Below are 107337 nucleotides of genomic sequence, written 5' to 3' on the forward strand. Positions count from 1 at the left end.
TTTTATCTTCTCACCATGAGATGAAAAGTGTTATCCGGTATTAGCTCACGTTTCCGCGAGTTATCCCGATCTTACAGGCAGGTTGCCCACGTGTTACTCACCCGTCCGCCGCTCATTCCATAAACATTACCCCGAAGGGCTCTGTTTATTTCCTGCGCTCGACTTGCATGTATTAGGCACGCCGCCAGCGTTCGTCCTGAGCCAAGATCAAACTCTCCATAAAAGTTTGTAATACTTAGCTTTTGTAGAAGCTGACTTCTACTTGTTTTAAAAAGAAAAACGAGTTTCCTTTTTCTTGACATACTGGTTGTTTTGTTCAGTTTTCAAAGAGCAAATTTGTTTGCCGCCTTCTTTAAAGCGACTTTATTAATCTATCACAGATTAAAATATAATGTCAATAACTTTTTCGAATTATTTTCTTGTTTGCATTGAACTTTTTTAGCGACAAGAAATAATTTACCACACTATTAAACTAAAAGTCAACAACTTTTTTATTATTTTTAGCTCCGTTTTGTGGCAGAAATTTAATATAACATAGATAGACAGCTATTGCAATACTATTTATTATCGAGATTTAATATTCTTTGGTGGGATGCTGGGTCAACTTCTGTCCCTAGTCACCTCTATAGTTAAGATATGAAAGATCTAATGATATCCGATTAAATTGATATCATCTGTTCTTCTAAATGACTACAAGTTTTTTTGCAATAAAATGTAATCAAAACAAGCTGCTATTTTTACCTTTAACCGAAAAGTGAAGAAACACCAAAGTTTAATGGTAATTCTCTACTATTATTAACATGATAGTAATTCTCCTATATATAACATCTACCCGCAAAATAAGAGGATGATGAAATTTGTTTGGATGAGAAACCTGTCCCCTCCCCTTTTACATTCAATTAACTTGATCTCAATTGTTTTTTACAATCATTTGATATATTTAGGCGCTCCTTATCCTTTCTATTGAACTCCTTTCGTAATATCAACCTTGTGTCCTATTTTTTATACAGGAAATTTAAAATGGATTTTATAAACTCTTCATATGAAGAGAAATATTTATCTCGGTGATTATACCATTTTCGTACCGTGTTAACTAACCAGTAAGGTACAGAATGTCCATCAATTAAGTGATAGTATTGTTCATAGCCTTTCTTTAGATGCTCCCATCTGAAATCATTACCTGGCTGAATGTATTCAGAAACATCGAGTATTTTTGCTCTTCCGTTTTGAAGTAATATATTTTTTAAATGGATATCACGTGGGTTAAGACCCTTATTACGAACATATTCCCGGGCATCCTCCACATCATTTATAACTTGCTCTGGAATGTGAATCCCTTGTAAAACGCAGTCAAAGAGAGTCATCCCTTCCTCGTAGCTTAAAACGAGGTATTCATCATACGCAGCAAAACATGTTGAAAAGAAAGAAGAGTCATCTATTATCTGATAAACACCTGCTTCTACTTTAACTTTATCAATTTTGTCCTTTGCATATTTTTTAAACACATAAGCTGGAGCATGAATCGATTGAAAAACTGCCGCATCTGTACCTACACCAATACACTTCAAATCTTTAGCGCCCCCACTTATCGTGACAGGCTCATTATTAGGATTTGATGAAACAGTGATTTTGGAAAGAGAATCCTTCGCTATATCCCAGTCGTTTTCCATTTGACTTCTCCTTTCATTACATAGGTAGAAAATTACTTTATTAAGAAGCAAGAAAGAAATCTTAATCCTAGACATTCTTACCGAGATAAAACAAAATTAACCGTTTTGGAGTAAAAATGCAAAAATAAAACCGCATGAAATCAAGTTTTAATTGATTTCATGCGGTTTTTTCATTTTAATGAAACGATCTCGCAGGTTCTTCTTAGGTTTCGTTTTTCTAAACAGCTTCAGATGAAGCACAATTGAAAGAGTAACCAAAGATTCCATATTCAAAGTCTATGTTGGATTTTACTATTTTCACTTCCTAAAAAAACTATATTTATTTACTGTCACAAAACTAGAATCAGGAGGAGATGGATTTTTTCTTAATACAATAGCTAATCTATTAAGTATTTGCGTTAAATCAGACTGAACATTATCACCGAATATAAATTCAATTCCATACTGATATATCCCATATCTTATTTCCTTCATCCAGACAACTGTACCTTGCAGATTAACTATGTTTCCCAATATCTCTGCTTCAAATTCTAAAATAATGTCTTGATGGACAGTTAGCCTTATATCGGATAAAAACCGCAGACCACCTAATCCAATATCTTCAATTAGTACCTCTGCTTTTCCAAGTTCAACATTTCTTCCAAGAATACGTGTAAGTGTCATCGATCCTTTTAATGGAATATCAAGGTCAATCCTGAAATAATTTCTTCTATTATCAGTTACTTTTTCTTCTTTGGATGGTGCTTCAACTTTGATTTTACTTTTTTGCAGAAGTGCAGCAAACGCTTCTGCTGGAACAGGCTTTGAAAATATATAACCTTGTATTGCGTTACAATTCATTTCTTTTAATAGTTCCACCTGTTCATTTGTTTCCACTCCTTCCGCAATAACATTCATATTAAGATGTTGAGCTAAATCAATAATTGTTTTTGTAATAAAATTGGTTGATTCAGAATCCTTGCGACTTAATCCATTAATAAATGTACGATCTATTTTTAATGTATCGATTCGCCCTTTAAATTTCTGCAAGTAAGAAAGTGATGAGTAGCCTGTCCCAAAGTCATCTAATGAAACCCGAATGCCCATCTTCTTAAAATCATCCAACATAGAGAGAATCATCGTTTCATTATCCAGAAGTGACGATTCAAGTATTTCAACTTCCAAGTACTTAGGGTCAAGTTTCGTCCTTTGTAAAATATTTGAGATATTAACAAGCATTTCTTTTTCCATAAAACGCTGTGCGGATAGATTGATAGAAATAGGGATAGCCGGCAACCCATTATCCTGCCATGCTTTATTTTGGATACATACTGTTTCTTTAATCCATTTGCCTATATCCACAATTAGCCCAGTTTCTTCTGCTAATGGTAAAAATTCATTCGGATTAACTAATCCCCATTCTGGATGATTCCAGCGAATTAAAGCTTCTGCACCGATAATTTGATTCGAATTTGTACATATTTTAGGCTGATAATACATTTCTAGCTGTTTCAACTTCAATGCCTTTCTAAGATCTGACTCAAGTGTAAAGGTTTTATATGTTTCTGCATCCAATGAGGAAGTATAAATTTGATATGTATTATTTCCTTTGCTTTTAGCCTTGTACAAAGCAGAATTAGCATGCTTGACAATTGTTTCATAATCCTTTCCATCATTTGGATAAAAGCTAATCCCAATACTCGTAGAAACAAAAAGTTCATAATTGTCGATATGAAATGGCTGATCGATTGATTCTATCAACTTTTTCGCATATGCTATAACCTGCTCTGAATTTACGATATTGGGTAATAAAATAACAAATTCATCTCCATCTACCCTTGTAAGAACCGCTTCATCCTCAAGCTTCTCTTTTAATCTATCGGAAAATGCTTTAAGTAGCTTATCACCGGTCAAATGACCCAACGTATCATTCACATACTTGAAACGATCTAAGTTTAAAATCATTAGCGCAAATCGTTTTTCTAGTGTATTACTAATAACGATTTCCTGTTCTATTTTCTCATTCAGAAATCTACGGTTTGGAAGCTTTGTTAATGCATCATGATAGACCAAGAAGTTATTCAACTCCTCAGCCTTTTTACGTTCCGTAATATCAATAATTGTCCCAATGATTGTTGAATAATTGTGATATAAAACCTTTTTCACACGGAACTCTACATCTATCCTACTCCCGTCTACTTTAATCATTCTGATGGATTGCTCAATACTTTCTTCCCCATCCATTAGATTATTAATTATAGATAGAAATATAGCTTGATCTGCTCGATGTATATAGTGGTAAATATCGAAATCCGAGCTAACATTTGATGAGTGTATACCAACAATTTCGGATAGCCTCGGATTCCCGTAAACTAATTTTTTATTTTGTATAATAAAAACTCCGAAGCTAGATTCTTCAACGAGACTTCTAAACTTCAATTCCGATTCAGTCAGCTCATACTTCGCTGTATTCAATTCTGTCCGATCTTTAAATATCCCAAAAATACCAATCGTCTTTCCTTCTGATATGGCAGGAATAATATGTATTTCCACTTGAAGTGGAGCACCATTTTTCTGAACGATAACAGTATTATCATGTTCAATTCTTCCAGAAAGGGTACTATTAAATAACGCTCTAAACTTAGGGACTTCACTTTTTAAGAGAATTTCTTCCAACGGGTATAATGCAATTTCCTCTTTTGAATAACCTAGGGCATCCGTAAACCCTTCATTTACTGATGCAATAACCCCCTCTTTATCTGCAAAAAAAACGATATCAGGATTATACGTAAACAAAGAACGAAAAAATAAATCTGTATCTACCACTTCATCATGATTCGATCGATCTTCCTTTAAATTATTGTCCATTTTCTTACCCCTTTATTTTTAGAATGATAATATTTTTCCTTACACTGTTATACTCCTTATTCTATGAAGTACATTTATTTCTGTCTTTCACACGACAGAAATGATGTACGATAATTAATGACAGCTATATCATTAATAATATTAATATATAGAATTATAACATTATTTTATAGATCTTATGCTCTATTTGATCAAAATTAACACTAGGTAAATATACTTACTGATTGTCCATTAGAAGATATGATTATGAGGTCAGCTCTTGATTCATGACCTCAAGTAGCAATACCTACGCCTCAAGCCATTGTAACGGCAGTCGGTTATGCCCCATCCATACTCCCGAGGCTTTTGGTACATCCTATATAATGGATGTATTCTTGCTGTTTTTTCAAATTATACCTTACACATTAAGCACTACACCACCACACAAAACAGCACACTCGCCAAGTGAGTGTGCTTATAAATTATTACCAAATCTTTAATCTGGTCTCTATTGGTAAACGGTCAGTAATTTATTTTCATATGATAATATATTTAACTCTTAACATTAAAAGCCTAATGTCCACTTTATTAAACACAGATGAATTCTACGCATTTATTCGAATATTCCATTACAAGATTGCTAACCACTTCAGATTCCTCAATTCTTCACCGGATGCCGGTAAACATACTCAGGAAAGTCCGTAATGATACCATCAACCTCAAGTTCAAATAAGTTATCTGCTTGCTCCTGAGTTCGTACAGTGTAAGCGTAAATTTCCATCCCAGCGAGATGAACACGGTCAACCAGATCTTCTGTGACAATATTCATATTTGGATTGAAAAAATCAGCATATGTTGCAAATTGTGCTAGCTGTTCATCCGTAACATCCGCCCATGTTAATCCAGCAAGAACCCCATGTGGGATATTTGGCAGAAGTTGCTTTGATAGCTGTACCGATTCATGATTGAATGACTGAATAATAATTTTACCGTTACTAGGCTTGTGCATATTACGCTCGATCAGAGCCTCAGCAACTTTTTCTTCCATGCCTGGATATAATTCAGGAGATTTTAATTCTATTAATATTCCTATCTTTCCGCGATATTCATCTATTATTTCCTCAAAAGTAGGAACCCGTTCACCTGCAAATTCCTCTCCGAACCAGCTGCCTGCATCCAATTGCTGAATTTCTTCTAGAGTATAATCTCCAACAAATCCATTACCATTGGTTGTACGATTTACGGTTGTATCATGAATAGCTACTAACCTTCCATCTCGTGTCATTTGAACATCAATTTCTATAAAATCAGCTTTCATTTCGAATGCCTTTTCAAATGCAGCCATTGTATTTTCTGGTGCATGTCCTGAAGCACCGCGATGTGCAACATTAACCATTTCGCTTTTTCCATTCGATGCGAATACAGGAACTGCAAAAATAAACATAAAGAATATTGCCGACAATGCTAAAACCGTAAATTTTCGTATCATGAGCTGAATCTCTCCCTTTACCCGTATTTGTCTTTAATTATAGAGAAAATCTATTAAATGACTGTAAATTGCATGATAAAGAAATGTATGGAAATGCAAGATATTTGTAATGCTTCTAAAGACCTTCATGAAATCCCTTACAGCAAAAAGAGGCATAAAAAAGAGAGAACGATTTGTCCTCCCTTTTCGTTTCTTATTTAACTTTCCGGAATGGCTTCAGCCGGAGCTAAATAATTCTGTGCCATACGGGCAGCACTCTCCGCTTCAATATATCCCCATACATCATCTAGTGTTGGGTGAGAAGTTGCTTTTAGAATACTCTTAATATCATTTGGACTGAGACTCGGATTAGCCTCTAGCATTAGGGCAATGATACCCGCACAAATCGGAGTTGCCATCGATGTACCAGACAATTGAATATAGTTTTCGTCAATAACCATCTCTGGCAATTCAGATTCAAGTGCCGATCCTGGGGCTAATAAGGAAATAATATTTGTACCCGGTGCATAAATGTCCGGTTTAACGAACGTATCAATTGTAGGGCCTCTACTAGAATAATCTGCTATCACATCATCTGCGCGCTCTAATGTGTTCTGATCATCCGTTGATCCAACTGTAATAATAAATGGGTCGATTGCAGGAGTGCTGATAGTTGCTGCAGAAGGCCCACTGTTTCCAGCAGCAGCACATACAACAATTCCTTCATGCCACGCAGATTGAGCAGCTAATGCTAATGGATCATCCCTGAACGATTCATAAGCAGAAGCTCCAAGTGAGAGTGAGATTATACGGATATTATGCTCCTCTTTATGATCGATGCACCATTCCAAGCCTTCAATAATGGTGGATAATCTCCCACTCCCTTGTTCATCTAAAACTTTTATTCCAATGAGTGAGGCTTCTGGTGCTGTCCCCACGTATTTTCCATTGGACAGGCTTCCATTTCCAGCAGCGTCACCAGCACAATGGGTGCCATGTCCATTATCATCATAGGCTTCACTTTCACCGTTTATTAAGTCTTGAAAAGCTATTATTCGATTTTCTGGATTGGTCAAGTCTTCATGTGGATGGATACCAGTATCAATTACGGCAATCGTAACGCCCTTCCCAGTTAACCCAAGCTGCTCTCTAACTTTCACAGCTCCTGTTTGCTCACAGGCAATATCCATAAAGGAAGTTACAATCCGATCATAAAATATTCGATCTACTGCTTCATGATCTTTAATTTCTTTTATTCTATCAGGTGTTAAATGTCCTTGCATCGCATTTATACTTCGGAGTTCTCTACCTAGTTTGTTTTGGGAGTCAGCATTGCATACTTTCAGGAGGTCGTCTTTTTTGCCTTGATCGCAATTCTTTTTCAAATAAACGATAATGGGGATTTCCTTGTTGTCGTTTTCCTGTTTGGGTACTTTTCGAGAATTTCGTAATTGTTCCACTAAGCCAGGGTCAAGTTTACGTTCGGCATCTTCGAACCACACTTTTTTCCGATCGCTCATCTTACTCCTCCTCGTAAAAATGTTTTTTTACCTCATTAATAGATTATCAGCGAAAAACAACTAAAACAATCAGACAAGTTTACTATTTTTGGAAAATCAAGATAAAAATCTAGTAATTTTGTTGGTAGTTTGAATAATATGAAGGGAGATACAAGCAAATATCAGCAGTTTATTTCCCTGCTTCTTTAAACTAGTACTCTTCTATAATGAACAAATAAAACCAAAACCTCTATCAGCGGAAATCTAAAAAATTTTCCACCAATTGAAGTTTTGGTCAAGGTCACATTATCTTACTTATCTTTGCGAATCATTTTCAATAGCCCAGGAATTTGATGTGGTGCTTTCGTATCTTTAGCAAACTCTTCTTCTATAATATCCCACCAACCATACATTTCTAGATATACTAAGTCGAATAACATAATCCCATGTGTGTTATCTTCTAATGTACGGATTGCTTTTCGGAATTGTTCTGGGTCACCTTCATATTGTTGAAGATAGAGAGAACCATATACTGGTGCAGCATAATCTACTACTTCCATTACGAGCTGTGCAGACCCTTCGACACTATACCAATACGGCAAGTCGGAAGCATCCGATTCTTCAATACTTACATCATAATAGTAATTACCGGTCATGAGGAAGTCGAGATATTCAGCATAACCAGTTTTATGGTAGTCTTCGCTAGCCCAATCATACTCTGGCTTGTAATCTTTGCTTGCCCAGTTTACACCTTCATTATAGTAGAGTGGATACCAAGAACCAACATAGGTGGTAAACAATAAATCATCGTCATAAGAATGAATGAGATCTTCTGCATCTTTGAAGAAAGATTGGATATTATGTGCACGGAATTCAACCCATTCTTTATATAACGGTCCTTCAACGATTATCTGCTCTGTTCCATCTAACTGGATTTCATAGATGTCTTCTGGCCAATTAGTCACTTCCTCGCCAATATATTTTTCAAATTGCTCACGACTTAAATCACTAAAGTCAGCATGTTCATTCGAATATCTTGCTCTATCAAGCACAATACCATCTAAATCATAGTTCGTGATTAGCTCTTCTATAATACTCAATTCATAGTTACGAACATCTTCCTGGATTGGATTTACAAACACTGAAGAAGAAGGATATTCTGAAGCTGGTATAATCCTCGTTTCAGACTCTTCATGTGCAACTGGATCACCAACCTTCAGATTTTCCAATACCCAAGTTCTTGCTTTTCCATGGGCAGATAACACGACACCATTTTCCGGAATTTCTAAAGCCTCTCCATTCGTAGCCACTCTGTCTTCGATTTGAGAGATTACGCCATCAACAACTTGAACTTCAACTCCCCAGCGATTAGAAGGGGAAACATCATATTTATCAGGAGTAAATAAAATAATTTGGTTTTCCCCTCTTTCTGTATTCACCCCATCTAATGGCACTGTCGCTCCATTTTTTGCCTCAACAATTTGTACGGCCGTATAGAATTGGGATTGCCATTCCGGATGATCAAAAGCTGGACCATCTTTATACGTGTTGTTTCCTTCTGAGAAAACATTGATATTCGCTAAAACTTCCAAACCGTACTTATCTGCTTCAACAAGAACTGTTTCCAGTAAATCATAGCCAGCTGGAAAATCGCCATAGTCGGCAATCTCCGCTGTACTCATATGTGGCGCAATATCACTGTCATAGCCGACGAAACCAGTATAATTCTTCACATCTAAAACAATGGTGTCGATATTCGCATTCGCTGTTTTTTCCACAATATTTGCTACCTTTTCAGGTGTATCTAGGTTGTGAATGTTTGCAGATAAATCATACCAAAGCACACGCCCTTTAATGTTTTCATTTTTTACAAGATTAGAAAGGACCTTCTCAAGGCCTCTCCCAGGTGCTGCTTGAATTGGGGTTGCTAACGTCAAAAACAAAACAATAGTCAGTAACATACTAAACCATTTTCTCATTTTCTTTACCTCCAAAAAAATTTATTAGCAACCTATTACGTTGATGGATGTTTTCTATTTATTTATCTCTATACAAACGACAAAACAAGCGAATACATCACCTCCTTTAAAGATGTAACCCGTTTGCAGTTCGAGCTGAGCATCGCGCCAGGCCAAACTCCAAGAAACAAACTAAGAAGTAAAAAGGAAAAACTCTAACGCATTCATTAAATCCGACTTCCAAAAACGCCATTCATGCTTCTCTTCCTGCTCGGAATATACAATCCGTGCACCTTTTTTCACTAACATTTCGTGTAATTCTCGATTTCGAGTCAAAATATATAAGTTTTCATTTGTAAGCAACGAAACATATTCATCTTCGTATTTTCCAACAGTTTGATAAACGAGCCATTGCACATACTTTAATTGTTCTACCATTTCAATATCTTTTTCGGAAACAGCTGCCGATTGCAACAAGAGATGTGTCCATGTCTCTGGACACATTCCTGCAATGTTTAGCGATATATTTGCTGCTAATGAATCCCCTAGAAGACCACGACGGACTATCTTCCTACCGATTTCTACTTCCACTTCTGGTAAAAATTCTTCTGTCATAAAGGTGAGGTATTGTTTAAATTTTTTTCCCTTATGATGGTAGGCGTTCCACCTGTCCATCGAATTCCCTGGGTGCACAAGTATAAAAACTAACTTCCTAGCAATCTCTGGTTGTTTTTCCAATAAATTTTGGAATGCATTCTCTAATTTTCCAAGTTCTAAATAATCTTTTCCGTCCTGAACATATAGAAGATAAGCTTCCTCTGTTTCCTCGTCTGAAGTTAAAACGCAGTATTCATAATCTTGTTTTAATATATTGCTATGAAAGGTTTTTTTCGTTCGATTCAACAACGTATAATATCCTTTCTTTTTTAGAATTCCATCTCATCTGGCCAGTGTAGCTCGATACCTTTTTCGATTAATAACTGTTGATAAGCTTGTAAATGTTTCGAGTTTTGTCTAACTTCCTTTGGTTCAACCTCATTTGCAATGGCGTAAGCGGCTAAATATCCGACTGCCTCCCCAATATTCCATTCAGTGGGATGCAGTCTGTAACATCCATTGGTAATTTGCGTGGTTCCAATATTTTTACATGCTGGCAGTAGATTTGTTACGCGCAATGGAATCAATGCACCAAGCGGGATTTCGTATGGGTGGCTAGGAATATAAAACGTCCGATTTGAGACAGTCGTATGGTGTAAATCAAGGTGATAGCTTCCTACGCCAACACTATCTGGATAGGTGCGAATGCTTTCCCGTAAATCTTTACTAACATCATTCTCTGTTATCGTATATTGCGCCTTTATTCTCCGCGACTCGCGAATATAAGGATATTTAGCAAGTCCGTCGTCCGTTCCCAAAACATCCATACGTAATCGTAAGCCTGGATAACCCTTCCCACCATCCAATCTTGGAGCCTCGGTTTGCAACCAATATAAAAGAGACAGACTTAGCTGCTTTGCGCCTTTTAAATGCTTTTCTCGCTCCTCTTCCGTAACATCAATAATCGAACCTAAAAAATAATCATTTTGCGGCCAATTTATTAGTGACACATCACCGTAATATATTGAATCTATTAAATGCGTAACGTCTAGTACCCTTCGATAAGTAAAAAGAGCTGGAATATCCTGTTCGTTAGGAAACAACGTGAACTTCTTCATCGTACTTGTATCCAAAGAATTCACGGCATACCAACTAAGTAATGGCCATTTCGAATAACTCGGAATATAGCGTTTCCAAAAATCATACTGGTCGGGTTTCTCAATAATACTATTCCTTTCTTTTAGGTAGTCGACTGCAAGTACATGTGTAACAGCCTGTACATCTTTTGAATCTGCCTGTAAAGGAGCATGCGGCTCGCCCGTTTCCTTCTGGGACTCAGCACCAATCACATATTCTACCCCTGCAAGCGGAAGGACGTCGCCACACTCCGTAGCATCTAAAAAGTAGTTTCCAGTAAGTTCTGCCAGCTCTCCTTTTACATTATCTCGAATAACTACAGATTCTATTACTTCGCTACTTGTTTGGACATCAATAGGTTTATGGTTTAACAGGATACGAAGTTTTCCACTGTTTACATAAGGTGCTAACATATCCTCAAGTACCTGTAAAGCAACTTTTGGTTCATGTGAAAGACGACTAACCCATGCATTTCCGGGATTCAATCGTTCTTCCTTCATCGCCTTTTCTGTTAAGGCATAGTTCTGTTTATAATAATCTCGTACACGATTTCTAAAATGACGATAAGTAGTCGTACAACCGAACTCCTCAATCCAAGGATGCTCATCAGGCGGGACCGCTTGGCTTGTCAATTGGCCGCCGATCCAATCGGTTTCCTCCGTTAACATAACGGATAACCCCATTTTTGCTACCGACAATGCCGCAATGCATCCACCAAGACTCCCGCCGACAACGATGACGTCTGCCGCTTCCTTCCTCATCCCGTCAACTCCTTCCTTTTACAATTGATTGACTTGTAATTAAATCGTTTTCGTTTCCAGTTCAATACCGCATTCAAACATCCGATTCCACGGTGCATACGTTTTTAGCATTGCAATTTCGAATCCTTTAAAGCTATTCATCAATAAGTCGTTATAACGTTTCCATAAACGCTTATCTCGTTCTGCATTCACAAGGCTTGCTTTATCTTCTAAATCAAAATACGATAAATGATGTGTGGCAAGAAAATCTGCTAGCATCTCCATACGAATTTCGGCTTGATAAAAATAATCATCTAACAAATGATAAATTAAGTTTTGTTGGATTACAGTTTGGTCGCCATCCATCCCAATGACTCCTTGGGCAATCGTTGTACCAAGCGTATTACAATTTGTATTCCAGCCTTTATAAGAAAGTAATTTATCTAAAATTCCAGCTTCATCTAACAGTGTAATAAGCTGAGAATCACCACCATTTGCATATGCAGAATCTGCTACAACCACTTTTTTGCCTTCCTTTACATAAGAGGCAATCTGATCCACGAAATGCAATAAATCACGAAAGCTAGAATACGTTATGTCCTTCTTACCTTGGTCCCAAGCTTCTTGCATCACGCGACCTGGTGTATTATAGGCGAGAATTATATCCGCTTCTTCAGCTTGATCAACCAGCTGACAACCACTAGCTAAAACATGTGCCTTGAGACTCTCGGCAAAAGGGCGATCCTCATACATTGGAATAATCTGAGGACCTAATATGCTGCTCCAAATCGGATAAATTCTTGGCCTCTTCTGATAATGGGTATTATAAATTCGAGTGAGCAGGGTTGCACCAACCTCATCTGCACCGGGATAAATATGAACGTCGTTATAAAGCCTGAGCTGTTCACGTTTTACTGCGACAATAGCTTGGTCCCTTGCGGTGTAACCATATTCCGCACTATCATCCTGTGGAATTGCAAGAAAACTAATAACTCCCTCTTTAACTAATTCCAACATAGATTGATTGATATGCAGGTTAAAGCTTCGGCGATTTTCATAATCCTCCACATATTGCTTTGGGAGATTTTGCTGTATTGCTATAAGTTCAGCTGTTTCATCATCCGTTAATCCACTAACATTTTGCTTGTCTTCCAAATAAGCATGCAGGAAAATTTCTCTTCCCCACTCCTCATAATAGGTGGGCTCCTCATCACTAGAGCTATACTTAGGAGTGCGCATAATCATGTTAGATGCATAGATAGGTAATGCCGGATACTGTTGATGGAAACTTCGTAACCTTTCTATCCATTTCTCGACGGTTCCATCCGACAAATAATGAATACGAGACGGAAGTAATCCACCATAGACAAGCATATCGATACTAAGAATAATCGCATCCACCTCAGGAGCGGCACGCTGTATCCATTGCCACATCCCATCTGTATCGGCAGGTTGCTTTTTAAACCCAAACAGTACCTTAGGGGGTAACAATAAATCAATATCCTTCGCTGTAGCTGCGATTCGTTCTACAACATGTGTATTACAAGGTCGTTCGTCAATTGGAGTATAGATGATTTTCATTTACACACCTCTTTATTACATAACTTTCGTTTTTTTCAATGTTTGTATTTCCTTTAAAAAAGTATCAAGTAAATAAAATAAGGATACTTCACTAATCGAATGAGTAACTTTTCCTACGTCATTGCCGGAAGGGATAAAAAACGTAATATCTGCTCTTTCTGTTATCGGTGAATCCTGCTGGCTAGTCATTCCAATCGTTGTTGCATTACACTTCCTAGCAGCTTCAAGCATTTTTAGTACATTTGCGTTAAATCCTGAAATACTTAATCCCACTGCTAAGCAGTGCTGATCCAGTAAGTGAACTGAGCGATCCATTTGATAGCGATTGGAAAAAACGTCAACAGGTATGTGAAGTTCCATCATTTTATACTTGAGTTGATTCATAACATATTCCATTTCTTCAGATCCGTATAAAATAATGCGTTTCGCAAGCCTAAGCTGTGATCCAATTTCCCCAAAATCAACTGATTGGTTTAACGTATCGATTTTGTTCAAGATGTTAATATAGTCTTCTTTAATCTCTACTTGACTAGAATTCTCTGTTTTATCGTGAAGCCTTGTTCCAATCGTTGCTTCTTTTGCCATCATACGCAACTGATTGTAGGAACCAATTTCAAGCTTCTTGCAAAATCTCGTAATCATCGATTCAGAAACATTGATTTTGTCGGCCATGTGAGAAATGGTATGATTAGGTACGTCGCTTAAATTCATCGTTACATATTTGGCTATGGCAGCTTCGCCTTTGGTTAATTTATGTTTATTTGATTCAATCATCGTCGTAATCCGATTAAAAGGTTGCAAGGATTCTTGAAGTAGAAAATGCCGTAATGCACCAACCATTCCTGCATCATTTAAATTCCCCGCAATTTCAATTTTCGTTTTATCTAGTAGTGCAGGTATAAGATCCTTCTTTAATTGCTTCATAATAAGCGGATAAAGATATTCCTTTTGATTGGTTATTCCTCCACCAATCACAATCATTTCTGGATTCATCATATAGGCAATCGTTGCCATCCCCTTTGATAAGTAATACACAAGCTGATTGATTTCTCTTATGCAAACCTCGTCTCCACTCAATGCTAATTTAAATATTTCCTTCCCATTAAGCTTATCCTCAGCAAAGCCTTTTTGCTTAGCCACATTTTTTACGAGAGTTCTTGTTGAAGCAAGTTCCTCAAATTGACTTCCTTCAATTGGAATATAACCAATCTCTCCACCACTATAGCTATGACCACTGTGCAGCTTATTGTCGATAACATAACTACCGCCAATTCCTGTACCAATTGTGAGGCAGAACATGCTTTTAACATCTTTTCCTTTTCCAATCCAAGATTCTGCTAATCCCACACAATTTACATCGTTCTCCACTTCCACCTGTAATTGAAAATAAGTTTCCAACTCTTTTTTGATTTGCATTCCGGTATAATTTGGAATGAGGGAAGAGGCATATAGTATTTCCCCTTTTTTAGAATCCACCTGGCCAGCCGTGCTAATGCAGATTCCAGCAATAAGATAGGATTGAAGCAGTTCATACCCAATCTTTTTTACTTTATTGATCACTTCTAATCCTCCTAAATCTGCCTCGGTAGGGACTTCATTTTTATAAATAATACTGCCATTCTCTTTGAGAACACTGTATTTGATTAACGTGCCACCTATGTCAAACGCGATAAAATCTCTCATTGTACCTCTCCTTACAAACTCCGATCACCCATGTAGTGATCTGGCCAAATTTTAATTGTGCACTTATCCCTTAACTGCTCCATCCGTTTGTCCGGAAATAAAGTATTTTTGTAACCAAATAAAGATGAGCAGACTAGGTATCGTCGTTAAGATGGAAGCAGCACTTATTAATTTTAAATTACCCCCATCAAAGTTTTGTGACATTTGTGCTAACGCAATTGATAATGTATACATGCTGCTTTCTGTCGTGTTGATCAGAGGCCATAAGTAATCTCCCCACGTAAAGGTAAACGTATAGATTGCTAGCGATATTAACGTTGGTTTCACAAGCGGCATAGCAACCTTCCACCATACTTGAAAACGATTCGCTCCATCCAGATAAGCAGATTCCTCCAATTCTTTAGGTACAGTCAAGAATGCTTGGCGCATAAAATAAATACCAAATGCAGTCGAAACCTGCAGCACAGCTAAACCTACATAACTGTTTCGCAACCCAAGCTCACCTGCGATTTGAAATAGAGGTGCCATATATAATTGGAAAGGAACGGTCATCGTAGAGATGATAAGCGTAAGAACAATACTTCTTCCTTTAAAATTCATTCGGGCAAGTGCATACCCAGCCATACTGCTGAATAGTAAGTTAAACGGTACTGCAATCCCAGTTACGATGACAGTGTTTAAAAGGTAGCGTAAGAAATCAGTCTTATAAAATGCATCAACAAAATTTGCAAACGTTGGATTAGCAGGTAATAATCCATCATAGATTCCTTGTGTTGCAGGTTTTAGCGCAATAAATAATGTATATAAAAACGGACCAACCGTTACGACACAAATTGCGAGCATGACAATATAGAGGATAATTTTCTTTGTTTGTGTCTTTGTTTTCACTTTCTTTCAGCTCCTTTTTAAGCCTTCAAATCATCTTCCCGACCACTTGTTAGCTTCATTTGAATGAGTGATCCAATAATGGCTAACAGTAATAAGACTAGTCCAGCAGCAGAAGCAATGGACACATCCAAATTCATGAACTTATCGTAAATATACATAACAAGTGTAGTAGTAGCCCCAGCTGGACCTCCATTGGTTGTCAGAGCTATTTCTTCAAAGACTTTCAATCCGTTAATAATAGTTAGAACCGAAACCAATGTCATGGAAGGAACCATCATCGGTACCGTAATCTTAAAGAATTGCTGTATGCCATTCGCACCGTCAATACTTGCTGATTCATACACTTGTTTTGGAATAGATTGCAGGTTTGCTAGATACATAATCATATAGTAACCAAGCCCTTTCCAAACGGTAATAAATGCGACCGCGATAAGTGCTGTTGTTGTATTCGTTAAAAAATTCATTGGAGAATCAATTATGCCTAGTTTTACGAAGAAGTTGGATACCGTACCATCCTGGGAATAAAGCATTTTCCACATTAATGCGGCTACGACAATCGGCGTTACAACTGGTAAATAATAAAGCACCCGAAAAGCCCCAACAGCACGTATTTTTTGATTAACTAGAACAGCTAAAATCATCGGAAGAAATATGTTTAAAGGAAGAACAATGGCAACATATAAGATTGTGTTCACAAATGCCATCCAAAACATTTCGTCCGAGAATATCTCTTTAAAATTAGCAAAACCTACAAATTCACTTGTATCTGCAATAATCTTATAATCTAGAAAACTCCATTGAAACGCTTCTATAATTGGTATTGCTAAAAACGTTACTAATATCACAATAGATGGAAGTAAGAATAACCAAGGTGTAATAGCTTCTGTTAGACTCTTTTTGGAGAAAGGATGTCTACTCATTCATATCCCTCCTGAATTTAGAGACTAGCAAGGGCTGCTAGTCTCTTCAGTTTTGTAATGTATTAGAATGTTGGTGTTAAACCAGCCTTTTCAAAGGATGCATCCCATTTTTCTGTGATTTCCTGCAAGGCTTCTTCAGGAGTTATATCTCCTTGGATATTTTTTACAAATGCCATTTTAACTATTTCATAAAGCTCAGAAGAATTTTCTACCGGTGGAATAAGCACCTTCGAACGTTCAAGAGAAGTTGATGCTTCTAACATCCCCAACGCTTTAGGTGAGTCCCCTGGATTCGTAAAATATTCATCCTCCAATGATTCCGTTGTGGAAGGAAGTACCGTTCCAGCAACTTTTGCAAACTCTAATTGATTTTCTGCATTCGTAACAAATTCCGCTAATGCAACTGCCGCATCTGGGTTATCTGTTTTTGATGGAATAGAAAAATTCATAACAGCTACGTTCATTGGCGCATCTAAGGCATTTAATGGTTGACCAGCTTTTGCTGCATTATATACATCTGGTGCACCAGATTCAATCGGTCCCAAGAAGGTTACCCCACTTTCAAGGAGGGATACATTATTAGCCATAAATAGTTCTTGTGCAGTAGAGAAAGATCCTTCCGCATTTTCCTGTGGCATAATCCCTTCTTCATACATTTTTTGTGTTAGCGTAAAGAACTCAAGAATCTCTTCATTTTCAGTTAATAACGCTTTTCCTTCTTCCACAATCGGCTCACCATTCGCTATGGAAATCATCTTTTCGATTACCGTGTCACCTTGGTTGATGATTTGGTAGTAAGAAGGTTTACCTGTTGCATCTGTAATAGCCTTGGCTGTATCATAAATTTCCTGTGTGGTTTGAGGAGTTTCCGTAATTCCAGCTTGTTCGAAATGGTCATTATTGTACCAGCTTACCGTAGTTGTTAAATACCAAGGTAAGGCATATAAGTCTTCTTCAAAATACCCTGCTTCAAAAGGGCCTTCTAAATAGGAATTTTGGACTTCTTCACTTACTAAGTCATTTAACTCTAAAAGCCCACCTTGTGCAGCAATATTAATCATATAACGCGGTGCTAGGTTCACAACGTCTGGAACATCATCACCAGTTAGTGAAGTAAGTACTTTTTGTTCAATTTCATTTTGTGGAATATCTTCTATGATGACATCAACTTCTGGATGCATTTCTTCAAATGCTGCTTCTAAATCAGCAAAATAACTATCAAATGGTTCACCAGCCAATGAAGCAGTCCACATGGTCACTTCCCCTGAAAGTTCACCTGATGATCCAGCGTCTGAAGTAGCATTTCCTTCATCCTCACTACTACAAGCCATTAAGCCAACTAAAAGTAAAGCAGTAACTAATGCAAATGAAAGTCTCTTTTTCATTCTTTTTTCCTCCCTTTTAATTGTGAAAACGGAAATTACCTCTTTATGAAAGCGTTTCCTTAACCTTCATTTTAATTGTTTGATAATTATATAGCAAGACTTTTCAGAAAAAATTTCTACTTTTTATCCTAATTTGAAAATTATTTCTATTAATTACTGTTTGTTTGCCTTCATTCAGATATATACGATATACAACTCTCTCTTACATACATTCTTAAAAAGCAACAATAAAATCAGATGCATGTAGAACTCATGCACCTGATTAGAATAATATTATGAATAACTCTTAATCCTTCACAACCATACCTGATGGATATCCGATATACAGCTGGAATTAAAACTAATTTAACCATTATTGTAAACAGCAGAAGAGATATAATCGCTGTCTCCATTGGCACCTGTTAATCAATTTCCAGTTGCATGCAAGCTGCGTGTACTGTTCGACCGTTTCTGCATCTTTCGTTTTCAAGCGCTGGACCTGGATAATAAGTTCTACTGGGTTTAACAATGGAAAGCTCACAAGATCTTAAACACTACGAATCCCTTATCGTAACCTGCTTCAGTCGTTCCAACCCTAAATCCTCGTCATTTATTAAAAATCCTTTCTGACAAAACCATGGTAAAGACAAAAAATTCAGCTTCCATCCAATTTTACCAATTAATAATATGAGGCTCGCCAAGTATTTTAATATTTTCATTTTGTTTTGCTTCAGCCAATAGGCTCTCTGAAATATAAATTTCCTTTATATGGAGTGTATTTTTTATTCGAACTAGCCGCACTTTTGATGGATCAAATAAAGCAGATGTTTTTATTCCTGCTTTAACTGCTGATTCTGGAGTATCCATGAACATTGGAAACTTTACCACATCGGTTACAAGACTTGTAAGGGCATTGGCAAATCCTTTATCCCAGGCTGTTTTTTCAAATACTTTTCGAGTGGTTATATCCGCTAGACCTATTCCGTTTGCATTATGATGTGTTTGTTCAGTGAGATCCAAAACTATGATTTTTGAGGTTTTTTGATCTCCTGTTGCGTACGGAGTCGGATATCGCCCGGTGATATGAGGATCCATCCCGCTTCCTGAAATATCTTTTCCGAGCTCGTCCACCACGAGAACATCAATAGGATTAAACATTAATCTCGGCATAAGTGATTTGGCTTCAAGTAACAATTCAGGTTCAACTTCAACTATTTTTTCGGCAGGAACAGCTATAATTTTGGCCGGTCTGTCATACGCATTTTCAATTGTACCAAGCCCAAAGATTATAGGAGCGTTAGCTAAAGTTATTCTAGCCATTGCCGGTACATGTTCGGCCATATATTTGAAACTGTAAGAATGTGCAGCATCCGCCCCTTTTTGTTTGCCAAGACCAATCGTAATCATTTTTGCAAGACCACTCTCATGGGTACCACGAAAGGCAGTATGCGGTTTAATCCTTGCTATAAAGATAATTTTATCCGCCTCGTAAGCATTTTTATCGATATATATTGGTAACCCCTTTGGTAATCTACCTAATTCAACGACATCCATAGTAGATATAATCGGAGCTCCAATGAATTCCTCTATAACTCCCAGTTTCTCTAATACATCCCGTTGACCTTCTGCTGTTGCCCCTCCGTGACTACCCATAGCTGGTACAATAAATGGTAGCCCACCAACTGATTTAACAGCATTAACTACTTCCCTTGTTAAAATAGGAATATCCGCTACACCTCGGCTTCCTACGGCAATTGCAACGCGATCACCTTCTGTAATTCTCGATAGCACCCCTGCTTCCTTAATCGCATCATGTACAGCTTTGTCTACCTCTAAAATCTCGGGAGCGTAAAAATCTTGCTGCACTTTAACCATTCTAGGTAAAGGTATGTCTTTTATTAAGGTTTCAATAACACGCATGCCTGCCACCTCATTATCATTTGATTACTTCTCATAACACCATTCCTATTCGAATGTTTTATTCCTTCTATAGTCCGCGACATCTACAAGCATAGTGAACGACCTCTTCTTATCAACCCTGTTTGTACTTACATGAGAATTCTTTAGACGAATTTTAGTTGACTATTTGAATGCCTTACGTCTAGAACTCTTTTAAGTCATTTCCTGTTTATTCACCCAAAAATGCGGTTTCTCTTTGTTTTTAATTCGGATAATTTCCTTTGCGCAATCTAATGACATTTCGTTCATTGCTTCGTTGGTTAATGCGGCTATATGTGGTGTGACGATAATATTATCAAGTTCCCACAAAGAATGATTCAAGCAAGGTGGTTCTTGTTCAAAAACATCTAATGCTGCTCCAGCGATAGACTTTTCTTTTAAAGCGGTTGCTAATACTTCTTCGTCAACCAGCCCTCCCCTTGCAGCATTAATTAAAAATGCGGAAGGTTTTATCCATCCAATCTTTTCTTTATTAAATAGATGATGGTTGGAGGTATTGTATGGTAAATGCAACGATATAAAATCAGCTTGTTTAATCAATTTTTCCAAATTATTTTCAATAGAGATATAATCAATCATTGGTTGATCTATATATGGGTCGTATGCAATCACCCTCATCCCGAATCCTAGAGCGCATTTTTCAGCTACCAACTTCCCTATATTACCTAAACCTAAGATCCCAAGGATTTTACCTTTTAACTCTGTTCCAGGTAAACTATTTCGTATACTATAATCTCCATCTCTAACTGCGCGATCAGCCTTATTTATTTGACGGGAAATGGAGAGTATCAATCCAACTACATGTTCTGCTACGGAATTAATATTAGCAGTTGGAGTATTGGTTACATAGATTCCACGATTCGTGGCTGCCTCTATATCAATGTTATCTAAACCAACACCGTATCGTGCTATAATTTTCAACTTAGTTGCGTTGGCAATTATTTCACTGTTTATTATGTTTGTTCTAAGCACTACCGCATCGTAATGTTGTATGGAACCCTTAAGTTCATCTGTAGTCATCTCCTGTTGCACATCAACTGTACAACCATTGTTTTCCAGATAATCAATACCTGCCTGCGCTATTTTCCTTGGAACTAATACGCTAAATTTCATTTTTCTCCTCCTAATTGCATTTCGTAAATAGTATGAATACACACAAATTACTTATTGGATAATTTACACTTCGGATGAATAAACGTAGCTTCCTGATTTTAGGGAAACAATAATCTAAGAAATATACATATCTCCTCTTATTTCATAATTTCATACACCTAAACAACTTTTTATACAAAATGAAAACAGGATAATAAACTGTTCCTGTTTACATCCTGTATAGTTCTTCTAAGAAGCAATTATTCAGATTAGGTATTCAATATCTTGTTTCGAACAAAACTCAAATGTTTGTACATTTGTTTAAAAGCTTCATGGGGATCCCGCTTTTTTAAGGATTCATATATTGCAAGGTGATGTTCCATCGTAATCTCGGGTTCGCGATATTCAATTAAACTATCCGTTTTTTCATGTGTAATAAGAAGTGATGTGATCATACCCTCTAAAACTGGATTATTTGCACTAAGCGCGATAATTCTATGAAATTCTTTATCGTATTTACCATAGTTTGTATGCGCGTTTATTTTAATATCATTGATTGAATTATATAAACGATCCAATTGTTCATCCGTAATTTTTTCAGCCGCTATCGTCACAAGTCCTAATTCTAATGACATACGGGCTTCAAACAGAGCAGGTAAATTATTAATGGAGAGTGAGATCATCGCTGTAAATGGATTACTTCCTACCTTGTCATTTACAAACGTTCCTCCACGGGGTTTGCGAGTAATTATTTCCAATGTTTCAAGCGAACTTAATGCTTCCCGCAACACTGGTCTACTAACATCTAATTGCTTCATTAATTGCATTTCAGGTGGTAGCTTATCACCTGATTTTAATTGCCCACTTACCAAAAGAGCGACAATTTTCTCTAACACTTGCTGTGAAAGTGTACTCCTTTGTACTGTATCGACAAAATAATTTTCCAAATTAGTCATTCCTCCTCAAACACTGCTATCTATATATATGTTTTCCAACTAACGAACCCTCTTTATTTTAACATTTTATTATCATTCTCTAACTAAGCAAGGTTTTTTATTATTAAATTCCCATCCAGGAATTAAATATTGCATGGCGATAGCATCGTCACGTCCCCCAAGATTTTGTTCATTATATAATTGATTTGCCTCTTTGATTTTTTCCATATCTACTTCTATACCAAGACCTGGTACTTGTGGCACCTCTATTTTTCCATCGATAATTTGAAAAGGTTGTTTTGTTAATCGTTGTCCATCTTGCCATATCCAATGGGTATCTATCGCTGTAATATGCCCCGGGGCTGAAGCAGCCACATGTGTAAACATCGCGAGTGATATATCAAAATGATTATTTGAATGGGACCCCCAGGTTAATCCCCATTCATTGCACAATTGCGCCACCCTAACTGATCCTTGCATTGTCCAAAAGTGGGGATCAGCAAGTGGTATATCAACCGCATTCAGCTGTATGGCATGTGCCATTTCTCTCCAATCCGTTGCAATCATGTTCGTGGCGGTAGGGATACCTGTCGCACGACGAAATTCTGACATTACCTCACGTGACGAATAGCCACCCTCGGCACCACAAGGATCTTCAGCATATGAAAGAACATCTTGCTGATTTTTACATAGATGAATTGCTTCATTCAATGACCAAGCTCCGTTCGGATCCAATGTGATTCTTGCATTGGGGAAACGTTTGGCCAGTGCCTTTACAGCTAATATTTCTTCTTCTCCCTTTAAGACCCCACCTTTTAATTTAAAATCATTAAAGCCATATCGTTCATGTGCAGCTTCAGCAAGAGAAACGATTGCATCAGGGGTTAAAGCCTCTTCATGGCGTATCCTCATCCATTTATCTTTTGAATTGGGATTACTTACGTAGGGAAGATCTGTTTTCCGTTGATCACCGATGTAAAAAAGATACCCTAGCATCTCCACATGTGTTCTTTGTTGTCCATCACCAAGCAGTTCCGAAACTGGAACTCCAAGAAATTTACCCAATAGATCAAGCAAGGCTGCCTCCAGAGCGGTTACTGCATGTATTGTTGTCCTAAGGTCAAATGTTTGAGAACCTCTTCCACCCTCATCCCTAAAAGAGAACATTGTTCGAACAGTATTTAAAATATTATTATAAGCACCAATTGGTTTACCTATTACATAAGGTATTGATTCTTCAAGCGTTTGACGGATCGATTCTCCACCTGGAACTTCACCTACTCCTTTATTCCCATGATTATCTTCTAAAATTACAATGTTGCGCGTAAAAAAAGGACCGTGTGCTCCACTTAAATTCAATAGCATACTGTCATGACCAGCTACTGGAATAACGATCACTTTCTCAATTCGCAATGTATTAATTCTTTTTGGATATTCTGTACTTACCATACAGCATTCCTCCTATATTGTTAAAATTAGTTTTAATAGAAATTATTAAATTTTAAACGCTAATCGTTTATCGAATTCTAAAATATGTATTGCCTTTTGATCAAATGTAAGTGTAAATAAAAGGATGCCACTATATATGCTTTGAAACTTTAAAAAATGGGGAGTAAGCATAGCGTGCATAACTCCCCTTTCCATTATTATTTTACAAATACCGTTTTTATTGAAGTATAAAATTCTATCGCAGCCCGCCCTTGTTCACGGGAATGGGAACTTGATTGTTTCATGCCTCCAAATGGGGCTTGCAGCTCTACCCCAGCGCTTTCTGCATTGATTCTAACCAGTCCAGCATCCATTTCATTTATGAACTCCAACATATTTCGAACTTTCGTTGTAAAAATAGAGGCACTTAGACCATATTCCGAATCATTTGCCATTTCTAATGCCTCTTCGACTGTATCTACCTTCATAAGGGCCAATACTGGTCCAAAAATCTCCTCTTTGGCAATGATCATGTTCGTTGAAACCTCCTCAAAAACAGTTGGTTCCACAAAATAACCATTTGTTGTATCGGGGGTAGAAACACGCTTACCACCAAATATTAGTTTAGCACCTTCCTTCTTGCCCTTCTCTATATAGGAAAGTACATTCTCAAGTTGACCTTCACTAACAACAGGTCCCATCCAGTTACTTTCTTCCATTCCACTTCCGACAGTTATCTCAGCAACTTTTTTAAGAAGCTTTTCCCTGAATTCATCATAAACCCCGCTTTGAACGATCACTCGACTGGTTGCCGTACATTTTTGTCCAGTCGATTTAAGTCCTCCACTGATAGTTGCATCAACAGCAAGATCCAGATCTGCATCATCCGTAACAATTACAGGATTTTTCCCTCCCATTTCGAGTTGGTATTTAATTCCGCGATTCAAAGCCGCACTACCAATTTTTTTACCAACATTATTTGACCCAGTAAAAGTAATGCCATCAACCTTGTGATGTTCAGCCAACCCTTGCCCAATGACAGACCCCGATCCTGTCACCATGTTAATGACACCTTTTGGAAGCCCAGCATCATGAAAGCATTCAATAACTTTTGCACAAGTTACCGCTGTATCACTGGCTGGTTTAATTACTACTGTATTTCCATAAATAAGTGCCGGGGAGATTTTCCATATAGGAATCGCAACAGGGAAATTCCAGGGAGTTATTACCCCTACTACCCCAAGTGGCGCCCTTGTAGTAAACATAAGTGCTTCACTGTCCGATGACGGTATAACATCGCCTACAGATCGCATTCCCTCCCCCGCATAATAACGTAAAATCGCAACACCTCGTGCTGTTTCACCTTTTGCTTCAGCGAATGTCTTGCCCATTTCCTTCGTCATTGTTTCAGCTATACTTTCCAGGCGTTCTTCCATAACAGCAGCAACTTTAAACAGATAATCGCCTCTTGTACTTCCTGATAGCTTCCTCCAACCTTTTTGGGATTGACTAGCTGCAACAACTGCTTCGTCTAAATCATTAGCAGATGATAGTTGATAAGAACCTAAAACTTCGGCATTTCGGGAAGGATTTAAACTTTCAGCTGTTTTACCTGAATCAGATGCAATCCATTCACCATTAATATAGTTTAAATATGTCTTGGTTTTCGTTTCAGTAGTCATAAGAACCTCCTATTTTAATGTTGTTGCTGCTTTTGCAGGGTATTTTTGTGAAGCTTTATTAATAATTTCTTTTAGCTGCTCATAATGTTGATCCTCCACCTTGGCGACTGGTGCTCTTACATGTAAACTTACCGGAAGACCAATGGCTTTCATCCCAGCCTTAATAAGTGAAACCGCATATCCTTTCTTTTGACTTCTAATTCGATGAATCGGTAAAATAATTTCTTCATACAAATTGTGAGCCATCTCTTTATCCCCACTTAAAAGTGCTTCATAATACATCGCTGAAATATGAGGGATATAGTTGGATATTGCCGATGAATAGGATCTGAATCCAAGGTTTATATAGGCCTCCATCGTAACTTCTGCTAAGGGCATTCCGTTTATCCATGCAAGACGATCACCAAACAAATGTGTAAACTCTGCGATTTGTTCCATATTACCAACACCGTCTTTAAAGCCTATCAACTGCGGAAACTCACATAATCTCCTTAATGTATCCGCATTCAAAATACAGTTATCGCGGTTATATACAATAGCATTGAGATCAGTGTTTCCTATAATCTCACTCAAATAATTGTATAAACCGTCCTGTGACGGATTGATTAAGTATGGTGGCATGATCAAGTAACCATCTACCCCGAGTTCTTCGGAAATCTTTGTCTGTTCTAGAGCAGATGTGATATTGCCGCCTACACCTGTATAAAGTGGAACGCTCCCCTTTACTCTTTCAACAGCTACTTCTACTATTAACCGGTATTCTTCATTACTGAGAGCATGAAATTCCCCAGCCCCACATGCTACAAATATGGAAGATAGTCCTTCCTTTAGCAAAAAGTCAATATTGGCTTCTAATCCGTTTAAGTCTAATTTCCCTTGTTCGTTCATTGGTGCAACCGGAAAACCTAAGATCCCCGATGGGGCTTGTCTTTTCTTCGTAACCATATAAATTCCGACCCTTCTTCATTATAATTATGAATATTATGTTAATTATATTGTAAGACAAATAATAATAGATGTCAATCGCATTGACCGATTATTTATATTTATCATGTAACAGGAGATGGATTAAATAGTGCAAGATCATTGTGAATCCCCCATTTATCCGCCCATGTCTTTTTCGTTCCACTGGCAACCTCAAGAATATCCTTAAAAATCTCCCATCCTATTTCTTCTATCGTTGCTTCCCCATTGGCTATTTTCCCTGCATTTATATCGATGAGATCATGCCATTGTTCTTGCAAAGTATTTCTTGTTGAAACCTTCAGCACTGGGGCAATCGGCAGATTATAAGGTGTTCCCCGCCCTGTAGTAAATACTTGTAAATGAATACCTGATGCGAGTTGAAGTGTTCCGCAAACAAAATCACTTGCAGGAGTAGCAGCGAAAGTTAATCCTTTCTTCTTTACCTTTTCTCCAGGCGCAAGTACATCCGTTATTGGCAAGGTTCCCGATTTAACAATTGAACCTAATGATTTTTCAACGACATTTGATAAGCCACCCCGCTTATTTCCTGGAGATGGATTTGCACTTCGATCCGCCTGCCCTTTGTTCAAGTAATTGTCATACCACTTCATTTCGCGGATTAAGCTATCCCCCACCTCTTTTGTAGCAGCACGAGGAGTTAACAAATGAACCGCGTCTCTTACTTCTGTTACTTCCGAGAATAAAACGGTTGCTCCTGCTCTGACGAGAAGATCTGTCGCAAACCCTAACGCCGGGTTTGCAGTGACCCCGGAAAATGCATCACTACCACCGCACTGTACCCCGATTACCAAATCTGAAACGGAACAGACTTCCCTCTTACGTTTGTCTAATTTATCCAATCTTTCCTCTGCCATATTAATAATGGACTGAACCATATTTACAAATCCACTTTCGTTCTGTAAGGTCAAAATATTATCATTATCTTCTCCATCATTTAGACGCTGTGGTATTAGTTTTTCACAGCCCAATCCAATAATCATTACTTCTCCACCAAAGTTTGGATGTTTGGCTAAATTTTGTATGGTACGAATTGGTATTGTGGCATCAGGAGCATTGATGGCAACACCGCAACCATAGTTATGATTTAAAGCAACTACATCATCTACATTAGGAAAACGAGGTAACAAATCTTCTTTAATTCTTTTTACTGCGTATTCCAAAACACCCACTACACATTGAACACTAGTTGTTATACCTAAAATATTTTTTGTTCCTACACTTCCATCGGAATTGCGATAGCCAAGGAAAGTGAATCCTTCTTCCAATGGAGAAACATCTACTAGATTAGTAGAAAAAGGAAGATTGTCTAATCCTGGGGGAGAAGGCATATCGACTAAAGATTCCCTTATCCAGCTCCCTTTTTTTATATGATCTTTTGCATATCCTATCACTTCACCGTAACGGATAATTTCTTCTTCTGCCGCTATATTACATAATGCTACTTTATGCCCCTCGGGGATTCTTTCGTTAAGTGCCAAACCACATGAAAATTTGGCGCCTTTCGTTAGTCCCCCCGAATTTACGATAATTGCTGTATTATCTTTGGTACTCACTTTAATATATATAGGAGTATCAGTATCTAATTTATTGCCCATTTACTTCATTCCCTCCTCCTAAAATATAAATTACATTATCAAAACTACTTTATTTCCCCTCGAATTCAGTCAACGCTGCTAATAGTGCTTTTATATAGCCTATAGAATAGGAAAATCCTAAACTCGAAGCTTTCCAGCCAATATTGGAGTGTCCCCATCTATCATCCAGATCGGGTGTGTCCCCTGCCATTGTTGGTACGTGATCTGGATTTATGCAGCCGTTGTAACCAACCTTCCTCAGTTCTAGCAACAATTTAAACATGTTCATATCCCCATCATCTAGTAGCGCCTCCTCAAAAGCTCCAGCAGTAGGTAAACTCCCCCTTACATTTCGGAAATGAACCAAGAATATTCTACCTTTGCGTCCAAAATGGTTGATTTCATCAAGAACGAGAGAGGATCCCCCTGCTTCTGCACGTGTTCCAATACAATATACTAACCCAACATTCTTATTAGGAAAATCATCGATAATACGGTGCAGTCCCAATCCTCCAAATGGTGAATCTGGATGTGGCGTATCAGAAGGATGCATTGCAATGTTGACATTACTATTTTGGGCTGCCGGGACAAGCTTTCCATATGCACCTTGAAAAGCAGCCCACCATTTCTCTAATTCTTCGAATGTAGGTGTTTCCGCCTTTTCTTTCATGATCCCAAGACTTTCCCCACGTGAAATGGCCCCACCTCGCTGTATTGCTTGATAGCTTTTAGATAAACCGTAAAACACATCGCCTTCAAACCGCTGTCTAACAATATCAATATTGGCTTCCCCAAAAGTCTTAACTGCATTAATGGAGTTTTCGAGTTCGCGTTCACTACCTGGACGATTTCGCATAAAGTTATCACTTAAGTTTGGTAGTGTAACCCTATTAATATCCATGCCATATGACCGTATTTTCCTTTGTAGTTCTAGTAATTTATCCAAGTCAGGATAGCCTTGCTCTTTTACTCCTGCAAATGAGTTACCTGCACCAAAATCGATGCAGTCTACACCCAGCTGGGACATTTGCTTTAAGTCCAACTCAGATAAATCTGTGGTATTCACAGTTACTGAAACCTTCAACATTTTGCGTCACCCCTATTTATTAGTTAGATAGATTCACTCGGTTTTATATTGATTCCTCGTTAGAGTAAAAATAATATTTTGACAGATCATAATATTCTTGAATATATTGGAATAAATTCCTAATTTATCAGCATCTTGATATTTCCCCACTCTATTTTTGGATATTAGTTATCTTCCTCTGATTTCTTATAAGCTTCTTGATAACTTGCATTGATTTCTTCTAGCTTTTTATTCGTCTCTTCGGAGTTTAAAAAGGTTGGACTAAGCCAAGAATTTTCAATCTCCTCTTGGTAATCTTCATTCGCAACTACCCGGTCCATTGCATTCGAAAATTTAGTTACTATTTCTTCTGGAGTATCTTTATGGAAACCCCAATAAAATGCTTTATCGATAACAATATCTACTCCCTGCTCTTTAAACGTCGGAACGTCTGGAGCTCCTTCAAGTCTTTCCTCACCCATTATTCCAAGAGGAATCATATCACCAGACTCAATATAGCCGCTAATTAATCCGAGTGATGTTGGAACAATATCCACACGTCCTCCAAGAAGTGCAGAGATCTTATCGGATGCTCCCCCAATATCAACGATGTTAAATTCTACACCGGTAAGTTCCTGAAATTGTAGTGTTTGAATATAAGTCATGGAACCTATTTCAGTTGCCATCGTTACCTCTCCAGGGTTTTCCTTTGCATATTCTATCAATGAAGGTAGATCATTAAACTTCGAATCTGCTGAAGTAACAAACGTATTAGATTGGTCTAATACCCCAACACCCGCCATTTTAAAATCGGTATAGGTGTAGTCTGTAAGCCCAAAGATATTATTCAGAAGCATAGAGTTATGAAAGGCTAGTACTGTATGTCCATCTGCTTTAGCATCCAAAACATTTTGCGTACCCGTTGCTCCTCCCGCACCAGTTACGTTTGATATAACAATGTTAGTGTCAAGTTCCTTTTCTAAATATTTGGCCATAATTCTTGTATTCAAGTCTGTATCTCCACCTGCCCCTGCTGGTACAACAACCGTAATTGGACCTGAAGGATAGTCACTTGCCGGATCATCTTTAGCATCTGAAGATCCATTAGCTGCGTTTTCAGCACAAGCTCCTAGAAGCACTAGTAATGCAATAAAAACAGAACCCAAAAGCGTTTTTCTTAAAAAGTTTCTCATAAATTTTCTCCCCTTATTTTTTATTTCAATGGGATTTACCCATAAAAAGTGGATTTAAGTACCGGTTTTTTCTAAGTTATCGGTGGACTCTTGCTTTTTATTTTTCTTGTTTTTATATATCGCAAAAATCAATGAAACTATCGTGATTGATAGAAAGGTTGCTGCAATTGGCGAAGTTAGAAATGGCATAAAGTCACCTTGCGATAGCATCAATCCCCTTCGTAAATTTGTTTCTAAAAGCGGACCAAGAATGAACCCTAAAACTAAAGGAGTCAATGGAAACCCAAATTTAATCATCAAATAACCTATTACACCAAAGAAAATCAACGCTCCTACATCAAACAATCGATTATTAACTCCGTAAGCACCAACTACACAAAGAACGAGGATAATCGGCAATAGTATATAGCCTGGAATACTTAATAGCCGTACAAATCCCTTCATACCTAAGAACAAGAATAGAGCCATAAAAACATTCGCAATCAGTAAAGCAGCAAATATACCATAGACTATATCCCCACTATTTTGTATTAACAAAGGACCTGGCTGTAAACCATGTAATACGAGTCCGCCCAAAAGCATTGCAGTTACAGTATCACCTGGTATTCCAAGAGAAACGAGTGGCACAAGCGCTCCCCCTACAGCAGCATTATTCGAAGATTCGGAAGCAACGACCCCGTCAGGAATCCCAGTGCCAAATTTCTCAGGCTTTTTGGATGAATTTTTTGCGGCAACATATGAAATGATATTAGAAGTTCCACCGCCAATCCCCGGGAGGATTCCAATCGCAATGCCAATGACACTTGACCTTAGAAAGTTCCATCCTTGTCCCAAGTATTCTTTTATACTTACCTTGTAATTTACCTTTTTTAAATTCGCCTTAACTGAACCCTTCATTTTCTTTTCCGCTGAAATAAAGATCTCAGATAAAGCGAACAGCCCAATTAGTACTGGTAATATATTAAAACCGGCATCCAAACTATGGAAGCCAAATGTAAATCTAGGAAATGCATCAATAGGTGCTGAACCTACCATCGCAAAAGCGATACCGAGTAAACCCGCCATTATCCCTTTTGATAATGAATTGCCAGAAAGACTTGCAATCAACGTTAAAGAAAAAATGACAATGGCAAAAAATTCATACGGACCAAATTGAAGAGCTATTTTGCCTAGTGGTGGGGCTATCATGATTAGAACAACAATACTCAATAATCCCCCTAGAAACGAGGAAACAATAGCAAAACTAAAAGCTTTCCCTGCCTCTCCCTTCTGAGCCATTGGATATCCATCGAAAGTTGTCGCAATGGACGATGGTGTACCCGGCAACTTTAAGAGGATTGCGGGTATCAATCCACCCGATACGCCCCCAATGTATAGCCCCATTAATAAGGACATTCCTGCAACTGGTTCCATTCCATAAGTGATTGGCAAACAAATAGCAACTGCCATTGTTGCTGTTAACCCAGGTATAGATCCAAATATTAGCCCTAAAAATACCCCTACTATAATAAGTAAAATAATGTAAATCGTTAATACGGATTCAAACCCTGCTAAAAGCATATCTAACACATGATAACCTCCTTAGCCAATAATTCCTGTAGGAAGCATGACATAAAATACGGAACGAAAAACGTAATAAATCAAGGTGGATGTTGCGATTGATAGAATAGCAAAAAGCCAGATTTTTCGATTTGACTTATGTGACAAAAGAAGCATTTGAAGAAATAAGTAAAGCGCTGTCATTATCAAGAAACCTAAGATTGGTATTAATACAAAGTAACCAATCATTAAACCCAATGTAATCATTACTGGAAGAAGGTTCTTTTTCTCGTCTTGGGACGCCGATTTCTTACCCTCTTCTTCGTCTGTCTGGTATGCACCTGTACTTTCTTTTTCGATTTTTCCCCTTTTTAAACCATTTACGATGATGATAATACTCAAAATCATCATCATAGATGCAATAATCTTCGGCATAAAGTCTGGACCTACTTGGCTTTCAGTAAGCGCTTCAAAACTGAACGTCGCCAAAAACATGGTAACGCTTACAATCAGGAGAAAAAAACCAGAAAAAACATCTTGATATTTCACTGCCATCATCTCACACACCTTCCGTTTAATAATATGTAATTTTCACCCAATTTTTATAATTCATATTGTAAGACAAATTATATGGATTGTCAATAATAAAATCTAACTTTTATGCAAGTTTACTAAGATTAAAAATATATTGCTTACTTTCAAAAAACAATTATGAAATCGATTCACTTGTATAAACTATAGCAGTAATAGGTTCATGGAATATCGAGACTCCATGCAATTTTCTATTAATGAAGATAGCTATACATAACTTCAATCTCCCTGGAAATAATATTCATACAAGGAGGCCTCCATTTATGAAGAAAAAACCAACTAAAACAGAAGAAGCAAATATTGAGCTGAATAAAGCATTTTATGGAGAAGAGCAAAAAGAGCCAGATTTGGATCCATTAATAAACAATAATAATATTGCTTTAGTTCTCAATGATAGTAAAAATAATGATAAAGATAATGAAGACATGTAGTCTTTATTATTGATATTGCAATGAATCCGGGCAGGTTTATATTTTAAATGATGTTACTTGATACTTAAAAAACCGCTCTCAGTAAGGACTCGGCTCCTACAATATAATGTTCTCGTCATCGGGGTGATTCATACAGTGAGGGGTTTCCTGCTCACTCTGAGCTGTGCCTGTTAGCAATTTAATAATCCACATTACTTTCCTGACAACAAAAAAGGCCAGGTATCACTACCTAGCCTTCATGCTTTATTTTGTTGGCAAGTCTTCAATACTGTCAATATCCATATATTCAGGAACCACAAACCCTTGCTGGGCACCTTCTAAGCTCGGTCCTAAATCAACAATTTCATCTTTATATTGCTCCGCATAAGATGCTGCACCTACTGGAAGCCAAGCGATTAACATCCCATCTACTTCCCCTACTGAAAGACTTTCAAATGCGATTCCCATGTCAAGCGGGGTTAATTCCACCGTATAGCCCAATTCTTCAAGCACAAGTGCAACCACATTTGTTGATGAAAGTTCCGTATCCCAGTTAACATAGGCCAACTCGATTGTCTCATTTTCAACTGTGTCAATGCCTTCTGTCCAAGCATCAACTTTGTCACGGTTATCTGCAATCCATTCCTCGGCTGCTTCTCGTGGTTCAACGTCCTCATTTTGCCCAAACTTTGCCATCACTTCATTCATATCGGGCACTTCCCAATAAAAGTTGTCCAAAAGCTTGTATGCTGATGGATGCTCTTCCTCAAGACCTTGTCTTACCATCGTATGAATATTTTCTGATTCACCCAGTGTTCCTTGTGGATCCTTCAAGAATTTCAAATCATATTCGCTGAACATCCAATGTGGCTGCCATAGTGTGACAACAATCGGTTCTTCATTTTCAAGCGCAGTTTGCAATTCGGTAATCATCGCAGGTTCAGTACTTGGTAACAAATCCAGATCCAAGTCGTATGCTTCAACTGTTTCCTCTGCGATGGTCATTGTGCCGGATCCTGGTTCAATCCCGACAATTTCTGAAATGTCAGCTGCTGCATTATCTTCTTCTGAGTTATTATCGCCAGCCTCTCCCTGACATGCTGCTAATATCATTAATATACTTATGCTTATGAAAGCAATGCCTTTCTTTACTATCTGTTTCATTATTATAGCAGAACCCCTTCTCTATTCAGTAAATTTAAATAAGACAAACTTTTTCGACCAACATTAAGTAATAATAAAATAGAACAAATTTTATAGCAAAGCTCTTAAATCGTGATTATCAGCCATTTTCAGGACTCAGGTTCACCCACAGGGATTATGGTCGGGAATGGTTAAAATTATTAGTGTGTTTGAATATTACAAAAAATATTCACTACTAAAAATAGGAACTTGAGACCAACATATTAATAATATGTACTTTCTAATCGGAAATAACTAATAATACTGGTACTGCTAAGTGATCAATTAATTGAAGATTTCTCAATACTTCCAGCATGATTACCAATACTATCTTCTAACAACTGGAATAGTTAGCCACGATTGGCAGTTGTGTTAAATAGTGCATAAAAGGGCCAAACGAATTCAATGTATTATTTTAGCTATTTTACAAAGGGTAATAGTGTAAAACCATATGAGAGGAGGAGTTTCCCTGAAATTTTCTATGCGAGGGGATGCACATAAACTCTATCTTCGACTAAAAGAGATGCCAATTGAAGACATAAAAGAGAGCCGATATTTGAAGGAACCGGCATCCATAAAAGAATTTTATCAGTTGCTCGACAGTGAAACCCTAAAATTAATTTATTACCAAATCGTAAAGGAAAAGAGTGGGATTGGAATCATTCCAATTTTTGCTACAGCTATACCATGGCTACTCTTTCTCTTTGCGAATCCATTGGAAAACTTTCTCTTTCACGATGGAAGTTCAAATTGGATGATCTTCTCCATTATTTACTTAATATTACTCACGATTAGCCTGATTCTGCATTTTAAAGAAAAGGCATGGGCGGGGGTGCACACGGAGATTATCCAAGATATTCTAGCCAAACGAGACTAATCGCAGACTTCGAAAGAACAATCCGATTCTTTGCAGACGCTCGAAAAGGTAGGGGCTTCGCCAGCGAGTACTTTGAATCGGATTGCTCAGTTATATAGAAATTTAATTGCCGTTTAAAACATGACTAACACGTTCATTCCGCATTATCCACAAAATGTTTTGTTCTATCATCCAGTTCCCTTAGAGTTCTCCAAATAGTGAACACAGCGTATCCAACCATAAATAAGCCAGGTATGACCATAAATAATATATATCCGTTGGGGGATTGGACAAAATTAATGACATAGCCGGCATACGGAATCGTTAATCCAGAATACAGCCCAACAACATTCTCAGCTAATACCGGTGCCGAATCTGTCGCATTATTATTATCCCCTTTTGTAGTATAAACCGTACTGCTGTCTGTTAATGCAATATCAGAAATACGGTGGGTAATTAAATTATTTTCTTCTCCAATAAATGTAATTACATCACCTTCCTGTATATGAGGTATCTTTTCTCCCTTGACTGACTTTATTGCGATGAGGGATCCCGTTTGAATACTAGGCTCCATAGATCCCGACAAAACAGATTTCAATTGATAGCCGAATATTTCCGGCTGCTCTCCAGTTATTTTAGCAGGAATAACCAATATGGTTACACCTATTAATAAAATAAATAAAACACCTGTCACTATCCTGTTGGTCCATTTTAATAGCATCAGCATTTTTCACCTTCTTGCAATAATTTTCTCTCTTCTGTATTTCCATTTACCGGTAGTTCCTCAGAAGATTCCTCCGAACAGTTCGTCTTCACAATGCCGCTCATTTTTTCTTTTACACTATGTTCATTAGTTTTTCTACTATCCCAAGCACCTATGGTTACCTCTCCATCTACGCTATGGTAGTAATGAAAGAATGAATTGGTATTGCTAGTTAGATAGCTTGTAGACAAGAAAAAGACATACAAGCTTATAAAAGCCTTTAAAACAATTAGCGAAGCTTTGTTCCTTGATTTGCCACGATATTTAAAAAGCCATCCCATATTAATCCCCTCTTCCTCATGTCGCCTTACATGGCAACAAAATATACTTGACGGGGAAAAGCTGGATTAAAAAATAATTCCCTTATTCCATCAATGCTTTATTCAGCATCTGTATTACCACTTAGCTGGACTGCCTCAAATTCCCAATTGAATTTTAATTGGTCTGTCTGAAAATGATTTTGATTTTCTCCATTATCCACAAAGGTAATTCGGATTGTGAATTCTTTTGCCGTGCTTCCAGCCGAAAATTCCTTTGTGATTTGCTGGGGGCTAAGGATTAATTCCGCGAGTGTTTTTTCAAAGATTTGTGTCTCTTCTCTGCCCTGATTGGATAACAGCTCAACAATGAGGTGGTTTCCGAGGTCATCACTATTATTTGGTTCACCATTATCCATGATTTCATAAGAAGTATGTAACGTAATATCTCCCATGTCCACACTTCCTTCATTGGTAAGTTTAAATTGAGTTTCCTGTATATCTCCTGGAACTAGATTCTCAATATGAAAAATCTCTTGTTTATTTAACCCAAGAACCAATGAACCATTTGTAATCGTATTATTAGTGGATACAATAGAAGTAAAATAAGCACTCGTGCCTCCGGCTATTAAACTTATACCAAGTATAGCTAAGAAGCTGCTCATGATAAGCTTGCCTTTTATACTCACTTCAGCCCCTCCTTAAAATGGTAGTCCGTGAGACTCCCACCTCTTTTCAAGTTTATAGGTGGGAGTCTAGCTTACGGACGCGTTAGAAAGCAGCTTTCCCTAATGCAATTGACCATTTATGTTCTTACTCGTTAATCTGAATTTTAATTTCAGATTCCATCTGATTGGATTGAACTTTTAATGTAACCTCACCTTGTTGTAATGCACGAAGATTACCTGTTGTATAATCAAATACGGAAGTATATTCTCCAGATCGAATCGCTTCTTTAGATTCTTCACTGTTACCTACAAAAACATTGTCACTTCCTGACCAGTTTACACTTGCTGGGTATCGAAGCGGGAAGTTAATTCCTCCAGGTTGATGTCCGGTAGCTTTTACTTCAATCGTTTCACCTACGGCTAATTCTTCAGGTGCATCAACCGTTATTTCTTCAAGTAATGGATTTACTTCTGTTCTAATCCAATCTGTCTCTTCAGGACTTTGAATACCCCTTAATAATGAGGATTCATTTTCGACACCAAACATAGTCCAACCAAGGATTCCTCCATTATCAGGAGTACCATAAGGGTCTTTCCCCGCTGTTCCAGTCACAAAATATGGTACGCCATTGACCCGATTCACATTAAAAGTTGAGGCATGTGAAGAAATAAAAATTGCTCCTTTTCCTCCAGATGTCATTCTGAATTCAGATAGCCATTTTTCTACAAGCGCAACTTCTTTTCTGTCACTTAATTGACTAGCATCTGTTGGCATCGGATCATTAGTTGGATGGTGGGAAAAAACTACTGTGTTACGAACTTCTGGATTACGTGCAGCCTTATTTAACGTGGCCTGTAATTCAACTAATTGTTGAAAGTCAGAAGCTCTATAGCTCCCTGCCGAGGAATTCAACATCACAAATTGCACTCCATTATGAACGAATGATTGACGCGTTTCTCCAAATACTTCTTCAAAATTGGTTAAATTCCCCGTACCCATCATTTCATGGTTTCCTGGAACGTAATAGATCGGAAAACGATCACCAACTTCTTCTTCTAAAACTTGTTTCGCCAATTGAAAATCCTCAGGGTATCCTGTATCTACAAAATCACCGTTGATTACTAAAAATTCAGGGTCCGCTGCTACTATTTGCTGTAACGTTTCACGAGTTCTTTGCAATACATCACTGTTTGGATTTGCTGCAACGAATTGCGTGTCCGAAATAACAGCAAACTTCCAGCGATCTTCACCAAATTCATCATTTTGAATCACAAGTGGGTCTGTTGTTATTTTTTCTTGTTCGAGTATGTCTACTTCTGGTGGTACCTGTACAGTCAACTCATCAAAGATCAAACTACCTGCATATTGCTGACTTTGAACCGTTTCGACAGGGTATATTCTCCACAATTTGACTGGATGTTGCACGCCCTCTGGTAACGAAGCTTCAACATATTTCCATCCTGTCCAATCTACTTCATCAGCTAGGTTTATTACATATTGAGTATTGCTGGTATCTCTGAGAACCGCACGAAGCCAAGCCCCGTTTCCATCTCCGTGAATCCATAAACCAATTTTTTGCGTGTTCGCCGGAAGCTCCAGATCAGGAGTTGCTTGCAAGTATGCTGCGCGGGTTGCAGTAGTCGTACTAAAATCATAGTTTAATTGAATTGCATTACCTTCTCTACCCTCCACTTCCTCTATAGAAGCCCCAACACTGGATGGGTGTTTTTGAACACTCCAATCAGAAGAATCTTCGAAACCCGACACAACTTCCTCTTGAAATCCAATGGTAACAGGCAGATAGAATTTTTTATCTAAAACTGCTATGGTAATCGTTGTCGAAGCGCCATCTTGTTTTGGATTTACTGTGAAGCTCGCATCTTCATTGTTTGTAACCTCAATCACAGATTCATCATAATCTAATTGAATATCCTCTGGTTCAATAGGTGCAGCATAACCATTTTCATCGAAACCAATCACCGAAAAAGTATCTGGTTCTTCTAGAACAGTACTTATTCTAGATTCAGTTGCTTCAATTCTCTCTAAATCACCTAAAACCTGAATTCTGCTTTCTGATTCAATATTACCTTCTTTCGCTTTAGCTACAGCAAGACCAGTCTTACTTGCGGTAAATACTCCCTCTTCGTTAAATGTGCCAAACTCACTTGGATAAGTTTCCCATTGAATATTCTCAGCAGACACAGCGTCATAAGCATCATCAAATCCCTTCACTGTGAAGCTCCTTGTTAATTCAGGGAAAACACGATAAGCATTTTCATGCTGCATAACTGTATCAACATTTAAACCTGTTAATTGTCCATTTTCTTTAGCAGTAAAAATACCAATACCATTTGGCACCGAACGTTCCACACCATCAGATGGATTGTTTTTCACTTCTGCTTCATTCTCTCCGGGCATCCTTGAAGTAAGTGTTGAGGAACCACCACCATCAAGATTTAATGCTTGATACGATCCGATTTCTTTCATGAATTCAGCCATCTCATATAAAGTCATCCCTCTGCTTGAACTTTGACGCCCATCAACCAATACGAGATACATCGTCCCACCATCTTCGGAAAATCCTACAGCCGTTCTAGGCGCAAGTGTTTCGTCATCAACATCTTGCACAGCACCCTCTTTTACAAGTGTTGGATTACCGCCAATGGCAAATGCATACTCCCCATCCCCATTTGTTTTCGGTGCATATTCAACTGTTACGGAATCTCCAACCCGCATTTCTTTTAAAGTATCTGTCCCATTTCCCCTACCAATTAATATATTTCTATTTTTTGCGATTTCATCATCTGAGATTTCACTGCCAGTTTTCACAACTTCCCCTTCTTCAATAATCACTTCATAAACATTTCGATCCCCATGAACTGCTCCTTCCCTTGATGCTTGTCCCCATAAAGCATTATATAAACCGATGCCATTCTCTGGTATTGTATTCTGGTTGTAGGAAGCTAGTTCGTGTTCTTGCTCATTAAATGTAAAAGTACCTTCGAGAAAAATAGCAGCTATCTCTCCAATCCCTTCTGTTGTAACCCCTGCAGCCATTTCTCTTCCATTATTAGGACCTTTGATTATTTCATTATCCTTAATTTCAATGCCTAACGGAGCTTGAGTAGAATTAATATCAAAAAAGTCACCATTTACACTCGCAATAGCTCCTTCGCGTTTGGTTACTTCAGAAATTGGTTCTGATGCTGCCACTACTCCGTCTGCTGTTAAAAGATCAAGAGAAACAGCTTCATTTTTGAGATCAATCTCTAACATTTCACCATTAATCCACCCTCGAGCATCAAGCATTTCAAATGTAGTAAATGTAACTCCTTTACCAATCTGCTCCGATTCAGATTTTGTTTCAATTCGTTCACTTTGTTCAATTTCTGTCAGTATCTGGGCTTCATTTTCTTTTGATGATTGCGGCGTTTCCTTGCTTTCTATCATTATGTTTCCTGAACTATTTGACTCCGTATTTGCAGCATATCCTACTATTCCTATAGTTTGAAAGGTTAGTAGAAATACAAACGACAAAGCCAATATTTTTTTTACAGAACGCATGATTTTCACCCTTCATATTGAAATTATGATTCCCCACTTGTTCGATTCTTCGGTAGCTGCATTTCAAAATTATTAACCTTTGTTTCTCATCCTTTTACCGAGCTTTTTGAAAACATATTGATAGCTTATCTATCTTCACCAGCTGTTTGAAAAGATTCAAATGTCCATGTCAAGTCGAGTGAATCCCCTTGAAAAACATTCTGGTCCTCACCATTGTCAACAAAATTAAATTTGACACCGAAGTCATGTACGGAACCAACAGGCATTCCTTTTTCGCCATACCAAGGATACATAATATGCTGGTCAATAGCCTCTGGAGTCATTTCAACTAACTCAGAAACAGTCGTCTTGTAAATAATCTCATCCGAGTTGTTGTTATTGTATAAAAATTCGACTTCTATATGTTCGCCAAAATCTTCTTCTCCGTTGTCATTTGCTGCATCCGTTACAGAATAAGACGTTTCAAGTAAAACCTTTTCTATGTCTAAACTCCCATCATTTGTGAGTTCAAAATTACGATAAAACGAATCACCTGGCTTAATATTTTCAACATTAATTATGGTTGTTGGATTAACGCTTAAATCCAGGGTACCTGTAGCAAAAGTATTGCTAGTTTCATCTGTATCGCTAAAATAAGCGAAAGTACCACCAGTGATTAATCCGACACCTAAAGCAAATGCAGAAATTCCTGTTATCAATTGTTTTTTTACTCCCATCTTCTTTTCCTCCTAATAGTGTAATAGATTAGGGCTTTCCAAAGACTACTCACTTCCATTGACTAAGCTAATGAAATTTCAACCTGTAATTCCTATAAGCATCACATCCTTCGAGAATAAACTAACTTTCAATTTAAATTGAAGTAATCGCTTTCGTTTTGTACAAGACTTTTTGCACAGAACTATTTTCGTATTCCTCTGTAATTTTAGACAGTTTCTATTAAATAAACGTTAATCAAAAGATAAAGAATTGTAAGATAAAGCACGATTTTAGTAGTGATTCTATATGCCCAACAATAAAGAGAAACAAATAAATAGTAAGTTTCAGATATCAATCATTTTTCATTTGATAAAAACTAGAAGTAATCCTGTACGCCAATTTCACTTCTTCGTATTTGGTTCATTTCATTAATTAAATGATAAAAAAAGAGCAAGGAACAGCATGTTATTTACTAGGTTTTATACAGTTGTTTGTAGCAATGAAACTACTAAACCCATATTTTTGACTACGACCTATCTCATGTTTTTTGTTACAACAACTTTATACTTCAGTAAAGCTAACTTTATAACTGTGTTATATAATACAGTTGAACCAACCAAAAGGAGGAGAATCAATTGCAACGTAATCAAAAGAGAATATTGATAGCTGCTGTCTTATTGCTTGCATCTGTACTACTCTTTATCAAACCGGTAACAAATACTTTCGTGAATGCAAACACAGGTGACGGATCAGTCTCGTCCCCATATACAGTCACACAGGCTATGGCCAATCAAGATAACTCGACTAAAACGGTTGAGGGATACATTGTTGGTCAACCAGTCTCCACAACTTCAGTCATCAAGTTTAATTTCCCTAATAATTATGCTTTTGCATTAGCTGATAGTCCTTCTGCAACGAACATAGAGGAAATGATTTATGTTCAAATACCATCTTCATTCCGAACTTCATTTGGACTGCAATCCAATCCTTCCTTATTAGGAGAGAAAATCAAAGTAACTGGTACACTAACAAACTACTTTTCTCATGCTGGAATAAAGAACGGAACTGCTTTTGAACAGCACGAGGACGGTACACAGCCACCAGAAACAAACCCAGATCCAGAGCCTGAAACTCCAAGCCCGGGCGACTATTATGATGCTGCGAATGGTAAATCAGGAGAACAATTAAAATCTGCTCTGCACGACATCATTGATGATCATACAGAAATCTCCTATTCCAATGTTTGGGAAGCACTGCGTGAAACAGATGAAGATCCAAGTAACTCGAATAATGTAATCCTTCTTTATACTGGACGTTCACAAGGGAAAAATGAAAATGGCGGAAATGCGGATGACTGGAATCGCGAACATGTTTGGGCAAAATCTCATGGAGATTTCGGTACATCGATGGGTCCTGGCACTGACCTTCATCATTTAAGACCAACAGATGCTTCCGTAAACAGCTCCAGAAGCAACCTTGACTTTGATGAAGGCGGCAGTGAGCATACAGAGGCAGCTGGAAACTATTATGACTCCGATTCCTGGGAACCAAGGGATAGTGTAAAAGGTGATGTAGCACGAATGATTTTTTATATGGATGTACGTTATGAAGGTGATAGCGGTGAACCAGATTTAGAATTAAATAATCAGGTCAATAATGGTTCTGCACCATACCACGGCAAGCTATCCGTATTGCTGGAGTGGCATGAGGAAGACCCGGTTGATGATTTGGAAAGAAGAAGAAACGAGATTATCTACAACGATTATCAGCATAATCGTAACCCGTTTATTGATCACCCGGAATGGGTAGCGGAAATTTGGGAATAGAAATAATTGGAAGATAAACCGCTGCATTGCGTTGACTTTTCAGCTAAGTTAGGTGTCCTTATACTAGGTAGATGGAAAGATACATCTAAAATAGAGCTAAAAGAATGTCGTGTTTTAAATAAATCAATATCATAACTTTATGTCCATATTGATATTTAATAAAAAAAGCGTGGTATCTTCACCAAAAACTAATGAATGATACTACGCTTACTATTATAATTTATTCTGGGGTTTCTCCTAGAGCCTTTAAGTTTTGTCCTTAAAAATGTATCGTCTCCTCTGTTTCCAACTACTTACCCAACTTCCTTCTTACCTTTTGAATTGCTCTCTTTCACTTTCTTTTCCCAGAAATCAGCACCTTTAATACCAAGTTTAATTGGATCAAAGACTGGGTCAATTCCTGCCTTCTTCTGTATTTCATAATCTTTAAATACTTTTAAAGCCGTCTTAGTTAGAAATAAAATAGCCACTAAGTTAAGCCAGGCCATGCTACCGAAGCCTAAGTCGCCAAGTGCCCATAACAGGGATGCATTTTTAACACTTCCAAAGTAAATCATTCCTAAGAAAATAATCATTAGGCCTAACTTTAACCCTTTTAGATTTCTCTTTCTACCAAGGTAAATGAGAGTTGTTTCAGAAATATAGTAGTAAGCCATCAGTGTTGTAAAGGCAAAGAAGAAGATAGCAATCGCAATAAACAAACCGCCAAATCCAGGGATAACACTTTCAACAGCCGCCTGTGTCCACATTGGTCCGGCCTCAACACCTGAGATATTCTCTACAATTGGCTGCTGCCCTTCTGGTGTAACGCTGTACATACCAGTGATTAGAATCATAAGTGCAGTAGCTGTACAAACTATGATGGTATCAATATAGACGGAAAATCCTTGAACAAGGCCTTGTTTAGCTGGATGGGATACATTCGCTGCGGCTGAACTATAGGTTCCTTCCCCTACACCAGCAACGTTAGAGAATACTGCTCTTTTAACGCCCCATGCAATAGCTGCACCGATAATTCCGCCAAACATTTCATTCGCTCCAAATGCACTTGAAATAATCAACCAAAGCATCGCTGGAATTTCTGTCGCATTTGCAAATAAAAGAATGAAAGTGATAATTACATACCCTAAAGCCATGAAAGGAACAACTTTTTCCGAAACAGTAGCAATTCGCTTAACACCGCCAAAAATAATGATGGCAAGTAATGCAACAAGAACAATGCCAGTAATGCTTTTATTAAGACCAATTGTGTTTTCGAATCCAACAGCAATTGTGTTGGCCTGAATACCAGGAACTAAAATTCCGTAACACAGGGTAACAACAATGGCAACAAGCACCCCGAACCACTTCATATTTAATCCTTTTTCAATAAAATAAGGGGTTCCTCCTCGGTATTGATTACCATCTTTTACTTTATAAACCTGAGCAAGAGTGGATTCGATAACAGCACTTGCGCCTCCTAATAAAGCCATGACCCACATCCAAAAAACTGCTCCCGGACCACCAAATGCAATCGCAGTGGCGACCCCGGCAATATTTCCAATACCGACCCGGCCGGCTAACGCCATAGAAAACGCCTGAAAAGAGGTCACACCCGATTCGGAGTTACCTTTTTCAAAAAGAAGCTTAATCATTTCCTTGAAATATCTAACTTGTACAAAACGCGTCAAAATGGAAAAAAACAATCCTGCACCAAGTGCAAACGCCACCAAACCAAGACTCCAAACCATACCCGATGCTTTACTCACCAACTCCTCCATCTTATCCCTCCTCACAATTAAATAGTTTCTCTCTTTATATCTTGCAAAATATTAATCATTTTCATATAAAAAGAGAGGAGGTGGTATGAAACTATGAAACAGCCCCACTCCACCGCCTCCATACGAACTGTATCCGGTTATTATTCTAGAATTCTAGTTATTCTGCTTGATGTTAACAAATACACTTTTAACTTCCGTATAGTTTTGTAACCCATACTCTCCACCCATTTCTCTGCCAATTCCTGATTGTTTGTAGCCGCCAAAAGGCATTGTTTCCCATTCAAGACCAAAATCATTAATCCAAACAGTACCTGATTGAAGCTTCCCAGAAATATAATGAGCCTTTTTAATGTTTTCTGTCCAAACACTTGCTGCTAAGCCGTAGTCACTATCATTAGCTCGCTTAATAACTTCTTCAATCGAATCAAATACGAAAATGGACATGACCGGGCCAAAGATCTCTTCACGGGCAATTACCATATCATCTTCTACATCAGCGAAAATAGTTGGCTGTACAAAGTATCCTTTTTCAAATGCCTTCTCACCGCCTGCGACAAGAAGTGCCCCTTCATTCTTACCTTCTTCAATATAGTTAAGAACCGTTTGATGCTGTTTAGCTGAAACAAGTGGACCCATTTCCGTTCCAGGGTTCATTCCATCACCTAGCTTCAGTGCTTTTGCCCGCTCTGCAAATGCTTCCACAACACGGTCATAAATATTTCGCTGTACAAATACACGCGTACAAGCACTGCAGTTTTGCCCATGATTGTACATCGTTCCGTTAAATGCCCCTTCAATTGCTTCCTCAAGATTGGCATCATCTAAAATAATCGCTGGCGATTTTCCGCCAAGTTCGAGCGTAATACCTTTAATTTGGTCTGCAGCTTTTTTCATGACTTCTTTTCCGACAGCTGTTGAACCAGTGAATGCTACCTTGTCCACGTCTTTATGCGTAATGATTGCTCCCCCCGCTATACTTCCTGTTCCAGGAACAATATTCACAACTCCATCTGGAAATCCAGCTTTTTTAAACAGCTGTGCTACATAGAGAAGAGATAACGGTGTTTCAGTTGCTGGCTTAATAACAACCGTACAGCCAACAGCAAGTGCAGACCCGAGCTTCCAACCTGCCATGGCAAGCGGGAAATTCCAAGGAATAATTTGACCTACCACTCCAACGGGTTCGTGTACCGTATAGGTTACATAATCCTTGGAAATTTGAGTGGTTTTGCCAAATATCTTCGTTGCCCATCCAGCATAATATCTAAAATGCTGAATCGTTCCATCAATATCATCTTCCAAAGCAATCATGTAGGGCTTTCCGTTATCCAATGATTCCAGCTGTGCAAGTTCTTCTCTATTTTCTTCTAAAAGATCCGCAAACTTATAGATTAGATGGGAGCGTTCAGCTGCCTCCATTTTTGCCCATTCGCCTTCATCAAATGCTTTTCTTGCTGCAGCTACGGCCACGTTAATATCTTCCTCCTGCGCTTCACTTACTTCTGTGATGACCTCTTCATTAGCAGGATTAACAACAGAAAACGTTTTACCACTAATCGCTGGTACATACTCCCCATTGATATATAATCCTTTGATTCCTTTCAAAAATTCTTGTACTTTCGGTTTCAAATTATAGGTCGCTTGCATGTTCTCGCTCCTTCACTAATTTTTAGTTATTTACGGTTTCTAAATTTGCCAGTAATTCCTTTAGCTTCTCATCTTCCTCTGGAGATAGACCTAAACGAGGGAATCTTGCAGGACCGCCAGCATTACCGGTTAATTCCATCGCTCTCTTCACGATTTGCACATACTTTCCTGATCCTTCAAGGAACGTACAAAGCGGTAAAATTCGATCATTGATTGCCCATGCTTCTTCCAACTCACCTTTTTGGAAATGGTTATACATGTCTGTAACAAGCTTTGGCACGATATTACCTGCAACAGAAATCCATCCAGTTGCTCCAACGAAGTAAGACTCCATCACAAGTTCTTCAGCGCCGCAGAATACTTCAAAATCCCCCTTGCCTTTTCGTGCAAGATCTCTTACCTTGTCAATTTCACCGCTTGATTCCTTAATAAGACGGACATTTTCACACTCCTTACCAATCTGTAGCATTAAATCTGTACTCATATTCACACCAGAAGTAAATGGGTTGTTATAAAGCATAATTGGTAGATTTGTAACACGAGATACTTCTTTAAAATGATGGTACATTTCATTTTCCTTTGGTTTCATATAGTAAGGTGGAATGATTAGCGCACCAGCAGCTTCATGAGCTTCAGCCTGCTTTGTATGTTCAATTGTTTCTTTTGTTGTTTCAGCAGCAGTACCAACAATAACAGGAATACGGCCACCTACTTCCTCCATAACAGTTGCTACCATTTGGAATTTCTCTTCTTTTGATAGACTGACAAATTCACCCGTACTTCCGTTGATGACGATACCTGCTACACCTTGGTCCACGAAGTAATGAACATTATTCTTTACACCATCCCAATCGATTTTCTGTTCCTGTGTCATTGGCGTAATTAATACTGGATAAGCCCCTCTGATTGTAGTCATTCTATTTTCCTCCTGTTTAATTAATTTCTTATTTTAATAAAAACCCTTCAGATAATGGATCTGTCGGATCTAAAACATATGTCTGTATACCCGTAATAAATCCGCGGGCTGAAAAACTAAAACTGTAAACGCCTTCAACTTCTGTTGAAAGTTCACCGATCAATTTAGCATTAAAAATACTTTCATTTTCAATTTGCCTATCTGCACATATATCGCCATTTTCTAATAAATAAGTACTGCAAGCAGCTAGTGTGCCAAACCCTGGAGAACGAACAATATAAGCATCTGGACGGAATGTTACCGTATTGATTTTGCCTTTATTTTTCTCCGAATGATCCAGCAAGATGATTCGGCTGAAAGCATGGTTGCCTCCCAGGGCTTCAATCGCCTTTTTCCCCCATTGATTAATGTCGGAAAGGTTCTCGATCGTAATATCAAAAGGCAGCCCTGCTTTATCATAAATCGCATAAAAATGATCGCCTTGAACGAAAGCAACTTCTGCTTGTAAATCTAAATAGGAGACTGGCACATTGGTTTTTACAACCTGGTATGGCTCGCTTTTTAACGCAACAGCTTTTACTTCATCGTCTTGTAGAGTAGCCGTAACAGTAACAATACCGCTGACGGTTTCAATGTTATATTTAGCTGAAGGTTTTGCCTTTAACTGCCCAGACTCCAGTAATGCGGTTAGGACCGCAACAATTCCACCATATTGCATTGGAACAGTTCCATCATGATCAAAAAAGACAACAGCTACATCGGCACCACTTCTAAAAGGCGGAACGACCAAACAGCCATTCAGTCCAGCAAATCCACGTGGCTCATTTAAAAGAAGTTTTATTTCTAGCTCGTAGATAATTGGAAACTGCTCATTCAGCTCATGTAAACTTTGATAATAACTAAATGGTACGTCCTTAATAATTCGGTAAGCTTCCCCTGCTACGTGTACATCGGTTGCTGTGTAAGTTGTTTTAATCTTCATGTTATATCCTCCATTTCATGTTCCATTGGGGGAATAAGTAAAAAGCCTTCTTTAAGCGGATCTTCCTCATTATAGAAAAACCGGTGCATACCCATTAACCAGGCTGAACCAGTAACTTCTGGAATAACAGCTCCTACATTCTTTACAATAGTTGTATTTAAAATTCTTGCTTTAAATAAAGAACCAACAATACTCTCATGCACAAACAATTCGTTTTCTGCTATTTCACCTTTGTGATACATAACTGATAACTTTGCAGACGTACCTGTACCACATGGCGAACGATCGATTCCACCAGGAGGAACGACAACAGTATTCTTCACATCTGCTTCTGGATGAACAGGATCTGTGTAAAATTCAATATGCGTTAACCCATGGATAAATGGAAATTCTGGATGTACTATCTTCTCCGTAGCATTAATTGTATTGCGAATGGTAATTGCTTTTTCAATAATCGAGGAAGCATTTTCTTTTGTTAATTCAATTCCTAGTTTTCTAGCATCAATAATGCCATAGAAATTTCCCCCATAAGCAATATCACATTCCACTTCTCCAATTCCTTCTACATCTATTTTGATGGTCTTTAATAGAAAGGAAGGAACATTGGAAAAGGTTACTTCTTCTGCTTTGCCATTAGTCACTTTAATGGTGACTTTAATTAAGCCAGCTGGAGTATCTAATTTAAGATAGGTATATGGCTCAGAAACCTCGACCAGACCTGCTTCAATTAACGCAGTACAGCAGCCAATAGTATCATGACCACACATTGGAAGATATCCGCCCGTTTCGATGTAAATGACCCCGAAATCCGCCTCAGGGTGGCACGGTTCTACAAGTAGAGCACCTGACATCACCTCATGTCCTCTAGGCTCATTCATTAAAAATTTTCGAATCCAATCGTAATGTTCATCCATATAAAGCATTTTTTCTGACATCGTATTTCCCTTAATCGGTGGAAGTCCACTAATAACGGTCCGTGTTGGATTTCCACCAGTATGTGTATCAATTGTTGAAAATAGACGCTGAAACTTCATCTATTGAACCACCCTTTCTTTAAATCGATCATGGCGAAGCGGTTGAACTGGTATGCAGTTTTGTTTCTCTGATAACATTTCTTCGATAAGTTTTCCTGTCACAGCCGCCAAGCTAATTCCATCTCCTTCATGCCCTGCTGCAATATAAAAACCAGGAACTTCTTCTACATGAGAAACGATAGGCAGGTGATCCTCTGTCCACGGTCGTAAACCAGCGTAGGTCCGAATAACTGTCATATCCGCTATCTTCGGATAAAAGCGAACAGCCCTTCTCGCAATATACTTCGTTACTTCATGATTCACAGTCGTATCGAACCCATTGAATTCCCTACTACTCCCAATCAGAAAATTTTGGCTTTCCGTTGGTTCAAACACTAGGGCAACCCCATATTTTTCTGTCAATTCATCCACTTGTCTTTCGCCACCAAACTTTGAAATAAGATAACCGAATTCCATTACCTTTCGCAATCCTACAGGTTGCTGTCTCGATGCTACAATAAGCTGTCCTTTTCTTGGTTTAATGGGAATAGTCACTTCTAACATTTCTCCAATAAAAGGTGCCCATACCCCACATGCATTCACCACTTTGTTCGCTGTAAATTTGCCATTCGTTGTTTCAATAGCAAATTGGCCAGATTGATTTTTGGCTACATTTGTTACCTCTGTCTTCGTATGTACCTTTGCTCCAAACTTTTCAGCACGATGAAACATAGAAAAAGTTAGCATGTATGGATTTACTGTCGAATCGGTCTTACATTCCAGTCCACCGAATAGATCATCTGCAAAATACTTCGATTCATTTTTTAAATCAGACCGATCAAGCATTCGAAAATCCAATCCAGCACCCTTTTGTTGCTGCACCCACTTATGTGCTGCTTCCATTTCTTCATCATTCTCACAAACCAAAATACTCCCTGGGTTACGATACTCAAATGGTTGCTCTAGATCCTTACTCAATTCATGTACCAGTTGCTGACTTTTTAAAGACATTTGACTATCAAAGCCTGGATCTTTGTCTATAGCCAAAATGTTTCCATCACACCTTGAAGATGTTCCACTAGCTAGTTCATTCTTTTCTAACACCGTTATCTCCAATCCTGCTTTTGCTCCATAATAGGCTATAGCTGCCCCGATAATTCCCCCACCAATAACTACAATGTCACGATGCTTTGCATTTCCCATTTTTAATACCTCCTTTCAAGACGCTGTTACGAGTTAATATGCAAAATGCATGCCAACAATATTCACTCTATTTTCATAACATACATTGTTTTCTGAATATGTTGATGTAAAATTATTTATAAACCTGTAAAACTTTTTATACACAAGGAGGTTAACCAAATGAATTTTGAAAAAGAATTTAAATTAGCTATGAAACAAGATTTTTTTACCATTACAGATAGAAAAGATGATGAGAAAGAGCTTAGAAGTTTACTTCAAACCAATAAACCAAAAAAGCTCCTTTTTAAAAACCAAGAAAATGTCTACTTAATTGAATTGATTCCCGATACAGACCACTTAAACTATTATCCATGCAAAGAGGTTTCAGCAGATATACATGTAAACGAAGCAATGATATTGTTAGAAAAACATCGATTCATTGTCTTAAAAGAGAAGAAAAACTACATAGGATATCTCAGTACATTCGATTTATTTAAGTTGCTTAGAAAAGAGTACAAACAATTAAATGCTTATTATCAAGCTATTTTAGAAACAATAGATGGGTCATGTACTGTTATTGATGCTAATCAGAATGTACTCGTGTGGACAAAAGGGGCAGAGAAGCTGTTTTCTGTAAAACAAAAAGATATCATTGGAAAGCCAATTACAGACTTCTTCAGTCCTGAACGGCTCGAGCTGCTAAACACCTTAAAAAACGGCGATTCCCTTCAGCACAAACAGCATAAAGCAAGAGAAGACCTTGTCGTGTTAATCAACTCCACTCCTGTTTATTTAGAAGACCAAATAATTGGCGCGGTCGTCTCTGAGATAGATATAACAAGCCAAATACGATTAAATAATGAATTAAACAATGCATCAGAAAAACTATTTGAACTTGAAAGAGAAACAAATCGATTCATACCCTCAGATCCATTTAAACTTATTCGCGGTAACAGTAAAACCCTTAAGAAAACAACTTCCATGGCTGAGAAGGCAGCAAGTACGTCTACAAACATATTAATTCATGGAGAAAGCGGAGTAGGAAAGGAACTTTTTGCCAAAGCAATTCATACAATTCGCGAAGGCAATAAAGCTCCTTTTATTGCCATCAACTGTGGCGCCATTCCTTCCTCTCTATTTGAAAGTGAAATGTTTGGCTATGAAAAAGGGGCTTTCTCTGGAGCGGACAATAAAGGAAAAAAAGGAAAGGTCGAACTAGCACAAGGGGGAACCTTATTTCTAGATGAAATTGGAGAAATGCCTTTAGAAATGCAAGTAAAACTCTTACGGCTACTCCAAGAAAAGAAATTCTATGCGGTTGGTGGAACGAAAGAGAAAACAGTTGATTTTAGAGTGATTGCTGCAACGAATCGTATCTTAAAGGATTTAGTTGAGGAAGGTAAATTTCGCGAAGACCTTTATTATCGATTAAATGTGGTAAGTCTTGAAATTCCACCGTTACGCAAGCGACCAGAAGACATCATTGAATTAACACATTACTTTTTATATGAGATATCCATTAAATATAACCGGCCAATTTATGGAATTTCCCAGGAAGTAATGCAGGCCCTGTTAAACCATGAATGGCAAGGTAATATCAGGGAGCTAAAAAATGTTATCGAGCGCTTAATTGTTTTCTCGGAAGATGGTCAGGTTAAATTAGAGCATTTACCTTTTGAAATTGATGGATTAGCAATTAAAACCAATTCGATGACCTCTATTTACAAAAATGATTCTCGTCCATTAGCTGACCGACTTCAAGAGGTTGAACGGAAAATACTTTTACATGAACTCGATAATGAAAGTGGTAACAAGAATGCCGTTGCTAGAAAGTTACAAATCACTAGAGCTACCCTATATAACCGTTTAAATAAACTTGGAATAAAAAATTGAAAGCCCGTCTCTTTTAAAAGTTGGCACGATTATTGCATGAATAACGTTGAGAAAAAGATGAGGTGATTCAATTGAGAGAAAGTGAAATGATAATTTGCAGATGTGAAGAAGTAACATATCAAGAATTATTAGATACAGCAATAACCTATAGCTGCTCGGCAAGAGAATTAAAGCTCAGAACACGCGCAGGAATGGGCTACTGTGGCGGGAGAACCTGCCGAAGCATCGTAGATCAAGTTGCAAAGCAAGTCGGAAGTGAGCAAAGCAAGAAAAATATATCATTAAAATATCAAGCACCAATTAGACCTGTTAATTTCGTGGATTTAGGAGGAGAAGGAAAATGACATTGCGCGTCACCGACCACCCAATACTCGGAAAGCTAGAAAAGAAAAAAGCAGTTACCTTTACCTTTAATGATAAACAATATACAGGCTATGAAGACGAATCTTTAGCTGCTGCACTGTTAGCAAATGAAATTCGCACCCTTCGCCATCACGAAGAAAGTGGTTCATCACGAGGAATCTATTGTAACATCGGTCATTGTTTTGAATGCAGAGTAAGTATAAACGGCAAGCAAGGAGTTCGTGCATGCCTTACCCCATTAAAAGGGAATATGATCGTGGAAAGCCATGGCAAACTGCCAACACCAGTAAGGGATTGGAGGTCTTCTGATGAATAATGTCATTATTATTGGGTCCGGTCCTGCTGGATTAACAGCAGCTATTACATGTGCTCAAAAGGGATTAGAAGTAAGTGTTATCGATGAGTACATGAAACCAGGCGGTCGTTTGCTAGGTCAACTTTATGAACAGCCAGATGGTTCTTGGTGGAATGGAATTAATGAATCTAAAAAGTTGTTCCAACAAGCAGTAAATCTTGGTGTTCAATTCTATTTAGAAACACCTGTCTTTAATATTGAAAAGAAAGATAGTCTATGGGTGGTTTACACAGATAAAGAAACCTTTCAAACAACTAATCTATTACTAGCAACCGGAGCTGCTGAGGCTCCAGTACCAATCCCCGGCTGGACATTGCCTGGTGTTATGTCTATTGGAGCAGCCCAGATAATGACGAATGTACATCGTGTAAAACCCGGGAACCGTGGACTTATTATAGGTATTAATGTTCTATCGTCCGCTATCGCCATGGAATTAAAACTCGCTGGGGTAGATATTGCTTGTCTTGCCTTACCGAAAAACAATCAAATTACGCATGAATCTGCACATCCCAAGAAGGTATTAGATTCATTACTTCACGTTGCTCATATGGCCCCTTCTACTTTTGTAAAATTAGGAAGCAAATTAATGAAAAATAATTTCATGAAAGAATTAGGTGTTACATTTTATCCTAGAAATGGTGTGAAAATGTGGGACATTCCCATTCAACTAAAAAAAGCTGTTATTGAAATTTACGGAGAGCAGGAAGTAGAAGGAGTAACCATCGCTTCGATTAGCAGTAAAGGCGAGGTTATCGAAGGTAGTGAAGAAAACATCGCTGTTGACTTTGTCTGTATTGCTGGCGGTCTTTATCCTTTAGCAGAACTAGCAGCACTAACTGGATGTCCTTTTCATTATATTGAGGAACTCGGTGGATATGTACCATTACATAATGAACAAATGATGACACCAGTAGAAGGTTTATTTGTCGCAGGAAATATTACAGGTATAGAAGGAGCAAAAGTTGCCGCTGCCCAAGGAAAAATTGCTGGGTTATCAATCGCTAAACGCAGTGGGAAACATCAGTTAGACGAAGATTTAAAAGATGCTGTCCAACAAGGAGCAGATACGAGAAAGAATGCTTATATTCAATTTCATCCAGAGGTGGATAGTGGGAGAAGGAGGATTCAGGAGGAGTGGGAGGAATACTTGGTAAATAATACTGTACAGTTTTTTTAATTTTTATACACTTGCAGAATAATAACCATCAGCAGGCATTATGTAAAAATTCTTTAAAACGCCTACACACTTTTGTAAAAATATTTATAAAAAGAATGCTACTAATGGAATCCCTTTATATAAAAACCTATAGACTTTACAACAAATTTTATAGTTGGCACAGTTGTTGCATGTACAATTTATGAAAGCGTTTAATTTATATTTAAATAATAATATCAGGGGAGGCATAATTAAATGACCAGATATCGATTAGCCGCAGATATCGGCGGAACCTTCACAGACGTAGTGTTATTTGATAATAATACTGGAGTCTATAGAACAGAAAAGGTACCAACAACACAACAGAATTTATCAGAAGGTGTATTAAACGGAATTACAAGAATGGTAGGTGATTTTAAAGAAGTTGACTTTTTCGTCCATGGGACGACTGCTGGCTTAAATGCATTTTTAGAGAGAAAAGGTGCAAAAATGGCTTTACTTGTAACAAAAGGATTTAGGGATTTATACGAAATAGGACGTGCCAATCGATCCGAAATTTACAATATTCAATATCGCCAACCTACTCCTTTAATCAAGCGTCGTCATATTTTTGAAGTGGATGAACGGGTTTTAGTGGACGGAGATGTAGAGAACCCTTTAAACATTGACGATTTAAATGAGGTTATAAATGAAATTTCAAATAATGGCTATGATTCCGTATCTGTTTGTCTTTTACACTCTTATAAGAATCCAGACCATGAAAAGCAAGTGAAAAAAGTTATTCAGGAAAAATTGCCAAGTATCTCCGTATCACTATCCCATGAAATGGTTCGTGAATGGCGAGAATATGAGCGAACTAGCACAACAATAATTAATGGTTATATTGCCCCTATCGTTGAAAAGTACTTAGCAGAATTTGAAGAAGAAATTGACCATAGAGGGTTAAATAAAGATCTTTACATTATGCAGTCTAATGGTGGGGTTATGACATCGGAAATCGCCAAGGTAAAACCTATTCAAACCTTATTATCAGGTCCTGTTGGTGGTACCATGGGAAGTCTAAAATTAGGACAAAGCATCAAAAAAGAAAATCTAATTTGTATAGATATGGGAGGAACCAGCTTTGATGTAAGTATGGTTATCAACGGCGAACCCGACATAACCTCCGAATCAAATATCGAAAAATTCCCTATTTTATCCGCAATGGTTAATATGCATACGATTGGCGCTGGCGGGGGATCCATTGCTTGGATTGAAGGAGGCGGATTACGTGTAGGACCACACAGTGCTGGTGCCACTCCCGGTCCTGCTTGTTATGGAAATGGTGGAACGGATGCAACTGTAACAGACGCCAATTTAATTTTAGGCCGAATCGATGCTGAAGGTTTTTTAGGTGGAAAGATGAAACTAGATTGGCAAGCAGCATACAAAGCTATTGAAAAACTAGCACACCAACTAGGTTTAAGAGTTATCGAAACTGCAGAAGGTATCTGTGAAATTGCTAATTCTAAAATGGCTGATGCAATACGAACTTTAACTATCTCTAAGGGAATCGACCCACGTGATTTTTCCCTTGTAGCTTTTGGTGGAGCAGGCCCGATGCACTCCATGCTAATTGCTGAAAATCTGGGTATTAAGCGAATTATTATTCCAACTCTCGCTGGTACCTTTTCAGCCTGGGGAATGTTACAAACTGATATTCGGCATGATGATGTGCGAACCTTTGTTTCTCTATTAGAAAATACGGACCAAACAAAAATGCATGAAATCTATCAAAATATGGAACAAGAGGCAGAGGAAATTTTAAAACAGCAGAAAATAAAAAAAGAAGATATTGAGTTTAATAAATTAGCTGACTTACGTTATGTTGGCCAAGAATATACTGTCACTGTTCCTTTACAATCAAGTTTAAATACTCATTCTTTAATAGATCTAAAAGACCAATTTCATAATACACACTTAAGAATGTATGGTCACAATAACCCAGAGGGCGATGTGGAAGTTGTAAACCTAAGAATTGTCAGCTTTGGAATTTTAAAGACTCAAGAGAAAGTATTTTCTGAAACCAAATCAGTAGAAAATCCAGAACCAATCAGAAGGAAAAATATCGTTTGGAATAATATTGAGATTGAAACACCAGTTTTCTCCACAAAAGATTTAGCCTATGGCCAAACTATTAATGGTCCAACCATTATTGAATCAAATACATCTACCATTGTTGTTCCAGAAAATTATCATGTTCATGTAGAAACTATGGGAAATCTTGAAGTTATCAGGAGGAATAAAAATGATTAATACAAAGTCAGCTACTTTTTTAGAAAATCCTATTACGACCGAAATCATACGGAATGCATTAATTTCAGCGGCTGAGGAAATGAATGAAAGTCTTGCACGTAGCTCCTTCTCCCCTATCATTTATGAAATGAAGGATTGTAGTGTCGGAATCTATAATGAAAATGCTGAACTGCTTGGCCAATCATCAGGACTTCCAATGTTTCTAGGCAATCTAGATGTCTGTATTATAGAAACAACGAGATTCATCGGCGGGAACAAACACTACAAACCTGGTGACATATATATTATGAATGATTCATATTTGGCTGGCTCACATCTAAATGATATTACAGTTATCTCTCCAATCTTTTTTGAAAAAGAACTAGTTGGTTTCTCTGCAACACGAGCACACTGGTTGGATATAGGTGCCAAAGATCCTGGTTATCCAATGGATGCAACCGAAATTTATCAAGAAGGTGTAAGAATCCCCCCGACTAAAATATACGATGGTGGAGAACCTAGAAAAGATATTATCAATCTAATCACTATTAATAGCCGAATGACAAAAGATGCATTGGGCGACTTAAATGCACAAATAGCTGCTTGCAGAACTGGAGAAAAACGTTTAAATGATATTATCAATAAACATGGTCTTAAAACTTTCCGCAGATCTATCAAAGACATTTTTATGCAATCAGAGCTTTTAGATAAAGAACAAATTTCAAGTATTCCTGACGGTATTTATGAGGAAGTAGGGTATCTTGATAATGATGGGGTTACTGATGAGCCAGTACTTGTTAAAGTAACAGTAACAATTAAAGGGGAGCACTTAAAAATTGATTTAACTGGATCTAGCGAACAACGCCAAGGAATGACCAACTGTGGCCAGGCCCAGACTGTGTCTGCATGCAGAGTAGCTTTCAAACATTTAATTGGACCTAATTCACCAGTTACTGGTGGGAACTTTAAAACAATGGACATTGTTGTTCCAAAAAGAACGATTTTTAGTGCCGAAGAACCTGCTGCTTGTGGTTGGTATTTCACATCTCTCGGTTTACTAATCGACCTAATAATTAAGGCATTATCTCCAGTTTTAAAAGAACAAAGTGCAGCAGCACACTATGGGGACTCTATGGTTATTACCGTTGCAGGTCAAGACGACAAAACTAAATCTTCTTTCTTATACGTTGAGCCAACTGCTGGCGGTTGGGGAGCATTTTCCGAAAATGATGGCCAGTCAGGTTTAATCAACAATTCTAATGGAGATTTTAAAAATCTACCTGTTGAAGTGTTAGAAGGAAAATATCCACTTAAAGTTAATTCTTATGGACTCCGAAAAAACTCCGGTGGTGCTGGTAAAACTCGTGGAGGTCTTGGTGTTATTAGAGAATACGAAATTAGATCAGAATCTGCCAATCTATCTTTGTGGTTTGAACGTTCTCTAGATCCCGCTTGGGGTATATTCGAAGGAAATACAGGATATCCACCAAAAGTAACTATTGAAAGTAGTCAAGGACAAGAACAGATTTTGAAAGTTAACTCAAAACTAGTTCAAAGAGGAGATTTTGTGAGGGTTGAAACTGGTGGTGGTGGTGGATTTGGTCATCCGTTTACACGATTACCAGAATTAGTATTAGAAGACTACTTAGATGGATATATTGATATCGATACAGCTTTGGTTGAGTATGGTGTCGTAATAGATATCAATTTACAAGAAGTAAATCAACAAAAAACTAAAGAATATAGAAATAAATAACTAAATGAATACAATACTGGTTCAAGAGGGGGTTTCTATCGCCTTCTTGGACCATAATAGCATATTAATTATCAGATACTTCTAATTATTGAAAAACAAGGAGGTAGCTTATGGAAAGCAAAAAGAAAGACAATGCTCTTTCTGCTGTACCTTTATCGAAAAGGCAGCATTGGATCGTTCCAGCCACTATATTTGGTGGACTTGAGTTTGCCGTGCCAGTAATTATGGTGGGATCTACATTAGCAGGCAGTTTTAGCCTTTTGGAAATTATCGGGATATTATTAATTGGTTTAGTAATTATACAGTGGATAGGAAATGGATTACAAGGTTATCTTGGTGCAAAGACAGGGCGTCCCGCATCTGTGATTGCAAGAACTAGTTTCGGTTCATTACAGGCTCGATTTTTAGTAGGGCTTGCTTTAGTTATATTAAACGTTGGATGGTTTGGCCTGAATACAGCTGTAGCTGGAAATGCCCTATCAGTTACATTAGGTATTGATTACACTGAAAGCTGGATGCTATGGGCGCTAATCACTTTAATATCTGGTTTAGTTTTTTCTCTTCCAGCAGTTCTAGGATATGACTCAATGAAATGGACAGATTATATCGCTGTTCCTGCCGGTATATTATTAATTTCTGGTGGAGTTTACTTAGCGTTAAGAGGGACAGGGTGGGATTCGATATTTTCTTGGAATCCAGAACAGTCGATCACTTTTTATGGAGCGATAAGTTTAGTACTTGGCGCAAATGTTGCTCAATGGTTGATTGCTTCTGACTATACAAGATACTCTAAACCAAAAATAAAAGATCAAGCTTTAATTCCTCTAGGCATTGTAATTATCGGCTTGCTCTTCTTCTTAACTGGCGCCATCATGTCGGTAGGCGTTGGTAACCCAGATATAGTTGTTGTCATGCAGGATCTAGGTTTTCCTATTTGGGGTTTTCTTATTTTATATGTTGCTCTTTGGACAAGTCAAATCGTAGCAAGTTACTCTATCGGTTTAGCTGCAGCAAATATGTTTAATATTAACTCAAATAAAGGTAGAGCAATATTAACCATAATTGGCTCTTTATTAGGTGTCTTATTAGCATTAGGTGGTATATTAACATATTTCCAGGAATTTTTAATACTTTTAGGTGTAACTTATCCTTCTATAGCTGCTATTATGTTTGCTGATTTCTTCTTTATTCGCAAACAACAATGGATTGATAATAAAGGTTGGAACTGGATGGCTACTATCGCTATGTTATTGGGTTCATTTATTGGCTACTTAACAGAATATATTATTCCAATCGGCATCCCTGCTCTTCAGTCATTAATATTTTCTGGAGTTGTATATATTACTCTAATGAGAGTAAAATCGAAGGTGCAACCAGACCAATTCACAAACACAAACATTGATTCTGACGATAAATATGCAGAAGGAAATATTTCAATATAATTGATGGCAATAGAGAAGGTTTATCCGTTTGGTGAGACTTTCTCTTATATTTCAACCACGCACACGTGATGTAATCACTTAGTACATGAAATATTCATGCCAAGTTACTAATGTTATCATTTTATTTCCTATTGTTTAAATCTTAATCTAAAATAAAAACATACTACAAGGAGGTATTTGTATGAAAAAGGAATACATAAAGCGTCTTGAATCCATTCAAGTATATTTACAAAACGAAAAGATTGATATCGCTATGATCACTGATCCTGCCAATGTTTTTTATTACACTGGGTTTCTCTCCAATCCACATGAACGTTTCATGGCACTAGTCATCGACAACAAAAATGAAAAAACCACGTTGTTTGTGCCTGCATTAGATGTAGAAATCGCTCGAAATGATTCTGCCGTCCAAACCATTGTACCCATCTCAGATGAAGAAAACCCATTTACCAAGCTCCAAACGAATGTAAGTGCGAACATTTTAACTTTCGGTTTGGAAAAGAAAGCTGTCAATATCTTTCGGTATCAACACTTACAAGAAAATTTCCCAACGGCTTCCTATATCGACATTCAACCTTACATCAGTTCTGAGCGAATGAAGAAGTCTCCAATTGAAATAGAACAAATGAGAAAACCAATCCAAATTATAGAAAGGGTTTTAGCAGAAGGTATCAAAAAAGTTCAAACCGGAATGAGTGAAATGGATTTAACTGCTGAATTAGAATACTTAATGAGAAAATTTGGTGCCGATGGTCCTTCTTTTTCCACTATTGTTCTATCAGGGGAAAAATCAGCTCTACCGCATGGAACACCAGGCAGTCGTACCATTGAAAATGGTGACTTTCTATTGATAGATTTTGGTGTTATTAAAGATGGTTATTGCTCAGATATAACACGAACATTTTTAATAGGAGAAGCTTCTAAAAAACAGAAAGAAATCTATAACATTGTCTTACAATCTACCAATGCAGGGTTAGATGCTGTAAAAGCAGGGGTACCACTTAGAACATTTGATATTGCTGCGAGAAATGTTATTAAAGAAAAAGGATATGGAGAATATTTTAATAATCGTATAGGTCACGGTCTTGGTATCGAAGTGCACGAGGAGCCTTCAATTCACGAAAGTAATGCAGACATAGCAGAACCAGGTCTTTTATTTACGATCGAGCCAGGAATCTATATTCCAAATTATGGAGGAGTACGAATTGAAGATAATGTTTATATCAATGAAGAAGGTAAAGCAGATGTATTGACTTCATTTCCTAAGGAATTGCAGATTTTATAATTTAGGGAAATAGAGATAGGTTGGTAAAGAACAGATAATTCCAATGCGAGAAGAGAGTATAAACTTATCCTCTTTCACCACAACTAGGACTATTCCAATCAAGAATGGTCCTCCTAAAATACCTTCAACTAATTTTCAGTAGACTTGCCCATTATGTTTAAAATTCCAATAATCTTAAGAGTATGACCATACGATTCCTTTTTAATTAGGATGGATGAATCTAAGTTTGACCAATACGCTGAGTTAGTATTAGATTCTACAACTAACATTTCTAAAAAAATGGAGTTTGTGTGATGGATTTAATGTGACTAGAACAAAATTCAAATAACTAAACATAACGTGGTATTTTTCATCAATGTTCAAGTTCAATGAAAAATACCACACTATACCTCAATAGCACCATTTAAAAACGAGTAAGCACTTGAAAAAAGCCTAGAAGGTGAACGCCTCCATATACTAAGTAGTAAAAATTCCTCTTACCCAGCATTAACCTTTTTCGAATCACTTGTTTTAATCCGTTCAATCCCAAACCCTGTATATCCCGATATAATCGCGACAATAAAGCCTAAGTAACAAACTATTGCCCAAGGCGCATAACTAATCGTTGAGACACCAAGCACCCCTGCCATATATACACCCGCAGAGGACCATGGCACAAGTGGAACAATTACAGTTCCTGAATCCTCTAATGTTCTTGATAAGTTTTTTGCGTGTAGGTTTTTCTTTTGATATGTTTCTTTAAATAATTCTCCTGGAACAATAATTGATAAATATGAATTTCCAGTAACAAGTGCCATTGTTATGCAGGAGGCAACAGTCGATAGGATAAGATCACCAGTCTTTTTCACAATCTTTAACAATGCATCCATAATTACTTCCAATGCTCCTGCTTTGGTAATAATTCCTGCAAATGCAAATGCACTAAAGGCAATCAGAATTACACTTGTCATGGACTGCATTCCACCCTGATTAACTAACCTGGTCACTTCAAATATTACCGTTTCTGCATTAAAATCAGGCTTGTTTATCATGGAAACATCAAACCCTGTAACAGTAGCAGCAAATATATCAGTTATTGCAAAATCTTGATAGAATTTTGCGATAATAGCAGCTACAAAAGATGAAAAAATAATTGTAGGCAATGTTGGCTTTTTGGTTATCGATCCATAAAGCACAATGACTGGGGGCAGTAATAGTATAATATTCCAATGAAACATATCGGCTAATGTCTGCAGCATGATATTCATTACCTCTGGTGTTGCAACAGCATTAGCCGATAAATTGAACCCTGCAATTGTGTAAACGATCATTGCAACAATAGCTGCAGGAACGGTCGTATAAAGCATATGCTTTATATGTTCATAAAGCTCACTCCCTGCTGCAATGGGTGCGAGGTTTGTTGTATCGGATAATGGAGATAATTTATCCCCGAAATACGCACCTGAAACAATCGCACCAGCTGTCGCAGGCAATGAAGCGCCAAGCCCAGTAGCAATCCCCATCAAAGCGACGCCAACTGTACCTGCAGATCCCCAGGAAGTTCCTGTTACAATTGAAATGATTGCAGAGACAATAAACGCGATAAGTACAATAAACTGTGGATTAATTAATTCCAAACCATAATAAATCATCATCGGTATCGTTCCTGAAATCATCCAACTTCCAATTAAAATTCCTATTGATATCAAAACTAATATGGCCGGCATTGCCATATCGAGCTTTTCGCGAATACCAAGCATCATTTCATTCCAATTCACACCTACCCTAAGTGCAATAACCCCAGCGAAGATAGATGCAAGTATTAATAATGGCTCCGGACTTAATCCGTAAACACCGTAACCAATTGCTAATAGCAATAGCATAACTATAATCGGTAAAAATGCTTCTAATAACGTTGGCCTTCTTTGCATCGTATTTCCCCCTAATATCTTTATTCAAATGTTCCTTTGACAAGAATCTCCCTATCCCTAAGCATGTGTTGCCCTTTTGCAAAAACATGTTTAATTTCTAGTGAATTTTGATCCAGCATAAGGATATCAGCATCAAACCCTTCCTTCAGAGCACCCTTTTCATCTAAACGAAGTGCTCTTGCAGGATTACTAGTGACAAGAGGTAATACTTCAGTTAAAGGCAAACCATAATCTTTAACAGTGGATATAACTTGCTCAAACAAGGTTTGCTGCGTTGCAACACCAAATCCGATTAATTCCCCTCTCGTATTAAATTTAGGTAGACTGCCGTTTCCATCAGAGGAAATGCTCAGCTGATGCATGTCACCTTGACTTTGTTTATAATACTGAATCCATTTACCTGTGTCTTCATCTGCAGTTATATCTACAAATGCCCCCTTTTTCGCCAACTGGATCGCATCATCAACAAGTTCCTTGCTTCGTGTAATGTGTGTTGCATAAATATTTGCAGGTGGGATTTCGTAATCTTCTAAAAGCTCATGTAAAAATGCCAAACGGTCTTTTCCAATACCAACATGAAAATGAGTTACTCCTGCTTTCTTACTTAGCAAACCACCTATTCTGGCTTCTGCAACTAATTTTGCAACCTCATGTAAAGAGGCTTGAGCTGATCTGGAATCGGATATTGCAATTTCTCCCGCTCCGATCACTTTATCAATTAACATAATATCGTCTTTTACCGATGAAGTTATCGTTGGAGTAGGGATATGATAGTTACCTGAATAAATATAAGCCGTAATTCCCTCTTCTTCCAATCCCCTAGCCTTTGCTAACAAAGATGTCATATGTCGTGTTGTTCCATCTGTCCCTAGACAGCCAACAACAGTAGTAACACCTGAAGCAATAATAGTACTCAGTTGGATTTCCGGAGTCCTTGTAGCAAAGCCTCCTTCTCCCCCTCCACCAATTAAATGTACGTGTGGATCGATCATACCTGGAGTAGCAATTAAACCAGAAGCATCTATCACATTAACGTCAAAAAGCGCTCGCAATTTTTCTTCATTTATACTTCCTATTTTCACTATTTTTTCATCAATCATTAGAATAGATTGCTTCCCCATATAATTTGGTGCATAAATTTCACCATTTTTAATCAGTGTAAACATCTTTTCGCTCCTTAATTAAATTTCCTGTTTAAATTATTAGAATAATAGGATTATAAATCATTATCCAAATTAATACAACCCATTACAACCCATTTATAAAAAAAGGATTCTATGATTATATCGATTTACCATGTAAAATAGGGTATATGATAGGAACTATGGAGCGTGACACTAATGAAAAAAAGATTAATTATTATCGGAATCCAAGAAGATAACTTACTATTTTTAAAAAATCAATTGGAGTATATATTCGGAACTTCCATCCAGATCGAAGGGCTAACTTTAAAAGAGTTAAACTCCGACACTCTCTTATCGAGTGATCTTGTTTTATTATCTGCGATGGAAATACAAGAATTAGTAAAGCCATTTCTGCCCGAGGCTGCCATTTCCATTGTGGCACAAAGAACAGAGAATATTGGAAATCTAAAAGAACTCATTTTTTCGAAACAAAGAAAAAATATATTGGTTGTAAACGATAATTACAATAACACGATACAAACGTTGGAATCCCTGAAACTTTTTTTGCCAAACCATACCTTTTATCCTTATATTTCAGAAAAGCCAATGCCTGATAAAATAGACTTTGTTATCACTCCTGGAGAAACGAACCTTATCCCAAAAGGATTTCCACGGATGATTGATATTGGACCACGCATTATTTCCTTAGAAACACTAATACAAATAAAACAATACTGTCAGTTGGATATGAAGGTTTCATTATTAACTCAGCTTTATATCAAGGGAATGATTTATGCAACCGATAAAAAAACAGAAAGCTTACCCATCTCCATTCATGATCAAAATCAGCATCGTACATTAGATAGTTTGAAGACAAGTTCCCCTTCCTTGCAGTCTACAATCAGGATAGCAAGCAAGCTAGCGAAAACACCTGATGCAATCCATATTGAGGGTGGGACTGGAACAGGAAAACAAATGCTTGCAGAAATGATTCATAATGATTCTACTGGGGCAGCATTGCCTTTCTACGTCTATAATTGTTTAGACAAAGAGCCACAACTTATAGAAAAGGAATTATTTGGCTCAAAAGACGAAAAAATAGAAGGTATTATCAATGCCATAAGTGGTGGGACGTTATATATCAAGCATATCGACCAACTGCCATATGCCCTACAAGGTAAGTTATTTAACTTGATTGAATCGAATGATTTAAATCCGATGAAGAATCGAATACGGATAATCACCTCCTCTTTAGAAAGCTTGGCAACGTTATTTCAAAAAGGGATCATTCGTACGTATCTTTATTCCTATATGTCTTCTTATGTACTTCAGATGCCATCACTCAAAGAACGAAAGAATGATTTGTCACAATTAATTGAAGCCTTTAAGGGTCACTTCAACAGAATAGATTTGGTATTCTCTACAGATGCAATGGAGGCCTTTTATCATTACGATTGGCCTGGGAATGTGAGGGAATTATATAACGTTATTTCATACTGTGTATGTTTAAATACGACATCGATTGGACGTGAATCATTACCGCTATTTTTCAAAGGGAACCAAAAATTCGATGCAACCGAAAACACTGAACAGGATTTAGGTATCAACGAAATAATAAGAACGATTGAAAAACATGGATTTCTTTCGGAAAGCATAAGCCTTCTGCAAATCTATCAGAAAGGAAAAAAGCAAAATGAATCTTATGGTAGAAGGAGAATAAAGCAGTTGCTTTCAGATGAGCAATACAGTCTTACTGATCAGCAGTTAAGATTACGAATAGAAGTGCTGAATAAAACAGGACTATTGAACGTTCGAAAAGGGAGAGCTGGAACAACTATTTCAGCAAAAGGAGAGCAGTTTTTAGATGTGTATCAGAACGAATTGCGAGTACAGTGAATACCTGGAAGATCTTCATAGTATTCCGTTTTCAATAGATTGTTATAGTCTAAAAACGTTGGATCTAGACCACGTATTTGAAATTATAATAAAGAAAAACGACCAGATAGTTGTATACGCTTATAGGGCTGATTTGCTTTATTATATATACCAAACTTCCATACTAAATAAAAATAGTGGGGTAATTCAACTTATTGAATTACCTCTGCCCTTCCTTTCGGGCTTGCATTTGATTGTACCTAGATTGCTTGCATGTTAAATTTTCGCATTTGTTTGAGCTTCGATACCATCTCACCAACAGCAACAATATTTTTGAACAATAATTAGCTTTCAACCATTCCTGTAGATTCCAACTCCACAAAAAAAGAAAGGGCATTACACCCTCTCTTTTAACAAAAACCTCAGCCATATGTTACACTCTCGCATTCATATACTCCAATATATGTGGACTTAACACGAATATCCTTATTTCCCATCGGTTGCAGTTTGGTCTTAGATCGTTATCCAGCACAGAATAGTCTTCTTTTATTAATTACACCTTTAGTCGATTTTAACCGTACTACTTATAATGCTTTGATAATAATCTACCTGGATCAAGATGATTGATATTGCTTTTTGTTTTCCCTTCAATCAATAGTTCAGAAGAAATCCTGCCGATGATGGGTGCTAGTTTGAAACCATGACCAGAGAAACCACTTGCAATGATAGTATTATTCTTTCCTGGTAATTCTCCCAACAACGCATGATTATCCGGTGTATAGGCATCCATATAAGCACTCGCACGAACTGGGTCTGGATATAGCATTGGGAGCAAGGCTTTTACGGATTCTCGCAGTTTTTCAATTTCTTCCGGATATACGTCTCGGTATAATGAAGATGGATCTTCTATTGGCAAAGGATCTTTTGTATAGGAAGCTTTCACCATCGACCCATCTAGTGAAGGTGCTCCTGTAAGCCTGAAATCTCCGCGCATTCTAGCAAATATAGGTAGCTTATTTGCTTTTGTTTCAGCAAGATTTTTCGGTGTAAACCAGGTCAGCAATAATCTTTTGGGTATCAATTGCTTTTTTAAAGCTGGTAATAGTTTCCCTGTCCATGCACCAGTGGTAATCAATACTTTTCCTACCTTGTACGTTTTCCCTTCTGCAATAATGCGTACACCATCAGTTTCAGGAATAATTTCATCTACTGCGGTATATTTCATTAATTTCGCACCATGCTTCATAGCCAGTAAAGAAGCTGATACAACTGAAAGTTCCGGTCGAATAAAGCCTGCTTCCTTATCTAATATGACTAGGTCATCATCGTATATTTTAAATTGTGGATAGCATATTGCTGCCTGGTCTCCCTCTAAAATTTCATGCTCCAGTTTAAAATCCTCGATGCTTTTTAAAACTGTTTTAATTTCCAGAGAGTTAGATTCTCCAATCATTAACCCCCCATTTAGCGTTAACAGTGAATTTCCGCTTTCTGTTTCCAGTTCCCTCCATAATTTTTTTGCTTCCTGTAGCATGGGAACATATTCAGGTCCTTCCATGTATGCTGTACGAAAAAGCCGGGATTCTCCTCCCGCAGCAGTTCGGTCATTTCCAATTCCAAACTGCTCAAAACCTATAACAGATAGACCCTTTTTTGCAAGTTGCCATGCAGCCATGCTTCCCATTGTTCCAACTCCAATGATGCCTATATCAGCGTCCATTTTTTTCTCCTCCTTCATATACTTACTATTGCTTAGGATTTCAATTACTAATTCGTTCATCATATAATTAATTATATTCCCGCAAATTTATAAATTAAGAAAATTCAAGTTGTACTTATAGACCAGAAACTTTCTTATCAAGCCCTCTTTTTTCTTTATAAATCATACTGAATAAAAGGAAACCTACTAAGGAACCAACAACCCCATATACAGCATATGGAATGGCTGTATTTAATAATTGAGCAATTGCCGCTCCAATAACACCAGTGAATATACCACCCATGGCTCCTTTTGCTGAAAGTAACTTCGTTCGTCGCAGGGCAATACCAAAAAATATGGGAACTAGCAAACCTGCAGCTGAATAAGCGTATGTCGCTTGCAGCCACCCCAAAGCTTGCGGATAATACAATGATAAAACAATTGCAAGTACAATAATTATTACGGATAGCATTCGCGAAGCTTTGACCAATGTTTGATCCTTTACTTCGGGATTGATATAGGATTTATAAATATCATTTGTTATATTAACTACTACAGACTGCATAGCACTGCTGACTGTTGACATGATAGTTGCGATGATAAAAGCTGAATAAATCGCCAGAAACCAGGTAGGAATTTGAGTTAGAAACCATCCTGCAGCCAACTCGGGATTATCCATACCAGGATTTTGCGACAGAATAGCAATCCCCATAAAGGAAGCCCAAGTTCCACTAATAATTCCGGCAATTGCAGCTATGATAAAACCCTGTTTTGCCGTTTTGGCATCCTTAGCTGAATAGATTCTTTGATAAGACATTTGATTTGTAAGGGCACCAGGAAAAATGGCAAAAATCCAAAATACGATTGTTGTCAATCCAATCGCTCCCATCCCTTGAGGAAACGACACAAGGTTTTCAGGAACATTCGAAGCAATTCCCGACCAACCACCAGCATAATTTAACATGTATATTCCACTAACTATAGACAGTAGCAGCATAAAACAACCAAAAACAAAATCAGTCCATGCTACCGAAGCCATTCCTCCAGGTAAAACGAACAACAAACTGATAGCTGCAAATATAATAATCAATAAAGTAAAAGATAACCCCGTTATTTCAGTGAATAAGTTTCCGAATGCCACCAACTGTGTACATAACCAGCCGAATGGTACCACAATAGCAAGTAATGTAACAGAACTCATCATAATTTTGTGCTCTCCATATAACTTCTTGAAAATGTCAGGTAAGGTGGAAAAATTATGTTTCTTTAGCCACCCCGCTAGTAATACAAGAAGAACAATACCTATAGAATATAGCAAGTTATACGTTATTGCTGACCAGCCAGCACTGTAACCTATACCGACATGTGCAACAAGAACTCCTCCCCCCATGCCAGTAGCAAACTGTGTGCCCGCAACAACATAAATTGGAAGGGATCTCCCTCCCACATTCCAATCTTCTATTCCCTTATTCTTCTTTCCTACCCAAAACGAAATAGCCACACCTACCCCTAAAACTACAATAGAGCTAATTACTATCGCTACAGCAGCATTCATTATTTTCCTCCCTTAATATATTTGGCTTTTTTTGATATTGTTTTAACATTCCATTTTAGACTCCTTCAAATCTTGCAAGGCTGTATCTAGTAAGGTCAATAGAAGTTTCACCATCTGTCAGCAATTCTGTCATTAATGTACCGACTAATGGTGATAATGTTATTCCACTGTGCATAACAGCCACATAGGCACCGTCCATATTGGGGATCTCACCGATAATTGGAAATCCGTCCTTGGGCATTACTCTGATCCCAGAAAAAGTCCGAACAACATTTGCCTTGGCCAGTGCTGGAACGAAATCAGTCGCCATTTTTGCTGTTTGCTGAATAACATCCAATGTCGATCTTCTATCATAGCCCACCTCCTCTTTCGAATAGCCAATTAATACTTCACCATTGTCTGCCTGACGAATACCGCCAATAGTATATTTAAGAAACGGCTGAAGCGGTTCTGTAACAAGAATTTGCCCTCGTACCTGCTTCACCGGCATCTCCACACCTAACATGCTTCCTAAATCCTTTGACCAAGGACCGCCTGCCAAAATAACTTTCTTCGCTCGAAAGACTCCTTTGTATGTTTCCAACCGAAAGATGTCACCAGATTTCTCTATATCGATTACTTGATTATAAAAAGAACACTGAACCCCATTCCTCTTTGCAGCTTTCACATATAATTCAACGAGGCGAAATGGATTCACATTCCCATCTAGTTTACTGAAGGTAGCACCAGCTACATGAGAAGAGAGAGAAGGCTCTTTTTCCAGTACTTCGTCTCTTGTTAGAACTTCAATATCTATTCCGACCTCCGCCTGTTGTTCAACAAGTCTCCAAGCTTTTTCCCGTTCAGCTTTATTGAAAAAAGGGGCTATTCCACCAGTTCTTTTATACTCCACATCACCGATTTTCTTTTCTAGAAAAGGGTACAGTTCTGCGCTGAACATGCTTAATTCCCCATACCAAGAAGGTACTTTGCTATGTACCCAAACCCAGGCTTGCGTAGAACCGGAAGTGCCAGATAAAGGGAAATCCTTATCGATAAGCAGAATTTCATGATTTTTACTTTCTGAAAGATGGTAGGCAATACTGCTCCCGATAACCCCACTGCCAATCACAATAACATCAAATACATTATTCATCATTCGTTTCACCATCTTCCACTGATTCTCCAAAAACAGATGCTACATTACCGCCTTCACTACCATTTGTAAGCGCACTCATTCTTACGAGTTTTAATGGCATTCTCATCCTTGATATCCGAATATCTGCCAAAGGCTTGCCAGTATATTCAGCAATAATTTCTCTTACAGGATTAAGGCAAGTTTTTGACTGGCAAGGACCCATCCCACATCTAGTCAGCCGCTTTATATCATCAAATGTTTCAGCACCATTCTTCATAGCTGTCTCAATCTCATCAACATTAATTTCTTCACAACGGCAGACGATGGTTGATTTATCCATACATCTTCCCTCCTTTTATCTTCATGAAATAATCCGGAAGATCCAATTCATGTTTCTGATGATAATCGGCAAGCATTTCAGTCCTCGCTTGAAGTACTTTTTCACTTTCCAAATTAGCCAATTCTCTCCAACATCTGCTTTTTTGTTCAGTCCCCTCTGCTGAGCTGATGAATCCCATCGCCTCTAAAGCACTCAAAGCAGCGATTTCTCCTGTTAATAGAATTGATCCAAAATCCGTAATCCCTGCCGCATTTCCAGCAATATAGCAGGAAGGATTGGTTGTCTGTAAATGAATATTGTATGCAGCTAGCCATCCTCCAAGTTCTTTTTGATAAACAAAATGACAATTCATAATTTCAAAAGGTTCCAGTATCGGACTGAATCCATTAGCAATACAAACAAGATCCACATTAACTTCTTTTAACCCATCTGGTGTTTGAATTACGACGTGTTCCACCTCTCCGGCACCCGTAACTATTTCAATTGTGCTGTTTGTATAGACAGGAACGTTTTCCAAAGTCTTCACTAACTCTCCATCAGAGCAGATGATTTGATTCTTTTCCTCCACAATCGCTTCTACTGTTATTCCACAAGAATTGAGTTGTCTTGCAACTTCCAATGAAAAATCATTAGAACCAACCATAACTGCACGCTTACCAGGCAATACTTTTTCCCTGTTTATTAGTATTTGAGCTGCTCCAGCAGTCATGACTCCAGGAAGTGTCCATCCTGGAAAAACCTTTGCTTCCTCTTGGGCTCCAGGAGCTATTATATTTTTTCGGGATTGGATTTCAAAAGTCTTATCTCCATCAGAAACACCAATGTTGCCATTAAGATAGGAACCAATCATGGTATGTTTCTTTAACACCTGTACATTAGATGCTCCTACTTGATTAATAAGTTGTTCATTCACCCATGTACCGCGCTTCTTTCCATATCCATACTGTCCCGGAAGGTTAGATAACCATTGAGTCTGTTGTCTCAATTGTCCACCGAGAGAAAATGATTCATCGGCTACTACTACCCTTGCCCCCGCTCTATCAGCAGTAAGAGCTGCATGCAGTCCTGCCGGTCCACCCCCTATAATCAGTAAATCAGTTTCCATATTTCTCACCTCTTATTTCTGGATCATTATTATTGGAAAAAACCTGCATATTGTTTTCCACAAGAGTAGTACAGCTTATTACATGATCGAGACCATTTATCGTTACAAAGCAGCTGGTACACCTTCCATTAGAACAATAAAGACCTCGAGGCTGAGAGAGTTTCCGACTCACTCCCAATTTCCGAATACCATTTGCCATAAGAGCAGCTGCCACCGTTTGTCCTTTTTTTGCTTCTAAACGATGATTATTAAAATAGAAAAAAACTTTTTCATTGGATTTCTCTTTCAAAACTGGATGTTCACTAATATGCATGAGAAAGCCTCCTTCAGGTTATATTTTTTATTTTTCGGTAAATTTTGACTAAAAAATTAAATTTTAATATACAAATCTAGTTAGGTTATACAATAATCTATTCATAACAGGTATTTTGTATATGATAAAATTATAATGTTATAACATTATAATTTTGCAAGTTATATTAATGAGCAAGCATTAATTATAAATTAATCTCAAGAAAATATTTTGCATCTTTAAATACCGCCTTAAAACGGGAATATTCTACAATATAGTCATCTTCTGTTTTCGTATACCTATCCAATACTAATAATTGTTCACCAATGGGGATATTGAGTAACGCTGCTTCAGATTTATCTGCTGTTTTTGTAGAGATAAACACTTTTGCAGTATCCAGCTTAAGCCCATACTTTTTTGAAAATAAGTTATATAGTAGTTTATTTTCAATTTCCTCCTCTGTTAAACCTGGTGTTAAAGCTGCAGGTATCCAGGAATTTTCAATTATAACGGGTTTCTCTTCTTCTAGTTTAATCCTAGAAATATAATAGATTTCTTCATTCTTGTCTATCTGCAGATTCTTTATCAATTCAGTATTTCCTACTATTTTTTTAAAGCTTAATGTTTTATGGGGATAGGGCTTCTCATCTTCAAACTTATTATGTATGGAAACAAGTCTAGACAAGTCAGTTTTATCGTGTTTATTTACAAATGTACCTTTTCCGCTTTTCCTGTATAACTTCCCATTGTTAACTAGGTCAAGTACAGCGCGTTTTACTGTAATATTACTCACCTTAAAAAGGGATGAAAGCTGTTTTTCTGTTGGAATTTTATACCCCGGCTCCCACTCTCCAGAAATTATTTTGTTTTCTAGGTATTGTCTTATTTGCCTGTGTAATGGTATTGCTGAATTCTCTTCTAATGACATGTATTTCAACTCACTTTTGTTATAATATTATAATTTTTAAGAATTTATTTCTGTATATTATAGCTACATTATCATTCATAGTCAACATCATCTTTAGAATTTTCTAATTATATTTTGTGCTTCTTTTTTAATTTGCACATAGTTCTTATAAAAAAACTTTGTGCTTCAAAGTAAATATTACCTGCCAACCAGTCACTACTTGCGGGTACTATTCGATTTGTATTAATTGTTGTGTCTATAATTACATCCCTTATACCTATTTAGCATAATACTTTAAAAAGACATTCTGCTTTATTCTTTATGACTGGCATCACAGTTGAAATTACTGTGGTATCGACAAAATTATATGCTTTGTAAACTTTTAAAATATAACATATAAACCCGGATAAACTTAAAATTTTCGGAAATTATATTCATGAGGAGGTGTTTTGCGTGGGAAATAAAAACCTCAGGCAGTTCAAAGATCGTGTCATGAAAGCCAATGGATATATCGTGGATAATAATAACCCGGATTATGTAAAATATGAAGTTGCTAAAGAACAAGGCATCGCTTTGAAAAAAGGAAATAATGAAGACCTTACCTCCAGACAAGCAGGAAAAGTTGGAGGGTCAATTGGTGGCAGTATGGTTAAAGAAATGATTAACATAGCCAAAGAACAGATGAAAAAATAACTATAATTCTCCCCTGCTGCTTCTAACGCACGAACCAGCAGGGAACGTCGTTTTATTATCATTTTTGATTCTTTTTCCGAACCTGTTCTGTATTCGTGTCGCTATAAATTGCCGTTCCGTGGCCACCAGTAGTCCTAGCGATGTATTCCTTTGCTTCGTTATAAGACATGCCGGATTGTTCATTTGACTGTTTAACAGCTGCAATATTTGTGCCAGCTGCTGTATACTTTTTACTTCTTTCCATAAAATCACCTCTCTCTTGGTGAACTTAGTTTCCCCAGAAATGCTTTATTCAAATAGACAATTCTTTCCTTCCACTCACCCTAAAATGTAAAAATACTGTTTTATTACACATGAGTAAGCAATCTATTTGATTTATGTATTCGATCTCTTATTTTTACATGAGGGATTGAATGGATAAGAACGGAGGGATAACTCGTTGAGTTGTAGCAGAGGGCAATGCCTCTTATAAAAATGAATATCCTTACAGGCAACAGACCCTCAAAGGTAACGCTGCCTGTTAAAGATACTTTCATAGCCCCATCCCCACCCATTGCCAATACGAAAAATAGAATAACATCATAAGAAGTATATAGAGAGGCATTAATATAGCACTCATCTTTAATAGATTACTAGCATCATAGGATATGTCGCCTTCCTCATAAAAAAACAGCAATGCTTTGGAACTAACCGGAAATGTAACACAATAGTTCATCCCAATTAAACTTAAGAAAACAACTGCAACAGGATTAACCCCTATTGTCTCGCTAAACATCAATAAACTTGGAATAAAGATAATCGCTCGTGTCGTATGAGAAGTAATATACAAATGGCTCGTTACGGTTACAACCAAGATAATGAAAACAATGAGCCAATCTGGAGCTCCTACAAACAGATTCAGTACATGCAGCATTTCGTTTTCAATCCAGTGGACTACACCTGTATCGACTAACACTTTTCCTAGCGCAGTTGCAGCAGCAACAAATAAAATCAAACTCCAGGATACCGCCGCTAGTCCTTCTTTCCAACGAATGATTCCGTATTTCGGTATCATGACCAGGATGGCACCTATCATCGTAATAAATGCTATATCAAAGCCATGGATCGTTTCTGTCATCCAGCCTGCAATTAAAAATGAAATCAAAATCAGTGTCTTCTTTTCACCCCCACACAACTGATTTCTTTGCATTGTTTTTTCTTCTGGTTTTACATCCATCTCCGTCGTTTCACCTTTTGGCCACAAGCACCATTTAATAATAAAAAATGAAACAAGCGTAACAACGAGGGCAAATGGCACTCCCCATAGAAACCATTTTAAATAGGAAATGGTTTGACCAGATGTACTTTCCAGTAAAGAGACTCCGATTAAATGAGAGCCTGCACCTATTAATGTTGCTGACGTGCTCATTAATATAAGTACAGGTGTGATAATAGCCAATACGCGTTGTTCTTTCGTTGAAAGCTTTTCACCTAGCTGATTCACAATCGGTCTGGATAATGCAGCCCGACCTGAGGTAGATGGAATGAAAAATGCAGATGCAAAGAAAACCGAACCTATCCCAAAAAGCACACTGCTTTTTTTCGTTGACCTTCTGCATACAGAACGGGTTAATCGTTCTGCTAATCCAGATTGTTTCACTGCTTCACCGATAATAAAAGAACCAATCATTAACCATACTACCTGCTCAGATAGTGAATGGTATAACAATTCCGTACCAGCCGCATTCATCATGATGATAAACATAATAAGCGTAATCGCTACGAATCCTGCGGGTATTTTAGTTGTGATCCATAGCGTCATTGCTGATAAAAACGCGAATAAAGCTATCTTTCCACTGTAGTCTAAACGATCGATGGATACAGTCAGTACTAATAGAAGGACATGTATGCTGATAATTACGAACGACTTCGTTGATAATTGGTTTATCCATGGTTTGATCAAATTCTGTTTTTCTAATCGTTTCTCCATTCGCGTCATCACTTTTGATTCATGCCTTCTCTGAGCAATTTTCTTTCACCAATTCCTAAACCAATAGCAACTTGTCGCAGTATGGATTCTGTACTTTCCTCAATCCACTTTGGTGCCTTTTTCATCGCCTTTTCTAAAGTTGTTGGTTTTTGAATAATACTACTATAAGCATCTATACCCGCAAGATAGTTTAAATCTGCTCCTTTACCGATTGTTCCAGTAATCGCAATCACTGGGATGTTATTTTTTTTCGCAATTCGTGCAACCTCTGCTGGAATTTTTCCATTTGGAGTTTGAAAATCTAAACTCCCTTCTGCAGTGAATACGATATCAGCATTGGAAATTTTTTCCTCAATACTAATATAGTCCATAATAATATTAAAACGCGGATGTAATGTTGCACCGGTAAATGCAATTAATCCCGCACCTAACCCCCCTGAAGCACCGCTCCCTGGCAATGAACCTATCTCTATCCCAACTGATTCCTGAATTAACGCCGCATAATGCTCTAAAGCAGATGATAACTTTTCTACTTGTAATGGGGTGGCCCCTTTTTGTGGACCGAAAACTCTGGCCACTCCTTTCTCGCCACATAAAATGTTTTGCCAATTACATGCAACATCGATAGCAACAGATTGTAAGCGCTTATCTAATTTCGCTAGATTAAGAGAATCCACCTCCAATAAATCCTTCCCACCGTTTATAGGAATTGATCGATGTTGCTTATCCAAAAACTGAACTCCTAAAGCTTGCGCCATTCCAGCACCACCATCAGACGTTCCAGAATCACCACAGCCGATTAAGATTCGATCAACACCTAAATCAAGAGCAGCTAATATTAACTCACCTACACCATAAGTAGTTGTTCTTAATGGATTTCGTTGATCACGAGGAACGAGCTTCAGCCCAGCAACTGCTGCCATTTCAATCACGGCAGTTCGTTTTCCATTCTCAACATAAACGCCAAAATGACTTAATATCTTCTGCCCAATAGGACCTATAGCTTCTTCATATATTAATTCTCCATTTTTTAAATGAGTAATCGTCTTTGCAAATCCTTCTCCACCATCAATCATCGGAATAACTTCCAAATCAATAAACGGATCAAAGCGTCTTACCCCGCGTTCCATTGCTGAAGCCACTTCCTCAGAGCCCAAACACTCTTTAAACCCAGACGGTACAATAACGATTTTCATGATAACATTCCTCCATATGTTTTTATTACTAATCAATATACCGCTGAAAGATGAGAACATAATGAGAGAATGATGGGAAAATTATTATAAATTCGTTGTAATTGTATGATTAAGAATACGAAGATCCCCATTTTCTTAATTTTTTGGATTAAATCGCTGTCTCACTCGTCTTCTTTTGATTCAGGCCAGATGCAATTTATCGTTGATTCCCTTTTTCATCATTTTTCATCCGGGATACAAATCGATAACTAATTAATTAGTAGGAGGAATATTTCATATGCCGTTCTTTTATACTTATGAAATAATAGTCTGTTTTTACCGAAATATAGGATTCAAACAATTATTGAAAAATAACGCTTTATTGTTCTTCTATTCTTTAGTATATTGTTGGATGAACAAGAAGAAAATGGAAAAAGGAGAGTCCTATTAAGTATGAAGAAGAATTTCGTTTATCTTATTTTAGCTGTATCTTTAAGCTTTTTTATAGGAGCTTGCTCGGAACAAAATCCGGAAACAGCTGGATCAAAAGAAGAAAAGACAAACAATGTCAAGGAGGAACAAAACACTGGTATGAAAGAAAAGGAATCAGAAAAGGCTACTACCCATACTTCTCAGTGGTCTTATAACGGGAATACAGGCCCTGAACACTGGGGAAAACTGGACAATGCAAACTTAGCCTGTGCCAATGGAAGTGAACAATCACCCATTAATGTCGAATTTCCCCAAGTAAAAGCGAATAAAAAACAAGAGGAAATTCAGATTCAATATGAGCCAACAACATTTTCACTAGTAAACAACGGTCACACAGTTCAGGCAAATGCTGTAACAGAAAGCAGCAGCATTGTCATTGAAGGAAAGGATTACAAGCTCAATCAATTTCATTTTCATACTCCGAGTGAACATCAATTTAATGGCCAAAATTATGATATGGAACTGCACCTAGTACATAACGATGCAAATGGCAATCTTGCCGTACTTGGATTAATGATTAAAGAAGGTAGAGAAAATGAAAATCTAGCATCTGTTTGGAATGCATTACCGCAGGAAGAAACGGAAAAAGATATTCCCGTAAAAGAACCGATTGATTTACAAGCACTGCTACCCCAAGATCAAACATCTTTCCATTATAACGGTTCGTTAACAACACCTCCTTGTACAGAAGAAGTGAAATGGATGATTTTTGAACAACCAATCGAAATGTCAAACGTACAAATTCAAGCATTCCAAGACATTTTCCCTGACAACCATCGTCCCGTTCAATCTTTAAATGAACGAGAAATTATTAAAGAGTAGATAGATTTCATTTACTGTTTTCACAGCGAAAAACATATCTATTAATCTCGGTACCCATTATCAATGATTTTCCGGACAATAAACAGATAAGCTCGATAATTCGTGTAGAGTTAATCAAAAAAGTGTACGTAAAACTTTTGGTTAGGATTAATAAATGTATCTCTTGACATTCACGAGTTTGCAATGAATTCAGTATAAACACAACTCTACATGGAGAAGTGGTATTGGTAGGCTTATTTACTAAGCAAGATCAAACTTTGCTATATAGCCTTTGACCTCTACCACAGAGGCTCCATGTCAAGTTCCATTAGATTGAATATATATACTTTCATCCGGATAATATCGAATGCCATTTCATACAAAAATCAAATGCCAAACACACATTTCCTAAACCTCCCCTTCAATCATCCCCCGTACCTTCGCAATCTCCTCACCTGTTACAATCAAATAATAAACCCCATCAATCGTTGTTCCGTCCCCTTGCAATTGATAACTAACAATATTATTTCTTGTATTTTTATAGCCAGATAAAAGCTTTTTCATATCGTCAAAATCCAGATTTGTTGCCATATTATTCCCTAGAATATCAATTGTGCTGTTGATCTTTGTAACGGAACCTACAGAAGCTCCTTTGTTAATAATGCCTTCGATTACTTGCCGTTGTCTGGATGTTCGTCCAAAGTCTCCGTTTGGATCTTGCTTCCGCATTCGGACGAAAGCCATTGTTTGGTCGCCGTCTAGGTCAACTGGGCCAACATTAAAATTATTTGTACCATCATTCCAAGCAATCTCATTATCTACTGTAATCGTCCCAAGCTCGTCTACTAATTCGGACAGTCCATCCATATTCATACGTACATAATAATCAAGCTCGATATCCAATAGATTCTCCACAGTCGCTATAGACATATCTGTACCACCAAATGCATGCGCGTGATTAATCTTATCCTCGGTTCCTTTTCCGACGATTGTTGTTCTCGTATCCCGTGGGATACTAATTAGCTGCATGGAATCGTCTGTTGGATCAAGTGATAGAACCATTAATGCGTCAGATCGACCGCTCGTTCCTTCTTGTGAATCAATTCCCAATAATAATATAGTAAGCTTTTCGGTTGCTTTCATTTTCTTTTTCGTTGTTTCCCGATCAATCGAATCTACGGGCTCATGCATTTTTTCGTTTACAGTTTTGGCAACGTTATTGTAAATGGAAATGGCATATGCTCCCACTCCAAGGACTATCACCCCGATAAGTATCAATGGAATTTTCAACCATAGTTTTCTAGATTTTTTCTGATTTGATTTTCTAGTCATTACCTGTTTCCCTCTTTCAGCATTCGAATTAATTACGTTTATATCTAACTCTTGCAACATTCCTTACATTTACAAAACACATTGTCACCCGCCAAATCAATCACGTCTTTCGGACAATATTTATCAATCGACTTAACAACAGATAGCCAACTATCCCCACACTAGCTCCTGCGCTATCTATTAAAACATCCTTCACCTGAGCTCCCCTGCCTGGAACAAATAGCTGATGCACTTCATCTGAAATCGCGTATAGCACACAGATGAGTAACGCTAACCCGATTGTTTTGCATCCAGTTCCTTTACTCATATTTAATGCATGAAGCACTAGCATTCCGAGGAAAAAATAAATGAAGAAGTGAGCGTTCTTTCTGATGATATGGTGGATGCTGCTAACATCTAAATCCTCATTTGGAACAACTTTTTCTATAAAGGCTAACACTATTTCTGTAACTCCTGTACTAAGTTCACTAGACGCTGCAGCAGCTTGATGTGATAAATGAAAAATTAACCCCATCCAGAGGATAACAGCTGCCCGGGAAAGGGTTTTTTGCATAGAAATCTTCCTTTTTATTTTCATTATGCTGGTACTATATCTACCAATTTACCGATTATGCTTTTAAGTGGATTAAATCAATTTTTTACTAGATTTATTCACAACTTCTAAAGAATGTAACATCCTTTATATTATCAAATAATAGAATAATTATGAAGATGAGAAATCTAGATTCAGGGATTATCTAAAGACTTTTGATAGGGGAAGGAATAAAAGTACTTTCATGTTCTGAGAGGTTATTCTGCAGAAAGTCTTATAAGCAGCAGGCTTTCCAAATCAACTGGGAATTTTTGAATGATAGCTTTTTGGGGTAACCACCAAACCATATGCTATGATGTTTACACAGTTTAGATTATATTCTTATAAGGGGATAACTTTCTATAACTTATTATCAAAAATATCTCTCTTATTTTTTACATTTATCACCTTATACTTATAACTTATAAATTGAATTTCTCTGTTTATTTGATTGAACTAAATCTCTAAAAATACTTTATTCTTTCAATAAGTATGACTTGATCAAATCTACAAATAATCCTATAACTGGCTTATGATTATCCTTATGCCATGCTAACGCTGTTATTTTTTTATGCTGTTGTTTAAGAGGAAGGTATTTTACATTTTCATGAACAATTCGTTCCGTTGTTTTCGGCACAAATGCAATACCTATTTCAGATGCAACAAGAGAGACAATTGTCTGTTGTTCTTGTGCAGTTTGAGTAATATTAGGATAGAACCCTGCATTTCTGCACAATGCAATTATAGAATCATAATAACCTTTCCCTGATTTTTCAGGGGTCATAATAACCCTATCGCGTTCAAATTCCATTACTTCAACAGGATGTTGACTCTGCGATAGTCTATGATTTAATGGAACACATGCTACAAAAGGTTCTTCTCGAATAGGTAAATTTATAATATCATCTTCATTGATAGGTGGAACTAAAAACCCAACATCTATTGTACCTTCCTGCAGTAATCTCACTTGGTCACTAGTTGTTAACTGCCGTACTTCCAATTTGATATTAGGATAAATTTCATTCATTTGCTTGATAATATTAGGTAGTAAATCATAAACAACAGAACCTCCAAATCCAATTGTTAGTGAGCCAATTTCCCCGCATGCAATTTCCTTCGTTACATTAATCTCTTTCTCTACTAACTTTAATATCCTGTTTGCGGCATTAAAAAAGTATTCTCCAGCTTCCGTTAATTCAACTTTTCTGTTAGTTCTCCATAACAGAATAACTCCTAATTCATCTTCTAATTGTTTGATTTGTTTACTTAAAGGAGGTTGTGAAATATTTAATTCTAATGCTGCTTCATTAAAGTGCAAGTGCTTAGCTACTGCCACAAAATAACGCAGATGTCTTAATTCCATATGGTTTCCTCCTGTGATACCTAAAAGGTATCATTCTTTACTTATAATATATTATACATATATTTAATAATTTGATAATATCAATTCAAATTAATTTAAAAAAAACGGAGATGATAAGTTTGCAACTTGATATTAATAAGTTAGAAATTAGAAATAGGCAAAATAACTATCTTAAAAAATTAACGGAAAAGAAAGTTGATGCAAGTATCTTATTTAACACTACTAATATTTTTTACTTAACTGGTTTTCATTTTAGACCATCTGAGAGACCGATAGCTTTTATTACAGATACTAAACAAAAAACACATTTATTTGTACCAAGATTAGAAAAAGAACACGCTGAAGAATATGCGGTAATTGACAATGTTCATTACTATCAGGAATATCCTGGTTTGATCCATCCTATGGAGCATTTGAAGGAAGTACTTCAAGCAAATAATTTTGAGAACAAAATTGTTGGATTAGATGCAAGCGGTTACAATTCCTCAAAAGGATATAGAGGACCCAACATTGCAAATCTCTTAAACTTTGATAGAGAGGTTTATATCAAAGACATGGTAGAAAGTATGAGATATGTTAAATCCCAAGATGAAATAGAATTAATAAAAGAGTCTGCACGATGGGGAAATCTTGCTCACACCCTTCTTGTTAAATACACAAGATTAGGAAAGCGAGAGATAGAAATTGAAGGACTAGCTACGTATGAAGCTACCAGAGCTATGTTCGAAACCCTTGGTAATGAGTATAGACCATATGGTTCACCAGCTCATGCCTTTTATCGAGGGCAAATCGGACCTCATTCTGCTTTTCCACATTCCCAAAATCAAAATGCTGAAATTAAACATGGTTACAATGTCGTTTCTCAAGCAGCAGCAGATGTATGGGGCTACAAAAGTGAATTAGAACGTACGATGTTCATATTAGAAGTTAATAAACTACAGGAATCATTTTTCCAACATATGATTAATGTTCAAGATATTGCATTTAACACAATAAAACCTGGAATTCCTGCATCTAGAATAGAGGAAGAAGTACAACGTTATTATCAAGAAAATAATCTAAACAAATATATCAGACACCATACTGGTCATAATATGGGATTGCTTAATCATGAAGCACCATTTTTTGATTTAGGAGACCATACGATTCTTAAACCTGGAATGGTTTTTTCTGTAGAGCCAGGTTTATATGTAGAAGGATTAGGTGCTTTTCGTCATTCCGACACCATTGTGATTACTGAGAATGGAATGGAGAAAATCACTTATTATCCAAGGGATTTAAACTCTTTAATTATTGGTTAATAAAAACAAGATAAGGGATGATGGAATGAACCTACAAAAAAAAGAATATTTTTTGAAAGTGGGTAAAAGTAAAAAAAGATTATTTAAAATGCCGGATTCTTATATACTTCTATTTATCATGTTAATTTTTGCCTCAATCGCTACTTACCTTATACCAGCGGGAAATTTTGAGAGAGAAGAAGATGGTCTTGTACCAACTGTAATACCTGGAAGCTATTCTCAAATTGAAAGTAATCCAGTTGGATTTATGGATTTCTTTTTATCCATACAAACAGGGATGATGGAAGCAGCAAATATTATATTTCTAGTTCTTATTATTGGTGGGTCATTTGCAATTATAGACTCAACTCAAGCTATTAATTCAGGAATAATGCGTTTAATCAATAAAACACGGGATAAAAAAATTCTACTAGTCATTTCTGTATGTACTGTTTTTTCAATTGCCGGTTTTTTAGGTATTTTACACACTGCAGTTATTGCTTTTATTCCTGTAGGAGTAATTATTGCTCGTGCGTTTAAATTAGATGCAATTGTCGGGGTAGCATTAATATACTTAGGAGCTTACTCAGGATATACTGTTGCAGGACTAGATCCAATAACGACAGGATTCGGACAAGAGATAGCTGGTCTCCCTGTATTTAGTGCACTTTGGTATCGTTTTATCATATACTTAGCTATATTAATTTCTTCCATTTTATATATTTTTTATTATATTCGAAGGATAGAAAATAACCCAGAACGAAGTATAATGGGTACAAATCGTTTTAGTTCTAATCATGAGGAAATTGATGAGAACATACCATTTACCGGAACAATGAAAGTTGTTTTACTTTATTTTATTGTCTGTTTAGCAGTTTATACTGTTGGTGTATTTCGAGCAGATTGGGGATTAAATGAAATGGCAGCAATCTTTCTTATCATAGGGATTGGTACTGCGATTATAGGAAAAATTAATCCAAATGAATTTGTTAAGAAGTTTGTTAAGGGTGCTCAAGGAATGATATATGCAGCGCTCATTGTAGGTTTAGCAAGGTCAATTGTGGTAGTTTTAGAGGACGGATTGATATTAGACACGATTGTTCATGCCATAGCTTCTGTTATTGAGCCACTTCCCTCTGCGATAGGAGCATTTAGTATGTACATTTTTAACTTACTTTTCAACTTAATTATCACTTCAGGAAGTGGACAAGCTGCAATTGTAATGCCAATTATGGCACCTTTAGCAGATATTATAGGTATATCAAGACAAGTTGCCGTATTAGCCTACAACATGGGAGATGGTTTCACTAATACGATCGCTCCTACATCAGGCATACTTATGGCTAGTATAGCGGTAGCTGGAGTATCTTGGGTAAAGTGGTTAAGATTTATGCTCCCTCTATTAATGATTTGGATAGTTATAGGAGCAATTGCTTTAGCTATAGCTCTTGCAATTAATTTAGGTCCTTTCTAATTCCGTTAAAACTTAGAAACTATTATGGAGAATCAATAAGGTTATTCTTCATAATAGTTTTTTTAATAAATATTACAAGGAGAATTATCGGAAACAGCTTGCGTCCGCAGTCATGGAAATTCAGGCATCCTTTTTGAGGCAGAATGTATAAAATATAGAACCAGTTTTTTGGTTAAGATGATGAGTACGATTAACATCATCCTCATAACATCTTTACAAACTACCGTATTTATTATAAACTTTAATACACATAAACCCTATTAACTTAATAGGAATAAGGAGGTTTTTTCTTGGAACAGCAGGTAGCTGAATCATCAAAGACATGGATTAAACATCCCACAACCGTTATTAAAGAACTACAGCCTGTCCAAAAACCATTTTTAACACTCGGAGTTATTGCTTCCGTTATCTTATTTATTGCGATCGTTAGCACAACGGATATGGTGCAAGGAGTGCTTTATTTAATAGGTATTGCATTAGGTGTTACACTACTGCAAGCTCGTTTTGGCTTTACTTCAGCTTTCAGACGACTTATGTCCGTTGGTAATACACAGGGACTCCAGGCTCATATGCTAATGCTCATGGTTGCAACAACATTATTTGCCGTCATTCTTAGTACTGGTTTTTCATTTACTGGTGCCGATCCCGCAGGATATGTTTCTCCTGTAGGAATAAGCGTCATTTTTGGATCGTTTCTATTTGGTATTGGCATGCAGCTCGGAAACGGCTGTGCCTCTGGAACACTTTATAACCTCGGTGGTGGTTCCAGTTCGATGATCCTTACGCTGATAGCATTTATCATCGGATCAACAGTTGGCGCACTTCATTTCCCATTCTGGATGAGCACACCGTCACTTGAACCATTCTCCCTTGCTACATCAACAAGCCTGGGATATGGTGGGGCTTGGATCGTACAAATAATTATGTTTGTTGTGATTTACTTTATTCTCGCTCAATTTGCAAAGAGAAAGAATCCTCCAAGAATGAAGCCACTCGTGACAATAAGCGGATGGAAGAAAATCTTTAGAGGGGCATGGCCGTTATTTGTTGCTGGAATAATTCTAGCAATCTTAAACGCTCTGACACTAGCAGTCCGTGGTCAGCCATGGGGAATCACATCCGCCTTTGCTTTATGGGGAGGAAAAGCGCTTGATTCTGTTGGTGTCGACGTTGCTTCGTGGGGATATTTCCAAGGGGAAAACGGCATGGCATTAAGCCAAACCGTTCTAGCTGACTCCACAAGTGTGATGAACTTTGGCGTTATCTTAGGAGCATTCATTGCTGCGACTGCGCAAGGTAACTTCAAACCTAAAAAACTAAAAGTCGGTCCAGCCAGCGCCTCTATTGTTGGCGGATTATTAATGGGATATGGTGCACGACTTGCCTTTGGCTGTAATATCGGTGCATATTTTGGCGGTATTGCGTCATTTAGTTTGCACGGTTGGGTATGGATGGTTATGGCAATGCTTGGCACAGGAGTTGCTTTGTTTATTAGGCCGTTGTTTGGGCTGAACAATCCGAAGAAGAATGATTTGTTTTGTTAGGGGAATCCTCGTCCGTTAGTGGGCGGGGGTTTTTGGTTAGACGTAAACAGGTATTGGAGGTCTATGGGAACAAAATGTGGTCCTCCAATACTCATTGATTTTCTCAGTGCTTTAGGTAACAAAGGAACTTATCTCCAATCAATTTTTTTAAGAAAATTTCTTCAGGATGTTTTCTTACTTAAATTAGTCAATTGCACTAGATTAAGGGTTATTATAAATGTTTTAAGCTCACACTTTCCCTCATTTTTTGTAATGCACATCGCCCCAATTCTTTTCTCAAAATCATAACATTTGTATAAAGCGCATCAATTATAGATAATTGAGCAATTCTAGAAGATAGTACTTCTAATCGAAAGTCCGTTTCATCAGCAACCGTATATAGAGCAATATCTGCTCTCTCCGCTAAATATGATTTGGCAAAATTGGTAATAGCTAGAATAGGGACTTTGTTGTTTTTTAACACCTGTGAAATGTCTAATAAGTCTTTTGTTGAACCACTAAGTGATATAAGCACAGCAAGATCTTTATCTTTCATCTGAGAGGCAGACATAATCTGAAGATGGGAATCCAAATCAGCATTGGCATTAATTCCACTTCTTATAAACTTGTGATACGCATCTAGGGCTACAATGGCTGACCCTCCAGATCCAAAAAAATGCACTCTATCTGCTTTCATTATAGCATTGACTGCTTTTATAATAAGATTTTCATCCTGGATTTGAAGTGTGTCTTCGATTGTTTTAATATTGGAACGAAAAATTTTTTCAGAAATTACTCCAACACTATCCTTTTCTTCTATTTTTTCGTTGATATTATCTATAGGGGCAACAACCTCTGCTGCAAGGGCAATTTTCATAGATTGAAAACCTTTAAAACCAATTCGTTTACAAAATCGAAAAACTGTGGAGTCTGCTATACTTAGTTTCTCTGAGATTTGGTTTATTGTATAATGAATAACTTTATCAGGATATTTTAATATAAAATCAGCAATTAAGCGTTCTTTATCACTAAAGTGACCATAATTGTTACGAATACTTACTAAACAGTGTTGGTTATTATTCAACATACATTACCTCCTAAAAATAAAATTTTTAACTGAAACATTTAATATAAAAGATTTCAAAAGTACATCTCTTAAGCCTTTTCTTTACAACCATCTATCAAAGAATTAAAAACGGTTATAAAAGTACAATCCAAATTTTTACACCTTATAAACAGGATTATATGTAGTTTCCCAATCATGATATTCCTCTCTTTAAGAAAAATCATCGAAAAATTTTTTACGAAAATGCGAATAAAAGAAAAAATATTCTATATATTGGATTAAGCAGTTTTAAGTGCCTTCCAAGTTACTAACAAAATTAATCGTTCTTAAAAGATTATTATTGTAAACGTTTACAAAGTAAATTTATTACTTACAAAACCCAACTATAAATATTAACCTAAGAAACCTTAAAAGGAGGAGTAATTTTGTCAAACGAATCTTATCAAAGTGAAATTTTATTATTAACTCACGGGGGGTGGGGAGAAACTCTGATGGATAAATTGACTATGATAATTGGTCAAATAAAAGGAGTAAGTGAAATAGCTCTAAATCCTTCTGATACACCAGAGGACTTCTTGAAAAAGGTAGAGCAAAAGATTAAAAAAATGCCAGCTAATTCTTTAATTATCACTGATATCGCTGGCGGTACAACGTCAAATGCTGCATTAAAGTTAAGTCAGAAATATAAAATTCATATATTATCCGGATTAAGCGCAATAATGTTGATTGAAGCCATTATAAGACAAAATCGACCTTTCACAGATGAAAGTATAAAAGAAATTAATGAGGCTGCAATTATGAACTGCCAACATTTGAAAGTACCAGCACCTGACCCAGATCAAGTATAAATATAATTTATATATGTTTTACCAAAATAGCAAAAAAACTACCTAGGAGGAGATTTTAATGGCTCAAATAGAATTGGTAAGAGTAGACTTTCGTTTAATACACGGTCAAGTAATTACTAAATGGGTGCGCCAAACTTTTGCAAATCGTATTGTGATTATAGATGATAATTTAGCTAAAGATGAATTTATGAGAAGCATATATGTAATGGCAGCCCCATCAAATATAGAGGTAAATGTTTATTCGGTTGAATCTGCAATAAGCAATTGGGTAGAAAACGAGATGGGACATGGGAAATTATTCATTTTGTTTAAAGATGTTGAAACAGCCTTTAAAACTATAAAGGGAGGAGTTCCAATTAAGGATTTACAAATTGGTGGTTTAGGGGCTGGTCCAGGAAGAAAGGCTATATTTGGACCAATTACATTAAACGAAGAAGACGCTAATTTGTTAAAAGAATTAGATCAAGAAAATAATTGCCATGTATATTTGCATCAAGTACCAGATGAACCAAAAATGGAATTAAAAAAGGCTTTAGAAAAATTGGATTCTCTAAAAAATAAAAATTAGGGAAGAGGTGCACCACCAATGAATTTATTAGTAGCGGCATTATGCGGCATTTTATATTTCATAGGTACTAGTCGTCTTGGTTATGGTTTATCACAAGCAACAGGTTCACCTATTTTTTATGGTTTAATTCTAGGGTTGGTCTATGGCGAGGTTGAAAAAGGCCTGATCATTGGTGCTACAATACAGCTAATTTATATTGGTATTATTTTTACAGGAGGCAATATGCCTGCCGATCAATCACTCGCAGGAATAATCGCTATCCCGATTGCTTTACAGACCGGTATGAATGTAGAAGTTGCTGTCGGACTCGCAGTTCCTTTTGGTATTCTAGGAATATTTATTGACCAACTAAGAAGAATTACAAATTCTTACTGGGTATCAAAAGCGGAGAAGTATGCACAAGTTATGGATACAAGGAAAATTTTCCATTGCGCAATTACGTATCCAACCATAACTATATTTCTATTAACGTTTACTCCTGTTTTCGTTATTACCTTATTTGGTGCTAATGCTGTTACAAGTATAATGAACATTTTACCCCAAGGGATAATAGATGGTTTTAGCGTTGCAGGTGGGATACTTCCAGCTCTAGGGTTTGCCATTATTATAATGGTTATAGGAAAAAGAGAGATAATGCCTTATTTCTTTATTGGATTCTTTTTAGTCGCTTATCTAAAAGTTGACGTTATGGCAGCAGCAGCATTTGGTTTCTGTGTCGCAGCTCTCACCATGTTTAATTCAATTAAACAGAAGCAGAAGGAGGTTAATTAATAATGTCTTCTAATTTAGATGAAATACAAAAGCAACGCGAATTAACTAATAGAGATTTAATGAAGACCTATGCAAGATGGTATTTATCAGTAGAAGTTAGTAATTCTTATGAGCGTTTACAAGCATTGGCATTTTGCAATGCTCTATCTGGGAGCTTAAAAAAGTTATATAAAGATGATGATCAAGGATATAGAGAAGCTTTAATACGACATTTGCAGTTTTATAATTCTGAAGGAACTTTTGGTGCCGTTATACATGGTGTCGTTTTATCAATGGAGGAAGAAAAAGCAAAAAGCAAAGATTCTTCAGATTCGCTTTCTGAAGAAGTTATTACAGGATTTAAAACAGGTTTAATGGGACCAATTGCTGGTATTGGAGATACATTAATTTGGGGAACCTTAAAGCCTATTATTCTAGCTCTAGCTTCTTCTTTAGCATTAAGTGGACTATTTATCGGAGGTATTGTGCCGTTTTTATTCCCATTAGCAGTTATACTAATAGGATACGGTATGATGAAATCTGGATATTTATTAGGAAAAGACTCTGTTACAAAGTTAATGAAATCCGGATTAATCAACAATCTTATTAACAGTGCTAGTATTTTAGGATTGTTTATGATGGGAGCACTTTCATCAACTTATATAAAAGTTTCCACTCCTTTAGAGTTCTCATTTAAAAATGCTGAGCCAATTGTTATTCAAGATATATTAGATCAAATTTTAGTAGGTATATTACCTCTTGCAGCTGTCTTTGGCATATATTTTTATTTTAAATTGAGAGGACAGTATTATAACAGGCTTATCATGTGGCTAATTGTTATTTCATTAATTACTGGGTTCTTTGGAATATTACAAGGCAGTTAAACATCAATAAATAAGTGAGAGGATTATTATATGGAAAAAGAAGCTATGAAACTACGATACGATGATTATTTGGATTCGAGACTTGATGAACTTTGGAAAATCGCACAATATGTTCATTCCAATCCCGAACTTGGGTTCAAAGAGGTAAAAGCTTATCGAATTCAATGTGATTTTCTAAGAAAAAATGGTTTTGTGGTAGAAGAGAACTTAGGTGGGCTCTCAACTGCTTATAAAGCAGTATATCAATATGAACCGGGGGAGCTAACTATAGCTGTGGTATCTGAATATGATGCTTTGCCTCAAATTGGTCATGCTTGTGGACATAATTTAATTTGCGCCACTGCTTTAGGTACAGCTGTTCAAATAAAAAAGTATATGGAAGAACAAAAAGTACCCGGAACATTAGTTGTAATGGGTACACCTGCCGAAGAGTTTGGAGGGGGCAAAATAAAATTACTCGAAAAAAATGCCTGGGATGGTATTGATGCTATTTTATTTATGCATCCAACTAGTGATACAACACGACTTGCGGGTGAATGTATGTCTTCTAAGAGGATAAAAATAAAATTCAAAGGGAAATCTGCGCATGCCGCTTCACATCCTAGTAAAGGTGTCAATGCCTTGAATGCCGCAAATTTATATTTTGTAGCAACGGGTTTATTACGACAGCATACAAAATCAGATTTTCGCCTATCAGGGATTATAGAGTCTGGTGGAGAAAGTACAGGTTTGATACCTGATATTGCTTCAATAGAAGGATCACTCAGCTGTTTCAAATTAAGTGATCTAGATGATTATACTGAACGTGTGAGAAAATGTGCTGAAGGCGCAGCTATTGCTACTGGTTGTGAGGTTAATATTGAATTTATTCCTGGTTATTTAGGAAGAGTTCCTAATAAAACATTATCTGAAGTTTGCCGAAATGAACTAATATCTATAGAAGAACCAGTTATGGATGGTATGCCTTATGACTATGGTGGAGAAGATTTAGGCAATGTGTCAAGAGTAATTCCAATTTGCAATCCTTATGTCACTATTTTCCCTGATTATAAAATTTCAAATCACACCGAACAATTTAGAGATCTCGCCAACTCTTCCTCTGGAAAAAGGTGTATACAAGTTAGCAGTAAGGCTATGGCAAGAACCGCAATGGAATTGTTTATGAATCCTGATATAGTGGATGAGGCTAAGAAAGAACTGAATAAACGCATGCAAGATGAATAGGCATTTGGAGTTTCGAGGAGGAGGGGGGGTGACTAACCCTCGCCCTCTCACACCACCGTAGTGTCAAGATAACAACTACCCTCCCCTATATAAGTCTTGAAGCAAAACTACGTCTTTGAATTACTTATAAAAATGATACCCAAATGTTTTTCGTAATGTATGTGTACCGTTTCCTTCAAGACTTATATGCGACTTCCCTGAAATGTAACGGAAAGCCCCATATCTGCCTGCAATGTTTAAAGTATAACCCATAAAGGGATTGCTTCTAAAAAAAAGCAATCCCTTTAAAAATATTTACTCTAGACATAAATCTCAATAGATTCTCTCTATCCTAAAATCTACCTCCCTAACTCCTCATTCAATGCCTCATAAGGCTGCTCCATCTTTATCAGGTGCATAATAAAAAGTCTTATTTTTACTGGTTTCTTTTCCTTCTATTTCATGATCTTCAATAGGATCAAGTGCATCACAATAATTCGATTGGATATCACAAATTTCCTTTAGATCTAGGTTTGCTTTAACATTGTCTTCAGCGGATGTAATAATCTCCTCAAGGTTAGTTAAATGTAAGAGGCGTATTTCAACATGAAGTGGGAAAAGATAACACCAGAGTTAGGTATTGCATGAAACTTCGGTAGCATGAATGATTCTTAACTAGAGATTAAAACTCCCTTTAAAACATAACAAAACAAAAAAGACATTCACCAGCTAAACTAGCAAATGCCCCACTCTTAAAGAATCAAAAAAATAACTCGATAAACAAAATAAAAACCAGCAACAAATAAGACCGCTGTCTTCAAGTTGTTTTTTGCAACAAAGAAGTAAGAAATCAAAAATATGGATAAATACAAAAATGTATACGCTAATGAACTAAACCATGAATAAATTGTAATGTCTACTAGCTCTAACGGAATGGATACGATTAATAATATGGCTGGAACGACAAGTAGTGCTCCCAGCTTTTCAAAGAAAAAGTTCAGATCATATGTTTTTCCATTTTTATTTGCGACATTTTTAAAAACAAACATCAATAATGCTAGTGCTACCGCATAAGCAATAGTCCGTTCAAAATAATCGAAGTAGTCACTGAATCCAAGGTAACGCAACGCATCTAGATATGTAAAAATGCCAACAATATTACTTAGTAAAATAAGACCAAGAAAAGCTATTAATGTAATAAGGCCAAATTGCTGCTTGCTTTGCGTTTCATCTGAAAGAAGATGGTCTGGATCCTTTAGGACTTGCTTCACATATTGAAAGTAATTACCTAGCTTTCCCTCATTTCCATTATTCCCTTTCTTTTTCTCCATTACTTCATTTTGGTTTTCCATTTTTCTTTTCATCCCTCCAATATATATATTGCTTATGATATATAAGTTTTAGGTAAATTTATATACAACACGGGAAGAATGAATCCTTAGTACCTCACTTTTCTTTTTATGGGTACAAAGTATGTAACCAACTTATAGTAGTCTTTTTTATTATCGCAATGAATATATTACCAAACATAGTACTATTTTTGACCAGTCACACCTCCAACACAACCCTGAGAATAGAACCTTCCCATCTTAAATGATAAACTCGTTTATAGTAGATCCAATTTAATAAGATAACTGAAATGAGGGTAACCATAATGAGACTTGTCGGCATATCAGGAGCACTCGCTGGCGAAAAGACATCCATTGTTGTAAATGATGTTTTAGTCGCTGCTCAACATCTTGACTCAAACATACAGACAGAATTAATCGACTTAAGGGACTATGAAATTGATTTATTTAATGGGTCTCCATTAATAGCATATAACGAAGATACTTGGAATGTTGTTCAAAAGATTTTATCTGCCGATTTCCTCGTATTTGGTACACCGATTTATCAAGCATCTATTTCAGGTGCTTTAAAAAATTTGTTAGACCACTTACCGGAATATGCATTTAAACATAAAGTAACCGGCATGGTTGCGACTGGATGGTCAAACAGACATTTTCTTGTCATGGAATACCATTTGAGATCCATCTTATCTTACTTTAAAGGATTAGTTCCAACAGGCAATGTCTTTGTCCACAATAATTCTTTTAATGAAAATAGTGATGAAATTATAGATGAACGTGTTTCGGAAAGAATTCAAGCGCTCGCGGAAGAAATGGTTTATTTGCAGCATGGGATAAATAATAGGTAATTGCCTTCTGTCAAAGCGAGGAGTTGATTATCTGCCTTTAGAATCAGGCCGTGCAAATTCAATAGCTGAGGATTTATCATTCATTTTATTTCGTTTCACTGTGGACTATTTGTTTTATAACAACATTTAATCTTCAATTTCCTTCACTGCTTTCTTAATGGAACCAATCAACGCATGTTCTTTTTCTACCGTTGCTACAATTTCTTCAGTAGCAATGGTATTTTCTTTTCAATTTGTGACTGAATAGAATTGAAGTTACTGGCAGTTCTGCTTTGATTTCATCCAATCCTTTTGAAAGCCGTTATTATTTTGCTGGAAGGATTCTTTTAATTCTGTGAAGAAATCTACCACCTCTTTTAAAGCTGACCTTCATCTGCAGCAAACTTTACCTTCCGTCGATCTTTCATATATTGATTTGATTTTTCAAATAGCATCGTTATGACATCTGAAATTGAGACTGTAATCACCGCACTTTCCTCCGCTAACTTCCGGACTTCATCAGCAACAATAACAATAACAATAACAATAACAATAACAACCCCTTCCCTATGTTCCTTACACGTGCCGACTCAATAGCTCATAAAGTGCCCAAAAATTGGTTTGGTCAGCAATTGCTTTTCACGAATTAAATTTCTTCATTTAGATAGCGTTTGTAATAATTTGGTTTTGACCTATTGGCTAAAAAACCTTAACATACCGCTATCACATTTCACCTCATTAAAAATATCCTGTAGATTTAGACTCTTTTTTCACCAGTCCAATTTTGCATATATCCCTGTGTCTTATTTGGTCTTATTACCTATTTCTCTTTTTACTATAATAGAATTAGACATACTACTACCATACACTACTGTATAAGGAGATGAATATTATGGACCAACGTAGTATGGCAATCTTAAATAAAATTATTCAGCAAGATTCTTATATTTCTGTACAGAAACTTGCAACGATATTCAATGTCTCAAGGCGTACGATCTATAATGATCTGGATAAGATTAATGATTGGTTGAAGTTACAACATTTTGCTGATATTAAGCAGGTTAGGGGACAAGGTTTTTATATTGATGAAAGATCGAAAAAGGAAATCATAAAAAAGAAAGAGCATTTTGTTTCAGGTGATATGTACTATGAATTTTCTCCTATTGAAAGGAAAGCATGGATTTACATTCACATCGCTGGACGAGAACAGCCATATTATTTGGAGCATATAAGGGATCTCTTTAAAGTAAGTAGGAATACCGTGCTCGATGATATAAGCAAGCTGAAAGAGGAGCTAAAAAAATATAAGTTGAGCATTACTTCTGAGCGAAATACTGGGTATTCAATAGTAGGAAATGAAAACGATACCAGGAAATTGCTTACTTATTATTTGGATTTGGTCATTCCTCAAAATGGCTGCCACGAGCTTTTATCTGAGATGAATTCTTTACCAGAAGAACAGGTATTTAAACCTTTCTTAATCTTTAATTTCCATTGGCTAAAGGAATTACATCACTTGTTAAATGAATATGAAAAGCAATTTAAGATTGAGATTACAGATGATGTATTAAATAATCTCGTCATTTGGTTCCATTTCTTTTTAAGACGAATTATGCAAGGAAAAATAGTTAATGTTGATCCAATTGAAAAGGAAGTAATTAAATCGACCAGTGAGTTCGATGGCGCAAAAGCTTTATGTATCAATCTATCCAAACAATTGGATATTATAGTTCCTGATAATGAAGTATATTATTTTGCAAAATATTTACTTAGTGCAAAGGTTAACTATGATCAAAGTCTACAAGTGGAAACGCAGGAAATAAAATCATTACTTCATGTGGTCGAAAAAATGGTAGATGATTTTCAAATGTATGCAGCTGTTGAGTTCCATGAGCAACAGAGTATGATCCAGAATCTGCTTTTACACCTAAAACCTGCTTATTATCGAAACAAATATGGGATTCAGATTGAAAACACATTAAGAGATTCAGTTAAACAAAATTATCCAGAGATTTTTAATCTAACAAAAAAGGTCATACATCATTTTGAAGAATTAATTGGTCAACCTATTCATGAAAATGAAATTGCATATTGCGCCATGCATTTTGGAGGATGGCTGCGCAAGGAAGGTGTGATGCTTGGACAGACTCGTAAAAGATTATTAATTGTTTGTACGAATGGTTTAGGTACATCGAGGCTTTTGGAAAGTCAACTGGAAGGATTATTTTCAGACACTGATATTGTCGGTGTTACTTCATTAAGAGAATATGAAAGAATGAATTTAAATATCGATTATATTGTATCCACAATATCCCTTCCTGATCGAGGAGTTCCAGTTTTTGTTGTCAATCCAGTTCTAAATAATGCAGATAAAGAACAGCTATTGAAAAAAGTTAACAGCTTGTTCGAATACTCGCACAAGCAACAAGTGTACTCGGTAGATTCAGTCATCGATATGGTTCAAAGGTATGCGACAATTCATGATAATGATACATTACGCCAAGAGCTCAGAAGGTATTTTCATACTCCGATAAAAGGTGAAGGCGAAGTAAGAAAGCCAAGCTTATATGAACTTTTACCCCCTGAGAGGATTGTATTAAATAAGAGCATTTCAAACTGGAAAGAAGCAGTTATAAGTGCTGCTGACCCATTATTGAGCCAGGGTTATATTCAAGAGAGCTATATTACAAAAATGATCCAAAATATAACTGAAAAAGGTCCTTATATCGTTATATCTGAACACTTCGCATTGCCACATGCTAATCCAGAAGATGGCGTAATGAAAACTGGAATGAGCATGTTGCATTTGACAGAACCTGTCGACCTATATGGGAAACCGGCAAATGTCATTATAATATTAGCTTCGCGGGATAATGAACAGCATTTAAAAGCATTATCGCAATTAACGAAACTATTCTCGGTTAAAGCGAATAAGGAAAAAATAATCCAAGCAACAAACAAGAGTGAAATAACAAAATTAATTTATGCATATTCAAACAGAATTGATTAACAACATAACGATAGGTGTGTGAGTTTTATGAGATTTTTAGAAGAAGATATCGTAAAGGTAGGAGTGGAAGTAACGAGTGCTGAGGGAGCAATTGAAGAAGCCGGTAAACTACTCTTGCAAGAGGGGCTTATTGAAGAATCGTATATTGAAGCAATGAAAAATGCATATAAAGAAAATGGTCCTTATTTCGTTCTAGCACCATACATTGCAATTCCACATGCACGGCCTGAAGATGGAGTGAACGAGGCCTCTGTATCATTCGTACAGTTAAAGGAGCCGATTGCGTTTGGTCATAGTTCTAATGATCCTGTACAACTAGTTTTTAGTTTAGGGGCTTCATCAAGTGATGAACATTTAACATTGTTGAAAAAATTAACGCTTCTATTAAATGACACCAATAATATTAATAGGTTAATGAAAGCTACAAGTTATGAAGATATAAAATATATTTTAGAATTGGAGAGATAAATGATGATTAAAATTTTGACAGTTTGCGGGTTAGGACAGGGTACAAGTTTAATCCTGAGAATGAATGTCGAGCAAGTACTTGGAGAAAAAGGCATTCAAGCAGATGTAGAACATACTGATGTTTCAACAGCTTCAAGTATGGAAGCAGACTATATTATTACAAGTAATGAACTTGCAGAAAGTCTAGTAGGTCATACAGCGAAAGTATTTTTAGTAAATAATTATTTTGACATGGATGAAATTAATAAGGCAATTGATGAGAACATTGAAAGCTAGTAAATAAAAAATAATAGGAATAGGAGTAATGCAAAATGGATGTTATTTTTTGGATTGCTACGAATATTTTTGGACAAGCAGCAATCTTACTAGGGTTTATTGTACTTTTAGGATTGCTATTACAGAAGAAATCTGCCAGTCAAACGATTAGTGGAACATTTAAAGCTATAATTGGATTTTTAATTATTAGTGCAGGTTCAGGTGTTATCGTTAATGCACTAACTGTATTTGAACCGTTATGGAAAGAGGTATTTAATCTATCAGCTGAACCTCTTGGTGATTTCATGGGTCAAGAAGGGTTTAACGCAAAATATGGAAGCGCCGTCACCTTAGCTATGACACTTGGATTTGTTATTAACGTTTTATTAGCTAGATTTACAAGATTTAAGTTTATTTATCTGACTGGTCATATGATGTTCTGGACAACAACAATTTTTGCTGGGATTGCAATTCAAGCAGTTGGAGATATCTCTTTTGGAAAGCTTGTAATATTCCTAGCTGTAATCATGGGAATATATTGGACATTACAACCTGCATTAACGCAGCCTTTCATGCGTAAAATAATGGGTCATGACAATATCGCCCTTGGACATACTTCAGCATCAGTGGCATTATTAAGTGCTTTAGCTGGTAAATTGCTTGGTAATAAAGAAAATGATTCTGAAAAAATCAAGCTGCCAAAAGGATTGGAATTTTTAAGAGATTCAAATGTTATTACTGCGCTTACAATGGGATTATTATTCTTAGTTGGTGCAATCATTATTTCCTTTAAAGATACACCGGGTGCTCAGGCGTTAGTTGAAGCAGCTGGAGACCAAAACTTTATTGTATATGCGATTATTCAATCATTTACCTTTACTGCTGGTATTGCAGTTGTATTACTTGGTGTACGTATGTTTATTGGAGAGATGGTACCTGCATTTAAAGGGATTGCAACAAAAATCGTACCTGGAGCAAAGCCAGCTTTAGATAGCCCAGTAGTGTTTCCGTTTGCTCCTAATGCTGTAATTTTAGGATTTCTAGGATCTTTTGCAGGGGCACTTATTTGGTTGGTGGTTTTGGGAAATACGGTTGGGTATGTATTCGTTCCGACAATGATCGTATTGTTCTTTCACTCTGCAACTGCAGGGGTTTTCGGAAATGTAACTGGTGGTGTAAGAGGTGCATTAATGGGTGGTTTTATTACTGCAACTGTTGTAGCCTGGGGACAATTTATCACAGTTAAGATGCTTCTTTCAGATACAATTCCGGATACTGCAATGTGGGCAGCGGATTCAGATATGTTTATATTAGGACCAATCGTTCGCTTTTTAGCACAACTATTTTTCTAATTGATTTTTCAAGCCTTGGGGGGAAGCCATTCTCCCCTTTTCACAATGATAAAAGTAATTCGACAAGATCCTACAAGGAGTGATTATGATGAGCTTTATTCGAACATTTCATGGTGATATACACCCTTCAAAATTGGGTACCACCTATTCACATGAACATATTGTGTGTAGACCACCCTACTGGGTTGAGCATAGTGCTGATGATTTATTACTTGATGATAAAGAGAAATCGAAGCTTGATGTTTTAGATTTTAAAAACCTTGGTGGACAAGCAATTGTAGATGCAACAGCCATTGATTATGGCCGAGATGTGTTAGCAGTAAAGGAAATTTCAGAGGAAACTGGTGTCACCATGATAGGAACAGCAGGATTTAACAAGAGCTTTCTCTGGAAGGCAACAATTCCTGAACATTTAAAAAAGTTAACAGGAGATTATAAAACGTTTTATGAATGGATTGACGCAAAATCAATAAATGAGCTTGCAGACTTTGTCATTAAAGAAATTGAAGAGGGACTAGAAGGTACCAATATACGTGGTGGTCAAGTAAAATTTGGTACTGGTTATAATCGAATTACCCCGTTAGAAGAGAAAACTTTACGTGCAGTGGCAAGGGCACATCACGAAACGAAGGCACCACTACATTCCCATACAGAGGCTGGAACAATGGGCTTTGAACAAATTGAGCTTTTGAAAAGTGAAGGCGTTGACCTAGAATACATTAGTTTCGGTCATATGGATCGTAACCCCGACCCTTTTTATCATGAAAAGATAGCTCAAACTGGCGCATTGCTTTGCTTTGATGGTATTTCAAAAATAAAATATGCACCAGAAAGCACAAGAATTGATTGTATTTTAGAGCTTGTAAAAAAAGGACATGAAGACCAAATACTAGTAAGTGGAGATACTGCTAGAAAAACATATTATAAGCATTATGATCATGGACTAGGCTTGGAAAATATTCTTGGTAAATGGGTACCACGATTTATTGAAGAAGCAAATCAAAAAGATTTTGATGGAAAAAAATTGATTGATAAGTTTTTCGTCCAAAATCCTGCTCGATGCTTTACATTTAAAAAGTAACTTTTCATAAATAAACTGGGTGGTGAAATAAATTGCAATTTCAATATCAAAATTCTTTCGAAGTAAAAGATAGTATTCATAAATCTAAAATTGCTATTCTACCGATTGGTGCAGTTGAGGCACATGGTCCGCATTTACCCCTTGGCACAGATAATTTACTTGCAGAACGATTATCAGAAAAACTAGCTGAACGAGTTAATGCTTTTGTTTTACCGACATTGCCATATGGACAAGTATGGAGTTTACGTAATTTTCCAGGAAGTATCAATATAAGTAATGACTCTCTCATGAACTTCCTCGTTGATATTGGTGAAAGCCTCTATAAACAGGGATTTACTACATTTGCTATGGTTAATGGACATTTGGGAAATGGACCAGCACTTAAAGATGCAGCACGTGTATTGTTTGAGAATTGTCCAGAAATGCGGGTTTTTTACTTTTTTTATCCTGGTATGAATAAAGCGGCAGCTGAGGTACGAGAAACTAAGTCCTCTCATAACACGTACTTTCATGCATGTGAGATTGAAACATCCTATATGCTTTACTTAGCACCAGAACATGTCGATATGGATAAAGCAATTACTGATATACCTGATATTCCAATACATGCCGATGTAACTCCAACACCATGGAAAGAGTTTACCCAAACAGCTGTACTCGGTGATGCGAAGCTTGCTACAGAAGAAAAAGGAAAATATATCATTGATATCGCAATTGAAAATATGGCCAAATTGATTAATTCAAAATATTAATTGAAAGTGTGAAGCAGTCTATGAAAGAAAAACTCTATGATAAATTTTTATTTAACTTTATAGCTCGTGACGCCGCTAATGCCGCCGCTGTTATGGAAGCTGGCTCTGGATATGTTATTCCTGGGATTGTATCAGATAACTATGACTCAATCGATGCAGCAACTAAGAAAGTAATAGAACTAAAAACGATCACGGATATGGTAAGCATTGGACTTGGTGGTGGTGGAAAAACAGCTAATTGCCGGAAAGTATTGGACATCGCTGTAGCATCTGATCCAGGTCATATCAATCAGCCTTTCGAAACAGCGGCCTATACAAAAGGGTTTTTAGATGGCAAAGGTACACGAAAACAATTGGCCAATGCACTTATTCAGCCAACTGGAGAGATTGGGAAAATTCGATTAGCAAATTCAGGTAGTATTATAAAGGTAGAACAATTCATCGATATTGCCGCTAGTCTGGGTATTGAAAGTATTAAAATGATGCCTATAAAGGGAAATCAGCATTTAGATGAACTAATTTACTTAACAAAAGTTGCTGCAGCAAAAGGAATTCGTGGTGTAGAGCCTGCGGGTGGAATTGATGCTAGCAATATTAAAGACATTGTTATGGGTGTAATGGCCATTGATATCGAATTCTTTATGCCGCATATCTTCGGTTCAACCATTGACAAAATAACAGGGGAAACAATCCCATCGAAGGTTAATGAAATTATGGAAATAATGGAGGGTTTATAGTGATTAATAACTACTTTGATAAAATAAAAGATTTATTAGCTAAGGTTCAAAAAGAAGAGCATAATGTTATGATTCAGGCGGGCCATAAAGTCGCTGAGACGATACAAAATGGCGGTGTAATCCACTTATTTGGATGTGGTCATTCTCATATATTAACAGAAGAAGTTTACTATCGAGCAGGAGGCTTAGTACCAATACATCCTATTTTACATGAGCCATTAATGCTTCACGAAGGCGCTGTCCGTTCGTCCACTTACGAACGAAAAAATGATTATGCAAAGACATTTATGCAAGAACAGGACATCCGTGATGGAGATGTTATATTTGTCATTTCAACATCTGGCAGAAACCCTGTACCTGTAGATGTAGCCCATCTCGCCAAAGAAAAAGGCGCATTTGTAATTGGAATCACATCGATTGAATATTCATCCAGTCAGCCTTCACGCCATATCAGTGGCGAGCTTTTGCTTGATGCTGTTGATCTTGTTATTAATAACCATGCACCAGCGGGTGATGCGCTTTTGTCTCATATTGACGTGGGTGTAAGATTTTCACCAAGTTCAACCGTAATAGGATCAACTATTTTAAACGCAGTTTTTGCCCAGTCTATTAAACTAATGGCCGAAAATAACTTTGAACCACCTGTGTTCTTGAGTGGGAATATTGAAGGTGCAGATGATCATAATGAAAAACTAATTGATAAATATAAAGAGCGAATTAAGCTATAAAAAATATAGAGCAATACAATTGGATCAATAAAGAATTGTATTGCTCTTTTTTTACTGATTAAGAATCTCATTAATTTTTTTTATTCTTATCAATTGGATCGTTAAAACTCTCATTAACTCTTGCCCCTGATCTAAAAAGAACCTCTTCAGGATGTACATCATTGTAAAACTTTTCAAAACCACCTACACGTAAACCATGTCCTGCCATAATTGTTAAGTGGCGTATTTTTAGCAAATTGAATAATCTTATTAAGTGGTGAAACAGCCTCTGACGCTCTAAAATTTTCACTTGCAGTTAGAGAATACCTTTAACTAGTGTATATTTGAATAATTTTTCCAAATATACCATCTGATCTCGTGCAAAATTGAAACCGAGATGAAAAGTTACATCTCAATCTTCAGTAACACTATGTATTTGATGTAAAGTTTTCAAAGGATAACCCAAATACCGAAAAAAAGTTATAGTGTAATGTGGCAATCAAAATGGTTTCATTTGACAACAAATATAGGAAAAATGGAGACCAGGTCTATCTAATACCCTCGCGCCTATTGTAACTTTATAATAAAATAAAACCTGCCTACCAGTAACAATTTAACCAAGAAACAAAAGTCTCTCGAATAATAAAAAAGCAAATAGGCCATAATAAACACGCCCAAAGGAATAGTAGACGAATCTTTCTCTTCACATTCTAAAATTAGAAAGTGACCATCATCATTGAAATATGGAGGTGCAATATGAATAAGCCATACCGTTGCCCAAATTGCAAAACAAACAGATCTCGATTTAATATCATTGAGCAAATCGCAACGCCTGTCAAACTCGATGCAAAGACTGGGGAAGTCCTCGAAGATTATACATCTGAGAATACAGAAATGTTTCATCAGATGTATAATGGTCCAAAATACCGTATTCAATGCGGGGTATGTGGGTTGATAGAAAATAAAAATACATTTGAACAATTTGCTAAATACGAAGGGTCTTAAAGTTTGGTATATGTGTCTGCTGCTGCCCAATGATTTTTTGTTGGTGTGAAAACACTAAACACAGCAAGCCTTTTAAGGTGTAGATGTCATCTAAATTTAGGTTGTTTGGCATCATTATTAGAATTAATGCGTAATTAGATTATCGATTCATTGCTTATTGAGGATTTTTATAAATCAATTTCGCAGAGTTTGCTCAAAAAGGAACTTACTTTATCCATTTCCCTCTTCATCCGCAAACAAAAATAAACGTTCTGTAACAGGTCTATTTAAAATATTAACTAAAATTTCACTTTTTGCACCCCATATTGTAATGAATGGTCGATTATAGATATGAATACCGTTTATGATGAGGAGTGTAAATTAAATGAAAAAGAATACAAACACATTTACATTTGAAGAAATTTTTGAGCAAAATAAGCGTAGGATTCATTATCACCTTCACAAATTAAACATACAAGATCCTCACCAAGAGTTTTATCAAGAAGGGCTTATCTCGATGTGGAGCGCATATAAAAACTACCAGCCAGATAAAGGCCCAATTTCCACATACTTCAACTTTATTATTCGCCATCGTCTGATTGATCTAATTCGAAAAGAGAGTCGTAGAATTGAAAGAGAAGTACTCGCCTCCACAGAGGAGGAAGCTACGTTTGAAGCAGAAGTGTATCATAAAGCGAGTAACACTAATTTTTCAGGATTAACTATGAAAGAAAATATCAAAAGCGATGATTATCTTTGGCAGCAAGTTAAAAGAATATTAACCGAAAAACAATGGAACTGGATAAGATATTACATTATTGAGGACAAGTCATTAAAAGAAATTGCTGAACAAGAGGAAGTTTCTATTGAAGCAGTAAAAAGCTGGGGAAAAGAGGCAAAAAAGAAGCTACGAAATGTTGATTTTGAGAAAATAATTATGGAGAGTATTGATCCGTAACGATGTGAAGCAGAAAATGTAACTTACAAGCCACATGAAATCAAGACGAAGACCTTGATTTTATGTGGCATTAGTATGGTATAGTCAATTGGAAGTTAAGTGCTAGTTTTTTCACACTATAATAGTTCAAGGTTTTATAAGACAGTTTCTTCTAAATGAATAGCTCAAATACCGGAATGATTCCAGTAAAAAAATGCTTTCGTTTATCAAGTGATAAATGCTTTCCTATATCCTCATCATGGAATTTCCAATTGAACATTGTACCGGTATCGATCCCCTCTATAAAAGAACTCAGCATATTCAATTAGTCGATCTTGTTCATCTCTTGTTACTCGTTGAACGTATAATAAGGGGCTATTTTCTGCTACTTTCAAAATTTTAGCCAATTCCTCATTCGCAACTACAGATTCAATTGTTTCATTAGCTTTTTTCACCATATATCCTTTTATGCGAAACAACTGATACAAGGAAGCATCCACTGAACTGAGCTCTTCAGCAAATAAAGGAATAGACGAAGGACAATATACACGTTGAAAGCCAATCGGAATTTCATCAATCCAGCGTATTCGTTCATGACAACTAACCATCGCATTTTTTGGCAAATCAAGTTGGGAACATACCAGCGGACTTGCTGGAATAGAAGCTTCAAATGAGAATAACGTTGATTGTATATTATGCTCTTTATTTTCCTCCGAAAAACTTAATAGATTTTGTAATTGCAACGATTTTTTTTGACTAAGAACAATCGTTCCTACACCATGAATCCTTTCAACGTATCCTTCATCTACCAGTAATTGTACTGCATGCCTTACAGTAATTCGACTTACATTATATCGTTTTTGTAAGTCAGGCTCTGCTGGCATCAGATCACCAACGAGGTAGTCCCCATTGATGATCTGTTGTTGTAATTCTTCATAAATAGCTAAATATTTAACTTTGTTTCTTTTCATAAGCATCCACCATACTTACTAACAAATTTGCAACTCTACCATGTTTAATTTTGTTTCTCTTCCTTAGTATTCACTATACTTGCTAATGAATTGGCTAATTCTATCAAATTAAAATCATTAGCAACTTGTACAGTCTCATATAAAGACATAAAACTTGGATCGGTTAAATCCACAAACGACCCAACCATAGACCCTACAATTGTTGCAACAGTGTCGGTATCGTACCCAATATTTACAGCATCAATTACTGCTTGCAAGGCATTGTCTTTATTTAAAGCAACTATTCCAAATGCACAAGGCACAGCTTCAGAAATATGTAAGCCGCTCCCCACCACTTGTGATAATTTACGCAATTTTTCTTCTTTTGTACCAACACCGTTTACTATATCATACGCTAATCGGATACGTTCTACAACACTTGGACCTGCTACTTCACGAGAAATGAATTTTGCTTTCGTTTCACCACGTAAAACCCCATAAAAACCTGCACTTAAAGCCTCATCAACTGTCGCATGGGGTGCTAAGGACGCACTTGTAGAAGCAGCCACTGCACAAGCACCAGAAATAGCCAAAGCGTTATCGTGTGTTACCTGTGTAATTGTAATTGCAGCATCAATCGCACCTTCCAAATCGTTAGGATATAAAATACCAGCTGGCGCAATTTTCATTGCTGCACCGTTTGTTGCTTTGGAGGCATAGTCCACCGTTGCTGCTCCTGGTAACGGCTTCATTTTTAACGAGGGGTCTTTATACATTGCTACTGCACTTCGTGTTGTAGGACCAGCAAAACGATCAAAATACCATGGAACATTTGACCAATCCAAAATAGCTTTAATTACAATATCTTTATTAATAATACCGTCATTTTTCAAGATAGCTTGGCATAGAAAATACACTTGGGAAAAATCATCTGTAACTTGTCCTGCCTCATTTCCTAGTGCAAATGCTGTTTCTCCCGGTTTTTCAAATTTAGTTATAGTTTTACCAAATTGCGTACGGATTTGATCAAACGATAGATTTTCTGTTGCTGCTCCCATTGCATCACCAATTGCTGCTAATCCTAAAATTCCTTGTATTTTTGAGTTTAAACTCATTTTTATCATCCTTTCTATAAATAATCTTATATTTATTTTGAAGCAGACATTTCTGCTTTTGGATCCTTAATACCAAAAAGAAGTGTTAATAACAGACCACCCAAAAACGAAATTGTTAAACCAACGACATATGCCCATAACGTTGGTCCCGCAAATGCAGGGATTGTTGTCAATCCGCCAAATACAAATGCATTTCCTACTACATTAAATGCACCCATAAAGGCACCACCTAAAGCTGCACCTATACATCCCGCTACTAAAGGACTCTTAAATCTTACACCCAAACCGTAAATTGCTGGTTCAACAATTCCCGATAAAAAGACAGATGTTATTGCAGTTAATGAAAAATTCTTCAATTCCTGGCTTCTGCTACGTAGGAAAATGGCAAATGCTGCACCCGCCATACCAAAGTTCGCATTCGCACCATACGCAATAAAAGCAGAGCTACCTGTTGAAGCAATTTCCGGAATAATCACCATTGTATTCGGTGCCCAATGTACACCAAACATAATCAAAATATTCCAAATTCCACCAATAACAGCTCCCGTAACGATTTGATTTATATTTGCTAACCAATCTACAAAGCTAGCAATACCAATACTTAAGTAATTTCCAATTGGTCCAAATATTCCAGCGACTATAGGAACTAGTATCACTAATAATACTGTAGGGATTACAATCATATGCAAACTATTTGGTAGTTTACCTTTCATAAAGTGTTCCATTTTTGATTGTACCCAAGTAGTTAAAATCGCAGGAATGATTTGGCTAGTATAATTGAATACAGGAATTGAAAGACCTAGAAATGTAATCATATTTCCGCCATCACCCTGCACCAGGTTGATAAATTCAGGCATAATTAGTGCACCCATCACAGCAATCGCGATATACGGACTTGTATCAAATCGTTTTGCTGATGTAATAGCGACTAATAATGGTAAGAAATAAAACACTGAAGTCGCCGTAAGAGTTAAAATCAGATTTGTTGTGCTTTCAGTTGATAACCAGCCCAACTCATTAGCTAAAATCGTAAATCCTCGGAGCAATCCTGCGCCAGCTAACAATGGCAATAGTGGTGAAAAAATACAGACAACTAGAGCAATAAACTTGTTAAACCAACTATTCTTTTTATTATCTGTCTGAGAAAGATCTGCCATGTCCTTATTCATATCATTTGATTCAGTTGATTTCCATACCTTCATAAATGCGTTATAAACTTCATCGACATTGGTACCAATTACTATTTGAAATCCTAGGTCCCTATCAACAACCCCTGCTACACCATCTAAGGTTTCGATTTTTTCCTTTTCAACTAGCGCACGATCTTTTAATGTAGGGCGTAGTCGCGTCGCACAATGGGTTATCGACACAATATTATTCGCACCTCCCATCAACGATAACAACTGGTTTGCTAAAGATAAAGACTCTGTTTTTTTCATAAAAACTTCTCCTTTCTTTTAGACCTAGAAACATAATTGCTATCCCAATTAGACATTATAACGTCTTATCCTCATATTAAGAATACACAATTGTTCAATTATTGTAAAGGCTTACATTAATTGAACAATTAAATATAGTATCATATTATCCGTACAGCACACAGATAAGTAACTCCCTGGAATACGGTTTTCCATCAATGAACCAAAAACGGAATATCCCAAGTGTTTTCACTTCTTTCCACCCTGCCTACCAACAAATCTCCGCTCATCGTTTGATAATGCTAATCACTTGGAAATCTGACTGTGTAATAGGTAGTGACAGACACCTTAAATTAAAGATTGTGTAAGCAATTATAAGGCAATAATGTAATTACACAGTAGGAATGCTATACTTACTGAATTATTGGATACAAAAGGGGTTAAAGTAGCAGATGAAATATTATACATCTCACATGAAAAAACTGGTTATGCAAAATGAAGAATTACAAAAAGAGTTAAAAAGAATAATGAAAGAACATGATCTTGAAAAAAGCTTTGCGCTTAAGGCTTTGTACCATGCCGAGGTTGCTGCAGGCGCTTCAGGCGGGAAATATCAGGATGCATATCGGGAACTTGACTTACCCAATAGGTAGGTCTTTTTTTTTGAAAATCGAAGTTCTAAAAACAGAAGCGTTCTTCTGATCCTAGAGTCTGTGTAAACAGCAAAAGAGGCTGAGACATAACTAGCCTAAATTACTGAAAAATGGTTCCGATCATCGGTTTTTGATGATCGGAACCATTTTGCTTTGGATTATTTTTATTATCTACTGTTTGATTTCTGTTCATGGCGGTGTA

At 36.9% G+C, this 107337-nt stretch carries 89 protein-coding genes and 1 rRNA gene; 34 read left to right on the forward strand and 56 right to left on the reverse strand.

The genetic code is table 11. The features are described 5' to 3' along the window. From D1B32_RS19460 to D1B32_RS19575, 24 genes are all read right to left on the reverse strand, one after another. A 16S ribosomal RNA gene (locus D1B32_RS19460) occupies positions 1–223 on the reverse strand; the annotation flags it as partial. A 772-nt stretch (positions 224–995) separates the two neighbouring features. After that, positions 996–1670 (reverse strand): serine/threonine protein kinase, encoded by a 675-nt coding sequence (locus D1B32_RS19465; protein ID WP_095313905.1) that lies wholly within the window; start codon positions 1668–1670, stop codon positions 996–998. Between the two features lie 297 nt (positions 1671–1967). After that, positions 1968–4517, reverse strand: a complete 2550-nt coding sequence (locus D1B32_RS19470) for an EAL domain-containing protein (protein WP_095313903.1) — start codon at positions 4515–4517, stop codon at positions 1968–1970. A gap of 637 nt (positions 4518–5154) precedes the next feature. Further along, positions 5155–5985: a glycerophosphodiester phosphodiesterase gene (locus tag D1B32_RS19475; protein WP_095313902.1), complete on the reverse strand. Its 831-nt coding sequence runs from the start codon at positions 5983–5985 to the stop codon at positions 5155–5157. Positions 5986–6182: 197 nt separating this feature from the next. Further along, entirely contained in the window at positions 6183–7484 is a 1302-nt protein-coding gene (locus D1B32_RS19480) for a S8 family peptidase (RefSeq protein WP_095313900.1), read from the reverse strand. Between the two features lie 290 nt (positions 7485–7774). Beyond that, positions 7775–9442, reverse strand: a complete 1668-nt coding sequence (locus tag D1B32_RS19485) for an alpha amylase family protein (protein WP_095313899.1) — start codon at positions 9440–9442, stop codon at positions 7775–7777. A 171-nt stretch (positions 9443–9613) separates the two neighbouring features. Continuing rightward, positions 9614–10327 (reverse strand): alpha/beta hydrolase, encoded by a 714-nt coding sequence (locus tag D1B32_RS19490; RefSeq protein WP_187393183.1) that lies wholly within the window; start codon positions 10325–10327, stop codon positions 9614–9616. Positions 10328–10347: 20 nt separating this feature from the next. Continuing rightward, positions 10348–11916 (reverse strand): FAD-dependent oxidoreductase, encoded by a 1569-nt coding sequence (locus D1B32_RS19495; protein ID WP_095313896.1) that lies wholly within the window; start codon positions 11914–11916, stop codon positions 10348–10350. Positions 11917–11955: 39 nt separating this feature from the next. After that, the gene (locus D1B32_RS19500) at positions 11956–13476 is read right to left on the reverse strand and encodes a DUF4127 family protein (RefSeq protein ID WP_095313894.1); all 1521 of its coding nucleotides are present in this window, start codon (positions 13474–13476) and stop codon (positions 11956–11958) included. Positions 13477–13491: 15 nt separating this feature from the next. After that, positions 13492–15159, reverse strand: a complete 1668-nt coding sequence (locus D1B32_RS19505; RefSeq protein ID WP_118890207.1) for an ROK family protein — start codon at positions 15157–15159, stop codon at positions 13492–13494. A gap of 63 nt (positions 15160–15222) precedes the next feature. Beyond that, complete coding sequence (locus D1B32_RS19510; RefSeq protein WP_240033852.1) at positions 15223–16047, reverse strand: carbohydrate ABC transporter permease; 825 nt, start codon at positions 16045–16047, stop codon at positions 15223–15225. 17 nt (positions 16048–16064) lie between these two features. After that, positions 16065–16967, reverse strand: a complete 903-nt coding sequence (locus D1B32_RS19515) for a carbohydrate ABC transporter permease (protein WP_095313890.1) — start codon at positions 16965–16967, stop codon at positions 16065–16067. Between the two features lie 62 nt (positions 16968–17029). Beyond that, the gene (locus D1B32_RS19520; RefSeq protein WP_095313888.1) at positions 17030–18352 is read right to left on the reverse strand and encodes an ABC transporter substrate-binding protein; all 1323 of its coding nucleotides are present in this window, start codon (positions 18350–18352) and stop codon (positions 17030–17032) included. 651 nt (positions 18353–19003) lie between these two features. After that, the gene (locus D1B32_RS19525) at positions 19004–20251 is read right to left on the reverse strand and encodes a nickel pincer cofactor-dependent isomerase, group 22 (RefSeq protein WP_095313886.1); all 1248 of its coding nucleotides are present in this window, start codon (positions 20249–20251) and stop codon (positions 19004–19006) included. Between the two features lie 192 nt (positions 20252–20443). Further along, positions 20444–21403: a hydroxyacid dehydrogenase gene (locus tag D1B32_RS19530; RefSeq protein WP_095313885.1), complete on the reverse strand. Its 960-nt coding sequence runs from the start codon at positions 21401–21403 to the stop codon at positions 20444–20446. Between the two features lie 248 nt (positions 21404–21651). Next, complete coding sequence (locus tag D1B32_RS19535) at positions 21652–22329, reverse strand: FadR/GntR family transcriptional regulator (RefSeq protein WP_392391126.1); 678 nt, start codon at positions 22327–22329, stop codon at positions 21652–21654. Positions 22330–22410: 81 nt separating this feature from the next. Beyond that, positions 22411–23766, reverse strand: coding sequence for a glucarate dehydratase (gudD, locus tag D1B32_RS19540; protein ID WP_095313883.1), 1356 nt, complete (start codon positions 23764–23766; stop codon positions 22411–22413). Between the two features lie 197 nt (positions 23767–23963). Beyond that, positions 23964–25427 (reverse strand): alpha-ketoglutaric semialdehyde dehydrogenase GucD, encoded by a 1464-nt coding sequence (gene gucD, locus D1B32_RS19545; protein WP_095313881.1) that lies wholly within the window; start codon positions 25425–25427, stop codon positions 23964–23966. A gap of 9 nt (positions 25428–25436) precedes the next feature. Beyond that, positions 25437–26372, reverse strand: a complete 936-nt coding sequence (gene kdgD, locus D1B32_RS19550; RefSeq protein ID WP_095313880.1) for a 5-dehydro-4-deoxyglucarate dehydratase — start codon at positions 26370–26372, stop codon at positions 25437–25439. Between the two features lie 104 nt (positions 26373–26476). Beyond that, positions 26477–28009 carry a galactarate dehydratase gene (gene garD / locus D1B32_RS19555; RefSeq protein WP_095313879.1) on the reverse strand — a complete coding sequence of 511 codons (1533 nt, stop codon included), beginning with the start codon at positions 28007–28009 and terminating at the stop codon, positions 26477–26479. A 49-nt stretch (positions 28010–28058) separates the two neighbouring features. After that, positions 28059–29075, reverse strand: coding sequence for a mannonate dehydratase (locus D1B32_RS19560; protein ID WP_095313878.1), 1017 nt, complete (start codon positions 29073–29075; stop codon positions 28059–28061). Between the two features lie 164 nt (positions 29076–29239). Continuing rightward, positions 29240–30247, reverse strand: coding sequence for a tripartite tricarboxylate transporter substrate binding protein (locus tag D1B32_RS19565; RefSeq protein WP_095313876.1), 1008 nt, complete (start codon positions 30245–30247; stop codon positions 29240–29242). Between the two features lie 54 nt (positions 30248–30301). Then, positions 30302–31807 (reverse strand): tripartite tricarboxylate transporter permease, encoded by a 1506-nt coding sequence (locus D1B32_RS19570; protein WP_316246668.1) that lies wholly within the window; start codon positions 31805–31807, stop codon positions 30302–30304. Between the two features lie 21 nt (positions 31808–31828). Beyond that, the gene (locus D1B32_RS19575) at positions 31829–32344 is read right to left on the reverse strand and encodes a tripartite tricarboxylate transporter TctB family protein (protein ID WP_095313874.1); all 516 of its coding nucleotides are present in this window, start codon (positions 32342–32344) and stop codon (positions 31829–31831) included. Between the two features lie 296 nt (positions 32345–32640). Here D1B32_RS19575 and D1B32_RS23890 point away from each other — a divergent pair, with 296 nt between their 5' ends. Then, entirely contained in the window at positions 32641–32808 is a 168-nt protein-coding gene (locus D1B32_RS23890) for a hypothetical protein (RefSeq protein WP_158586299.1), read from the forward strand. A 243-nt stretch (positions 32809–33051) separates the two neighbouring features. On the opposite strand, the gene D1B32_RS19580 is transcribed toward D1B32_RS23890, so the two are convergent. Continuing rightward, positions 33052–33951: a glycine betaine ABC transporter substrate-binding protein gene (locus D1B32_RS19580; RefSeq protein WP_118890208.1), complete on the reverse strand. Its 900-nt coding sequence runs from the start codon at positions 33949–33951 to the stop codon at positions 33052–33054. Between the two features lie 574 nt (positions 33952–34525). Between D1B32_RS19580 and D1B32_RS19585 the strand changes: the two genes are divergently transcribed. Next, positions 34526–34846 carry a hypothetical protein gene (locus tag D1B32_RS19585; RefSeq protein WP_240033853.1) on the forward strand — a complete coding sequence of 107 codons (321 nt, stop codon included), beginning with the start codon at positions 34526–34528 and terminating at the stop codon, positions 34844–34846. A 133-nt stretch (positions 34847–34979) separates the two neighbouring features. On the opposite strand, the gene sipW is transcribed toward D1B32_RS19585, so the two are convergent. The 5 genes from sipW to D1B32_RS19610 all read right to left on the reverse strand — a co-directional run bounded on the left by sipW (position 34980) and on the right by D1B32_RS19610 (position 40794). Then, entirely contained in the window at positions 34980–35546 is a 567-nt protein-coding gene (gene sipW, locus D1B32_RS19590) for a signal peptidase I SipW (protein ID WP_316246667.1), read from the reverse strand. Then, complete coding sequence (locus D1B32_RS19595; RefSeq protein WP_118890210.1) at positions 35546–35869, reverse strand: hypothetical protein; 324 nt, start codon at positions 35867–35869, stop codon at positions 35546–35548. Before D1B32_RS19595 ends, sipW begins: the two co-directional genes overlap by 1 nt. Positions 35870–35967: 98 nt before the next feature. Continuing rightward, the gene (locus D1B32_RS19600) at positions 35968–36534 is read right to left on the reverse strand and encodes a TasA family protein (RefSeq protein WP_118890211.1); all 567 of its coding nucleotides are present in this window, start codon (positions 36532–36534) and stop codon (positions 35968–35970) included. A 124-nt stretch (positions 36535–36658) separates the two neighbouring features. After that, positions 36659–40078, reverse strand: coding sequence for a phosphodiester glycosidase family protein (locus tag D1B32_RS19605; protein ID WP_118890212.1), 3420 nt, complete (start codon positions 40076–40078; stop codon positions 36659–36661). 125 nt (positions 40079–40203) lie between these two features. Then, positions 40204–40794: a TasA family protein gene (locus tag D1B32_RS19610; RefSeq protein WP_118890213.1), complete on the reverse strand. Its 591-nt coding sequence runs from the start codon at positions 40792–40794 to the stop codon at positions 40204–40206. A 615-nt stretch (positions 40795–41409) separates the two neighbouring features. Between D1B32_RS19610 and D1B32_RS19615 the strand changes: the two genes are divergently transcribed. Further along, positions 41410–42600 (forward strand): endonuclease, encoded by a 1191-nt coding sequence (locus D1B32_RS19615; protein WP_118890214.1) that lies wholly within the window; start codon positions 41410–41412, stop codon positions 42598–42600. Positions 42601–42893: 293 nt separating this feature from the next. Here D1B32_RS19615 and D1B32_RS19620 read toward each other — a convergent pair whose 3' ends face one another. The 6 genes from D1B32_RS19620 to D1B32_RS19645 form a co-directional block, all read right to left on the reverse strand. Beyond that, complete coding sequence (locus D1B32_RS19620) at positions 42894–44360, reverse strand: alanine/glycine:cation symporter family protein (RefSeq protein WP_118890215.1); 1467 nt, start codon at positions 44358–44360, stop codon at positions 42894–42896. Between the two features lie 153 nt (positions 44361–44513). After that, positions 44514–46007, reverse strand: coding sequence for an aldehyde dehydrogenase family protein (locus D1B32_RS19625; protein WP_118890216.1), 1494 nt, complete (start codon positions 46005–46007; stop codon positions 44514–44516). A gap of 22 nt (positions 46008–46029) precedes the next feature. Further along, on the reverse strand, positions 46030–46923 hold the full coding sequence (dapA, locus tag D1B32_RS19630; RefSeq protein WP_118890217.1) for a 4-hydroxy-tetrahydrodipicolinate synthase: 894 nt from the start codon (positions 46921–46923) through the stop codon (positions 46030–46032). A 28-nt stretch (positions 46924–46951) separates the two neighbouring features. Then, entirely contained in the window at positions 46952–47905 is a 954-nt protein-coding gene (locus tag D1B32_RS19635) for a proline racemase family protein (RefSeq protein ID WP_118890218.1), read from the reverse strand. Continuing rightward, positions 47902–48939: a proline racemase family protein gene (locus D1B32_RS19640; RefSeq protein ID WP_118890219.1), complete on the reverse strand. Its 1038-nt coding sequence runs from the start codon at positions 48937–48939 to the stop codon at positions 47902–47904. The genes D1B32_RS19635 and D1B32_RS19640 overlap by 4 nt, the downstream gene beginning before the upstream one ends. After that, a complete protein-coding gene (locus tag D1B32_RS19645) occupies positions 48940–50121 on the reverse strand; it encodes an NAD(P)/FAD-dependent oxidoreductase (protein ID WP_118890220.1) in 1182 nt (393 codons plus the stop codon). It abuts the gene before it with no gap. A gap of 159 nt (positions 50122–50280) precedes the next feature. Here D1B32_RS19645 and D1B32_RS19650 point away from each other — a divergent pair, with 159 nt between their 5' ends. The 8 genes from D1B32_RS19650 (at position 50281) to D1B32_RS19685 (ending at position 60624) form a co-directional block, all read left to right on the forward strand. Then, positions 50281–51993: a sigma-54 interaction domain-containing protein gene (locus D1B32_RS19650; RefSeq protein ID WP_240033854.1), complete on the forward strand. Its 1713-nt coding sequence runs from the start codon at positions 50281–50283 to the stop codon at positions 51991–51993. A 71-nt stretch (positions 51994–52064) separates the two neighbouring features. Next, a complete protein-coding gene (locus tag D1B32_RS19655) occupies positions 52065–52337 on the forward strand; it encodes a (2Fe-2S)-binding protein (protein ID WP_118890221.1) in 273 nt (90 codons plus the stop codon). Next, positions 52334–52672: a (2Fe-2S)-binding protein gene (locus tag D1B32_RS19660; protein WP_118890222.1), complete on the forward strand. Its 339-nt coding sequence runs from the start codon at positions 52334–52336 to the stop codon at positions 52670–52672. Before D1B32_RS19655 ends, D1B32_RS19660 begins: the two co-directional genes overlap by 4 nt. After that, entirely contained in the window at positions 52665–53888 is a 1224-nt protein-coding gene (locus D1B32_RS19665; protein ID WP_118890223.1) for an NAD(P)/FAD-dependent oxidoreductase, read from the forward strand. Before D1B32_RS19660 ends, D1B32_RS19665 begins: the two co-directional genes overlap by 8 nt. Positions 53889–54122: 234 nt before the next feature. Continuing rightward, complete coding sequence (locus D1B32_RS19670) at positions 54123–56162, forward strand: hydantoinase/oxoprolinase family protein (RefSeq protein WP_118890224.1); 2040 nt, start codon at positions 54123–54125, stop codon at positions 56160–56162. Continuing rightward, a complete protein-coding gene (locus D1B32_RS19675; protein ID WP_118890225.1) occupies positions 56155–57897 on the forward strand; it encodes a hydantoinase B/oxoprolinase family protein in 1743 nt (580 codons plus the stop codon). Before D1B32_RS19670 ends, D1B32_RS19675 begins: the two co-directional genes overlap by 8 nt. A 110-nt stretch (positions 57898–58007) precedes the next feature. Continuing rightward, entirely contained in the window at positions 58008–59339 is a 1332-nt protein-coding gene (locus D1B32_RS19680) for a purine-cytosine permease family protein (protein WP_118890226.1), read from the forward strand. 181 nt (positions 59340–59520) lie between these two features. After that, positions 59521–60624 (forward strand): M24 family metallopeptidase, encoded by a 1104-nt coding sequence (locus D1B32_RS19685; protein ID WP_118890227.1) that lies wholly within the window; start codon positions 59521–59523, stop codon positions 60622–60624. A gap of 476 nt (positions 60625–61100) precedes the next feature. Here the strand turns inward: D1B32_RS19685 and nhaC are convergent, their stop codons facing one another. Beyond that, positions 61101–62534: a Na+/H+ antiporter NhaC gene (gene nhaC / locus D1B32_RS19690; RefSeq protein ID WP_118890228.1), complete on the reverse strand. Its 1434-nt coding sequence runs from the start codon at positions 62532–62534 to the stop codon at positions 61101–61103. A 20-nt stretch (positions 62535–62554) separates the two neighbouring features. After that, entirely contained in the window at positions 62555–63700 is a 1146-nt protein-coding gene (iadA, locus tag D1B32_RS19695; protein ID WP_118890229.1) for a beta-aspartyl-peptidase, read from the reverse strand. Positions 63701–63874: 174 nt separating this feature from the next. On the opposite strand from iadA, the gene D1B32_RS19700 reads away from it, so the two are divergent. Further along, positions 63875–65554 (forward strand): sigma 54-interacting transcriptional regulator, encoded by a 1680-nt coding sequence (locus tag D1B32_RS19700; RefSeq protein WP_118890230.1) that lies wholly within the window; start codon positions 63875–63877, stop codon positions 65552–65554. Between the two features lie 559 nt (positions 65555–66113). On the opposite strand, the gene solA is transcribed toward D1B32_RS19700, so the two are convergent. The 7 genes from solA to D1B32_RS19740 form a co-directional block, all read right to left on the reverse strand. Then, on the reverse strand, positions 66114–67253 hold the full coding sequence (gene solA, locus D1B32_RS19710; RefSeq protein WP_118890232.1) for an N-methyl-L-tryptophan oxidase: 1140 nt from the start codon (positions 67251–67253) through the stop codon (positions 66114–66116). A 115-nt stretch (positions 67254–67368) separates the two neighbouring features. After that, complete coding sequence (locus tag D1B32_RS19715) at positions 67369–68787, reverse strand: sodium:solute symporter family protein (protein WP_118890233.1); 1419 nt, start codon at positions 68785–68787, stop codon at positions 67369–67371. Positions 68788–68842: 55 nt separating this feature from the next. Then, positions 68843–69922, reverse strand: coding sequence for an NAD(P)/FAD-dependent oxidoreductase (locus D1B32_RS19720; protein ID WP_118890262.1), 1080 nt, complete (start codon positions 69920–69922; stop codon positions 68843–68845). Continuing rightward, positions 69915–70244 carry a (2Fe-2S)-binding protein gene (locus tag D1B32_RS19725; protein WP_118890234.1) on the reverse strand — a complete coding sequence of 110 codons (330 nt, stop codon included), beginning with the start codon at positions 70242–70244 and terminating at the stop codon, positions 69915–69917. The genes D1B32_RS19720 and D1B32_RS19725 overlap by 8 nt, the downstream gene beginning before the upstream one ends. Continuing rightward, the gene (locus D1B32_RS19730) at positions 70237–71349 is read right to left on the reverse strand and encodes an NAD(P)/FAD-dependent oxidoreductase (RefSeq protein ID WP_118890235.1); all 1113 of its coding nucleotides are present in this window, start codon (positions 71347–71349) and stop codon (positions 70237–70239) included. The genes D1B32_RS19725 and D1B32_RS19730 overlap by 8 nt, the downstream gene beginning before the upstream one ends. Further along, positions 71339–71662 (reverse strand): (2Fe-2S)-binding protein, encoded by a 324-nt coding sequence (locus D1B32_RS19735; RefSeq protein ID WP_118890236.1) that lies wholly within the window; start codon positions 71660–71662, stop codon positions 71339–71341. Before D1B32_RS19735 ends, D1B32_RS19730 begins: the two co-directional genes overlap by 11 nt. Positions 71663–71846: 184 nt before the next feature. After that, complete coding sequence (locus tag D1B32_RS19740) at positions 71847–72569, reverse strand: GntR family transcriptional regulator (RefSeq protein ID WP_118890237.1); 723 nt, start codon at positions 72567–72569, stop codon at positions 71847–71849. Between the two features lie 432 nt (positions 72570–73001). On the opposite strand from D1B32_RS19740, the gene D1B32_RS19745 reads away from it, so the two are divergent. Further along, entirely contained in the window at positions 73002–73241 is a 240-nt protein-coding gene (locus tag D1B32_RS19745; RefSeq protein WP_262366403.1) for an alpha/beta-type small acid-soluble spore protein, read from the forward strand. A gap of 58 nt (positions 73242–73299) precedes the next feature. Here the strand turns inward: D1B32_RS19745 and D1B32_RS19750 are convergent, their stop codons facing one another. From D1B32_RS19750 to D1B32_RS19760, 3 genes are all read right to left on the reverse strand, one after another. Continuing rightward, positions 73300–73485 (reverse strand): gamma-type small acid-soluble spore protein, encoded by a 186-nt coding sequence (locus D1B32_RS19750; protein ID WP_118890238.1) that lies wholly within the window; start codon positions 73483–73485, stop codon positions 73300–73302. Between the two features lie 288 nt (positions 73486–73773). Beyond that, positions 73774–75210 (reverse strand): SLC13 family permease, encoded by a 1437-nt coding sequence (locus D1B32_RS19755; protein WP_118890264.1) that lies wholly within the window; start codon positions 75208–75210, stop codon positions 73774–73776. 8 nt (positions 75211–75218) lie between these two features. Beyond that, a complete protein-coding gene (locus tag D1B32_RS19760) occupies positions 75219–76406 on the reverse strand; it encodes a glycerate kinase family protein (RefSeq protein ID WP_118890239.1) in 1188 nt (395 codons plus the stop codon). A gap of 432 nt (positions 76407–76838) precedes the next feature. On the opposite strand from D1B32_RS19760, the gene D1B32_RS19765 reads away from it, so the two are divergent. After that, the gene (locus D1B32_RS19765) at positions 76839–77699 is read left to right on the forward strand and encodes a carbonic anhydrase (RefSeq protein WP_118890240.1); all 861 of its coding nucleotides are present in this window, start codon (positions 76839–76841) and stop codon (positions 77697–77699) included. 387 nt (positions 77700–78086) lie between these two features. Here D1B32_RS19765 and D1B32_RS19770 read toward each other — a convergent pair whose 3' ends face one another. The 3 genes from D1B32_RS19770 to D1B32_RS19780 form a co-directional block, all read right to left on the reverse strand. Continuing rightward, complete coding sequence (locus tag D1B32_RS19770; RefSeq protein ID WP_118890241.1) at positions 78087–79010, reverse strand: LCP family glycopolymer transferase; 924 nt, start codon at positions 79008–79010, stop codon at positions 78087–78089. 100 nt (positions 79011–79110) lie between these two features. Then, positions 79111–79563 (reverse strand): VanZ family protein, encoded by a 453-nt coding sequence (locus tag D1B32_RS19775; protein WP_095313844.1) that lies wholly within the window; start codon positions 79561–79563, stop codon positions 79111–79113. 493 nt (positions 79564–80056) lie between these two features. After that, on the reverse strand, positions 80057–80944 hold the full coding sequence (locus tag D1B32_RS19780) for a LysR family transcriptional regulator (RefSeq protein WP_118890242.1): 888 nt from the start codon (positions 80942–80944) through the stop codon (positions 80057–80059). Between the two features lie 110 nt (positions 80945–81054). On the opposite strand from D1B32_RS19780, the gene D1B32_RS19785 reads away from it, so the two are divergent. From D1B32_RS19785 to D1B32_RS19795, 3 genes are all read left to right on the forward strand, one after another. Next, entirely contained in the window at positions 81055–82245 is a 1191-nt protein-coding gene (locus D1B32_RS19785) for a M24 family metallopeptidase (RefSeq protein WP_118890243.1), read from the forward strand. Between the two features lie 25 nt (positions 82246–82270). Next, positions 82271–83698, forward strand: a complete 1428-nt coding sequence (locus D1B32_RS19790) for a YfcC family protein (protein WP_118890244.1) — start codon at positions 82271–82273, stop codon at positions 83696–83698. Between the two features lie 290 nt (positions 83699–83988). After that, the gene (locus D1B32_RS19795) at positions 83989–85242 is read left to right on the forward strand and encodes a YeeE/YedE family protein (RefSeq protein ID WP_118890245.1); all 1254 of its coding nucleotides are present in this window, start codon (positions 83989–83991) and stop codon (positions 85240–85242) included. Positions 85243–85453: 211 nt separating this feature from the next. Here the strand turns inward: D1B32_RS19795 and D1B32_RS19800 are convergent, their stop codons facing one another. Continuing rightward, positions 85454–86308: a MurR/RpiR family transcriptional regulator gene (locus D1B32_RS19800; protein ID WP_095313840.1), complete on the reverse strand. Its 855-nt coding sequence runs from the start codon at positions 86306–86308 to the stop codon at positions 85454–85456. Positions 86309–86712: 404 nt separating this feature from the next. Between D1B32_RS19800 and D1B32_RS19805 the strand changes: the two genes are divergently transcribed. The 5 genes from D1B32_RS19805 to D1B32_RS19825 are packed head-to-tail and all read left to right on the forward strand — an operon-like array spanning position 86713 to position 90561. Next, the gene (locus D1B32_RS19805; protein ID WP_205126994.1) at positions 86713–87135 is read left to right on the forward strand and encodes a PTS sugar transporter subunit IIA; all 423 of its coding nucleotides are present in this window, start codon (positions 86713–86715) and stop codon (positions 87133–87135) included. A gap of 58 nt (positions 87136–87193) precedes the next feature. Further along, complete coding sequence (locus D1B32_RS19810) at positions 87194–87703, forward strand: PTS sugar transporter subunit IIB (RefSeq protein WP_095313838.1); 510 nt, start codon at positions 87194–87196, stop codon at positions 87701–87703. Between the two features lie 18 nt (positions 87704–87721). Continuing rightward, a complete protein-coding gene (locus D1B32_RS19815; protein ID WP_095313836.1) occupies positions 87722–88474 on the forward strand; it encodes a PTS mannose/fructose/sorbose/N-acetylgalactosamine transporter subunit IIC in 753 nt (250 codons plus the stop codon). A gap of 2 nt (positions 88475–88476) precedes the next feature. After that, positions 88477–89337, forward strand: a complete 861-nt coding sequence (locus D1B32_RS19820; protein WP_118890246.1) for a PTS system mannose/fructose/sorbose family transporter subunit IID — start codon at positions 88477–88479, stop codon at positions 89335–89337. 30 nt (positions 89338–89367) lie between these two features. Continuing rightward, positions 89368–90561, forward strand: a complete 1194-nt coding sequence (locus tag D1B32_RS19825) for a M20 family metallopeptidase (protein ID WP_118890247.1) — start codon at positions 89368–89370, stop codon at positions 90559–90561. A gap of 731 nt (positions 90562–91292) precedes the next feature. On the opposite strand, the gene D1B32_RS19835 is transcribed toward D1B32_RS19825, so the two are convergent. Further along, positions 91293–91892: a hypothetical protein gene (locus D1B32_RS19835; RefSeq protein ID WP_118890248.1), complete on the reverse strand. Its 600-nt coding sequence runs from the start codon at positions 91890–91892 to the stop codon at positions 91293–91295. 302 nt (positions 91893–92194) lie between these two features. Here D1B32_RS19835 and D1B32_RS19840 point away from each other — a divergent pair, with 302 nt between their 5' ends. The 11 genes from D1B32_RS19840 to D1B32_RS19890 all read left to right on the forward strand — a co-directional run bounded on the left by D1B32_RS19840 (position 92195) and on the right by D1B32_RS19890 (position 103020). After that, positions 92195–92737, forward strand: coding sequence for an NADPH-dependent FMN reductase (locus D1B32_RS19840; protein ID WP_118890249.1), 543 nt, complete (start codon positions 92195–92197; stop codon positions 92735–92737). An 871-nt stretch (positions 92738–93608) separates the two neighbouring features. Beyond that, positions 93609–95726 carry a BglG family transcription antiterminator gene (locus tag D1B32_RS19845; RefSeq protein ID WP_158586300.1) on the forward strand — a complete coding sequence of 706 codons (2118 nt, stop codon included), beginning with the start codon at positions 93609–93611 and terminating at the stop codon, positions 95724–95726. A gap of 27 nt (positions 95727–95753) precedes the next feature. Next, positions 95754–96194 (forward strand): PTS sugar transporter subunit IIA, encoded by a 441-nt coding sequence (locus D1B32_RS19850; protein ID WP_118890251.1) that lies wholly within the window; start codon positions 95754–95756, stop codon positions 96192–96194. A gap of 6 nt (positions 96195–96200) precedes the next feature. Continuing rightward, positions 96201–96470, forward strand: a complete 270-nt coding sequence (locus tag D1B32_RS19855) for a PTS sugar transporter subunit IIB (protein ID WP_118890265.1) — start codon at positions 96201–96203, stop codon at positions 96468–96470. A gap of 35 nt (positions 96471–96505) precedes the next feature. Then, the gene (locus D1B32_RS19860) at positions 96506–97801 is read left to right on the forward strand and encodes a PTS ascorbate transporter subunit IIC (RefSeq protein WP_118890252.1); all 1296 of its coding nucleotides are present in this window, start codon (positions 96506–96508) and stop codon (positions 97799–97801) included. Between the two features lie 88 nt (positions 97802–97889). Next, positions 97890–98882, forward strand: a complete 993-nt coding sequence (locus D1B32_RS19865; RefSeq protein ID WP_118890253.1) for a phosphotriesterase family protein — start codon at positions 97890–97892, stop codon at positions 98880–98882. Between the two features lie 32 nt (positions 98883–98914). Next, entirely contained in the window at positions 98915–99634 is a 720-nt protein-coding gene (locus D1B32_RS19870; protein WP_118890254.1) for a creatininase family protein, read from the forward strand. Between the two features lie 20 nt (positions 99635–99654). Then, complete coding sequence (locus tag D1B32_RS19875) at positions 99655–100371, forward strand: KDGP aldolase (RefSeq protein WP_118890255.1); 717 nt, start codon at positions 99655–99657, stop codon at positions 100369–100371. After that, the gene (locus D1B32_RS19880) at positions 100371–101099 is read left to right on the forward strand and encodes an SIS domain-containing protein (RefSeq protein WP_118890256.1); all 729 of its coding nucleotides are present in this window, start codon (positions 100371–100373) and stop codon (positions 101097–101099) included. The genes D1B32_RS19875 and D1B32_RS19880 overlap by 1 nt, the downstream gene beginning before the upstream one ends. Positions 101100–101834: 735 nt before the next feature. Further along, positions 101835–102083: a DNA alkylation repair protein gene (locus tag D1B32_RS19885; protein ID WP_095313818.1), complete on the forward strand. Its 249-nt coding sequence runs from the start codon at positions 101835–101837 to the stop codon at positions 102081–102083. 364 nt (positions 102084–102447) lie between these two features. Beyond that, complete coding sequence (locus D1B32_RS19890; RefSeq protein WP_118890257.1) at positions 102448–103020, forward strand: sigma-70 family RNA polymerase sigma factor; 573 nt, start codon at positions 102448–102450, stop codon at positions 103018–103020. 236 nt (positions 103021–103256) lie between these two features. On the opposite strand, the gene D1B32_RS19895 is transcribed toward D1B32_RS19890, so the two are convergent. Genes D1B32_RS19895 through D1B32_RS19905 form a run of 3 tightly spaced genes read right to left on the reverse strand, consistent with a single transcriptional unit; the run spans position 103257 to position 106503 of the window. Further along, positions 103257–103970, reverse strand: a complete 714-nt coding sequence (locus tag D1B32_RS19895; RefSeq protein ID WP_095313814.1) for a GntR family transcriptional regulator — start codon at positions 103968–103970, stop codon at positions 103257–103259. A gap of 44 nt (positions 103971–104014) precedes the next feature. Beyond that, entirely contained in the window at positions 104015–105064 is a 1050-nt protein-coding gene (locus D1B32_RS19900) for an ADP-ribosylglycohydrolase family protein (RefSeq protein ID WP_118890258.1), read from the reverse strand. Between the two features lie 32 nt (positions 105065–105096). Beyond that, complete coding sequence (locus D1B32_RS19905; protein ID WP_118890259.1) at positions 105097–106503, reverse strand: PTS transporter subunit EIIC; 1407 nt, start codon at positions 106501–106503, stop codon at positions 105097–105099. A 431-nt stretch (positions 106504–106934) separates the two neighbouring features. On the opposite strand from D1B32_RS19905, the gene D1B32_RS19910 reads away from it, so the two are divergent. Further along, the gene (locus D1B32_RS19910; RefSeq protein WP_118890260.1) at positions 106935–107135 is read left to right on the forward strand and encodes a hypothetical protein; all 201 of its coding nucleotides are present in this window, start codon (positions 106935–106937) and stop codon (positions 107133–107135) included. Positions 107136–107337 lie beyond the last annotated feature (202 nt).

Origin of the sequence: Oceanobacillus profundus, from assembly GCF_003515705.1 — a bacterium.
In the GTDB taxonomy this organism is placed as follows: domain Bacteria; phylum Bacillota; class Bacilli; order Bacillales; family Amphibacillaceae; genus Oceanobacillus; species Oceanobacillus profundus.

What these genes read in the sequence shown, in the direction of transcription:
- D1B32_RS19465 (WP_095313905.1), bottom strand. Translation starts at nt 1,670, where the DNA reads ATGGAAAACGACTGGGATATAGCGAAGGATTCTCTTTCCAAAATCACT.
- D1B32_RS19470 (WP_095313903.1), bottom strand. Translation starts at nt 4,517, where the DNA reads ATGGACAATAATTTAAAGGAAGATCGATCGAATCATGATGAAGTGGTA.
- D1B32_RS19475 (WP_095313902.1), bottom strand. Translation starts at nt 5,985, where the DNA reads ATGATACGAAAATTTACGGTTTTAGCATTGTCGGCAATATTCTTTATG.
- D1B32_RS19480 (WP_095313900.1), bottom strand. Translation starts at nt 7,484, where the DNA reads ATGAGCGATCGGAAAAAAGTGTGGTTCGAAGATGCCGAACGTAAACTT.
- D1B32_RS19485 (WP_095313899.1), bottom strand. Translation starts at nt 9,442, where the DNA reads ATGAGAAAATGGTTTAGTATGTTACTGACTATTGTTTTGTTTTTGACG.
- D1B32_RS19495 (WP_095313896.1), bottom strand. Translation starts at nt 11,916, where the DNA reads ATGAGGAAGGAAGCGGCAGACGTCATCGTTGTCGGCGGGAGTCTTGGT.
- D1B32_RS19500 (WP_095313894.1), bottom strand. Translation starts at nt 13,476, where the DNA reads ATGAAAATCATCTATACTCCAATTGACGAACGACCTTGTAATACACAT.
- D1B32_RS19505 (WP_118890207.1), bottom strand. Translation starts at nt 15,159, where the DNA reads ATGAGAGATTTTATCGCGTTTGACATAGGTGGCACGTTAATCAAATAC.
- D1B32_RS19515 (WP_095313890.1), bottom strand. Translation starts at nt 16,967, where the DNA reads ATGAGTAGACATCCTTTCTCCAAAAAGAGTCTAACAGAAGCTATTACA.
- D1B32_RS19520 (WP_095313888.1), bottom strand. Translation starts at nt 18,352, where the DNA reads ATGAAAAAGAGACTTTCATTTGCATTAGTTACTGCTTTACTTTTAGTT.
- D1B32_RS19525 (WP_095313886.1), bottom strand. Translation starts at nt 20,251, where the DNA reads ATGCGTGTTATTGAAACCTTAATAAAAGACATACCTTTACCTAGAATG.
- D1B32_RS19530 (WP_095313885.1), bottom strand. Translation starts at nt 21,403, where the DNA reads ATGAAATTTAGCGTATTAGTTCCAAGGAAAATAGCGCAGGCAGGTATT.
- gudD (WP_095313883.1), bottom strand. Translation starts at nt 23,766, where the DNA reads ATGGTAAGTACAGAATATCCAAAAAGAATTAATACATTGCGAATTGAG.
- gucD (WP_095313881.1), bottom strand. Translation starts at nt 25,427, where the DNA reads ATGACTACTGAAACGAAAACCAAGACATATTTAAACTATATTAATGGT.
- kdgD (WP_095313880.1), bottom strand. Translation starts at nt 26,372, where the DNA reads ATGGTTACGAAGAAAAGACAAGCCCCATCGGGGATCTTAGGTTTTCCG.
- garD (WP_095313879.1), bottom strand. Translation starts at nt 28,009, where the DNA reads ATGGGCAATAAATTAGATACTGATACTCCTATATATATTAAAGTGAGT.
- D1B32_RS19560 (WP_095313878.1), bottom strand. Translation starts at nt 29,075, where the DNA reads ATGTTGAAGGTTTCAGTAACTGTGAATACCACAGATTTATCTGAGTTG.
- D1B32_RS19565 (WP_095313876.1), bottom strand. Translation starts at nt 30,247, where the DNA reads ATGAGAAACTTTTTAAGAAAAACGCTTTTGGGTTCTGTTTTTATTGCA.
- D1B32_RS19570 (WP_316246668.1), bottom strand. Translation starts at nt 31,807, where the DNA reads ATGCTTTTAGCAGGGTTTGAATCCGTATTAACGATTTACATTATTTTA.
- D1B32_RS19575 (WP_095313874.1), bottom strand. Translation starts at nt 32,344, where the DNA reads ATGATGGCAGTGAAATATCAAGATGTTTTTTCTGGTTTTTTTCTCCTG.
- D1B32_RS23890 (WP_158586299.1), top strand. Translation starts at nt 32,641, where the DNA reads ATGAAGAAAAAACCAACTAAAACAGAAGAAGCAAATATTGAGCTGAAT.
- D1B32_RS19580 (WP_118890208.1), bottom strand. Translation starts at nt 33,951, where the DNA reads ATGAAACAGATAGTAAAGAAAGGCATTGCTTTCATAAGCATAAGTATA.
- sipW (WP_316246667.1), bottom strand. Translation starts at nt 35,546, where the DNA reads ATGCTATTAAAATGGACCAACAGGATAGTGACAGGTGTTTTATTTATT.
- D1B32_RS19595 (WP_118890210.1), bottom strand. Translation starts at nt 35,869, where the DNA reads ATGGGATGGCTTTTTAAATATCGTGGCAAATCAAGGAACAAAGCTTCG.
- D1B32_RS19605 (WP_118890212.1), bottom strand. Translation starts at nt 40,078, where the DNA reads ATGCGTTCTGTAAAAAAAATATTGGCTTTGTCGTTTGTATTTCTACTA.
- D1B32_RS19610 (WP_118890213.1), bottom strand. Translation starts at nt 40,794, where the DNA reads ATGGGAGTAAAAAAACAATTGATAACAGGAATTTCTGCATTTGCTTTA.
- D1B32_RS19620 (WP_118890215.1), bottom strand. Translation starts at nt 44,360, where the DNA reads ATGGAGGAGTTGGTGAGTAAAGCATCGGGTATGGTTTGGAGTCTTGGT.
- D1B32_RS19625 (WP_118890216.1), bottom strand. Translation starts at nt 46,007, where the DNA reads ATGCAAGCGACCTATAATTTGAAACCGAAAGTACAAGAATTTTTGAAA.
- dapA (WP_118890217.1), bottom strand. Translation starts at nt 46,923, where the DNA reads ATGACTACAATCAGAGGGGCTTATCCAGTATTAATTACGCCAATGACA.
- D1B32_RS19635 (WP_118890218.1), bottom strand. Translation starts at nt 47,905, where the DNA reads ATGAAGATTAAAACAACTTACACAGCAACCGATGTACACGTAGCAGGG.
- D1B32_RS19640 (WP_118890219.1), bottom strand. Translation starts at nt 48,939, where the DNA reads ATGAAGTTTCAGCGTCTATTTTCAACAATTGATACACATACTGGTGGA.
- D1B32_RS19645 (WP_118890220.1), bottom strand. Translation starts at nt 50,121, where the DNA reads ATGGGAAATGCAAAGCATCGTGACATTGTAGTTATTGGTGGGGGAATT.
- D1B32_RS19650 (WP_240033854.1), top strand. Translation starts at nt 50,281, where the DNA reads ATGAATTTTGAAAAAGAATTTAAATTAGCTATGAAACAAGATTTTTTT.
- D1B32_RS19660 (WP_118890222.1), top strand. Translation starts at nt 52,334, where the DNA reads ATGACATTGCGCGTCACCGACCACCCAATACTCGGAAAGCTAGAAAAG.
- D1B32_RS19665 (WP_118890223.1), top strand. Translation starts at nt 52,665, where the DNA reads ATGAATAATGTCATTATTATTGGGTCCGGTCCTGCTGGATTAACAGCA.
- D1B32_RS19670 (WP_118890224.1), top strand. Translation starts at nt 54,123, where the DNA reads ATGACCAGATATCGATTAGCCGCAGATATCGGCGGAACCTTCACAGAC.
- D1B32_RS19675 (WP_118890225.1), top strand. Translation starts at nt 56,155, where the DNA reads ATGATTAATACAAAGTCAGCTACTTTTTTAGAAAATCCTATTACGACC.
- D1B32_RS19680 (WP_118890226.1), top strand. Translation starts at nt 58,008, where the DNA reads ATGGAAAGCAAAAAGAAAGACAATGCTCTTTCTGCTGTACCTTTATCG.
- D1B32_RS19685 (WP_118890227.1), top strand. Translation starts at nt 59,521, where the DNA reads ATGAAAAAGGAATACATAAAGCGTCTTGAATCCATTCAAGTATATTTA.
- nhaC (WP_118890228.1), bottom strand. Translation starts at nt 62,534, where the DNA reads ATGCAAAGAAGGCCAACGTTATTAGAAGCATTTTTACCGATTATAGTT.
- iadA (WP_118890229.1), bottom strand. Translation starts at nt 63,700, where the DNA reads ATGTTTACACTGATTAAAAATGGTGAAATTTATGCACCAAATTATATG.
- D1B32_RS19700 (WP_118890230.1), top strand. Translation starts at nt 63,875, where the DNA reads ATGAAAAAAAGATTAATTATTATCGGAATCCAAGAAGATAACTTACTA.
- solA (WP_118890232.1), bottom strand. Translation starts at nt 67,253, where the DNA reads ATGGACGCTGATATAGGCATCATTGGAGTTGGAACAATGGGAAGCATG.
- D1B32_RS19715 (WP_118890233.1), bottom strand. Translation starts at nt 68,787, where the DNA reads ATGAATGCTGCTGTAGCGATAGTAATTAGCTCTATTGTAGTTTTAGGG.
- D1B32_RS19720 (WP_118890262.1), bottom strand. Translation starts at nt 69,922, where the DNA reads ATGAATAATGTATTTGATGTTATTGTGATTGGCAGTGGGGTTATCGGG.
- D1B32_RS19725 (WP_118890234.1), bottom strand. Translation starts at nt 70,244, where the DNA reads ATGGATAAATCAACCATCGTCTGCCGTTGTGAAGAAATTAATGTTGAT.
- D1B32_RS19730 (WP_118890235.1), bottom strand. Translation starts at nt 71,349, where the DNA reads ATGGAAACTGATTTACTGATTATAGGGGGTGGACCGGCAGGACTGCAT.
- D1B32_RS19735 (WP_118890236.1), bottom strand. Translation starts at nt 71,662, where the DNA reads ATGCATATTAGTGAACATCCAGTTTTGAAAGAGAAATCCAATGAAAAA.
- D1B32_RS19740 (WP_118890237.1), bottom strand. Translation starts at nt 72,569, where the DNA reads ATGTCATTAGAAGAGAATTCAGCAATACCATTACACAGGCAAATAAGA.
- D1B32_RS19750 (WP_118890238.1), bottom strand. Translation starts at nt 73,485, where the DNA reads ATGGAAAGAAGTAAAAAGTATACAGCAGCTGGCACAAATATTGCAGCT.
- D1B32_RS19755 (WP_118890264.1), bottom strand. Translation starts at nt 75,210, where the DNA reads ATGGAGAAACGATTAGAAAAACAGAATTTGATCAAACCATGGATAAAC.
- D1B32_RS19760 (WP_118890239.1), bottom strand. Translation starts at nt 76,406, where the DNA reads ATGAAAATCGTTATTGTACCGTCTGGGTTTAAAGAGTGTTTGGGCTCT.
- D1B32_RS19765 (WP_118890240.1), top strand. Translation starts at nt 76,839, where the DNA reads ATGAAGAAGAATTTCGTTTATCTTATTTTAGCTGTATCTTTAAGCTTT.
- D1B32_RS19770 (WP_118890241.1), bottom strand. Translation starts at nt 79,010, where the DNA reads ATGACTAGAAAATCAAATCAGAAAAAATCTAGAAAACTATGGTTGAAA.
- D1B32_RS19775 (WP_095313844.1), bottom strand. Translation starts at nt 79,563, where the DNA reads ATGCAAAAAACCCTTTCCCGGGCAGCTGTTATCCTCTGGATGGGGTTA.
- D1B32_RS19780 (WP_118890242.1), bottom strand. Translation starts at nt 80,944, where the DNA reads ATGGAATTAAGACATCTGCGTTATTTTGTGGCAGTAGCTAAGCACTTG.
- D1B32_RS19785 (WP_118890243.1), top strand. Translation starts at nt 81,055, where the DNA reads ATGATAAGTTTGCAACTTGATATTAATAAGTTAGAAATTAGAAATAGG.
- D1B32_RS19790 (WP_118890244.1), top strand. Translation starts at nt 82,271, where the DNA reads ATGAACCTACAAAAAAAAGAATATTTTTTGAAAGTGGGTAAAAGTAAA.
- D1B32_RS19800 (WP_095313840.1), bottom strand. Translation starts at nt 86,308, where the DNA reads ATGTTGAATAATAACCAACACTGTTTAGTAAGTATTCGTAACAATTAT.
- D1B32_RS19810 (WP_095313838.1), top strand. Translation starts at nt 87,194, where the DNA reads ATGGCTCAAATAGAATTGGTAAGAGTAGACTTTCGTTTAATACACGGT.
- D1B32_RS19815 (WP_095313836.1), top strand. Translation starts at nt 87,722, where the DNA reads ATGAATTTATTAGTAGCGGCATTATGCGGCATTTTATATTTCATAGGT.
- D1B32_RS19820 (WP_118890246.1), top strand. Translation starts at nt 88,477, where the DNA reads ATGTCTTCTAATTTAGATGAAATACAAAAGCAACGCGAATTAACTAAT.
- D1B32_RS19825 (WP_118890247.1), top strand. Translation starts at nt 89,368, where the DNA reads ATGGAAAAAGAAGCTATGAAACTACGATACGATGATTATTTGGATTCG.
- D1B32_RS19835 (WP_118890248.1), bottom strand. Translation starts at nt 91,892, where the DNA reads ATGGAAAACCAAAATGAAGTAATGGAGAAAAAGAAAGGGAATAATGGA.
- D1B32_RS19840 (WP_118890249.1), top strand. Translation starts at nt 92,195, where the DNA reads ATGAGACTTGTCGGCATATCAGGAGCACTCGCTGGCGAAAAGACATCC.
- D1B32_RS19845 (WP_158586300.1), top strand. Translation starts at nt 93,609, where the DNA reads ATGGACCAACGTAGTATGGCAATCTTAAATAAAATTATTCAGCAAGAT.
- D1B32_RS19850 (WP_118890251.1), top strand. Translation starts at nt 95,754, where the DNA reads ATGAGATTTTTAGAAGAAGATATCGTAAAGGTAGGAGTGGAAGTAACG.
- D1B32_RS19860 (WP_118890252.1), top strand. Translation starts at nt 96,506, where the DNA reads ATGGATGTTATTTTTTGGATTGCTACGAATATTTTTGGACAAGCAGCA.
- D1B32_RS19865 (WP_118890253.1), top strand. Translation starts at nt 97,890, where the DNA reads ATGAGCTTTATTCGAACATTTCATGGTGATATACACCCTTCAAAATTG.
- D1B32_RS19875 (WP_118890255.1), top strand. Translation starts at nt 99,655, where the DNA reads ATGAAAGAAAAACTCTATGATAAATTTTTATTTAACTTTATAGCTCGT.
- D1B32_RS19885 (WP_095313818.1), top strand. Translation starts at nt 101,835, where the DNA reads ATGAATAAGCCATACCGTTGCCCAAATTGCAAAACAAACAGATCTCGA.
- D1B32_RS19890 (WP_118890257.1), top strand. Translation starts at nt 102,448, where the DNA reads ATGAAAAAGAATACAAACACATTTACATTTGAAGAAATTTTTGAGCAA.
- D1B32_RS19895 (WP_095313814.1), bottom strand. Translation starts at nt 103,970, where the DNA reads ATGAAAAGAAACAAAGTTAAATATTTAGCTATTTATGAAGAATTACAA.
- D1B32_RS19900 (WP_118890258.1), bottom strand. Translation starts at nt 105,064, where the DNA reads ATGAGTTTAAACTCAAAAATACAAGGAATTTTAGGATTAGCAGCAATT.
- D1B32_RS19905 (WP_118890259.1), bottom strand. Translation starts at nt 106,503, where the DNA reads ATGAAAAAAACAGAGTCTTTATCTTTAGCAAACCAGTTGTTATCGTTG.
- D1B32_RS19910 (WP_118890260.1), top strand. Translation starts at nt 106,935, where the DNA reads ATGAAATATTATACATCTCACATGAAAAAACTGGTTATGCAAAATGAA.